Annotated in this window: 131 protein-coding genes, 3 pseudogenes and 1 riboswitch (2 of these 135 only partly in view); of the genes and pseudogenes, 63 read left to right on the forward strand and 71 right to left on the reverse strand. The window is 29.7% G+C overall.

Features of this window, described 5'->3' with window-relative positions; genetic code table 11:
* The 9 genes from L8W68_RS00590 to L8W68_RS00630 form a co-directional block, all read left to right on the forward strand.
* On the forward strand, nucleotides 1–10 hold the end of the coding sequence (locus tag L8W68_RS00590) for a hypothetical protein (RefSeq protein ID WP_263674597.1). 167 nt of this gene lie to the left of the window's left edge; the window shows 10 of its 177 coding nt (coding positions 168–177); the start codon falls outside the window, past its left edge; it ends in the stop codon at nucleotides 8–10.
* Nucleotides 11–65: 55 nt separating this feature from the next.
* A complete protein-coding gene (locus L8W68_RS00595) occupies nucleotides 66–404 on the forward strand; it encodes a DUF4406 domain-containing protein (protein WP_147555818.1) in 339 nt (112 codons plus the stop codon).
* A 108-nt stretch (nucleotides 405–512) separates the two neighbouring features.
* Complete coding sequence (locus tag L8W68_RS00600; protein ID WP_263674598.1) at nucleotides 513–998, forward strand: host-nuclease inhibitor Gam family protein; 486 nt, start codon at nucleotides 513–515, stop codon at nucleotides 996–998.
* 98 nt (nucleotides 999–1096) lie between these two features.
* On the forward strand, nucleotides 1097–1321 hold the full coding sequence (locus L8W68_RS00605; RefSeq protein ID WP_002862899.1) for a hypothetical protein: 225 nt from the start codon (nucleotides 1097–1099) through the stop codon (nucleotides 1319–1321).
* 361 nt (nucleotides 1322–1682) lie between these two features.
* Entirely contained in the window at nucleotides 1683–2321 is a 639-nt protein-coding gene (locus L8W68_RS00610) for a Bro-N domain-containing protein (protein ID WP_263674600.1), read from the forward strand.
* A complete protein-coding gene (locus L8W68_RS00615) occupies nucleotides 2318–2512 on the forward strand; it encodes a hypothetical protein (protein ID WP_263674601.1) in 195 nt (64 codons plus the stop codon). The genes L8W68_RS00610 and L8W68_RS00615 overlap by 4 nt, the downstream gene beginning before the upstream one ends.
* A gap of 35 nt (nucleotides 2513–2547) precedes the next feature.
* On the forward strand, nucleotides 2548–2991 hold the full coding sequence (locus L8W68_RS00620) for a hypothetical protein (RefSeq protein ID WP_263674603.1): 444 nt from the start codon (nucleotides 2548–2550) through the stop codon (nucleotides 2989–2991).
* Between the two features lie 37 nt (nucleotides 2992–3028).
* Complete coding sequence (locus L8W68_RS00625; RefSeq protein WP_263674604.1) at nucleotides 3029–3220, forward strand: hypothetical protein; 192 nt, start codon at nucleotides 3029–3031, stop codon at nucleotides 3218–3220.
* Nucleotides 3207–3686, forward strand: a complete 480-nt coding sequence (locus L8W68_RS00630; RefSeq protein WP_263674605.1) for a phage virion morphogenesis protein — start codon at nucleotides 3207–3209, stop codon at nucleotides 3684–3686. The genes L8W68_RS00625 and L8W68_RS00630 overlap by 14 nt, the downstream gene beginning before the upstream one ends.
* A 138-nt stretch (nucleotides 3687–3824) precedes the next feature.
* Here the strand turns inward: L8W68_RS00630 and L8W68_RS00635 are convergent, their stop codons facing one another.
* From L8W68_RS00635 to L8W68_RS00695, 13 genes are all read right to left on the reverse strand, one after another.
* Entirely contained in the window at nucleotides 3825–4103 is a 279-nt protein-coding gene (locus tag L8W68_RS00635; protein WP_318529697.1) for a PBECR2 nuclease fold domain-containing protein, read from the reverse strand.
* The gene (locus tag L8W68_RS00640) at nucleotides 4073–4957 is read right to left on the reverse strand and encodes a phage head morphogenesis protein (RefSeq protein ID WP_263674606.1); all 885 of its coding nucleotides are present in this window, start codon (nucleotides 4955–4957) and stop codon (nucleotides 4073–4075) included. The genes L8W68_RS00635 and L8W68_RS00640 overlap by 31 nt, the downstream gene beginning before the upstream one ends.
* Nucleotides 4950–6332 (reverse strand): DUF935 domain-containing protein, encoded by a 1383-nt coding sequence (locus L8W68_RS00645; RefSeq protein WP_263674607.1) that lies wholly within the window; start codon nucleotides 6330–6332, stop codon nucleotides 4950–4952. Before L8W68_RS00645 ends, L8W68_RS00640 begins: the two co-directional genes overlap by 8 nt.
* Nucleotides 6329–7855: a phage terminase large subunit gene (terL, locus tag L8W68_RS00650; RefSeq protein WP_263674608.1), complete on the reverse strand. Its 1527-nt coding sequence runs from the start codon at nucleotides 7853–7855 to the stop codon at nucleotides 6329–6331. Before terL ends, L8W68_RS00645 begins: the two co-directional genes overlap by 4 nt.
* 90 nt (nucleotides 7856–7945) lie before the next feature.
* Nucleotides 7946–8260 carry a phage holin family protein gene (locus L8W68_RS00655; RefSeq protein ID WP_214136049.1) on the reverse strand — a complete coding sequence of 105 codons (315 nt, stop codon included), beginning with the start codon at nucleotides 8258–8260 and terminating at the stop codon, nucleotides 7946–7948.
* Between the two features lie 79 nt (nucleotides 8261–8339).
* The gene (locus L8W68_RS00660; RefSeq protein WP_039663907.1) at nucleotides 8340–8588 is read right to left on the reverse strand and encodes a hypothetical protein; all 249 of its coding nucleotides are present in this window, start codon (nucleotides 8586–8588) and stop codon (nucleotides 8340–8342) included.
* On the reverse strand, nucleotides 8585–8920 hold the full coding sequence (locus L8W68_RS00665; RefSeq protein WP_263674610.1) for a hypothetical protein: 336 nt from the start codon (nucleotides 8918–8920) through the stop codon (nucleotides 8585–8587). Before L8W68_RS00665 ends, L8W68_RS00660 begins: the two co-directional genes overlap by 4 nt.
* Nucleotides 8921–8929: 9 nt before the next feature.
* Nucleotides 8930–9319 (reverse strand): YcbK family protein, encoded by a 390-nt coding sequence (locus L8W68_RS00670; RefSeq protein ID WP_263674612.1) that lies wholly within the window; start codon nucleotides 9317–9319, stop codon nucleotides 8930–8932.
* Nucleotides 9297–9671 (reverse strand): hypothetical protein, encoded by a 375-nt coding sequence (locus L8W68_RS00675; RefSeq protein ID WP_263674613.1) that lies wholly within the window; start codon nucleotides 9669–9671, stop codon nucleotides 9297–9299. The genes L8W68_RS00670 and L8W68_RS00675 overlap by 23 nt, the downstream gene beginning before the upstream one ends.
* Complete coding sequence (locus tag L8W68_RS00680) at nucleotides 9668–10024, reverse strand: hypothetical protein (RefSeq protein WP_263674614.1); 357 nt, start codon at nucleotides 10022–10024, stop codon at nucleotides 9668–9670. Before L8W68_RS00680 ends, L8W68_RS00675 begins: the two co-directional genes overlap by 4 nt.
* The gene (locus L8W68_RS00685; protein WP_263674615.1) at nucleotides 10025–10318 is read right to left on the reverse strand and encodes a hypothetical protein; all 294 of its coding nucleotides are present in this window, start codon (nucleotides 10316–10318) and stop codon (nucleotides 10025–10027) included.
* A gap of 1 nt (nucleotide 10319) precedes the next feature.
* On the reverse strand, nucleotides 10320–11207 hold the full coding sequence (locus L8W68_RS00690; protein ID WP_214136055.1) for a Mu-like prophage major head subunit gpT family protein: 888 nt from the start codon (nucleotides 11205–11207) through the stop codon (nucleotides 10320–10322).
* Nucleotides 11207–12100 (reverse strand): phage protease, encoded by an 894-nt coding sequence (locus tag L8W68_RS00695; protein ID WP_240386815.1) that lies wholly within the window; start codon nucleotides 12098–12100, stop codon nucleotides 11207–11209. Before L8W68_RS00695 ends, L8W68_RS00690 begins: the two co-directional genes overlap by 1 nt.
* Before the next feature lie 133 nt (nucleotides 12101–12233).
* Between L8W68_RS00695 and L8W68_RS00700 the strand changes: the two genes are divergently transcribed.
* The 18 genes and pseudogenes from L8W68_RS00700 (at nucleotide 12234) to L8W68_RS00785 (ending at nucleotide 24383) form a co-directional block, all read left to right on the forward strand.
* Nucleotides 12234–12698 (forward strand): DUF1804 family protein, encoded by a 465-nt coding sequence (locus L8W68_RS00700; protein ID WP_214136057.1) that lies wholly within the window; start codon nucleotides 12234–12236, stop codon nucleotides 12696–12698.
* On the forward strand, nucleotides 12695–13327 hold the full coding sequence (locus tag L8W68_RS00705) for a phage baseplate assembly protein V (protein ID WP_263674616.1): 633 nt from the start codon (nucleotides 12695–12697) through the stop codon (nucleotides 13325–13327). Before L8W68_RS00700 ends, L8W68_RS00705 begins: the two co-directional genes overlap by 4 nt.
* Nucleotides 13324–13614, forward strand: a complete 291-nt coding sequence (locus L8W68_RS00710) for a GPW/gp25 family protein (protein ID WP_263674617.1) — start codon at nucleotides 13324–13326, stop codon at nucleotides 13612–13614. The genes L8W68_RS00705 and L8W68_RS00710 overlap by 4 nt, the downstream gene beginning before the upstream one ends.
* Entirely contained in the window at nucleotides 13611–14777 is a 1167-nt protein-coding gene (locus tag L8W68_RS00715) for a baseplate J/gp47 family protein (protein ID WP_263674618.1), read from the forward strand. Before L8W68_RS00710 ends, L8W68_RS00715 begins: the two co-directional genes overlap by 4 nt.
* On the forward strand, nucleotides 14774–15382 hold the full coding sequence (locus L8W68_RS00720) for a phage tail protein I (protein WP_263674620.1): 609 nt from the start codon (nucleotides 14774–14776) through the stop codon (nucleotides 15380–15382). Before L8W68_RS00715 ends, L8W68_RS00720 begins: the two co-directional genes overlap by 4 nt.
* A pseudogene (locus tag L8W68_RS00725) lies at nucleotides 15379–15909 on the forward strand (phage tail protein); the annotation flags it as partial. The gene L8W68_RS00720 and the pseudogene L8W68_RS00725, both read left to right, overlap by 4 nt.
* A 15-nt stretch (nucleotides 15910–15924) precedes the next feature.
* Nucleotides 15925–16860 (forward strand): hypothetical protein, encoded by a 936-nt coding sequence (locus L8W68_RS00730; protein ID WP_263674621.1) that lies wholly within the window; start codon nucleotides 15925–15927, stop codon nucleotides 16858–16860.
* Between the two features lie 10 nt (nucleotides 16861–16870).
* Nucleotides 16871–17494, forward strand: coding sequence for a DUF4376 domain-containing protein (locus L8W68_RS00735; protein ID WP_263674622.1), 624 nt, complete (start codon nucleotides 16871–16873; stop codon nucleotides 17492–17494).
* Complete coding sequence (locus L8W68_RS00740; RefSeq protein ID WP_263674623.1) at nucleotides 17494–17850, forward strand: DUF1353 domain-containing protein; 357 nt, start codon at nucleotides 17494–17496, stop codon at nucleotides 17848–17850. The genes L8W68_RS00735 and L8W68_RS00740 overlap by 1 nt, the downstream gene beginning before the upstream one ends.
* 11 nt (nucleotides 17851–17861) lie before the next feature.
* Nucleotides 17862–18575, forward strand: coding sequence for a hypothetical protein (locus L8W68_RS00745; protein WP_263674624.1), 714 nt, complete (start codon nucleotides 17862–17864; stop codon nucleotides 18573–18575).
* Nucleotides 18576–18578: 3 nt separating this feature from the next.
* Nucleotides 18579–19769, forward strand: a complete 1191-nt coding sequence (locus L8W68_RS00750; protein ID WP_263674625.1) for a phage tail sheath family protein — start codon at nucleotides 18579–18581, stop codon at nucleotides 19767–19769.
* Nucleotides 19770–19789: 20 nt separating this feature from the next.
* Nucleotides 19790–20305 carry a phage major tail tube protein gene (locus L8W68_RS00755; protein WP_214136407.1) on the forward strand — a complete coding sequence of 172 codons (516 nt, stop codon included), beginning with the start codon at nucleotides 19790–19792 and terminating at the stop codon, nucleotides 20303–20305.
* 9 nt (nucleotides 20306–20314) lie between these two features.
* Nucleotides 20315–20551 carry a phage tail assembly protein gene (locus tag L8W68_RS00760; RefSeq protein WP_214136408.1) on the forward strand — a complete coding sequence of 79 codons (237 nt, stop codon included), beginning with the start codon at nucleotides 20315–20317 and terminating at the stop codon, nucleotides 20549–20551.
* A complete protein-coding gene (locus tag L8W68_RS00765; protein WP_214136409.1) occupies nucleotides 20535–20672 on the forward strand; it encodes a hypothetical protein in 138 nt (45 codons plus the stop codon). Before L8W68_RS00760 ends, L8W68_RS00765 begins: the two co-directional genes overlap by 17 nt.
* Before the next feature lie 250 nt (nucleotides 20673–20922).
* Complete coding sequence (locus tag L8W68_RS00770; RefSeq protein WP_263674626.1) at nucleotides 20923–22911, forward strand: phage tail tape measure protein; 1989 nt, start codon at nucleotides 20923–20925, stop codon at nucleotides 22909–22911.
* Between the two features lie 2 nt (nucleotides 22912–22913).
* On the forward strand, nucleotides 22914–23288 hold the full coding sequence (locus L8W68_RS00775; RefSeq protein ID WP_263674627.1) for a phage tail protein: 375 nt from the start codon (nucleotides 22914–22916) through the stop codon (nucleotides 23286–23288).
* Nucleotides 23281–23472 (forward strand): tail protein X, encoded by a 192-nt coding sequence (locus L8W68_RS00780; protein WP_214136405.1) that lies wholly within the window; start codon nucleotides 23281–23283, stop codon nucleotides 23470–23472. Before L8W68_RS00775 ends, L8W68_RS00780 begins: the two co-directional genes overlap by 8 nt.
* Nucleotides 23466–24383 (forward strand): phage late control D family protein, encoded by a 918-nt coding sequence (locus tag L8W68_RS00785; RefSeq protein WP_263674629.1) that lies wholly within the window; start codon nucleotides 23466–23468, stop codon nucleotides 24381–24383. Before L8W68_RS00780 ends, L8W68_RS00785 begins: the two co-directional genes overlap by 7 nt.
* Nucleotides 24384–24578: 195 nt before the next feature.
* Here L8W68_RS00785 and L8W68_RS00790 read toward each other — a convergent pair whose 3' ends face one another.
* Together L8W68_RS00790 and L8W68_RS00795 are read right to left on the reverse strand one after the other, a co-directional pair.
* Nucleotides 24579–26504, reverse strand: a complete 1926-nt coding sequence (locus tag L8W68_RS00790) for an ATP-binding protein (protein ID WP_263674630.1) — start codon at nucleotides 26502–26504, stop codon at nucleotides 24579–24581.
* A 1-nt stretch (nucleotide 26505) separates the two neighbouring features.
* Nucleotides 26506–27555, reverse strand: coding sequence for a DNA cytosine methyltransferase (locus L8W68_RS00795; protein ID WP_263674631.1), 1050 nt, complete (start codon nucleotides 27553–27555; stop codon nucleotides 26506–26508).
* Nucleotides 27556–27588: 33 nt separating this feature from the next.
* On the opposite strand from L8W68_RS00795, the gene L8W68_RS00800 reads away from it, so the two are divergent.
* Together L8W68_RS00800 and L8W68_RS00805 are read left to right on the forward strand one after the other, a co-directional pair.
* Nucleotides 27589–27714, forward strand: a complete 126-nt coding sequence (locus L8W68_RS00800) for a hypothetical protein (RefSeq protein WP_263674632.1) — start codon at nucleotides 27589–27591, stop codon at nucleotides 27712–27714.
* An 18-nt stretch (nucleotides 27715–27732) separates the two neighbouring features.
* Nucleotides 27733–28056, forward strand: a pseudogene (locus tag L8W68_RS00805) (efflux RND transporter permease subunit); the annotation flags it as partial.
* Here the strand turns inward: L8W68_RS00805 and L8W68_RS00810 are convergent.
* The 18 genes from L8W68_RS00810 to L8W68_RS00895 form a co-directional block, all read right to left on the reverse strand.
* On the reverse strand, nucleotides 28057–28386 hold the full coding sequence (locus tag L8W68_RS00810) for a Spx/MgsR family RNA polymerase-binding regulatory protein (RefSeq protein WP_263674633.1): 330 nt from the start codon (nucleotides 28384–28386) through the stop codon (nucleotides 28057–28059).
* Nucleotides 28380–29720, reverse strand: coding sequence for a class II 3-deoxy-7-phosphoheptulonate synthase (locus tag L8W68_RS00815; RefSeq protein ID WP_263674634.1), 1341 nt, complete (start codon nucleotides 29718–29720; stop codon nucleotides 28380–28382). The genes L8W68_RS00810 and L8W68_RS00815 overlap by 7 nt, the downstream gene beginning before the upstream one ends.
* Before the next feature lie 52 nt (nucleotides 29721–29772).
* The gene (locus tag L8W68_RS00820) at nucleotides 29773–30126 is read right to left on the reverse strand and encodes a cupin domain-containing protein (RefSeq protein ID WP_263674636.1); all 354 of its coding nucleotides are present in this window, start codon (nucleotides 30124–30126) and stop codon (nucleotides 29773–29775) included.
* Between the two features lie 2 nt (nucleotides 30127–30128).
* Nucleotides 30129–30485: a 50S ribosomal protein L19 gene (rplS, locus tag L8W68_RS00825; RefSeq protein ID WP_012661698.1), complete on the reverse strand. Its 357-nt coding sequence runs from the start codon at nucleotides 30483–30485 to the stop codon at nucleotides 30129–30131.
* A gap of 11 nt (nucleotides 30486–30496) precedes the next feature.
* Nucleotides 30497–31201: a tRNA (guanosine(37)-N1)-methyltransferase TrmD gene (trmD, locus tag L8W68_RS00830; protein ID WP_263674637.1), complete on the reverse strand. Its 705-nt coding sequence runs from the start codon at nucleotides 31199–31201 to the stop codon at nucleotides 30497–30499.
* Entirely contained in the window at nucleotides 31198–31722 is a 525-nt protein-coding gene (rimM, locus tag L8W68_RS00835) for a ribosome maturation factor RimM (RefSeq protein ID WP_263674639.1), read from the reverse strand. The genes trmD and rimM overlap by 4 nt, the downstream gene beginning before the upstream one ends.
* The gene (locus L8W68_RS00840) at nucleotides 31712–31957 is read right to left on the reverse strand and encodes a KH domain-containing protein (protein WP_263674640.1); all 246 of its coding nucleotides are present in this window, start codon (nucleotides 31955–31957) and stop codon (nucleotides 31712–31714) included. Before L8W68_RS00840 ends, rimM begins: the two co-directional genes overlap by 11 nt.
* A gap of 2 nt (nucleotides 31958–31959) precedes the next feature.
* Nucleotides 31960–32187 carry a 30S ribosomal protein S16 gene (rpsP, locus tag L8W68_RS00845; protein ID WP_012661702.1) on the reverse strand — a complete coding sequence of 76 codons (228 nt, stop codon included), beginning with the start codon at nucleotides 32185–32187 and terminating at the stop codon, nucleotides 31960–31962.
* 71 nt (nucleotides 32188–32258) lie between these two features.
* The gene (gene ffh, locus L8W68_RS00850) at nucleotides 32259–33596 is read right to left on the reverse strand and encodes a signal recognition particle protein (protein WP_263674641.1); all 1338 of its coding nucleotides are present in this window, start codon (nucleotides 33594–33596) and stop codon (nucleotides 32259–32261) included.
* 64 nt (nucleotides 33597–33660) lie between these two features.
* Entirely contained in the window at nucleotides 33661–34413 is a 753-nt protein-coding gene (locus tag L8W68_RS00855; RefSeq protein WP_263674642.1) for a pseudouridine synthase family protein, read from the reverse strand.
* Complete coding sequence (waaA, locus tag L8W68_RS00860; protein WP_263674643.1) at nucleotides 34394–35578, reverse strand: lipid IV(A) 3-deoxy-D-manno-octulosonic acid transferase; 1185 nt, start codon at nucleotides 35576–35578, stop codon at nucleotides 34394–34396. The genes L8W68_RS00855 and waaA overlap by 20 nt, the downstream gene beginning before the upstream one ends.
* On the reverse strand, nucleotides 35575–36294 hold the full coding sequence (locus L8W68_RS00865) for a zinc ribbon domain-containing protein (protein ID WP_263674644.1): 720 nt from the start codon (nucleotides 36292–36294) through the stop codon (nucleotides 35575–35577). The genes waaA and L8W68_RS00865 overlap by 4 nt, the downstream gene beginning before the upstream one ends.
* A gap of 11 nt (nucleotides 36295–36305) precedes the next feature.
* Nucleotides 36306–37031, reverse strand: a complete 726-nt coding sequence (locus L8W68_RS00870) for a Nif3-like dinuclear metal center hexameric protein (protein ID WP_263674645.1) — start codon at nucleotides 37029–37031, stop codon at nucleotides 36306–36308.
* Nucleotides 37021–37881 carry a glycine--tRNA ligase subunit alpha gene (glyQ, locus tag L8W68_RS00875; protein ID WP_039618598.1) on the reverse strand — a complete coding sequence of 287 codons (861 nt, stop codon included), beginning with the start codon at nucleotides 37879–37881 and terminating at the stop codon, nucleotides 37021–37023. The genes L8W68_RS00870 and glyQ overlap by 11 nt, the downstream gene beginning before the upstream one ends.
* Nucleotides 37878–38384, reverse strand: coding sequence for a DUF3972 domain-containing protein (locus L8W68_RS00880; RefSeq protein ID WP_263674646.1), 507 nt, complete (start codon nucleotides 38382–38384; stop codon nucleotides 37878–37880). The genes glyQ and L8W68_RS00880 overlap by 4 nt, the downstream gene beginning before the upstream one ends.
* A 9-nt stretch (nucleotides 38385–38393) precedes the next feature.
* Nucleotides 38394–38888 (reverse strand): 5-(carboxyamino)imidazole ribonucleotide mutase, encoded by a 495-nt coding sequence (purE, locus tag L8W68_RS00885; protein WP_263674647.1) that lies wholly within the window; start codon nucleotides 38886–38888, stop codon nucleotides 38394–38396.
* Nucleotides 38885–40141 carry a peptidase U32 family protein gene (locus L8W68_RS00890; RefSeq protein ID WP_263674649.1) on the reverse strand — a complete coding sequence of 419 codons (1257 nt, stop codon included), beginning with the start codon at nucleotides 40139–40141 and terminating at the stop codon, nucleotides 38885–38887. Before L8W68_RS00890 ends, purE begins: the two co-directional genes overlap by 4 nt.
* On the reverse strand, nucleotides 40138–40845 hold the full coding sequence (locus L8W68_RS00895; protein WP_263674650.1) for a protein phosphatase CheZ: 708 nt from the start codon (nucleotides 40843–40845) through the stop codon (nucleotides 40138–40140). Before L8W68_RS00895 ends, L8W68_RS00890 begins: the two co-directional genes overlap by 4 nt.
* Before the next feature lie 201 nt (nucleotides 40846–41046).
* Here L8W68_RS00895 and glnA point away from each other — a divergent pair, with 201 nt between their 5' ends.
* Nucleotides 41047–42477 (forward strand): type I glutamate--ammonia ligase, encoded by a 1431-nt coding sequence (glnA, locus tag L8W68_RS00900; RefSeq protein WP_263674651.1) that lies wholly within the window; start codon nucleotides 41047–41049, stop codon nucleotides 42475–42477.
* Between the two features lie 28 nt (nucleotides 42478–42505).
* On the opposite strand, the gene purU is transcribed toward glnA, so the two are convergent.
* The 14 genes from purU to L8W68_RS00970 form a co-directional block, all read right to left on the reverse strand.
* Nucleotides 42506–43333 (reverse strand): formyltetrahydrofolate deformylase, encoded by an 828-nt coding sequence (purU, locus tag L8W68_RS00905; RefSeq protein ID WP_263674652.1) that lies wholly within the window; start codon nucleotides 43331–43333, stop codon nucleotides 42506–42508.
* Nucleotides 43330–44439, reverse strand: a complete 1110-nt coding sequence (locus L8W68_RS00910) for a CCA tRNA nucleotidyltransferase (protein ID WP_263674655.1) — start codon at nucleotides 44437–44439, stop codon at nucleotides 43330–43332. The genes purU and L8W68_RS00910 overlap by 4 nt, the downstream gene beginning before the upstream one ends.
* Complete coding sequence (ciaD, locus tag L8W68_RS00915) at nucleotides 44408–44845, reverse strand: effector protein CiaD (RefSeq protein ID WP_263674656.1); 438 nt, start codon at nucleotides 44843–44845, stop codon at nucleotides 44408–44410. Before ciaD ends, L8W68_RS00910 begins: the two co-directional genes overlap by 32 nt.
* Nucleotides 44842–45090 carry a hypothetical protein gene (locus tag L8W68_RS00920; RefSeq protein ID WP_087691144.1) on the reverse strand — a complete coding sequence of 83 codons (249 nt, stop codon included), beginning with the start codon at nucleotides 45088–45090 and terminating at the stop codon, nucleotides 44842–44844. Before L8W68_RS00920 ends, ciaD begins: the two co-directional genes overlap by 4 nt.
* Before the next feature lie 62 nt (nucleotides 45091–45152).
* On the reverse strand, nucleotides 45153–46325 hold the full coding sequence (locus tag L8W68_RS00925) for an MFS transporter (protein WP_263674657.1): 1173 nt from the start codon (nucleotides 46323–46325) through the stop codon (nucleotides 45153–45155).
* Nucleotides 46326–46327: 2 nt separating this feature from the next.
* Nucleotides 46328–46495 (reverse strand): hypothetical protein, encoded by a 168-nt coding sequence (locus tag L8W68_RS00930; protein ID WP_263674658.1) that lies wholly within the window; start codon nucleotides 46493–46495, stop codon nucleotides 46328–46330.
* 2 nt (nucleotides 46496–46497) lie between these two features.
* Nucleotides 46498–46833, reverse strand: coding sequence for a chaperone NapD (locus L8W68_RS00935; protein ID WP_039618619.1), 336 nt, complete (start codon nucleotides 46831–46833; stop codon nucleotides 46498–46500).
* On the reverse strand, nucleotides 46820–47746 hold the full coding sequence (locus L8W68_RS00940) for a WD40 repeat domain-containing protein (protein WP_263674659.1): 927 nt from the start codon (nucleotides 47744–47746) through the stop codon (nucleotides 46820–46822). Before L8W68_RS00940 ends, L8W68_RS00935 begins: the two co-directional genes overlap by 14 nt.
* Nucleotides 47747–47750: 4 nt before the next feature.
* Nucleotides 47751–48269 carry a nitrate reductase cytochrome c-type subunit gene (locus tag L8W68_RS00945; RefSeq protein ID WP_263674660.1) on the reverse strand — a complete coding sequence of 173 codons (519 nt, stop codon included), beginning with the start codon at nucleotides 48267–48269 and terminating at the stop codon, nucleotides 47751–47753.
* Nucleotides 48259–49050 (reverse strand): quinol dehydrogenase ferredoxin subunit NapH, encoded by a 792-nt coding sequence (napH, locus tag L8W68_RS00950; protein ID WP_263674661.1) that lies wholly within the window; start codon nucleotides 49048–49050, stop codon nucleotides 48259–48261. The genes L8W68_RS00945 and napH overlap by 11 nt, the downstream gene beginning before the upstream one ends.
* Complete coding sequence (napG, locus tag L8W68_RS00955; RefSeq protein ID WP_263674662.1) at nucleotides 49047–49796, reverse strand: ferredoxin-type protein NapG; 750 nt, start codon at nucleotides 49794–49796, stop codon at nucleotides 49047–49049. The genes napH and napG overlap by 4 nt, the downstream gene beginning before the upstream one ends.
* A 2-nt stretch (nucleotides 49797–49798) precedes the next feature.
* Complete coding sequence (gene napA / locus L8W68_RS00960; protein ID WP_263674663.1) at nucleotides 49799–52573, reverse strand: periplasmic nitrate reductase subunit alpha; 2775 nt, start codon at nucleotides 52571–52573, stop codon at nucleotides 49799–49801.
* A gap of 168 nt (nucleotides 52574–52741) precedes the next feature.
* Nucleotides 52742–53536 carry a flagellar basal-body rod protein FlgG gene (gene flgG, locus L8W68_RS00965; protein WP_039626513.1) on the reverse strand — a complete coding sequence of 265 codons (795 nt, stop codon included), beginning with the start codon at nucleotides 53534–53536 and terminating at the stop codon, nucleotides 52742–52744.
* A gap of 17 nt (nucleotides 53537–53553) precedes the next feature.
* Nucleotides 53554–54366, reverse strand: coding sequence for a flagellar hook-basal body protein (locus L8W68_RS00970; protein WP_039618632.1), 813 nt, complete (start codon nucleotides 54364–54366; stop codon nucleotides 53554–53556).
* A 134-nt stretch (nucleotides 54367–54500) separates the two neighbouring features.
* Between L8W68_RS00970 and rpoD the strand changes: the two genes are divergently transcribed.
* Entirely contained in the window at nucleotides 54501–56378 is a 1878-nt protein-coding gene (rpoD, locus tag L8W68_RS00975; RefSeq protein ID WP_263674664.1) for an RNA polymerase sigma factor RpoD, read from the forward strand.
* 20 nt (nucleotides 56379–56398) lie between these two features.
* Here the strand turns inward: rpoD and L8W68_RS00980 are convergent, their stop codons facing one another.
* Complete coding sequence (locus L8W68_RS00980; RefSeq protein ID WP_263674665.1) at nucleotides 56399–58492, reverse strand: RNA degradosome polyphosphate kinase; 2094 nt, start codon at nucleotides 58490–58492, stop codon at nucleotides 56399–56401.
* 227 nt (nucleotides 58493–58719) lie between these two features.
* Between L8W68_RS00980 and nrfH the strand changes: the two genes are divergently transcribed.
* Nucleotides 58720–59214 carry a cytochrome c nitrite reductase small subunit gene (gene nrfH, locus L8W68_RS00985; RefSeq protein ID WP_263674666.1) on the forward strand — a complete coding sequence of 165 codons (495 nt, stop codon included), beginning with the start codon at nucleotides 58720–58722 and terminating at the stop codon, nucleotides 59212–59214.
* Nucleotides 59215–59230: 16 nt separating this feature from the next.
* Nucleotides 59231–61048 (forward strand): ammonia-forming cytochrome c nitrite reductase subunit c552, encoded by a 1818-nt coding sequence (locus tag L8W68_RS00990; RefSeq protein WP_263674667.1) that lies wholly within the window; start codon nucleotides 59231–59233, stop codon nucleotides 61046–61048.
* 27 nt (nucleotides 61049–61075) lie between these two features.
* Here the strand turns inward: L8W68_RS00990 and thiC are convergent, their stop codons facing one another.
* The 3 genes from thiC to rpe all read right to left on the reverse strand — a co-directional run bounded on the left by thiC (nucleotide 61076) and on the right by rpe (nucleotide 63965).
* Entirely contained in the window at nucleotides 61076–62374 is a 1299-nt protein-coding gene (gene thiC, locus L8W68_RS00995) for a phosphomethylpyrimidine synthase ThiC (RefSeq protein WP_263674668.1), read from the reverse strand.
* A 45-nt stretch (nucleotides 62375–62419) separates the two neighbouring features.
* A riboswitch (TPP riboswitch) is annotated at nucleotides 62420–62524 on the reverse strand.
* A 32-nt stretch (nucleotides 62525–62556) separates the two neighbouring features.
* Nucleotides 62557–63321, reverse strand: coding sequence for a 3'-5' exonuclease (locus L8W68_RS01000; protein ID WP_263674670.1), 765 nt, complete (start codon nucleotides 63319–63321; stop codon nucleotides 62557–62559).
* On the reverse strand, nucleotides 63318–63965 hold the full coding sequence (rpe, locus tag L8W68_RS01005) for a ribulose-phosphate 3-epimerase (RefSeq protein WP_263674671.1): 648 nt from the start codon (nucleotides 63963–63965) through the stop codon (nucleotides 63318–63320). Before rpe ends, L8W68_RS01000 begins: the two co-directional genes overlap by 4 nt.
* A 143-nt stretch (nucleotides 63966–64108) precedes the next feature.
* On the opposite strand from rpe, the gene rpmB reads away from it, so the two are divergent.
* The 5 genes and pseudogenes from rpmB to L8W68_RS08220 all read left to right on the forward strand — a co-directional run bounded on the left by rpmB (nucleotide 64109) and on the right by L8W68_RS08220 (nucleotide 66883).
* The gene (gene rpmB / locus L8W68_RS01010) at nucleotides 64109–64303 is read left to right on the forward strand and encodes a 50S ribosomal protein L28 (protein WP_039618647.1); all 195 of its coding nucleotides are present in this window, start codon (nucleotides 64109–64111) and stop codon (nucleotides 64301–64303) included.
* 25 nt (nucleotides 64304–64328) lie between these two features.
* Complete coding sequence (locus L8W68_RS01015; protein ID WP_263674672.1) at nucleotides 64329–65456, forward strand: potassium channel family protein; 1128 nt, start codon at nucleotides 64329–64331, stop codon at nucleotides 65454–65456.
* Between the two features lie 47 nt (nucleotides 65457–65503).
* Nucleotides 65504–65719 carry a YdcH family protein gene (locus L8W68_RS01020; RefSeq protein WP_012661736.1) on the forward strand — a complete coding sequence of 72 codons (216 nt, stop codon included), beginning with the start codon at nucleotides 65504–65506 and terminating at the stop codon, nucleotides 65717–65719.
* 429 nt (nucleotides 65720–66148) lie between these two features.
* A pseudogene (locus tag L8W68_RS08215) lies at nucleotides 66149–66436 on the forward strand (methyl-accepting chemotaxis protein); the annotation flags it as partial.
* 66 nt (nucleotides 66437–66502) lie between these two features.
* Nucleotides 66503–66883: a CZB domain-containing protein gene (locus tag L8W68_RS08220; RefSeq protein ID WP_412175548.1), complete on the forward strand. Its 381-nt coding sequence runs from the start codon at nucleotides 66503–66505 to the stop codon at nucleotides 66881–66883.
* Between the two features lie 10 nt (nucleotides 66884–66893).
* On the opposite strand, the gene L8W68_RS01030 is transcribed toward L8W68_RS08220, so the two are convergent.
* From L8W68_RS01030 to groES, 3 genes are all read right to left on the reverse strand, one after another.
* Nucleotides 66894–67463 carry an NUDIX domain-containing protein gene (locus L8W68_RS01030; RefSeq protein WP_263674675.1) on the reverse strand — a complete coding sequence of 190 codons (570 nt, stop codon included), beginning with the start codon at nucleotides 67461–67463 and terminating at the stop codon, nucleotides 66894–66896.
* A 128-nt stretch (nucleotides 67464–67591) separates the two neighbouring features.
* Nucleotides 67592–69229, reverse strand: coding sequence for a chaperonin GroEL (gene groL / locus L8W68_RS01035; protein ID WP_070256698.1), 1638 nt, complete (start codon nucleotides 69227–69229; stop codon nucleotides 67592–67594).
* Between the two features lie 13 nt (nucleotides 69230–69242).
* Nucleotides 69243–69503 (reverse strand): co-chaperone GroES, encoded by a 261-nt coding sequence (gene groES, locus L8W68_RS01040; RefSeq protein ID WP_149062447.1) that lies wholly within the window; start codon nucleotides 69501–69503, stop codon nucleotides 69243–69245.
* A 163-nt stretch (nucleotides 69504–69666) separates the two neighbouring features.
* On the opposite strand from groES, the gene L8W68_RS01045 reads away from it, so the two are divergent.
* Complete coding sequence (locus L8W68_RS01045) at nucleotides 69667–72210, forward strand: hypothetical protein (protein WP_263674676.1); 2544 nt, start codon at nucleotides 69667–69669, stop codon at nucleotides 72208–72210.
* A 32-nt stretch (nucleotides 72211–72242) separates the two neighbouring features.
* Here the strand turns inward: L8W68_RS01045 and hpf are convergent, their stop codons facing one another.
* From hpf to yajC, 13 genes are all read right to left on the reverse strand, one after another.
* Complete coding sequence (gene hpf, locus L8W68_RS01050) at nucleotides 72243–72761, reverse strand: ribosome hibernation-promoting factor, HPF/YfiA family (protein ID WP_039618662.1); 519 nt, start codon at nucleotides 72759–72761, stop codon at nucleotides 72243–72245.
* Nucleotides 72762–72839: 78 nt separating this feature from the next.
* Nucleotides 72840–73520, reverse strand: a complete 681-nt coding sequence (locus tag L8W68_RS01055; protein WP_263674678.1) for a 3-methyladenine DNA glycosylase — start codon at nucleotides 73518–73520, stop codon at nucleotides 72840–72842.
* A complete protein-coding gene (locus L8W68_RS01060) occupies nucleotides 73517–76456 on the reverse strand; it encodes a DEAD/DEAH box helicase (RefSeq protein ID WP_263674680.1) in 2940 nt (979 codons plus the stop codon). Before L8W68_RS01060 ends, L8W68_RS01055 begins: the two co-directional genes overlap by 4 nt.
* A complete protein-coding gene (locus L8W68_RS01065; protein WP_039618668.1) occupies nucleotides 76446–76850 on the reverse strand; it encodes a bactofilin domain-containing protein in 405 nt (134 codons plus the stop codon). Before L8W68_RS01065 ends, L8W68_RS01060 begins: the two co-directional genes overlap by 11 nt.
* A complete protein-coding gene (locus L8W68_RS01070; RefSeq protein WP_235375851.1) occupies nucleotides 76778–77689 on the reverse strand; it encodes a M23 family metallopeptidase in 912 nt (303 codons plus the stop codon). Before L8W68_RS01070 ends, L8W68_RS01065 begins: the two co-directional genes overlap by 73 nt.
* Complete coding sequence (locus tag L8W68_RS01075) at nucleotides 77676–78845, reverse strand: Mur ligase family protein (RefSeq protein WP_263674681.1); 1170 nt, start codon at nucleotides 78843–78845, stop codon at nucleotides 77676–77678. Before L8W68_RS01075 ends, L8W68_RS01070 begins: the two co-directional genes overlap by 14 nt.
* Nucleotide 78846: 1 nt before the next feature.
* The gene (locus tag L8W68_RS01080; protein ID WP_263674682.1) at nucleotides 78847–80214 is read right to left on the reverse strand and encodes a hypothetical protein; all 1368 of its coding nucleotides are present in this window, start codon (nucleotides 80212–80214) and stop codon (nucleotides 78847–78849) included.
* 1 nt (nucleotide 80215) lies between these two features.
* Nucleotides 80216–80713: an LPS assembly lipoprotein LptE gene (lptE, locus tag L8W68_RS01085; protein WP_263674683.1), complete on the reverse strand. Its 498-nt coding sequence runs from the start codon at nucleotides 80711–80713 to the stop codon at nucleotides 80216–80218.
* Complete coding sequence (gene leuS, locus L8W68_RS01090; protein ID WP_263674685.1) at nucleotides 80710–83139, reverse strand: leucine--tRNA ligase; 2430 nt, start codon at nucleotides 83137–83139, stop codon at nucleotides 80710–80712. Before leuS ends, lptE begins: the two co-directional genes overlap by 4 nt.
* Nucleotides 83140–83147: 8 nt before the next feature.
* Entirely contained in the window at nucleotides 83148–83489 is a 342-nt protein-coding gene (locus tag L8W68_RS01095) for a DUF6394 family protein (RefSeq protein ID WP_039618681.1), read from the reverse strand.
* 2 nt (nucleotides 83490–83491) lie between these two features.
* The gene (gene secF, locus L8W68_RS01100; protein WP_039618682.1) at nucleotides 83492–84463 is read right to left on the reverse strand and encodes a protein translocase subunit SecF; all 972 of its coding nucleotides are present in this window, start codon (nucleotides 84461–84463) and stop codon (nucleotides 83492–83494) included.
* Nucleotides 84463–86043, reverse strand: coding sequence for a protein translocase subunit SecD (gene secD, locus L8W68_RS01105; protein WP_039628546.1), 1581 nt, complete (start codon nucleotides 86041–86043; stop codon nucleotides 84463–84465). Before secD ends, secF begins: the two co-directional genes overlap by 1 nt.
* Nucleotides 86036–86311 carry a preprotein translocase subunit YajC gene (yajC, locus tag L8W68_RS01110; protein ID WP_012661754.1) on the reverse strand — a complete coding sequence of 92 codons (276 nt, stop codon included), beginning with the start codon at nucleotides 86309–86311 and terminating at the stop codon, nucleotides 86036–86038. The genes secD and yajC overlap by 8 nt, the downstream gene beginning before the upstream one ends.
* Between yajC and L8W68_RS01115 the strand changes: the two genes are divergently transcribed.
* Nucleotides 86281–87603 (forward strand): apolipoprotein N-acyltransferase, encoded by a 1323-nt coding sequence (locus L8W68_RS01115; protein WP_263674687.1) that lies wholly within the window; start codon nucleotides 86281–86283, stop codon nucleotides 87601–87603. The genes yajC and L8W68_RS01115 overlap by 31 nt on opposite strands.
* Nucleotides 87604–87613: 10 nt before the next feature.
* Here the strand turns inward: L8W68_RS01115 and metK are convergent, their stop codons facing one another.
* Complete coding sequence (metK, locus tag L8W68_RS01120; RefSeq protein ID WP_039628549.1) at nucleotides 87614–88807, reverse strand: methionine adenosyltransferase; 1194 nt, start codon at nucleotides 88805–88807, stop codon at nucleotides 87614–87616.
* A gap of 133 nt (nucleotides 88808–88940) precedes the next feature.
* Here metK and sstT point away from each other — a divergent pair, with 133 nt between their 5' ends.
* From sstT to L8W68_RS01205, 17 genes are all read left to right on the forward strand, one after another.
* Complete coding sequence (sstT, locus tag L8W68_RS01125) at nucleotides 88941–90167, forward strand: serine/threonine transporter SstT (RefSeq protein ID WP_263674688.1); 1227 nt, start codon at nucleotides 88941–88943, stop codon at nucleotides 90165–90167.
* A 9-nt stretch (nucleotides 90168–90176) separates the two neighbouring features.
* A complete protein-coding gene (locus L8W68_RS01130; RefSeq protein ID WP_263674689.1) occupies nucleotides 90177–91055 on the forward strand; it encodes an aspartate carbamoyltransferase catalytic subunit in 879 nt (292 codons plus the stop codon).
* 4 nt (nucleotides 91056–91059) lie between these two features.
* The gene (locus L8W68_RS01135; protein WP_263674690.1) at nucleotides 91060–92781 is read left to right on the forward strand and encodes a M3 family oligoendopeptidase; all 1722 of its coding nucleotides are present in this window, start codon (nucleotides 91060–91062) and stop codon (nucleotides 92779–92781) included.
* Nucleotides 92774–93220: a hypothetical protein gene (locus tag L8W68_RS01140; protein WP_263674691.1), complete on the forward strand. Its 447-nt coding sequence runs from the start codon at nucleotides 92774–92776 to the stop codon at nucleotides 93218–93220. The genes L8W68_RS01135 and L8W68_RS01140 overlap by 8 nt, the downstream gene beginning before the upstream one ends.
* Nucleotides 93217–95280, forward strand: coding sequence for an ATP-dependent helicase (locus tag L8W68_RS01145; protein WP_263674692.1), 2064 nt, complete (start codon nucleotides 93217–93219; stop codon nucleotides 95278–95280). Before L8W68_RS01140 ends, L8W68_RS01145 begins: the two co-directional genes overlap by 4 nt.
* Complete coding sequence (gene truB / locus L8W68_RS01150; RefSeq protein ID WP_263674693.1) at nucleotides 95277–96095, forward strand: tRNA pseudouridine(55) synthase TruB; 819 nt, start codon at nucleotides 95277–95279, stop codon at nucleotides 96093–96095. Before L8W68_RS01145 ends, truB begins: the two co-directional genes overlap by 4 nt.
* A complete protein-coding gene (csrA, locus tag L8W68_RS01155; RefSeq protein ID WP_012661763.1) occupies nucleotides 96089–96316 on the forward strand; it encodes a carbon storage regulator CsrA in 228 nt (75 codons plus the stop codon). The genes truB and csrA overlap by 7 nt, the downstream gene beginning before the upstream one ends.
* A complete protein-coding gene (locus tag L8W68_RS01160) occupies nucleotides 96313–97071 on the forward strand; it encodes a 4-(cytidine 5'-diphospho)-2-C-methyl-D-erythritol kinase (protein WP_263674694.1) in 759 nt (252 codons plus the stop codon). The genes csrA and L8W68_RS01160 overlap by 4 nt, the downstream gene beginning before the upstream one ends.
* Nucleotides 97071–97526: an SsrA-binding protein SmpB gene (smpB, locus tag L8W68_RS01165; protein WP_039668585.1), complete on the forward strand. Its 456-nt coding sequence runs from the start codon at nucleotides 97071–97073 to the stop codon at nucleotides 97524–97526. Before L8W68_RS01160 ends, smpB begins: the two co-directional genes overlap by 1 nt.
* 12 nt (nucleotides 97527–97538) lie before the next feature.
* Nucleotides 97539–98156, forward strand: coding sequence for a thioredoxin domain-containing protein (locus tag L8W68_RS01170; protein ID WP_263674695.1), 618 nt, complete (start codon nucleotides 97539–97541; stop codon nucleotides 98154–98156).
* On the forward strand, nucleotides 98140–98433 hold the full coding sequence (locus tag L8W68_RS01175; RefSeq protein ID WP_263674696.1) for an ATP-dependent Clp protease adaptor ClpS: 294 nt from the start codon (nucleotides 98140–98142) through the stop codon (nucleotides 98431–98433). Before L8W68_RS01170 ends, L8W68_RS01175 begins: the two co-directional genes overlap by 17 nt.
* On the forward strand, nucleotides 98430–100559 hold the full coding sequence (locus L8W68_RS01180) for an AAA family ATPase (protein ID WP_070256664.1): 2130 nt from the start codon (nucleotides 98430–98432) through the stop codon (nucleotides 100557–100559). The genes L8W68_RS01175 and L8W68_RS01180 overlap by 4 nt, the downstream gene beginning before the upstream one ends.
* Nucleotides 100534–101175, forward strand: a complete 642-nt coding sequence (gene aat / locus L8W68_RS01185; protein WP_263674697.1) for a leucyl/phenylalanyl-tRNA--protein transferase — start codon at nucleotides 100534–100536, stop codon at nucleotides 101173–101175. Before L8W68_RS01180 ends, aat begins: the two co-directional genes overlap by 26 nt.
* 91 nt (nucleotides 101176–101266) lie before the next feature.
* Nucleotides 101267–101698 carry a flagellar basal body rod protein FlgB gene (gene flgB / locus L8W68_RS01190; RefSeq protein WP_133318692.1) on the forward strand — a complete coding sequence of 144 codons (432 nt, stop codon included), beginning with the start codon at nucleotides 101267–101269 and terminating at the stop codon, nucleotides 101696–101698.
* 10 nt (nucleotides 101699–101708) lie between these two features.
* Nucleotides 101709–102203, forward strand: coding sequence for a flagellar basal body rod protein FlgC (gene flgC, locus L8W68_RS01195; protein WP_133318691.1), 495 nt, complete (start codon nucleotides 101709–101711; stop codon nucleotides 102201–102203).
* A gap of 3 nt (nucleotides 102204–102206) precedes the next feature.
* Nucleotides 102207–102503, forward strand: coding sequence for a flagellar hook-basal body complex protein FliE (fliE, locus tag L8W68_RS01200; RefSeq protein WP_263660140.1), 297 nt, complete (start codon nucleotides 102207–102209; stop codon nucleotides 102501–102503).
* Between the two features lie 3 nt (nucleotides 102504–102506).
* A complete protein-coding gene (locus L8W68_RS01205) occupies nucleotides 102507–104309 on the forward strand; it encodes a peptidoglycan D,D-transpeptidase FtsI family protein (protein ID WP_263674698.1) in 1803 nt (600 codons plus the stop codon).
* A gap of 37 nt (nucleotides 104310–104346) precedes the next feature.
* Here the strand turns inward: L8W68_RS01205 and hemH are convergent, their stop codons facing one another.
* Genes hemH through L8W68_RS01220 form a run of 3 tightly spaced genes read right to left on the reverse strand, consistent with a single transcriptional unit; the run spans nucleotide 104347 to nucleotide 107182 of the window.
* On the reverse strand, nucleotides 104347–105249 hold the full coding sequence (gene hemH, locus L8W68_RS01210) for a ferrochelatase (RefSeq protein ID WP_263674699.1): 903 nt from the start codon (nucleotides 105247–105249) through the stop codon (nucleotides 104347–104349).
* 2 nt (nucleotides 105250–105251) lie between these two features.
* The gene (locus L8W68_RS01215; RefSeq protein ID WP_263674700.1) at nucleotides 105252–106109 is read right to left on the reverse strand and encodes a Gfo/Idh/MocA family protein; all 858 of its coding nucleotides are present in this window, start codon (nucleotides 106107–106109) and stop codon (nucleotides 105252–105254) included.
* On the reverse strand, nucleotides 106106–107182 hold the full coding sequence (locus tag L8W68_RS01220) for a DegT/DnrJ/EryC1/StrS family aminotransferase (RefSeq protein ID WP_263674735.1): 1077 nt from the start codon (nucleotides 107180–107182) through the stop codon (nucleotides 106106–106108). The genes L8W68_RS01215 and L8W68_RS01220 overlap by 4 nt, the downstream gene beginning before the upstream one ends.
* Nucleotides 107183–107290: 108 nt before the next feature.
* On the opposite strand from L8W68_RS01220, the gene alaS reads away from it, so the two are divergent.
* The 6 genes from alaS to L8W68_RS01250 form a co-directional block, all read left to right on the forward strand.
* Complete coding sequence (alaS, locus tag L8W68_RS01225) at nucleotides 107291–109828, forward strand: alanine--tRNA ligase (protein WP_263674701.1); 2538 nt, start codon at nucleotides 107291–107293, stop codon at nucleotides 109826–109828.
* A complete protein-coding gene (gene maf / locus L8W68_RS01230; RefSeq protein ID WP_263674703.1) occupies nucleotides 109828–110370 on the forward strand; it encodes a septum formation inhibitor Maf in 543 nt (180 codons plus the stop codon). The genes alaS and maf overlap by 1 nt, the downstream gene beginning before the upstream one ends.
* A complete protein-coding gene (locus L8W68_RS01235; RefSeq protein WP_263674736.1) occupies nucleotides 110370–112301 on the forward strand; it encodes a PBP1A family penicillin-binding protein in 1932 nt (643 codons plus the stop codon). The genes maf and L8W68_RS01235 overlap by 1 nt, the downstream gene beginning before the upstream one ends.
* A gap of 82 nt (nucleotides 112302–112383) precedes the next feature.
* Entirely contained in the window at nucleotides 112384–113277 is an 894-nt protein-coding gene (gene msrP, locus L8W68_RS01240; RefSeq protein WP_087689262.1) for a protein-methionine-sulfoxide reductase catalytic subunit MsrP, read from the forward strand.
* Nucleotides 113277–113837 carry a sulfite oxidase heme-binding subunit YedZ gene (locus L8W68_RS01245; RefSeq protein WP_263674704.1) on the forward strand — a complete coding sequence of 187 codons (561 nt, stop codon included), beginning with the start codon at nucleotides 113277–113279 and terminating at the stop codon, nucleotides 113835–113837. The genes msrP and L8W68_RS01245 overlap by 1 nt, the downstream gene beginning before the upstream one ends.
* 89 nt (nucleotides 113838–113926) lie before the next feature.
* Nucleotides 113927–115343 carry the 5' portion of an NAD(P)/FAD-dependent oxidoreductase gene (locus tag L8W68_RS01250; protein WP_263674705.1) on the forward strand. The gene runs 479 nt beyond the window's last position, so only the first 1417 of its 1896 coding nucleotides appear in the window; the start codon lies at nucleotides 113927–113929; its stop codon lies beyond the right edge, outside the window.

The raw sequence follows: 115343 nt of genomic DNA on the forward strand, positions 1-115343 counted from the left end.
AGGTGCTTAATTAAAGCACTTTGATTAAGTTTTTTAAAACTTAAATTTATTAGAAAGGAAAATTCATGGCAATAGTTTATATAGCTTCTCCATACAAAGCTTTAGCTGTAAGAGAAAGTCAAAGAAAAGCACAAGCTATTAGCATAGCAACGCAAGAATGCTTAAAAATCATGCGTGAATGTGAAGGCTTTACACCTGTTTCACCTATTTTACAATTTAGCTATTTAGATGAAGAAAAACACAGAGAAATAGCTTTAAAAATGGGATTAGAGCTTTTAAAAGCAAGTGATTATATTTATATGAGTACCCATGAAGATGCTAAGTATTCACAAGGTATGCAAGAAGAATTAGCATTAGCTAAAAAGCTTGGCATTAAAGAATTAACATTGGATTTGCCCTTATAAAAAGGGCTTAAGAATAGTTAGAAAAAGAATTAAACACGCAATACTTTTAAGGTATGGCGTGGTTCTTTGGGATTACCAAATTAGAAAATACAATTTAAAGGAGAACAAATGGAAATAAAAAGTTTTGAAGATGTTAATTTAGCACTTAAAAAAATAGCTGAACTTAGTGTAAAGATAGAAAAGATTAATGGTGATGTAACTTTAGCTTGTAATGAGATTAAAGAAGCTCATGCAGGTAAAATTAAAGTTTTAAACGATGAGCTTAAATATATGGAACAATGTATTAGCACCTTTTGTGAAAACAACAAGCATGAATTTGCTGAAAAAAGATCTAAAGAATTTACCTTTGGAAAAATTGGCTATCGCATAAGCGAGAGTGTGCCTTTACCAAGAGTAAAAGAAAAGCTAGAAGCTCTTGTAAAAGCTTTTAAAAGTTATGGGCTTAATGAATGTATTAGCTACAAAGAAGAGCTTAATAAAGATGCAATTATCGAGCTTGAAGATAGCACTTTAGTAAAGCTTGGTCTTAAAAGGGTGGTAAAAGATAATTTTAGAATAGAACCTCGTATTGAAAGTTTGGAGATTGAAAAATGAGAGTGGTGCTTCCACTCTAAAAACTTATTTAAAAGCCTATTTTATAGACTTTTAAGCAAGTTTTTAGTAGAATAAAATTTTAAGAAAAAAGGATTAAGATGACAGCACAAGAAGTTAAAGATTTTTGCAAAGAAAATAATTTTACTTACAAAGATTTAGCACAAAAACTGGGCTGGAGTGAGCCAAGTTTAAGAGCTACAATTGCAAGTGGTAAAATTAGTGAGCAAACCGCTGCTGCAATTAATCTTTTAAAAGAGACTATGGAGCTTAAAAAACAACTTAAAGATTGGGAAACCATCAAAACTATTCTAAAAAATATCTAATTGTTAAGTTTTTTAACAAAATTCTACTAAAAACACAAATATAATTATTATTTTTAAGATTTAATTAATAAGATACTTTGTATAATTTCTTTATAAATGTTAAGAAAATTAACATTTATAAATTAAGAAAAGGAGTATCAAGATGATTAGATTGTTGCAACTACTAATCTTAATCTTACAAGCTGTCTATTGGCTTTTAAGATTGCTAGGGCTTTAAAGCCTTAGCAAGTTAGTAAATTTAATCTCTTAATACCCTTTTTCAATTATACCAAAGGAGAGTAAAAATGTGGTTAGATGTTGCGATGAGTATAGTATTTATACTAACTTGTGTGTGGATTTATAAAACTATAAAGGATAAAAAATGAATTTAGAACTTTTTAAAAAGGATAATTTAGAAGTTAGAGTGATAAAGGATGAAAATAATGAGCCTTTATTTTGCTTAAAAGATATATGTGATACCTTAGAACTTTCAAATATAAGTATGGTTAAAGAAGCTATAAATACGGAATTTGATAAAGGAGGTAAGTTTAATTTAACCCCTTTGAAAACAAATGGTGGTATGCAAAATTTTATATTTGTAAATGAAAGTGAAGTTTATTTTATTTTAATGAGAAGTGATAAACCTAAAGCAAAAGAATTTAGACTTTGGATAACAAAAGAAGTCCTACCAAGCATTAGAAAAAATGGCAATTATATGCAAAAAGAATTTAGTAAAGAGCTTTACTCTTTACTAAACGATCTAAAACAAGCTAATTGTATCAAAGGTAAGCTTAAAAATGAAAACGAAAGTTTAAAAGATGAGCTTATACAAAATCAAAGAGAGCTTTTAAGCTTTTATAAAAATAAAGATTTGAAAAAAGAAAAGCCTTTTAAGCTCTCATCTAACACTATAGATAAGATAAAGTTTTTAAAGACAAAAGGACAAAGCACTACAAAAATAAGCCAAATATTAGGTGTAAGTACTTCTAGTGTTAGAAAATATTCAAAGGATTTTGAATGAAAGATATATTTATTATCGATACTATAGATCAGAGCAAAAGCGAGTTAAAAGGTTTAGTGAATTTAGTTAATGGGCTTGGCTTTTTAAGCAAAGAAATTGTTATAGAAAGTGAAGAATTATTTCTAATAGCAAATTCCTTAGAAAGCATTTATCAAAAACTTTTAAAAATAGAATTTAACAAAGTCCATTGATTAATGGGCTTGATTAAGTTTTTACAAGGAAAAAGATGAGTCCTAAACAAGAAATACTAAGAAAACAACTTTTAGCTAAAATACACATGCATAAGGAATATTTTTACTATAAAAACAACGATGCGTGGGAGTATTTTTTATCACTTAGATTTGGAGTATCAAGCTCTAAGGATCTAAGCATTGATGAGCTTAAATTAATTATAGATATTTTTAACCATAAAGTATGTGATCAATATTCTTATACTCCTGATTTAAAAGGAAGAGCTATACTTAAAAAAGCCAGCTCTAATAAGCAATTTTTCTACTTAAAAGCTTTATTAAAACAAGTAAAAATGCCTATTTTTAGTTTTTACAAACTTTGTAAAAAAACTTTAAAAAAAGATATATATGCATTAAGCGATCTTAATAAAAAAGATTGCACTACTATGCTTGTAGTTTTGGAAAAAATAGCCAAGTCTAAACAAAATAATAAAAAATAAGTATAATCTTTAAAAAAGCTTTTTTTAAAGGATTATAATGATTTGTCCAAGATGTGCTAATGATAAAACAAAAGTGTTAAAAACTATAAAATCAGATACCAATGAAAGATTTAGAAGATGTATTAAGTGTGGATATACTTTTATGTCTATTGAGCTTATTAAGGTGGATGATTGGGCGAAATTTTACATAAAAGAAACTCAAAAAGGCTTGTTTGATGAAGCACTTTGAATTAAGGGGTCTTGAGAATTTTTTAAAAAAATGTGAAAATCTAGAAAACAAACAAAAGCAGATTATTTTAAAAGAAATAATTGGTGAAACACTTTATAAAGAAAGCAAAGAAAATTTAGAAAAAGAGCAAGACTCTAATGGCAAAAAATGGGCTCCTTTAAAACAAAGTACATTAAAATCAAGAAAAGCACAAAATATAATGCACACTAAAAAACTTTTTGCAACAGGCTCTATGCAAAGTTCTTTACATAGTGGAGTGGAAAATGATAGAGCTTTTGTAGCGCTTAATGCAACCAGTAAAGGCTTTGCATATGCAAGTGTGCATCAATTTGGCTCTAAAAATGTGATAGCAAGACCTTTTTTACCTATTGATGAAAATTTAAATATAAACAAAAGAGTAGCTAGAGCAATGGAAGAAGAAACCAAGGATATGCTTTGGACTTTATTTAAGCAGACTTTAAAATAAGATTTTTTATAATGCCTAAAAGTCAATCATTATGCCCTTTGGTCGCTGTAAGCGATGTTTGGATAGACTAGATTTTATCTAAACCAAAACCCAGATGCGACGCGGGAACATCATGCTCAGGGCTTAGTCGCTGATTGATTATTGTTTTTTATAAATCGTTTTCCCCTGATTTAAAATCTCTTTAAAATAGCTATTATCTTCACTTAAAAACATGGTTTTATTATTGATTTGATTGCCTTTTTGATTTAACACCATCACAAGAGCTTTTACTCCATTATCATAAAAATACTTAATATAAGTTTTTTTAGTAAAGCCTCTGTAGTAAGGGTCAGTGTCCATACTTAATCTAATCTCATCAGGATCATTAATAAGTTTTGGAAAGTAGTCTAAGTAAAAATGCCTATTTTGTTTTTTGATTTTAGTAGTCTGCTTTTTTTATCATAAAAAAAATCATCATCTAAGCTTATTACATCTCCTATTTTATCAACAAGTAAATCTCCTTTTTTTACATTAAAAGCTTCATAAACCTTATCCATTAATTCTTTATCGCTTAAATTTTCATAATTTTGTATTTTTGGTAAATTTTCTAAGCTCTCATCTAAGCTTATTCTAGTTTCTTTTGGGATTTGTGAATTTTCTCTTTTATCATAAGCAAAATTTTTAGAAGCAATGCTTTTTGGATTTTCTAAAATTTTATATTTAGCCCTTGCTTCTTTTTCGCTTACTGCTATGACTTTACATTTGCAATTATAATCATTTGGTGGAAAGGATGTTTTCCAAAATGGATCATCTCTGTGTATAGCACAATTGTGCATTTTTTTATGCTCACTTCTTGAATCCTCTAAGAGCGCACATTTATATACCCAGTAAGTTTTGTAAGAATAAGTGCTAAGCTGTTTTGCTCTTGCTTTAGCATAAGCACTTTGCATGTTAGTATGATATATTGTTTTTAAACGATTTGCATTGATATTTATAATGCGTTTTTGCCCTGTTTTTGGGTCAATGATTTCCTTTTTTCCATACCATCCTTTTTGGGTTAGAATTGTTTTTAAGTTGTTTTTGAATTCATTGAAGTTAGTACCTTCTTTCATAGCTTTTTTTATTTCTTCATGTAAATCATTTAAAACATCTGTTTTCATAATACCCGCTGCACTAAAAGCCTTATCATGTGCTTGTTTTTTAATTTCATTATATTTAAAGCTTATCTTTAAGCCTTTATTTTCTAAGTATTGATAAGCCTCATCTACGCTTTTATTAAAAATGTTATTCATTAGCTGTATCCAAAAGAGCTTGCATAGAAGCAAGGGCGATTTTTTTATCCAAACTTTCTTTTAATTTTTCAAAGCTAATATTTGGGTACTCTTTAAAAATTCTTTCTTCTAATTCTTCATAGCTTTGACACTCTTGCCAAAATGTTTTGATTTTTTCATAAATTTCATCACTAATTTCATCTTCAGCATTAGCGTTTAATTCTATTTTGTCTTTTGTTAATGCATTATTTTTTTCTAGTATTAGTGAATTTAAAGCTAATTCATTATTTGAAATTTCTTTTTTTCTTAAACCATCTATTTTAAACGTTTTAGATAAAAATTCTACTGGTATTTCATAACCCATTGATGAGATTATGCTATAAACTCCAGCTAAATACTGCTCATCAACTTCTTTATTGGTATCGAAAATAAACTCAAACTCAGCAGGGTTTGCGAAATTAAATTTTAAAATTTGTTCTAGAATTTTTTGTATGCTTTTACTTAGAAAGAGTATATCCATTTCACCTACATTCAGTCTTATTTCTTCATGCACGCTTCCTAAGGCTTGAGTACCATTTTGTACAGCATTGCCAGCTAAAACTTGCCCACTTATTAGTTTTGATATTGCTTCATCGCAATATCTTAAAAAATCAGTAAAAGTTGAAGTAGAAAGTCCTGAGTTTAAAAGCTCTATCATATCTTCTTTATTAAAGATTCCAACGCTCGCACTTCTTAAGTTGCTAAGTTGATTTAAAAGCTCATCGATTTCTTTATCATCATTTGCATTGGTGGTTTTAGCTATTATAGGTGGTACGCTTAAATTATCAAGATAGGAAATGTTTTTACCCATAGCAAGTTGTTTTAAAACAGCAATATTTACAACATTATAAAAAAGAGCCTGTTCTACAAACGAACCTGAATCGCTAGGATGTAAATGTAAAAACATATCATCGCATTCATCTACAAATAATTTTTGAGAATTTTGATAGATAAATAGTCTTTCTTTATCATCTAATGAAAAAAATCTCGGACTTATATATTTAAGATGAGGCAAGGCTTTGGCATCTTTTACCTTCCATTCGCATAAAAAACAAGCAAACCCATAAACTACAGCTGCACTCATTTCAAACACAAATTTTCTAAAATCACTTTTAGCAATAAAACTTTGCAAAAAGTCTTTTTGAGTTTCATCTAAGCAGCTAATATACATAGGGTAAGAACACATCCTAAAACGCCTTTTCATCACCTCACTTGCAATTTGAGGATCAAAACGCTTGAAATAATCATAAATACTTATAAGCTCACTAAAATTTTCACTATTTAAAGCATTGATAACACTATCAAAATCAACGCTACTAGCTACATTTCTTTTTGAACTTTTATTTAATACTCTCATAAAAATCCTTTTTTTATTTTTCTTTTACTAAGCAATCTATTAATTGCTTTATAATCAGCATTTGCAGAAAAAGAGGCAATTCTAAAAGCCATTTCGCTAGCATCTAATAAATCATCATGTGCAGATTTTGGATAAGTTAGCATTTCTTCTACAAGCAAGATTGAGTTTTCATCTATTAAAATAGTTCCATCATTTATATAGGGAGCTAAACTATCAATGCGAAGCTCCTTTGCCACTTTGTTTTTAAGCTCACAAACGCTTAAAATAATTCCTAGTTTTAAAGCTTCTTCTTTTAGTTTATCTTTGAAAAATTCTTGAAAGGCTATGGTTTCAATGGCTATTTTTACCACTTTACCTAAGCTTAAATATTTTATATAAAGCTTTAATATTACATCTATCATTTTACTTGGAGTGATTTTATATCCACTTGCTTTTAAATGAAATTTATTTTTTTGTATTCTTTTAAGTTCAGCAATAGCAAAATAATCGCCTTTTGCCTTGCCAAGCGCAGGATCAATCCCTAAAACAACTAAATCAAAATCTTCTTCTTTTTCTATTGTTTTATAATCACTAAAAATAGCATTTTCATTACTTAAAGCTTTGTTTTGATACTCACTAAAAAAACTTTGTGTATCAGCAAAATATTCTTTTAAAATTTCTATTTTATTTAAGTTTTCATCATCTAATTTAAAACCCTTTAAATCACTTTTTAAAATATTTTCTTTGTCTATAAGTTCAAGATTGTCTGGAAAATTTAACACTAAAGGAAAATCATAAATTAAAAAGCGCTTATCATTGCTTAATCTATTTAGTAAGCTATCTTGATGTAAGATTGTTCCAACTACTAGATACAAATAATTTTCTTGCGTTCTTGCTACGAGTTTTAAAATCGCTTTATTAAACCATTTGTAAAGCTTGTCTCTTTGTGTTTTGCTTTCTACATTTTCATCATTTTCTATATCATCGCAGATAATTAAATCAGGTCTTTTTCCAAGATAATTTGTTCCTCTTATTTTTTTGCCACTACCAAATGCTTTAATTTTTTTATACACCCCCTCACTTGAAAATACTATTGCTTCACTCGTCCATTCATCAGCTATTTTTATATCAAAATCATAAATAAGTTTGGAATTTTCTTCAAGCTCTGTTTTTAAGCTTGCTATGCTTTCACTTGCTATATCTAAAGTAGAAGAAATAATTAATGCATATTGTTTTTTATTACTTAAAAGCGAGTAAAGAGTAAAAAGTCTTACCAAGAGTGTTGTTTTAGCACTCCCACGATAAGCCTTAAAGCAAATATGATTATTTTTCTTTTCTAATTCATCGATATTTTTATAAATAAAATTTCTAAAGTTAGAACTTTCTTTTTGTATAAAATTAATATGATGAGGAAAGTATTCAAAAACAAAAGCCTTAAAACCTTGTTTTAGTATTCTCTGTTTTCGCTCTTTTGCATTTTCTTTATGGTTAAATTTCAAAGCTTTTAATCTAGCTTTTATTTCTTTTAGTTCCAACTTGTTCATTTTTTATCCTGATTAACACAAAAAATATATTTTTAAAAAGCTTTAAATGGCGTTTAAAACCTTTTAAAAGACAAACGCTAATACAAAAGCTTATATTTTGTCTAATTTTTTATTTATGAGCTTTTCTACAAGCTGTTCTATTTTAAGTAATGCATCTGTTCCCATATAAGCTGCAAATCCACCCATAGCAACACTTAATTTGATACCAAAATTCAAATAACTTACAATTTCAAAAACTAAGTAAGCTACAAACATAGATCCAAGCATACCTTTTAAAAAGAGTATAAACTTGCCTTTTATGTTAAGCTCTTTGCTAAGCTTATTTTTCGTTACTATTCCTACAAGTCCTGCTATAAAGCTTACTATCATTAAAACTATATATACAAAAATATCTTCTAACTTCATGTGCTAGTTCCTTGTAAGAATTTCAATCAAATAAAATAACGTTAAAGCAAAGCTAGAAAACAAAGAAGCAATGCTAAGTTCAATAACTAGTTTCATTTTCATCCCATCCTGTGCAAGTTTTAGCAATACTTTCAATTTCTAAATAATATTTACTAAGTTCTTTTGCACTAGCTAAATCACCCTTGTTTAAAGGTTTTAAAGGAAGCTTTAAAGGACATTTAACAGGTATTTTAACCTCGCTAAATTCAGTTTTAATCAAAATATCCTTGTTAGCACAAGCACTTAAAACAAAAGGAAGGATTAATAGTTTTATATAAAGAATTCTCATTGCTTGCTACCTAAGATATTAAAAAGCTCCTTATAAGCATTAAGCTCACTTTGACAGCTTTCATCCTTGATAAAAACCTTATCAACCTTTAAAACTTCTTTTAAAACCTCTTTGGGTTTTAACTCTATTTTTAATTTTTCAATAGCATTATTTTGCTCTTTTAACTTATCTTTAAATACATTTATTTCACTGCTTAAATGCAAAGACTTAAGCTTTAAATTTTCATTTTCTAAAGTTAGAGTATGGTTTTTAAAAAACAAAAAAGAACTTAAAACAACTAAGGAAAAAATAGCTATTTTTTCAAAGCCAAATAATTTAGATATATCAAACATTTTAAACCTTTAAGCATAAGTCCATCTTGCTTTTTTACCACGCGTATCAATATGTATAAAACCTACATAAGGATTATCAAAATTATGTTTTATAGCAATCCCTAAACCTCTTTCGCCAAAATTATCTAAAACATATTGATGAACTTCCTCTGTTTTAATACCCTTAACTACAAAGTCTACTGCACTCCCTAAGGTGTGTTGAGATTTAGGGGAACCGCCAACTTTAGCATTATGAGAAGCACATCTATAAGCACTATTTATAATTATAGGCGAGTTAAAATGCTCCCTTATTTGACAAATAATATCCACAAGCTCATCACTTGGTACACCTTTTGGCAATTCACATTTTCCACATCTGCATTTAAACTCATCAAGTTTAAAATAAGGGTTTGCTTTCATTTTCTTCTCCTTGTGGTTTTGAAAAAATCTCTATATTAAATTTAAGTCTATAGGCAAATAATGATGAATTGATAAATCCGCTTTCAATGCTGCTTAATAGTTTTTTGCTTGTGTTAAATTCAAAAAGTTTTAGTCTTAACTCATCTATTTTTTCTATAAGGGAGCTTTTGTCTTTATTGAAAGTGTGAGCACTAAAGATTAGAGAAAAACTTGCATTATCTTTATGGTGGTTAATGCTAGTTAATCCTTCAAGCATCAAATAAAGCCCACCTTGCTTTATATCCTCATAGTTTGCCACACCTATTGCGTTAAAGTGATTTAGTAATTCTTTGCTAACACTATCTAAGGTCAAAATCTATCCTTTCTTTGTTTAACTTTAAGTCTTAAAGAGCTTATTTGCCCAGATTCATCAACTAATGGTGCGTTTTGTATTTGCTTCAAAGAATTTTCTAAAAGCAATTTATCTTCTTCATCTAAAACAATTTTTAAGTAAATCTTAATACGAATATAAGCAAAATCCTCCCAAATAAAATGTGCGATATTTTTATTTTTACAAATATCATCAACATCTTTGGCAGCTTTTGCTACCACTTCTCGTGTAATTTCATCCGTGTTTGCTAAATTTAATTGTGCTCTCTTCATAAGATCTAGCTCTTTTAATGTAAGAGCTAGCATTTTAGGAGGAGTTAGCAAAAGAGTGTTCATTTATCTCTCTTTATTATTTTTATTTTTTTTGTTATCGCATTCTTTTTCAAAATCTTCTTTGTCTTTTGAGAATGCTTTTTTCTCTTTTTCAAATTCATCTTTGTCTTTTAACAGCTGTTGTTTTTCTTTTTCAAATTCATCTTTGTCTTTTGAGAATGCTTTTTTCTCTTTTTCAAATTCATCTTTGTCTTTTAACAGCTGTTGTTTTTCTTTTTCAAAATCTTCTTTGTCATTATTAATGGCAATATATTCTCTTTTATTTCTTAGCTTAGAAGCTGAAAGAATGTTGTCCATATTATTCCTCTTTTCCAGTTGATTTGTAAGCTAGTTGCCAAAGACCATAACCAGCATTATCTTCGCTGTCTATTCCATATTGGAAGGTTTTACGCATAAATGCAGCTTCATCGTTAGGATTATCTTTAGCTACAAATTCAGCACCTTTATTAATTTGTAATATGAAAGGTTTAATAGGTTTTGTTACATCAAATAAATACCATGAGTCTTGGTCTGTTAAATTTGATGTTGTAAATACCTCTACAACTCCTTTAAAAACATTGCTTGAACCATTGATTAAATCACTATTTACAATTTCAAGCGCTTTTGCTTCTAAGCTTAATGGAACTACTAAAAGAGCAGGATTAATATTTAAGGTTCGACCGCTTTCATTAGTTAATGCACGCATGTTTTTTCTAGCTTCCATAAGGCTTGCTGCGCTTAACTTTTTACTACCAAGATTTGAAAAACTTTCTCCGCCTATGTCATGATCAATTGCAAAGAAAGCTTTACCATCAAAACAAGTTTGATTTTGTTCTAAAAGTGTAAAAATAAGATCGTTGTAATGGTTATGTACTTCATATGCTAACATTTCAATTTGAGGTTTAACTATTCCCAAATTATCATAAGTTATTACATCTCTTTGAACCTCAATAGAACTTTCCCAATCTTTTTTTGTGATAGTATAACCTTGACCCTTAAGTTTGCTAAATTGTCTATCGCCAATCCATTCACGCATTTTTGGCAAGGAAGCTAAGAATTGATATTCTACTACCATAGAGTTGGCATTAGTTATCATAGCTAGCTTTTCATAATCTTTATTTCCAGCCTCAAGTGCGTTGTTAAATATTGTTGAAAAACCTTTGCTTACAGCTTGCATATAAGCTGGAGTTATTTCTGTAAAAGCCATTATTTATCTCCTTTTATTCCAAGTTGTTTAAAAACCTTTACTTCCAAGGCATTAAGTTCTCTTTTTTTGTTTGCAATGTTGAATTCTTTTTTACCCAAAATCACTCTAGCTTCTTCTTTGCAAACATTTAGGTATTCTTCTAAAACTTCGCCTTTCATATTTAAAGCCTTTTGATAGCGATTGGGTAAAATGAGACCATTTTGCAAAAGAGAATCAAGGCGTTTTTTGTTAAATTCAGCAAATGTTTCTTCATTTTTGTTTAACGCTTGTTCTAATTTCAAACTAAGCTCAGTAATTTTTGCTTTTAATTCTTCATTTTCTTGTTTTAAATTCAAGAGTTCTTCATTGACATTTTGATCTTGAGAATTTTCTATAGTTTTTTCTATAGTTTGTGTATTTTCATCTGCTTTTTCTTCTAGCTCATTGGCTAAATCTTCTATTTTTTTTAATTCTTCTTCATTCATAGTATTCCTTTCTTTGAAAAATGTTTTAATTTTATTTAAAGCTTTATTTAAAAGATTTGGCTGATTAACAAGCCCCATTGCATCTAAGGCAATTACATTTTTATCATTATCTACATAGTATTCAGGACTTAAATATCTAAAAGCTTTTTCTTCTACAAGCTTTTTACCATTTGGAGTTAATTCCAAATTTGCATAAACTCCATCATTTCTTAATTCTAAAGAGTCTTTGTCAAACCAACCATAAGCTTCCCCTCCTTGATGATTTAAATTAAGTGGAATATCAAGACCATTTTTTTGTATGTTTTTAATAAGTTTCTCTCCATCTATTTTAAATACTCTTCCATCAATTCCACGAGTTGTTCCGATTGGAGATATTTTAATTTTGTCTTTTGTAATTTGTGAGTTTAATTCAAGTAATAAACCTTGCACTTGCACCTTCTTTGTTTTTTTGCGTAATCATAAAATAAAAAACGCTTTCAAAACACCCATTTAAAGCATATATAGACTGATTTAAAAAAATAATAAAAATATAATTTCAGGCAAACTTAGAAAAAGGTTATTTATGAGTAAAAGAGAACTTGTTAAAAGTCTTTTTGTGCAAGGGATGAGTATTGAGAAAATATGCACCTTAACAGGACTTAGTAGACAAGGTATATATTATATGAAAAAAGATGATTTTTCTAAAGGTATTGATTGGGAGAATTTGAAATTAGTAGCTTTAAGAGATGAAAAAGATTTAGAAAATAAGGAAGCTATTTTTTTAAACGCACTAATTAGTGAGTTTGAAAGATTTTTAGAAGGTGCTAGTAAAAATGAACTTGATATTGATACATTAGAAGCTTTAAATAAATACGCTAAAACCTACTGGGCTATCAAAGCTCCACAAAAAGTTGATATTAAGGCTTTAAATTTACAAACTTGCAAAAAAACAATCGATTCTATTATTGAGTTAGCTAGTTCCAATGAAGTAGTTTGTGAGTGGCTTAGCGATAATAGTGATTTAATTATTTCAAAGGTTTTAAAATGAATGAGCTTGGCATCATTTGCGACATTAAAGAGGGCAAAGCAAAAGTTGCTATTGGAGAAATGGTAACTGATTTTTTAAATGTTTTTCAAGCTTTTTCAAATTCTTACGCAGTGAGCTTTTCACCTTTAAGAATAGGAGAACAAGTTTTAGTAATGCCTGTGCGTGGAGATTTAAATTCAGGTGTAATTTTGCGTGGGCTTTATCAAGAAAAACACAAATCAAAAAACACAGATACTAATACTTTTAATATAGACTTTGAAGATGGAACACACCTAGAATATAACTCTAAAAGTAGCACTTTAAAGCTTGATGTAACTAAAGATATAAGTATTACTTGCGTAGATAAAACCATTAATAACCAAAACGACACCTTAAACACTCAAAGTCATACCACAAACGCTAACACCATAACGCTTAATGCCCCAAGCATTAATTTAAATGGTAACACTCAAATTGCAGGAGCAATTTCTACAAGTGGCAAAGGTGGAGAAAGTGGGACTTTTAGCATAAAGGGGAATTTAAATTTAATTGGTGATTTAAAGGTTAGTGGAAATATAAGTGATAGCAAAGGTGATTTAACAAATCATACTCATTCTTGCACAGATGGTGCTACGGCGGTAAGTAGATGAAATATTTAGCAAGCATTGAAGAAAGTGTTAAAGATATTTTAATCACTCCTTTGGGTTCAAGAGTAATGAGACCTGAGTATGGTTCTTTGCTTTATACGCTAATAGATAGAAAAATCGATGATGATTTTAAAATTAAACTTACTAGATATACAGCAGAGGCTATTTCAAAGTGGGAAAAAAGAGTAAAACTAAAAGGCGTAAGACTTAATGATTGCAAGGATAATAAATTAAGTATTACCTTGCTTTTTGAAAATTATCAGGATTTAAAAGTGGAGCTTAGTAAATGAGTGAAATTTTAAACGCTAATAATGCATACTTTAAACAAAGCTTTTTAAAAGATATTCCTTATCCAAAAATCATAGAAGAGCTTGATTTTGAAAAGATTTTAAAAGATCTTGAAGAGCTTTTTAAAAGCTTTTTAAATGAAAATGTAGAGCTTTTAGAATCAGATCCTTTTAAGGCTGTATTAGAAGCACTTGCTTATAGAGAAATGATAATTAGAGCAAGAATTAATGAATCCATAAAAGCTACATATTTACATTATGCTAGCGGAAGTGATTTGGATAATGTAGTAGCAAATGGCTATTTGATACAAAGGCTTAAAGGAGTTAAACCAACAGCCAAAGTAGAGTTTGAATTAAATACTTTACTTACTTATGATGTAATCATTCCAAAGGGTGCGATTTTTTCCAATGAAAATGCTGATATTGCCACCTTAAAAGAAGAAGTGATAATCAAAAAAGGACAAAACAAAGCACAAGGTATTTTAGAACTTGATGAGTTTGTGCAAAGTAAAGAAAGTAAAACCGAGTTTTTACAAACCCCACTGCCTTTTGTAACTAAAATAAAACAACTTGAAAGTTTTAGTGGTGGAGCAAGTGAAGAAAGTGATGAGGCTTTAAGAGAAAGAGCTGTGATGAGTGTGCATAGATTTTCAACAGCAGGAAGTGAAAAAGGATATATCTATCATGCCCTAAGTGCAAGTGCTAAGGTAGCTTCTATTAAAGCTTTAAACAATGGAGCAGGAAAAGTAAGAGTTATTATTAAAAGTGAAGATGAATCAAGTGTTGATGTGGTTAAAGAGTATTTAAGTGCAGATGAAAGAAGACCTTTAACTGATGAAGTAAGCGTGGAGTTAGCTAAGAAAAGAGAGTTTATTATAGAAGCTAAACTTTTGCTTTTAGAATTAAGTCGTGCTAATGAAATTAGTGAAAAAATCAATGCCTTACAAAGTGATTTTGATTTAAGTGTAGATTTAGCACTGGGATTTATTTATAAATGCTTACATCAAGATGGGGTTTATAAGAGTGAAATTTTAAGCATTAAAGAAAAAATCACAAATGAAGAAAAGCAAGAGTTAAAAGACTTACCTTTAGCAAACATAATAATAGCTGATGATGAGTTTGCAAAAATTAGCTTTGAACTTAGCTATGAAAAGGCTATATTATGAGTAACTTAGTTTTAAACCACCACCCAAAACAAAGCAAAGCTATTGATTTAAGTGCAAAGGCAAGATTTGAAGATTTGAATTTAGCTAGTATCACAAATTTAGCACAGCATTGTGATGAAAGATTATTGCCAATTTTAGCAAATGCTTATGATGTAAGTATTGATGGTTTAAGCCAAAAAGAAGCAAGAGCGCTTTTAAGCAAAGCTTTAATGCTTAAAAGACATGCAGGAACTACCTATGCCATAAAAGAAAGCTTAAAAGCAGTATTTGATACAGCTTTAGTAGAAGAATGGTTTAATTATGATGGTAAGCCTTATCATTTTAAAGTAAAAGTAACTAGCTCTCATAAACCTTTTGATGAAAACACTTTTAAACAGCTTGAAAAACTTATTTATGAGTATAAAAATGTACGTAGTGTTTTAGAAAGTATTGAGTTAAAAGTGCAAAGTAATTGTAATAAATACAATGCTAGTGCCAATTTTACAATAGAAAATATAAGTGTTTTACCGCTTAGAGTAAGACAAAGACAAGCAAAGCTTTCTTCTTTTAACGCAATAGCTGTTTTTATTAGTGAGAAAAATATACAAAGTGGAGTTGTTTTATGAATAGTGAATTTTACACCATACTCACAAAAATAGGTATAGCAAAAATCATCGATGCAAGAGCTAGTGGAAAAGCTATAGTTCTTTCTAAATTTAAAGCCTCTTCAAAAGTTATCATTCCTAAAGAAGAGATGCAAAATTTAGAAGAGATTGTATATGAAGCAAATATTAATTCTAAATATGTGGATGAAAAAAATGATCATCATTTGATTTTAGAATGCATTATAGGTGCAAAAGAAGGTGGATTTGAGATTAATGCTATAGGTATATATGATGATGAAAATGATTTAATCGCTATAGGGAATGTCCCAAGAACCTATAAGCCACTTTTAGAAGAAGGTGCTGCCAAAGAGATTATCTTTAAAATCATAATGGAACTTTCTAATACTAAAGATGTGATCTTAGAACTTGATAAGAGCATGGCTTTAGCAAGTAAAGATTATGTTGATAATATGAAAATAAATCTCTTATTGCCTATAACAAGTAATTCTAATGCTATCTTAAAAATTTTTAATGAAAAAATAGACAAAATCAAAGGAGAATAAATGAGTGTTGATATGAGTTCAAAAATAGATGAATTAGCTCACAATATAGGAGAAGTCATAAATAGAGCTGATGCATTGATGGATAAATTTGAAAAAAATGAAGGTGACATTGCTGGTATTGAGGAAAAACTAGAAAAAGCCGCAACAACAGATAAAGATAATTCATTTAGTGGAAATAATTCTTTTGAAAAACCTATAAGTATTCCAGAGGCTACCAAAGAAAACGAAGGAATTAATTTAGGTCAAGCTGATGGTAGATATTCTAAAATTTTAACTAAAAACTTAGAAATTACAGTAGGTACTAGTGGAATGTTTAAAACATTGCAAGAAGCTTTTGCTGAAGCTTCTAAATATTCTAGTTCGGCGTATATGTCTATAAGAATAAAATTACTAAATGAATTAACAATTACAGATAGAGCTTATTTAAATAATCATAATGGTGCAAATATTATTTTAGATGGTAATAATAATACTATTAAGACTAATAATAAATCTGCTTTATTTTTTTATGGGTTTAGCAACAATATTATCATAAAAAACATAACTTTGGAAAATATAGGTAGATATCAAGATAGTAGTGATGCTTTTTTATCAGGTATTACTGCTGATTTATTATCATGCATAGCCATAGAAGGAGAAAGTGTTAATATCAAAGGTTTTAAAATAGGAGTAATGTCTGGAACAGGCTCTAAAATATCAACCAAGTTTTGTAAAAAAGTTAATATAGAAAATTGTAAGTGGGGATTATGGGGATTATCCTCAGGAGAAGTATTAGGTTTTAACACTAATATTAAAAATTGCGAGGTAGCTAATTTTGTATCTGAAAACGGAAAGATTACAATTAAAGCTCAAATTCTAGAAGGTAATACTACTGATTACAATGTTCCTATTAACACATCTAATAACCCTAGTGGATATATTTGTAAAACAAATTAAGGAGAATATAATGATAATTGATAAAAACAATATAACACCTCAAGGAGCAAATATAAGTCTTTCATTAATACAATGGTCTATAGAATCAAGAAACACTCTTTCTATAGTAAATAGAGAATTAAATAAAGATGAGAATGATGAATATATAGATGATATCACACCACAAGAAATTGAAAATGGTACTAAAGCGGTTAAAGAACACTGTCTAGCAAATAAAAATGAGAATTTATATTTTGAGTACTTACTAGCAATTTCACAAGAAGATGAAAAATTAAATATTTTAAAAGAAAAGAAAAAATATGAAATTCAAACTAAAAGAGATGAAGCTTTAGAAAGCGGACTTATTTATAATGAGCATACTTTCCAAACAAGAGAAAAAGACAAGCAAAATATCATTGGAGCTGTAACTAATTTAATGCTTGATATACAAAGTGAAGCTAACTCAATTTCTGAAATCATTTGGATTGATATAAATGATGAAAAAGTGACTTTTACACCACAAGATTTTTTAAAATTTGCTTCAATGGTGGCTTATCATACCCAAGAAATTACATTTAAAGCAAATGCATTAAAAGAAAGAATAGAGCAAGCTAAATCCAAGCAAGATTTAGAAGCTATTGTTTGGGAGGAATGATGAAAAAAGTAATTTTAAAACCATTTAGCAAAGATAGATTTATACTTGTGCAAGATTATGAGTTTAGTTTAAAAAGCTTTAAAGGAAAAATACCTGCTAATTTTACAAGCAATGGAGCAAATATTCCTAGAATTTTTTGGAGTATTTTCCCGCCAAACTCACCTGAATATTTAAGTGCGGTTGTTGTGCATGATTATTTATGCGAAAAAGCTAATTCTAGAAATGATTATAAATTAGCAGATTTGGCTTTAAAAGAAGCTATGCAAGCCTTAGGATGTTCTAGTGTTAAAACTTTTATTTTTTATCATGCGTGCAATAGCTTTCATGCAATTAAATGCTTTTTAAAAGGTATTTAAAGGAGTTTAAAATGGATTATGGCATTTCTTATATACCAGAAGATGGGCAAGGTGGCTTAATAAAGCCTCCAACTCAAAAACCAGAAGTAATTGATAAAGAATTTATAGAAAAACTTATAAATGAAAAACTAAGTCATACTAAAGATGGTTTAAATGGCAAAAATGCTTTAAACATAGAACTTAAAGTAGAAGATAAAAAGCTTTTTTATAGACATTCTTTAAAAGAAAATCCTATTTTTACTTTTAAAGAAAAAATAGAGCTTCAAGCAAGCTCTTTGGCTTATTTTGAAAAATTTACAATTAAAAGCTTTCCAAATAATGCAAAAAAAGCAAAAATATCTTTAGTTACTATTTTTGCAGATAATGGAAAAAATTTTAGCATTAGTGCTAATACTCAAGGATCTTATGAGTATCTTGGAAAATTAAATCCAAAAGAAGCAAGCACTGTGTTAATCAATGAAAAAAGTGCAATGTTTAAAGCAGAATTAGATTATAAAATTTTAAAAGAAAACACTCTAAGTTCTATTGAGCAAGCTTTATATATTGATAAGATTTTTATCACTTTAGATTTAATTGATGAAAATGAGCAAGTCATATCAAAATGCGTTGTTTCTTATACATTCTTACAAGAAGATTTAAACTCAGATTTTCAAGAATTATATGATTTTAATAATGCAGCTAACACTTTAAGCACAAAAACAAAAGAATTAAAAAAAAGGAGTTAAATAATGGCAGCTAATTATGGAGTTAATTTTACTATAGAAAATGGTGCAGCAAGTCCTATAGCTATACAAAGTGATACACCTATAGGTATAGCTGGAGTGATTGAGGGTGCAAGTAAAGATATGATTTATACTAAGGCTGGATATGATAGCACTCAAACTATGCCAATTTTTGCTTTTTCTAATGCAAGCAAAGCAAAAGAGTTTGTAGGTGATTTGATTAAAGAGCATAATTTACAAGATTTCAGACTCTTAGACGCTTTAGAATGCATTAATTTGCAAAATGTTTCTAATGTGATTATCATTAGTTTTTTTGAAAAAGATACAGAGGATGAAAACACTTTAGCAAATGCAAGTGAAGCGATAGAAATGTTTAAAAAAGCAAAGCATCGCACAGGCTTTGCTCCTGATTTAATCATCGCTCCTTATTATTCTCATGAAGCAGGTATAAAAGCTAAACTTCAAAGCGTAGCAGAGGCTATGAATATTACAGCTATAGTAGATTTATATGCAAATAATGCTGGAGAAGCTATTAATGCTATGGAAAGTTTTAGCTCAAAAAGATTGGTTGCCACTTGGCCTTGGGTGCAAATTTTAAATACCCAAGGAAAATACACCTATGTTCCTCAAAGTCCAATCATAGCAGCAATGATAGCACATACTGATGGAGATAAAGAATATGGCTTTAGCGATTCTTACTCCAATAGAGTTATGAATGGAGTAACTGGGAGTGAGCATTTTGTGGAATTTATTATGGGCGAAGATTGTGATGCAGATAGATTAAGAAAAAATCATATTTCAACTTGTATTCTTTATGAGGGCTTTAGAACTTGGGGCGGGGAAAGTAGTGATGAAGATACCATATGGCAAGATTTAGCAAGAGTAAGAACTTTTGATCGTATAGCCATAGCAGCCCAAAAGGCCTCTTTTAAAGCTATAGATAAAAAAGCTAGTGAGCTTTATTTTGTGAAGATTAGCGTTGAGGAAATGCTAAGAAATTTAAAAGGTGCTAAGGTTTTAATTGGCTATGATGTAGAGTGGGATGAGGAAAAAAACACTCCAAGCAATGTTAGTGCTGGTAAATTTTACTTAAAAGTAAAAATCATGAATAACCCAATTGTAAAACAACTAACCATTAACTTCAAATACTCAGATGAGTGGAGTGATGATTTGATTAAGAGCATTAGCGATCAATAAATAAATAAAAAAGGAGTAGTATGTTTAATAGAGTGCCTCAAGTAATAGAACAAGCAAATTGTTTTATAGATGGATATGGATATGCTGGAGTAGCAAGAGATATTACTTTACCTGTTATAGAACAAGAAGTATTAGAAAGTAAAGGTGCATTAAGTGCAAATTATGGCACAGGTGTGTTTAAAGCAATGGAATGCTCTTTTAAAATTAGTGAAATGGGAGAGCAAGCTTTTGAAGCTTTTGGTGTAAATACTTTTTCTAAAACAAAAATTCCTCTTGTTTTTAAGGCAAGCATTCATGAGAGTGGATCAGGTAAAGAAATACCTTTCATGGTTGAGTTAAATGGAGAATTTACTTCAATGACACCACCTTCTATCGTAGCAGGTGGAGAATTTACAAGCGAGATCAAAATCAATGTCCATTATATAAAGATCACAATGGATGGTAAAAAGTTATTTTTAGCTGATGTGAAAAATCTTATTTTAGAATTTAACGGCATTGATAAAATGGCAAAAGTAAAAGCAAATTTAAGTTTATAAGGAGAAAAAATGTCAAAAATCATCAAACTATCAAATGGAAATGAAGTCAAATTTAACGCACCAACAGCTGGAATGTTGCGTCGATCTATGGATATGCAAAAGGGCGAGGGCTCAAGAGCTTTTTATATTATCGGAGAATGTACTAATATGAGTTTAGAAGAACTAGATAAATTAAATCTTGAAGATATTACACTTTTAAGTAATACACTAAATGAGTACCAAACTCCCAGTGGGAGCAATAAATAATGAGGCTATTGCTTTAATAGCCCATTATTTGCATTTTTCTTATAATGAAATTATGAATTTAAATATAAAAGATTATCTTGAATTTTTAGATATTAGTTTAAAAATTGCTAAATCTAGCTAGCTTTTTTTAAAAGACAATAAATGAAAGTTAAAACAAAAAGACTTAAGGAAAAAAGTATAAAAAAAGAAGTGATATTAATAAAGCTTGCCAAATAATCATCACTTAAAAAAGAAAATAAAAAAGCGACAAAAACACCGAGTGTTAAAAAGGCTTTAAAAACGATTTTAAAGTTTTTTAAAAAGAATATTTTAGCGTTTAAATCATAGTCTATTTTTTTCATGAAATGGATTTTACAATAAAAAGGAAGATTATGCAAGATTTGGGACTTAGTTTTGGTATATCTTTAGCGTTTAAAGGATTTAAAGAATTTGCTAAAAATACTGAGGCTTTAAAAAAATTTAGCGCTAATTTAGACCAAAGCACAAAAAGCGTCAAAGCTTTAAATAAAAGCATAGATGCTCTTGAAAAATCAAAAGCTAAAATAAGTGCTTTGAAAGAAGAATTTGGTTCTATGAGTGGCGAACTTGTAGGAAAAGCAGCTGCTTCTTTAGCTGTTGTAGCTCCTGTTAAAATATCAGCTAATGTGGAGGATGATTTAAACCGCATCAACCAATATCTTAACATGGACAATCAAACTCTTAATACATTAAGGGAAAATTTCTTATCTCTTAGTTCTAGCTTAGGTGCTCCGGTAAATGAAATAATGAAATTAGGGGCAGAAGCAAGTAAACTTGGTATTAAAAGTCAAGAACAGATTTTGGCTTTTTCAAAACTTGGAATAAATTATCAAAAAGTTTTTGAATTAAGCAATGAAGAAGCCGCTGGCTTTATGAGTAAATTATCAAATATCTACAAGCTAAATGTAGATCAAATGCAAAGTTTAGGAGATAAGATAGTTAATGTAGCTAAAGTTTCTAATGTATCAGCTGCTAGTGTTGCTAGGGTAATGAATGAAGTAGGAGGCGATGCTAAGCTTATAGGAATGAATGCAGAGGCTACTGCAGCACTTAGTGCTGCTTTTGCAAGCGCTACTAAAGATGAGGGTGAAGCAGTAGGGACTTTTAAAGCTCTTACTGGAGTACTATCTACACTTAATAACGCCAGCGATGATGTCAAAAAACAATTTTTATCACTAGGTCTTAGTACAGAACAATTGAGTGCTTACTTTAAACAAGATGGTGCTGAGGCTGTAAAAATACTTTTAAATCAAATAAAAACATTACCAAAAGATGAAATGACAGATTTTTTAAACTCTGTTTTTGGAACTGGTGCTGCAGGTATGATGCAAAATTTAGTTGATAATACAGATAAATATGAGCAAGCATTAAAAAGCTTAAACAAAACTCAATCTGGTAGCTTAAACCAAGAATTTCACAAATTTAATTCCAGTACAAATGCAAACATCGATAAGCTTACAACATCAATCAGCAATCTAACAGCTTCACTAGGAGCCGCACTTGCACCTGCTGTTAATATAATAACTAAAGCTTTAAGTTCTGTTATTAATGCAATTAGATGGCTTGTGGATACCTTTCCAAACTTAAGTGCTGCAATAGGAACAGCAATAGTTGTGATAACTGCCTTAAGTGTAGCTGTAACTGCTTATAGAACAGGACTTATTCTCACTCAATTAGTCATGGCTAATTTTGCTTTTAGCATAACAAAAATAACTGCTGCTTTTAACATATTAAAAATCGCATTTTTAAGCAATCCTATAGGTCTTGTTTTAATGGCTATTGCTGCTATTGCTGCTTTGGTTATACTAAATTGGGATAAAGTAAAAAACTTTTTTATTTCATTTTTAGAAAAAATTAGTTCTGCTTTTTCTAGTTTTGGTGATTTCTTTAAAGGAATTTGGCAAGGTATTGGTGGTTTTTTTAGTTCCTTGTGGGATGGTTTGTTTGGATGGTTTGCATCTAAATTCGAGTGGTTAAGTTCTGCTTTTTCAAAAATCAAAGAGGTGGCTAAAAGTATTGGGGCTTTTTTTGGCTTTAGTGAAGACAAAAATCAAGAAGAAAATAAAAAACAAGAAAAAATAACACATGCAAATTCTAGCACCCCAATTACACCAAAATCAAATATAACTAACATAATAGAAGATAAGCCTGCTATGATTTCTAAAAAAGGTGAGCTTTCCACAAGAAATGAAATTAATGTAAATATAAATGGAACTTTTAATATAAGTTCAAAAGATGGAGTGTTTGATTTAAAAAATTTTGCAAAAGAAATTGAAAATAGTGTTTTATCAGCATTAAATAAGAATGCAGATAAAAAAGCACAAACAACTATATGGGGTTAAAAATGATATTTTGTTTAGGTGAATTTCAATTTGAAGCTTTAAACGTAGATGAACTTGAAAAAAGCTATGAATATGGTATTACGAGTATAGAGCGTATTAATAATCACAAGGCATTAATTAGTGTATCTAAAGCAAATGAAAGCATAAGAATAAGTGGAAAAACATTACCTTTAAGTAAAGATAAAAATACTTATTTAGATACTTTAAAGCAAATGGCTTCTCAAAATAAAAGTTACGCAATGTGTAGTGCTAGTGGAAGATATTTTGGAAATTTTGCAATTTTAAGCATAAATGAAAGACAAAGTGCATTTTTAAACGGAAGTGGCTTTTTAGTACAAAGTTTTGAACTTAACTTGCAAAGGGATTTTGATGAGTAAAATTTACATTGCTAAAGATGGAGAAAAGCTTGATAGCATAGTTTATAAACATTATGGCACCTTAGAATATTTTGATCAGGTTTTGATGGTAAATCCTAAACTAGAGCCTCTTTTAAAAACAGGAGATAAGATTGTTTTGCCAGTGATAAAGCAAAAAGAAAGTAAAGAGGATGTGCTATGGTAAAATGTCCTAATTTTAAAATAAAAGCAAATAATGAAGATATAACACAAAGAATTAGCAAAAATTTAATCAGCCTTAGTTTTGATGATAAAGCTAAAGATGAAAGCGATGAGTTAAGTATTAGCTTAAATGGACTTTATGCAAGAGCTCCTTTTGGAGATAAATTAGAACTTTGGCTGGGATTTGATGAAAAACTTTATAAATGTGGAACTTTTAGCATAAATGGTTTTAGTAAAAATTATGGTAATCACACAACAGATATTAAAGCTACTGCGATTAATTTTGCTAGTGATATTAAAAATAAAAAATCAAGAACATGGGAAAACACTAATCTTGCAGATATTGCTTTAAAAATTGCCACAGAAAACAACTTAAAAGCAAAAACAAACAACGCAAATAAAGCTTGTATCAAACATGAACTTCAAAATAATATAAGTGATATTGAGTTTATCTATACTTTATGTGCAAAATATGGTTTTTTAGCTTGTATAAAAGAACAAACTCTTATCATCATAGAGCAAAAACAAGCAGCACAAGAAGGAGTTGTAGGTGGAGGAGAGCAAGAAGGTGGTATTAAATATAGCTTTGATTTAAAAGATTTAAGTGATTTAAATATTAACATTAAAAATAGAAACAATTATACTGGTGTTAAAGTTAGCTATCAAGATATAGAACAAGCTGTTGTAAAAAATGTAATGAGCGGAAATGATAGTGCAGCTGTGTATGAGCTAAAAATCGCTGGAGTAAAAAATGAAAGCGAGGCTTTAAGGATAGCAAATGCTAAACTCGATGCTTTAAATGCAGCTTCTTACGAAGGAAGCTTTAGTATGCTTGGAGCAAACATAAAAGCAGGAGCGCGCGTAGAAATAAAAGGTATCGAAGAAAAAGCTATTTTTATAGTATCAAAGATGTAAAACATGACTTTTCTTTGAGTGGTTATACCATAAGTGTGAATTTTGAAGGATGAGATAGGAAAACAAAGGAAAAGTCAGATAGCATTCAGTGATACGACTTAAGATATTATTGTGAATTAAGTGACAATAAAAAACTTCAGCTTTTCTTTTTTTAAAAAAATATATTCTATATAAAATACTAAATACACTACATCTTTATTCTTCCATTTGATCGATTTCTTTAAGTATTTTTAAAATCCTTGTACTCTCTTGATCTCTGTCTATATATTCTTTATAAGCATTATATGACTGAATTATTAATTCATCGTATGTCAACAGTTTAATTCTTTTTGATTTTAATGCATCTTGATCTTCTTTTTTTGTATCTAAATCTTCCCATTCTTTTGGTATTTTACCGCATATGAAAATACATTCAATTGTTTCATTTTCCCTATTAATTTGCTTTAATTTATTTTTTAACGCCATTTTATATTTTCCCAACTGGCCTGTAATTTGTGAAAATGTTATATTAACATTAGCTCTTTTGAGTTCAATGATAAGATGTTCTCCAGCTGTTTTTCTATAGTGAATATCTATTCTACCTTTTTTTATATCATCTGAATCATCTTGTGCCAAAAGTTGAATTACTTCTTCCATTTGTGCATTCTCTGTACCTCTTTCCCATGAAGGGTCAAGTAGCCACAAGTTGTCAAATATATGCTCTTGTAAAATTCTCTCTTTTTCATTGTTTTGCATTTTTTCTTTTAAAGATTGTATAATTTTTAATCTTTCGCTAGTGATTGTATAATAAACCCCTGCTTCAATATCTCTATAATAGTCAAAAATTTCTAAAAATTTTTCTAAATTATCGTCGCTTATTTCATTTAGCGAATCGAGAGCGTTTCGTATTTTCATATTTTCAAATGCTAATACTCCTTGTTTCATAAGGGTTATTTTATCTTTTTCTTCTTTGGCAATTTGATTGATTTTTCCAAATAATTTATCTGCTTGTTTTTTTAAATTTCTATCTAAGCTATCATACCATTTTTTAATAGGTTCGTACTTCTGTGCTTCTTTTACACCCATTTCCTCTTTAAATTTTTGTCGTTGATTGCTTATAATGCCAAGTTGTTTCCTTAAAAATTCCTTTAAAATAATATATCTCTGATCATCCTCTTTGAGTTTTTGTCTATTAGAAGTGGCTATATCTTCAAGATTATCATCATCTAAAAAATCTGCACAGATTTCTCCTATTAAAAATTTTGTATACAACCCGCCAATTCTAAATTCTGCTAGTATATCTTCTTGAGCAAGTTTTCCTCTAACAAGAATAGAAATCTTATTTAAATTTTCATCTCCATCTTCTTCTTGCAATAATCCAGAATCTTCTGCATTACCTATCCAACCACTAATTGAGTAGCTATCTTCTATATTATTTTGAAGTAATGTAGACTGTGTGCCTTCTTTGCATAAATTTAAAAATTTTTTACTACTTTCTCCAAAATACCAAATATAGTCTAATTTTTTAAAATAGTTTCTTTCTTCTATTCCAATTTCTTTTCCATTCACAACTACCTTAAAATTTGAATTATCTATAATTGAAAAACGTCTTGCTAAATTCATTCTAATATTATTATATTTAATTCGTTCTCTTTTTAGTTTTTCTAAAATTATAACAGTTCCTTGGCATTCTATTTGCATTGGTAAGCTATTGTTATCTAGCGGAGTTGGCTCGTATACCCCTTCTTCATCAATTGCTTTTTTAATATCATCAATATCCATGATAAATGCATTAGTTATATCATCTTTTTTCTTACTGATAACAGTAATTTTATTTGCAATTGAAAATAAAGATAGTTTTCCTATTCCTTTTCTACCCATAACTTTTCTACCACTTGGAGTTTTCGTAAAATTATCAGCTCTTTTCTTATATCCAACATTTAAAAATTTTTCATTAATATCGTCTTTGTTCATACCAAAGCCATTATCTATAATCTCTATCTTATCAGTATCATGAATATTCATTTTAACTTCTGTTGCATCTGCATCCCAAGAATTTGCAACTATTTCAGATAAAACAGCTGGTAAATTACTGTATAAATTAACCCCCAAATGCTCAATTATATTTAAACTAACTTTCATTCTATATTGCATAAAAATTCTCCAAATGTTTTTTAATGCTTATTCCTATTATTTCTCCAAGTCTTGGAGGAACAGCATTTCCTATATGTCTTGAGATAACAGATGTTTTAATTCCAACTTCATTATCAATAAAATCATAATCTGCAGGAAATGTTTGCAATAAACTTGCTTCTCTTAAACTTATTGCACGATTTTGCTCAGGGTGTCCAAATCTACCATTTCCTAAACTCGTACAAAAAGTAGTCATTGTAGGGGAAGGTTCTTCCCATTTCATCCTTCCATATACACTACCAAAATTTTTACCAGATTCTTTTTTATGGCATTTAAGTATTAAATGCTCAGGCCAATCTTTCCAACTACCACCATTTTTAGGGGTAGCTTTAATTCTTTCTAAATTTAATCCTGATAAAGGTTTAGCTATGTGTAATGGATCTGTTTTTGATTGTTCTCCTGATTTAATTTTAGGTAGAAAACCAATTGTATCTCTTACTGTTTTGTAATTTTCTTTGTGGTGTGTTTTATTTATAATGTGTATTTCTTTAATTTTAGATCCTAATAAAACTAATCTTTTTCTTTTTTGTGGCATACCATAGTCTGGACAAAATATAATTTTATAATCAATAAAATAACCATGTTTTTTTAAAGTATTAATAAAATTTTTAAATATTGGGTATTTTTCTAAATTAGGTACATTTTCCATACTAATAATTTCAGGTTTTATTTCAATTATTAATCTAAGAAATTCATTAAGCAAAGTCCATTTCTCATCATTTTCATTATTTTTTCCTTTAGTGTATTTAGAAAATGTTTGACATGGAGCACATCCTACTAGAATCTTGCATTTTGTATCACCAAAATATTCTTGAATCTCTTTTGAAGAAATGTTTTTTATATTTTTTTCTATAAACTGTGCTTTTATATTTTTTTCATAAGCATATTTGCAGGTTTTATCTAAATCATATCCTGCTATTATTTCAAAACCAGCTTGTTTTAAACCACAGCTTAATCCACCAACACCACAAAATAAATCAATTACTTTACTTTCACTCATAAAAGACACTTTATTTTTTTGCAAAATTATATAATGAAATTTTATACAAGATGCTTAAAGACTTTTAATATCTCTTTAGATAATATTAATGATATTTTTTGCATTAGAAATCAAAGTCAAACAAATGCGACTTTGATTTTAAGCATCAAATGGCTTTGATTTGAAAAGCGGTTTTATATTTTTGGAATGGTAGGAAAAAATGCTATATTATTAGTAGATGTAGCTAATAAAAAATGCGATGAAGGAAAAGCACTAATTTATGCAGGAAAAAGTCGTTTAAGGGCCATTTTAATGACAACTTTTGCGATGATTTTTTCCATGTTTCCACTAGCACTTTCAAGGGGTTCTGGTTTTGAAGGAAATTCTCCTATGGCCATTGCTATTATATTTGGTCTTATTAGCTCAACCTTACTTACACTTTTAGTAGTACCAGCTTTATTTAAATTTGCTCATAATTTAGATGTGAAAATTAAAAAAATCTACCAAAGAGAGAAAATTTAATTAAAAACTCTCATACTCTTTAGCTATAAAAACTTCATCATCTTTTACAATCAATGGGCGTTTTATGAGTGTTGGGTTTTCTAAAATCATTGCTTTAATTTTATCTTGGTCTAAATTTTGAAGTTTTTCTTTATTTAAGCCTAATTTTCTAGTGCTCATACCCGCTGTATTTACAAGCTCCAAAACATTTCTTTTACTAAGCCAAAAATTTAAAGTTTCTTCATCTAGCTTTTTAATATCTAAAAATTCAAATTCAATTTTCTTAGAATTTAAATAATCCATAGCTTTTTTAACACTATTGCAATTTTTAATACCATAAAATTTTAACATTTTCTTGCCTTTTTAACTAAGTCTGCTATGATAAATGCTAATTCTAAAGCTTGATCAGCATTTAATCTTGGATCACATTGTGTTTCATAGCGTTTAGAAAGTTCTTCTTGAGTGATATTTAAAGAGCCTCCTACACATTCTGTTACATTTTGCCCTGTCATTTCCAAATGTACCCCACCAGGATATACTCCCTCACTCATAGCTATTTCAAAAAATGCACGCACTTCTTGAATGATTTTATCAAATTCTCTTGTTTTAAAATTACCTGATTTAACTGTGTTTGCATGCATAGGATCTATGCTATAAAGTATATTAAATCCTTCTTGTTTTAACTCTTTAAATAATTTTGGCAAGGCATTTTCTATCTTATCACATCCCATACGAATGATAAAATTTAATCTTCCTGCTTCATTATGCGGATTTAAAATACTTACTAACTTTTTAATCTCATCTAAATCATAATTAGCACTAAGTTTAACACCAAGTGGATTTTTCACACCGCTTAAAAAATGCACATGTGCTTCATCTGCCTTTCTAGTACGCTCACCTATCCAAAGCATATGTGCTGAACAATCATAAATTTCCCCGCTTAAACTATCTACCCTAGTTAAAGCTTCTTCATAAGGCAAAAGCAAGGCTTCATGAGAAGTATAAAAGGCTGTTTGAGAAAGATTTGGAGTATCAGTGATACCACAAGCTTGCATAAAAGCTAAAGCTTGAGTGATTTTTTCACTAAGTTCATCATATTTTCTCCCAAGTTCTGCCTTTTTTAAAAAACCCAAATTCCACTTATGCACTACTCTTAAATCCGCTAAACCACCTCTTGAAAAAGCTCTTAATAAATTTAAAGTTGTAGCACTTTGATAATATGCTTCTAGCATTCTTTTAGGATCAGCTATTCTTGATTTTTCATTAAATTCAAAACCATTAATAATATCCCCGCGATAACTTGGAAGCTTTACTCCTTCAATTTCTTCAAAATCACTACTTCTTGGCTTTGCAAATTGTCCTGCAACGCGCCCTACTTTAACGATGGGACAAGATCCTGCAAAAGTAAGCACTATAGCCATTTGAAGCATAACTTTGAACATATCTCTTATATTATCAGCGCCAAAATTTACAAAACTCTCAGCACAATCTCCTCCTTGGAGTAAAAATGCTTGAGAATTTACAACCTTAGCAAGAGATTTTTTTAATTTATCTACCTCACCTGCAAAAACAAGCGGTGGTAATTTTTCTAATTTTCTAACAACATCTTGTAATTCATTTTCATCAGGATATTGTGGTTGTTGCTGAATTTTATAATTTTTCCAAGAATCTTTAGTCCATTTCATAGCTTAACTTCCTCATTTTAGTAAGCTAAAATTATACAAAATGAGGCTTAAATTAAGATTTTAAAACACTTTCAACGCGTTCAAGACTATCTTGCTTATACAAAGTTAAGCGCACTATAGAATCTTCTAGCGCTAAAAGATTATGAATCTCATGAGCTTTTAAACTTATACTATCTAGTGTTTTAAGTAAAATTTTTTGGTTTAAAACTCCAAAATCAATGGAGCCTTTTAATACTTGTATGGTAATATCAAAAGGCGCTTTATGATCTTTCATAAAGCTATCTTTTGACATAGTTATGCAGATTTCTTTAGCATAAGCATTTTCTATTTTCTTAGATATATTTATGCCGTTTTGAATTTCTTGCTCCCAAGAAATTACTTCATATATTTGAGTTCTAAATTTCACTTTTATTTTTTAAGTTCTTTAATACGAGCAGCCTTACCTCTTCTATCTCTTAGGTAGAATAATCTAGCACGGCGCACACGACCTCTTCTTAATACTGTAATACTTTCTAAACTTTCACTATAAATAGGGAAAATTCTTTCAACGCCTACATTATTAGCGCCGATTTTACGTACGATGAAAGTTTCATCTACACCATTTCCTCTACGTGCTATACAAATACCTTCAAAATTTTGAATTCTTGTTTTATCGCCTTCTTTAATGCGAATAGCAAGTCTTAAAGTATCTCCAGCACGAAATTCTGGAACATTTTTACCTTCAATTTGTTTTTGCTCAAATTGCTCAATGTATTTATTTTTCATAACGATATTCCTTAAAATTTGCGTTCATGCTTTTGATACAAATCAGGACGAAAATATTTCGTTTTGCAAGACGCCAAAGTAGTTTTTAAAGCTGTGATTTTAGCGTGATTTCCCTTTAAAAACTCTGAAGGCACATAAAATTTTTTATTTTCCTTTTCAAAAATAAAAGGTTTAGAAAACGATGGGGCTTCTAATAAGTCATTTTCAAAACTTTCTTCACTTAAGCTTTCGCTATTTCCAAGAACATCTTGAATATTTCTGCTAATAGCATCACACATCACCAAAGACGCTAACTCTCCACCTGTAAGTATAAAATCACCTATAGAAAATATCTCATTAGCAAATTCTTCCACAATGCGCTCATCCAAACCCTCATATCTACTACTTACAAAGCAAATATGATCTTTCTTACTTAATCTTTTAGCATCAGTTTGTTTAAAAGTCTTAGCGCAAGGCAAAAGAAAAACAAAATGAACATTTTTATCTTGCTTTTTAATATACCTTAAGCAATCATACAAAGGCTGAGCTTGCAACAAAAGCCCTGCGCCTCCTCCTATTTTATAATCATCTACTTTAAAGTGCTTGTTTGTGGTAAAATTTCTAGGATTAACAAAAGCAAATTCTAATATCCCTTTTTCTTTTGCTCTTGCTAAAATAGAAGTTTGAAAATAAGGCTCAATAAGCTCTGGGAATAAACTTACAAAAGTATATTTCATGAATTTTCTAAAATATCTAAAGCAGATTGTGTGAATATCTTTTTATTTTCTACATCAACTTTTTGAATATATTTATCAACATAAGGAATATAAAAGTTTTTAACCTTTGTTTGTAGTTTTTCATCGCATTTTATACAAAATAAAAATCCTGCTCCATTTTCTAAAATGTCTTCAACTACACCTAGTTTGTGCTCATTTTCAATAACATCACATCCAATTATGTCAAAATAAAAATACTCATCTTTTTTTAATTTACAAGTTTCTTTTGTGGCTTCAATAGTTTGAAAAAGAGTAATATTAGTTAAGGTTTTAGCAGTCTCAACACTCTCAAATCCTTCAAATAAAACTAAAGATCTAGTTTTATCAAAAGCCTTTATGGTGTAAATTTTTTGATTAATATCAAAAAATTTAGCACCTATTTTAAACTGCTCATAAAAATCACTAAGATTATGTAATTTTACATAACCTTTTAAACCAACACTTTTCCCAAGTTTAGCAACTTGGATCAAATCATTCTTCAATGGCTTTTACCGTTATACGATATGAAGTTGCATCTTTAACTTTATAAGCCATAATGACTGTTTTTATTGCGTTGATTAATTTTCCATTTTTTCCGATCAACTTACCAGTATCAGATGGATCGACATAAATGATAACCTCAGCAAAATTGTTTTCTAAATTTTGTCTTTGTATATCAACTTTTTCAGGAAAATCAACAATTAATTTTGCGTATTCTCTTAAAAAATTTTCAACCATTTTTATTTGCTTGTAATAGCTGCTACTCTATCGCTTAACTTAGCACCTACGCTTTTCCAATAAGCTAAACGCTCAGCATCAAATTTTACCACTTCAGGTTCAACCATAGGATTGTAATATCCAATGCTTTCTATCCAGCTACCATCGCGTCTTTTTCTACTATCAGTTACAACTATACGATAAAATGGTCTTTTTTTACGTCCCATTTTTGTAAGTCTGATTACTGTCATTTTAATACTCCTAAAAAAATTAAAATTTTGTTATAGATATTTTAACTCATATATCCATAAAAAAGCTTTAATTATTGCGGTCTTTTAGCTTGCTGCAACATATTCATAAAGTTTTCCATTCCTTTTTTATTTGAAAATTTCTTTGCCAACTTGGCTGCATTACTAAATTGTTTTAAAAAGCGATTTACTTCCATTTGAGATAAACCAGCACCCTCTGCAATACGACGCTTTCTTGCGTTATTTAACAAATCAGGATTTTCTCTTTCTTTTGGCGTCATTGATGAAATCATTGCCTTAATATGAATAATTTCTTTAGAATTATCCAAGTCAATATCTTTAATATTTGCTGCCATAGATGATAAACCAGGTATCATACCAATGATTGATTTCATACTACCAAGTTTTTTAACACTTTCCATTTGATTTAAAAAGTCATTAAAATTAAATTCACCTTTTTTAATTTTCTTATTAAGTTTTTTTGCTTCTTTTTCATCAATAATGGTTGCAGTTTTTTCAGCCAAAGTCGCTAAATCACCCTCGCCCATGATACGATTAACAATCCTATCAGGGATAAACACTTCCAAATCAGCTACTTTCTCACCAACACCTATAAATCTTAAAGGCACACCAATTTGTTTTGCTATACCTAGCGCAACACCACCTTTAGTATCTGCATCAAATTTACTTAAAATAACCCCTGTAATTTCTAAAGCCTCATTAAAACTACTTGCAGTTTTAACTCCATCTTGACCACTCATAGCATCAGCTACATAAAATACTTCATCAGGATTTAAAATAGCTTTTACTTCTTTAAGCTCATTCATCAAAGCCGTATCAATTGCTAAACGGCCGGCAGTATCTACAAGCAAAACATCATACATAGAATTTTTTGCTTTTTCCAAAGCTTGTTTAGCTACATTTAAAGGATTGCTTTCATTTTCTATGAAAAATAAATCAAGCTCATTAGCTTGAGTGAGTTGTCTTAGCTGTTCTACTGCAGCTAATCTTTGCAAATCACATGCAGCAATTAATACTTTTTTATTTCTTAGTTTTAAGTAATTAGCAATTTTTACCGTAGTAGTAGTTTTACCACCACCTTGCAAACCACACATCAAAACAACCGTAGGTGGCTTACTAGCAAATACAAAACCTTGATTTTTACCTTTAACACTAAGAATTTCTTCTAAATTTTTCTTAATTGAGTCTAAAAATTGTTTTTGACCTATGCCATTAGTTTTCACATCATTTTCTACTAAAGCAAGTAATTCTTTAGTAACTTTATGATGTACATCTGCTTTTAAAAGGGCTTTTTTTAAAGTGTCAAGAGCATTTTTTAAAGCTTTTTCATCATCAACAAAACGAAGTTTATTAACTGCGGATTTAAATGACTCACTAACTATTTCAAACACTTTATTTTCCCTTTATTAAAATTTTAAAAAGCTAAATTATAAACCCTTTTAGCTTTAAACGCCTTTAAAAATTTAAATTTTTTATTTCAAAACCATAAGCATTGAAGCTCTCATCAAGCAAGGCTTTAAATTGATAATCAAAAATATGCGTTTCATAAGAGTGTAAATACATTCTTGATGAACTAATTTTTGCATATTTTTCATCACCGATAATACCATGTTTTATATGATTTAAATGTACTCTAATTTGATGTGTTCTACCTGTTTTAATGACTGCTTTTATTAAGGTTTTTTTAGCATTTACCATTAAAGGTATAACTTGGGTATGAGCTTCTAAGCCAAATTTATCGATTTTACTAAAGGCTCCAGATTTATTTTTTATAGTAGTTATTTTTTCACAAATTTCAAGTTCTTCAGCAATCACTCCATCAACAATAGCCAAATAACTTTTATAAACATTTTGCTTTTTATATTCTTGGATACATTTTAGTCTAAATTCCTCATCTTTACTTAAAAGTAAAACTCCACTTGTTTCTCTATCAAGCCTGTTGATTAATTTAGCATTATAAACACTTTCTAAATTCTCACTAATTTCTCCATAAGGCTTATTTAAGGCTATGATTTTATCATCTTCAAAAAGTATTTTTGCTTTTTTTATTTTTTGCACAACAAATCTTGTTTTAGAACTCATTAAAGCTCTAGCTATAACAACCTTTTTACCCATAGCAAAAACACAGCCTTTGTCAATCAAATCTTTTGCTGCGTTATTAGAAATTTTTTCTTGCATTGCAAGCAATTTATAAGCTTTTTCTTGCATCTAAACCTTCTTTTATACTTAATATAACTTCACTTAAGTCACTTTGTTCTTTAAGTTGTGCTTGTGATAATTTTTGTTTTAAAAAACTATTTATATCTTTTACACTCTCGCAAATATATAAACCATCAACTTCTTGATATAAACTTTCTTGATTGAAAAAATATCTCCCTGAGATAATAACATTATTCCATCTAGCTGCTTCTATGGGATTATGCCCACCTATATTATCTACAAAAGAGCCGCATAAAAAAACCACATCACTAATCTTATAAAAACTTTCTAGCTCACCCAAAGTATCTAACAATAAACATTTGGTATTAAAAAAATTTGCAAAATCATTTTCACTTAAAGTAAAGTCTGAAAATTTTTGCATATTATAGTGGTTTTTTTGACAAAAATCTTTTAAAATTCCCTCAACCTCGCCAAAACGCTCCGGATGTCTTGGGACAATAATCAATTTATCATTTTCTTCTAAATTAATTTCATCAAGCAATAATTGCTCTTCATTTTCATGTGTGCTAGCAAGTACAATAATCCTAGCTTTAGGTTTGGAATAGTTTTTCACTTGCTCTTGTTTTATATTAGCTTTGATATTCTTGTATGCTATAACATTTTTAGCGCCCAAACATTCTAATCTTTCTTTGTCTTTTTGACTTTGCGCAAATACAACATCAATATATTTAAAAATCAAACGATAAAAAAAGCTAAAACGCTTGTAATTTTTTAAAGATCTATCACTAATCCTAGCATTTAATAAAATCACTTTTGCATTATAAAATTTAGCTATAAACACAAGCATAAGCCAAAGCTCTGCTTCAAAAATAATCAAAACTTTGCAAGGTCTCATCCAAAAAGGCACAAAAATTTCAAATGGTAAAAAATTTACTTTTTTAGAATGTCTTAAAGCTTCACTAAAACCAGTTTGAGTGATGGTTGAAATTTTACAAGTTGGAAAAAGTTTTATTAAAGGAATAAGGCTTTTAATCTCACCAAAAGAACAAGCATGAAAATATACATCACCTTGTTTTTGTCTTAAATTTTTGTAAAGAAAAAATCTTGATTTTAATGATATTTTATACTTTTCCTTACAAAAACTTAAAATCAACAAAAAAGGAGCTGCAATTACATATATAATTGCAGCAAAAATATAATAAAAAAAAATCAATTTTGATTTTCTTCTTTTTCTTTGTATAAAATTCTTCCACAATGTGGACAAGTTACGATTTCATCGCCTTTTAAAACAGCTAAATAAGTTTTATCATAAATTCTCATAAAACAGCCATAACAAGCATGTTTTTTTACAGGAACTACAGCGCTATTTCCCGCCCATTTTCTAATTTTTTCATAAAAAGTTAAAACTTTTTGATTTATTTCACCCATTAGTTTAACTTTTTTATCATAAATTTGCAATCTATCTTTTTCAATATCTACTAATACAGCTTTAGTTTGAGCATCGATTTGATCCACTTCATTTTCAAGTTCGCTTCTTTTAGCTTGTAATTCTTGTATGAATTTTTCTTTATTTTCTAAAATTTTATCTAATCTTTCTATTTCTTCATTTGCTGCATCAAGTTGCTCTTTAGCTATATCTTCTTCAATTTTTAAAGCATTTGCTTCTTTTTCAGTTTTTACTGCAGCACTTTTTTTAGCTATTTCTTTAATTTTTACACCAAATTCTGCAATATGGTTATTGTTTTGAACTTTTTGATTTTCTATATCTTTAATATCTTTCTCAAAACTAGCAATTTCCTCTTCAGTTTTATCAAGCAAATTACGCTTTTCTTTTAAATCTTTTGTAGCATCTTCTACTTTATTTGTAAAACCATCAAGTTCTTTATCAATTTGCGATAAAGTTATAAGTTGTTCTAGGTATTTATTCATTGAATTTTTCCTTAAAAATATTGAAATGGATTTTTTGAAACTGATATTATAACTTCTAAATGAAATTTTTGCAAATCTTTTGCTAAAATTTCACTAAAACAAGATTCGCTTTCATAATGCCCTATATCAATCAAACTAAGTTTATTATGATAACTTTCCAAAGCTTGATGATACTTAAAATCTCCACTTAAAAAGCAATCTGCCTTAACACTAGAAATCAAATCTCCTCCACTGCCTGTGCATATTGCTAAAGTTTTAATTTTCTCATTACCTGCATTTACAACTCTTATACAATCAAGCTTTAAACTTTTTTTCACATGAGTAATTAAATCACTAAATTTAAAATCAACATCACAATAAATTAAAAACTCATTTTGCTCTTTGATTTTAAAACCTAAAATTTCATTAGCAAAATAAGTATTTAAATGACTTAAATCAAAATTCGTATGCATAGCGATTAAGGCTATATTTTTTTGTATCATTTTAGTAAGAATATTTTGCGGATAAAACACTCCGCTTAAGTTTTTTAAGCCTTTAAAAATTAAAGGATGATGAACTATAAATAGTGAATTTTCGCGTGCATTTTCAATTAAATGCATATCCACATCAAGAGCAAGATAAATCTTGTTTATATCTTGATCAAAATTTCCAAGCAATAAGCCACTATTGTCCCAAGAACTTTGCGTATTAAACGGACTAATAGTATCTAAATAATCATAAATTTCTTTAATTTTCATCTAAACTTTCTTTATACACCAAAGCACAGTTTTTAGATAATTCTCTAATTTTAAGCATAAAATCTTGTCTTTGAGTTACTGAAATAGCTCCTCTTGCATCAAGCAAGTTAAAAGTATGCGCTGCTAACATACAATAATCATATGCTGGTAAAGCAAGCTTTGCTTCTAATGCATTTTTGCACTCATTATAAGCATTTTCAAATTGCACATTTAAAGTTTTTACATCACTTACTTCAAAATTATATTTACTAAATTCAAACTCACCTTGCTTATGAACATCTTTATAAGTAATTTTTTCGCCGTTAAATTCATTCCAAACTATGTCATATACATTATCTACATCTTGCAAATACATTGCAAGTCTTTCTAAACCATAAGTAATTTCAGCACTTACTAAATCTACGCTTATACCGCCAACTTGCTGAAAATAAGTAAATTGTGTCACTTCCATACCATCAAGCCAAACTTCCCAACCTAAACCCCAAGCACCTAAACTTGGACTTTCCCAGTTATCTTCAACAAAACGAATATCATGCGATTTTAAATCAAAGCCTAAATTTTCTAAACTTTTTAAGTATAATTCTTGGATATTATCAGGACTTGGTTTAATCAAAACTTGAAATTGATAATAAGCGCCTAACCTATTAGGATTTTCACCGTATCTTCCATCAGTTGGTCTTCTACTTGGTGCTACATAAGCAGTTGCCCAAGGCTTTTTTCCTAAACTTCTTAAAAAAGTTGCCGGATGAAAAGTCCCTGCACCTGCTGGAAAATCATAAGGTTGCATAATAGCACAACCTTGCTTTTGCCAAAACTCTTGTAAATTTAAAATCATTTGAGAAAAGGTCATTTTTCTTCCTTTATTTCTTCTGGCTTTTCAGACGAATTTGCATATAATTCTACTGTTTTATTCCACATCATTTTATATTTTCTTTTTAGAAATTCTACTTCATTGCGTGCATATTTAAGTTGCTCGTTAAGATTTTCTATAGTTTTTCTATCCTCATCATAAAGCTCTTGCATAGAATAAAGAGCATCTTTTAAAAATTTATTCTCACCCTTTAAAGCTTCTAAGGTCTCATCCTTAGCATCAAGAACCTTTTCATGCAAATTTAAAATAGTTCCTATGGTTTTTTCTACAAAACTTTCTCCTGCTAAAGTCATAGAATTTACCATAGCAGGTTGTTTTGAGCTCATAGGTACCACACTAAAAGTTCCTTGGTTAGCTTCTATATAAATTTTACCCTCTTCTTCTTTGAAATTTAAAGCACCATTTGCCATCATTCCTTTTACAACATCTTCAGATAAATGCACTAACTGACAAAATTCTTTTAATTCCAAGTAAGTTTGCATATATGCTCCTTAAAGAAAAACTTCAATTGTATTAGAATCTTGGATTAATTTTTCTTGTTGTTTTTGTCTATCTTCTAATAATTTTTGTGCTAAAAGCTCATCTTCTATTGCTAAAATTTGCACAGCTAAATAAGCTGCATTAATAGCCCCTGCTTTACCTATAGCTACAGTTGCTACAGGAATTCCACTTGGCATTTGCACAGTAGAAAATAAAGAATCCATACTTGCTAAATTACTTCCTGACATAGGTATACCTAAAACAGGTTTTGTTGTGTGTGCTGCAACAGCTCCTGCTAAATGTGCCGCCATACCCGCTGCAGCAATAAATACTTTAGCACCTTTTTCTTCAGCGTTTTTGATATATTCTTGTGTTCTTTGGGGGCTTCTATGAGCTGAAGTGATTAAGATTTCATATTTAACATCAAATTTTTCCAAAATTCCCAAAGCTTCTTTTACCACATCATAATCACTCTTACTTCCCATCAATATAGAAACAAATTTCATTCAATACTCCTTCTTAAAAAGCTAAATTCTGGAAGTTTAAAAGGTAAAGCAATTTCATTTTCATTGCCACTATGGATTTCATTAAATTCTTTATTATTTTTGGCTAATAATTGTTTAAAAACTATAAATTTTTTACCATCATTTTCACAGATTAAACCTAGTTTATTTTCTCCTAATTCTATATTAGAATTAACCGGGGCTAAAATTTCATATTCTTTGTTTAATTCTATTTTGCCTTTACATTTAAAAAACTCACCATCTTCACTAATAGCATGCACTTGATGAGTTCCTTCTTCTATACTTGTGTTATGGTTAATAGAATCTGTTTTTTCATAAGCTCTTGAAACTAAATATCCATCTGTAAAACCTCTGTGTTTTAAAGTATGAATTTCTTTTTCATATTTGCTCGCATCGAAAGTATTTTGCAATACATCTTGCACTGCCATTTTATAAGTTCTTGTAGTCAAAGCTACATAGTACTCACTTTTTGTTCTTCCTTCTATTTTAAAAGCATGAATACAATTTTCTTGCATAATTTTTTGAATATATGAGCTTAAATTTAAATCTTTAGAATTAAATACATGTGTGCCATTTTCATCTTCTTCTAATCTAAAAAGCGTATTTGTTTCTGGATTTTTCGCATAAAGCTCATAATTAAATCTACAATCATTTGCACAAGAGCCACGATTACTCATACGCCCACTTTGTACTGAACTTATTAAACATCTACCAGAATATGCAAAACACATAGAACCATGCACAAAACTTTCAAGCTCGATATCACAATTGTTTTTCAAATCTTTTGCATCTTTTAAGCCAAGTTCCCTTGCTATAACAACGCGCTTAGCTCCCATGTCTTTATAAACTTGGGCGTCTAAATAGTTTAAAATATTAGCTTGAGTGGATACATGAAGATTGATTTCAGGTGCAAGTTCTTTAACTAAACGCATAGCACCTACAGAAGCTACTATAAAAGCATCAGGTTTCATTTCTTTTAATTTTAAAATATGCCTTTTTAAACCCTCAATTTGTGAGCTAAAATAAAAACCATTAATGGTTACATAAATTTTTTTTCCTCTTGCATGCGTATAATCAATAGCTTCTTTAAAAGTTTCATAATTAAAATCTCTAGCAGTTCTTGCTCTTAATGAAAAATTACTCACTCCTGCATAAACAGCATCAGCTCCATAAGCTAACGCTATTTTTAATTTTGTAAAATTTCCCGCAGGAGCTACTATTTCAGGAATAATCATTTTTTTCCTAAACTTGCGATTAATGCCTCAATATCATCATTGCTTACAACATCTGTAGTTGTATCCCCTTCAATATGCACAGCCGATCCCACGCGTTTTTCATCATCAATTTTACCTTCAAATAAACTACTCATATATCTACTTAAAGCTCTCATAACATTAATAACACGCTCGATTTTTTGACGGTGAATATCTTGATATTGCATAGCATCCATTGCCATCATAACTTCATCTTGTCCAGTTTGTAAACAACCTGTAATTTCATCTATAATATTTTTAGCATTATTATTGGTTTCTATAGCCTCTTTAAAGCTTGCAACATTGGGAAATTTTGCATTTAGTTTTTCAAAAATTTCTATATTTTTATTTAAAGCATCACTAATTACACAAAGCTCATTTTCTGAATTTGCAAAAAAATCATTAATGGCTTCTAGTTTTTCCATCATTTCAGTAGCTTTGATTTCACTATCTCTTGTAACATCATCAAGTTGATGTACAACTTTATGTTCTTTACTAGGTGGTGGTGGTGGCCAAGCCATATCCGCTCTTGCTTTATAATCGCCGTTAATCATATCATTTACAATTTGCTGATTTTTTTCCTCATCTTCATACTCTGTTTCAGGTTTTGCTTCTGTTTCTTCTACAGAATCAAGATCTAAGTCTTCAGTGCTATTCATTAAAGCATCTAATTCTTCTTGAGTCATTGTCACACCTTTTTTAATAATAAAAAACTAATGCGAGATTATATTACAAAAAAATATAAATCAATATTAATTTTAGTTTTTTTATACAAAATAACATTTTTTTATATTTGACTATAAAAAAAATATTAATTTAAACTTAATTTAAAAAAAATATACTACAATCTTAAAAAATAAATTAAAACCTAGTAAAAAGGAGAAAAAATGGGTAAGTTTGTAAATAATATTGATGAGTTTTTTAGCTATTGTCAAGAGCATGAAGTTTTATTTGTTGATTTTAGATTTACTGATATGATAGGCACTTGGCACCATATCACTTACAATATAAAAGCAATTGATGATAAAACTTTTGAAAACGGAATTCCTTTTGATGCAAGTTCTTTGCACGGTTGGCAACCTATAGAAAAATCGGATATGATTTTAAAACCTGATGTAGAAAGTGCGTTTTTAGATCCATTTACAGCAGATCCTACTATCATAGTAATTTGTGATGTATATGATATTTACAAAGATCAAATGTATGAAAAATGCCCAAGAAGTACTGCAAAAAAAGCAATGCAACACTTAAGCACAAGCAACATTGCTGATACAGCTTATTTTGGTCCTGAAAATGAATTTTTTATTTTTGATAATGTAAAAATAGTTGATTCTTCTCACTGTGCAAAATATGAAGTAGATACTGAAGAAGGTGAGTGGAATGACAATAAAGACTTCACAGATAGTTACAATAGCGGACATCGCCCAAGAAATAAAGGTGGATATTTTCCTGTAAGTCCTATTGATTCTAGTGTAGATATTAGAGCTGAAATGGTGCAAGTTTTAGAAAGAGTGGGTTTAAAAACTTTCGTACATCATCATGAAGTAGCACAAGGGCAAGCTGAGATTGGTGTAGAATTTGGAAATTTAGTTGAAGCTGCCGATAATGTACAAATTTATAAATATGTAGTGAAAATGGTCGCGCATTTAAATGGAAAAACAGCAACCTTTATGCCAAAGCCACTCTATGGAGATAATGGAAGTGGTATGCATGTACATATGAGCCTTTGGAAAGATGGGGTAAATTTATTTTATGATAAAGAAGGTTATGGAAAATTAAGCGAATGTGCGATTAATTACATCGGTGGAATTTTAGCTAATGCAAGAAGTGTTGCCGCATTTACTAATCCTAGCTCAAATTCTTATAAAAGAATAGTTCCAGGTTTTGAAGCACCTTGTATATTAACTTATTCTTGTCAAAATCGCTCTGCAAGTTGTCGCGTGCCTTATGGTATTAACGAAAAAAGCGCAAGAGTAGAAATAAGATTTCCTGATAGCACTTCTAATCCTTACCTAGCTTTTACAAGCTTGCTTATGGCAGGACTTGATGGTATTAAAAACAAAACCATACCGGTTGGCCCTATGGATGAAAATTTATTTGCACTAACCCTAGATGAGATTAGAGAAAAAGGTATAGAGCAATTACCTCACACTTTAAGAGGATCTTTAGAAGCACTCATTAGAAAAAATGCTTTCTTAAAACCTGTTATGAGTGATGTGTTTATCGATGATTATCAACACATGAAATTTGAAACCCAAGTATGGCCTGTAGAAGCTAGACCAACTGCATATGAGTTTAAAACTTGTTATTCTTGCTAATTTTTGATGCCTTTTTGGCATCAAAAATTTAAAATACTATTGTTTTATTTTCGTGTATAAAAATCCTATCATCAAACACTAAATCCAAAGCCTTAGAAAAAACATTTTTTTCCACATTGCGTCCTGCTTGTTGCATAGCCTGCCAAGAATATTCATGAGTAACCGGTATAACATCTTGGGTAATGATTGGTCCCTCATCTAAGTTATTATTTACAAAATGTGCTGTTGCACCTATGATCTTAACCCCTCTTTCATAAGCTTGTTTATAAGGATTAGCTCCTATAAATGCGGGTAAAAAAGAATGGTGGATATTAATAATCTTCCCTTCAAAATGCTCCACAAAAGATGGAGATAATATTCTCATATATTTTGCTAAAACAATATAATCAAACTCGTATTGTTTTAAACACTCTAGTAATTTTTCTTCATGCTCTTGCCTACTTAAATCCTGCACTAAAATAGTATGAAAAGGTATATTAAATTTATCCACCAAAGGTTTTAACACCTCATAATTTGCAATAACTGCTTTAATATTTGCGTTAAATTCCCCACTAAATTGGCGAATAAGTAATTCACCCAAACAATGAGTTTCTTTGGTAGCTAAAACAATAATATCTTTTTTTCTCTTTGGTGTAATTTCAATTTGTGCATTATCAGGAAGCATAGCCTCAAGCGTTCCTTTAAAAGCTTTTATATCAAGCTCACCTTCTAAATGCGCCCTAAAGAAAAAACGATTTTCTCCAACAAATTCATCATTTTTTATAATATTGATTCTATATTTAAAAATAACATCTGAAATTCTATAAATCAATCCTTTTTCATCACTACTTGAAATTTTTAAAATATATTCATTCATTTTTGCTCCTTTATATAGTTTTTTAATTCTTGCAATCTTCTTTTTTCAAGCTCAATTCCAAGCTCTTTCCCACTAAATCCTTCTTTTAACAAATCATTTGCACTAATTTTACTTTCAAAAGCATGATAATATAAATTTAATTTCTTTGCTTGTGCTATACGCTCATTATCCCAAAGTCCAAGCCATTTGCAAAGTGGTATTTTTAAAGCAATTTTAGCTAAATTAAAATTATCAATTTTACCCAAAATAAACTCTTGTTCACATTTTTTTAATAGTTCTTTTTTTAATTTTGTTTTTTTAAAAAATTCCTCTTTATTTATATGAAAAAAATTCAAATACAAATACAAAAACAAAGCCTCATTGCAAATTAATTTTTGACTTTGTTTTAATAGCCTTTCAAATTCTTCATTGCAACTTTGATGAAAAAAGATTTTTTCTTCTAAATTTAAAATTTTTAAATACTCATAAGCTTTATTTAGCCTTGAAGTTTTAAAAATTTTGTAAAGTTCGTTATTAATGCGTTCTTTAGATAAATCACTTATATCCATAGTTTGCATTAATTTTAAACTTTCTTTTGCAATTGTTAAATCAAACCTGCATGCAAAAGAAATTCCACGAAGCACTCTTAAACTATCTTCAACAAAACTTTTATCATCAATATGTCTTATAATCTTTGCTTGCAAATCTTGCAAACCATTAAAAAAATCTAAAAACTTAAAATCAAAAATATTTACCATCAATGCATTAATGGTAAAATCCCTTCTTTTAGCTCCTTCTTGCTCATCATTACAAACTTTAACTTCAAAACCTCTATGGCCTGTAGAAATTTTATTTTCATAACGTGCTAAAGCTAAATCAAATTTTTTGTATTTATATACAAAAAAACTTTTTCCCACTCCGTTTGCACCAAGTTTTTGCATAAGCTCATCAAAAAGCTTAGGCTCAATATCATAAATTTCTATATCATAATCATCACTAGATAAATCTAAAAAAGAATTCCTTACACAACCACCTACTAAATAAGCTCTTTGCGTGTAAGGTTTAAGTGAGTTTTTAATCCTTAAAAAATCTTGGTCATTTTTTAAGTCTATCTTCAATCTTTGCAAGCAAAAACTCTAAAAAAGTAATGGTCATATCTAATCTTTTTTCCATATGCTCATCTTTGGTATTTTTTAATCCTTCAAATAAAACCAAAATACGCTCTCTAAGATTTTTTAAGAAAAATTCTTCATTGTTTATAATACTTTCTTCTTTTTCTTCTAAAGCTTCAACCTTAATAGCGACATTTTGCTTCTCATCTTTTACTTTTACTTCTAAATCATCTAATTCATGAATTAGCTCTTGTGTAACCTTGCTAATTTCTTCTTTGATTTTTTTCTCTTGAGTATTAACACTTTTTTCTTGAGTAATTTCTTCTACCATAGGAGCAAATTCATCGTTTTTACTTTTTTTATTATCTAACTCTGAATTAACTTCACTAATAGCCATTTTTGCTAAATCTTCTATGTTCATAGTTTTATCAACCACCTTTTAAATTCATTAATTTCTTCTTCGCTTTTCATATTGACAAAAAAATCAAGCATATCATAATTTAAATCTTCATGATTAGAACGCAAACCACTTAAACGCCTTATAGCATCAATGGCATTTTTATTTTGCGGATCTTGTTTTAATATATTTTTATAAATCTCCAAAGCTTCATCTTTTAAACCTTGTGCTTCATAAATAGAAGCTTCTGTTACTGTATATCGCATTATCAACTCACAAAAAAATAAAATGCCAAAATTCTAACAAAAAAGACTTTAATTTATTTTAATTTTTACTTAATCACAGGAGCTTTATATGCTAAAAATACAAAAATATTAAGTATTATAGCTACTATAATAAGCATAATAAAACCTAAAGTAAAATTTCCAAAGCTATCATGAAGCATACCTATAACCCAAGGTGCTTGAGCTGCTATTAAATATCCTATACCTTGTGACATAGCAGAAAGTTTAGCTGCTATAAAAGAATTTGAACTTTTTATAGCAATAAACAATAATGAAATTGTAAAAACCCCACTAGATGCAAAACCTAAAAAAATAGCTGCTAACAACAACACTAACTTTACATCGCAAAAAAACACCAAAATAAAACTTAAAACATATAAAAAACCCAATGTTATAATAACAAAACTCTTAGCATGAGCTCTTAGTTTTCCTAAAGCAATAGGCAATAAAAATGCCACGGGCATGCCTATGATTTGAGAAAGTAACAAAACATTAGAACCAAAATCAATTCCAAAACCTTTTTCACTTATCATCACACTAAGCCAAGCAAAAAGACTGTAAGATAAAAAACTTTGTAGTCCCATTACAATAGTAACTTTCCAAGCTGTTAAATTTAAAAAAAGATTTATTTTATTGATATTTTTCTTTTTAGGACGCAATAATCTTTTATTTTTCAAGTGTGGAAAATAAAAAATCAAAGCAATCAAAGCTAAAACAACCCAAAAAAACATAGCTTGAGGCACTTCAAAAATTTTAAGCAAGGGAAGTGATAAAGCTACTCCAGCAATTGAAGATAAACCTATAATTGATCCGTATAAACCCATTATTTTATAAGCATTTTTTGCAAATTTTTCCTTTACAAAAGAAGGTAATAAAACATTAGCTATTGCAATGCCTGCTCCAATTAAAAAAACCCCAGAAAATAAACCTATATTACCTCCATAACTTCTGATAAGCTCTCCAAAAACAATTAAACACAAAGCAAAAAACAAAGCTTTAATTTGTGAAAAATATGCTACAAAAAAAGATATAAGACCAAAAGCTATCAAAGGTAAAGTTGTAAGCATTCCTGCTAGGGCTGAATTTATCTTATAGTATTCTTGAATGTATTCTATCATAGGACCTATAGAGGTTATAGGTGCTCTTAAATTTAAAGCAAGGGTAATTACAACTAAAATATTAATCCAAAAGAATTTTTTATATGAAATTTGCGTATGCATGATTATTTTTGATTTAATATATTTTCAAGATATTTTTGTTTATCTTGCTTAATATCTTTTTGTTCTATTTGTTTTTGCTCTTTTATTATTTCATTTTCTTTAGAAAAATAAAAATGATCAATGATAAAAATAGAAGATATGATTACTATTAAAGGTATTAAAAAAACCATAATCAATATTTCCTAAAGACATTACCATAATATTCTATATTATCTTTTTTTAAATTCTCATCAAAAGTATTTGCCTCAAAATTTGCTTTTAAAATTTTTTCTCTTTCTTCATCTAGATCCTGATAAGAAAAAACCATATTAATACTCACTACCCCATCAAGCTGTTCTAATTGTTTATATGCTTTTAACTCATCATCTAAATTTTCACTTTCTATTACTACTATAATTTTTTCATCCTGAGCTAATTCCACACTACAACAAGGTGTTTGCTGAATTTGCTTTTTAAGTTTTTCTAATTTTTCTTCTTTAGTTAAAATCAACACACTAGAAAGATTCATCTATACTCCAAAATATAATTTTGTTTTCATAACCTGCGCTAATAAACTCATGCTCGTTTAAAAATATAAGATATTCTAGCAAAAAATCTTTATTTTGGAATTTTTTTATCGTTTTTAAATTTTTAGTATCTATAAGTTCTATGATATTTTTTTCATTATCTCCAAAAACTGCTATTGAGCCATCTTTATTTAAAGCACAAGTATAAATCAAAAAATCTCTTTCTATACTTTTTTCTTGGTCATTTTGCACTATACCTAATTTTCTATCAGTGCTACAACTTGCAATAATTGTGTTTTTAAAATCAAGTTGATAAATATTGTCCTTATGAATACTCTTATAACTTTTTATTTTTTGCCATCTTTTCACATCAAAAAGTATTATTTCGCCACTTTCAAAACCTGCCACTAATTGAGTTTTTGTTTCATTTAAAACCACATCACTTAAGCTTGAACTAGAAAAAGTAAAATTTTTTACAACACTTTTTGTTTTTAGATCAAAAAGCTCTATATTAGAACCTAGCAAGGCTAATAAAATAGTATTATCATCTAAAAACAAAGCCTTTTTTACTCCATCATTAGCTAAATCATAGCTTAAAAGTTGTTTATTTTTATAAACATGTAATTTTTTACTTCCAAAATCACCTTCACTTAAAATCAAAATAGCCCCATTTAAGTAATCAATACTATAAATTCTAGGGCTAAGATTTTCTTCATAAAAATTTTTAATCTTATCTAGCTGAGTGATTTTTTGCATTTTTTTATCTTTAATGAAGTATTGATTTATTTCTCCATTATCAAGCCCTATAAACAAACTATCATCGACAAGTTTCAAAGCATTCAAATTTGAATCAAGTTTAAGCTCATAGCTAAATGCATAAATACTCACTAACAAGATTAAAAATATTTTTTTCATAATTTTATTTTACACCTTCATTTAAAACATCTAAGAAATTAGATTTTTTCTTTGATTCCTCGCTTTTAAATTTAGCTTCAAAGTTATTTCCCACTAAAGGTTTAGCATCGCTTTGTGGCACATGGCATTGCGTACAATTAAATCTTGCATCACTTACCATATCTTTAGTAGATTTATTTTTTCTTAAATCAAAATAATGACTACTTGGAAGTGCTGTTGCAGCTAAATCTTTTGCTACTGCTTTATCATGACAACTTAAGCAAATATTATTATCTTTGGTAATTGGAAGCATATCCTCTAAAGTATGTGGAATCAATGGTGGAGCATTTTCAAACGACCTCTCAATCAAAACAGATTCACCAGCTAAAGCTTGAGAGTATTTAGCATCTAATAACTCTACATTTTCACTTTCTAAACTTGTTTTTCTTAAACCTATATCTTTTGAATCAACACTTTTAACAGCAAGCCCACAAGCACTTATTAAAACAGCTGCTGCTAAGGATAAAAAGATTTTATTTTTCATTTTCTCTCCTTAAATTTATTATACTAAAACCTAAAGCATCATCACCGCAAACATCAATACATTTTCCACATCTTATACATTCACCCGATTTTATATCTTGATTTTCTTTGCCTATCATCCAAAGTACTTGCTTTTCAGGACATACTCCAAGGCATTTGTAACATTTAGTGCATTTTTGCAAGCTATATCTTACTTTTAGTAATGAAAAATGCGAACTTAAAGCCCAAAAAGCCCCTAAAGGACAAAAATGCGAACAAGTAAATCTTGGACTAAAAAACGTATCTATACAAAAAATAATCAAAGCTACAAAAAGCCAAGAAACACCGCCAAAAATAATCCCTCTATGGATTATTCCTATATAAGAAAATTCCTCAAAAACAGGAAAAGAAAAAAGAAAAGAAAAAATCAAAACAAAAGCTAAAACATAATAACGTAAATTTTTATTTACATTAAAAACTCTTGCTTGATTAAAGCCTAATTTATTTCTAATAAAATAGGCAAAATCAGTAATGATATTTACAGGACAAACCCAAGCACAAAACGATCTTCCAGCAAAAACAGCATAAAATAAAAATACTATTAAAGCACCACTTAAAGCCATTAAATCTACTTGCAAACTTGCTAAAGCAAGTTGAATAAATGCAAAAGGATCACTTAAGGGCACTGAAGAAAATAAAACCGAAGAGCTTAAATTTCCTTTTAATATAAAATTAAATACACCAAAAGAAAAAAAAGTCAAAATAGACAATTGCACTATTCTTCTTAAAATAAGATATTTCATAGCAATTCTCCATCATTAAGATAATCTTTAGCCTTATTTTTATTGAAATTTTTATCTGTGTTTACATCTTGTAAGCGTTTTTCATCTTTTTCATCCCAGCCTTTGATGTAATTATCCCCAGCTTTTCCTAAAACAAATTCTCTAGGTAAAACTCTAATAGCTGCTTTTTGTGTTATACAAGCTTTTTCACAAATCCCACATCCAACACACATTTCATGATCTACCATAGGTAGTAAAAATGCATGCTTTGCGGTTCTTTCATTACGTTTTGTTTCAAGTTTTAATGCTTTATCTATTAAAGGACAAGCTCTATAGCAAGCATCACATTGAATTCCCCAATAAGCAACACAACTTGCACTATCAATTATAGCTATACCCATTTTTGTTTTATAAATTCCATTATTTTGCTCTAGATATTTATGATCTAGCGCATTTGTAGGACAAACTCTTATACAAGGTATATCCTCGCACAATCTACAAGGATTTTCTCTTGCTACAAAAAAAGGTGTACCATTTTTAGCACTATTTTCTAAATTTGCTAGTTTTAAAACATCATAAGGACAAGCTTTTACGCAAAGTCCGCATCGTATACATTTTGACAAAAACTCTTTTTCATCATCTGCTCCAGGAGGTCTTAAAAAATACTCCTGATTTGAGCTAAATGCTAAACTTGCCAAAAATGCACTTCCGCTTCCTATACATAAAAGCTTAAAGGTAAAGGCTAAAAATTCTCTTCTATTTTTCATTTTTATGCTTTAGTAATTTTTACGGCACATTTTTTGAAATCTGTTTGATTAGACAATGGACAAGTTGCATCTAGTGTAACTTTATTTATATACACATTCTCATCAAACCAAGGCACATACACAAGCCCTTTAGAAGGTTTATTTCTACCACGAAAATCTACTCTAGCTTTTACTTTACCACGGCGTGATTCTACCCATACGATATCGCCTTGATTAATTTTCATAACCTTAGCATCATCTTCATTCATATAACAAAGTGCTTCAGGTACTGCACGGAAAAGCTCAGGAACCCTCATAGTCATAGTTCCACTATGCCAATGCTCTAAAACCCTACCAGTACATAACCAGAATGGATATTCTTTACTTGGTCTTTCAGGTGCTTTCATAAATGGCCTAAAGAAAATTTTCACTTTATTTTTTAAGCTATATTTTTCTTTAGTTTGTGGAGCTAGCAAATCTCCTTTTGGTAATTCTTTAGCAAAACCTCCATAAAATGCAAAGTCTGAATTTGGAGCAGCTTTTTTAGCATAATAATCAAATTTGGTATTAAATCTCCATTGGGTTTCTTTACCATTTACTACAGGCCATCTTAAACCTCTTACTTTATGATAAGTATCAAAATCAGCTAAATCATGCCCATGACCTAAACCAAATTTGCGGTATTCTTCCCAAAGGTATTTTTGCACAAAAAAGCCATAACCTTCAAATTCTTTACCATCACTACCTATAACTTTTCTCTCATCGCCAAATACTTCAGAATTATCAAATCCTTTTGCAATATTATCTTTAGCTTTGAAAGATTTTGCTTCTTTATTAGCAAATAATACATCATATAAAGTATCATCTTCACTATAACCCATAGCTTTAGCTTCTTCTAAAACACTTGGCAGAGTAAGCTTATCATTTACTTTAGTTTCACCCCAAACTTCTTTTAATTTAAAGCGTTTTGAAAATTCCATGATTTGCCAAGTATCACTCATAGCCTCACCTACAGGCAATACTTGTTGTTTCCAGTGTTGAGTTCTTCTTTCAGCATTACCATAAGCACCCCATTTTTCATAAATCATAGCACTTGGTAAAATTAAATCTGCCACTTTAGCACTAATTCCTGGGTAGCAATCACTCACAACGATAAAATTATCCATTTCTCTAGCCGCTGCTATCCAGTGATTTGCATTAGCTGTATTTTGCCAAGGATTATTTACTTGCACCCAAGCAAATTTGATATTTCCATCTTCTAAATCCCTCATGATTTTTAAGTATGGAGCACCTGGTTTAGGATTGATTGTTTTTGCAGGAACTTTCCAAATTTTTTCACTAATTTCTCTGTGTTTAGGATTTGCAACCACCATATCAGCAGGTAAACGATGTGAAAAAGTCCCTACTTCTCTTGCAGTTCCACAAGCACTTGGTTGCCCTGTCAATGAAAACGCACCATTACCTGGTTTAGCTTGTTTACCAAGTAAAAAATGCACCATATAAGCTTGCTCATTTACCCAAGTACCTCTTGTGTGTTGATTAAAGCCCATGGTCCAAAAACTTACAACTTTTCTATTTTTTTCTATATATAAATTTGCTAATTCTTGAAGTTTTTTCTTAAATTCTTCTATACTTTCATCTTCATTGCCCTTAGCAACTTTAGCAACATAATCAAGCGTATAAGGCTCTAAAGCTTTTTTGAAATCTTCAAATGAAATTTCCCAATGCGCATCAGGAGCACTTTGGTGTTTCATTTCAAATTTATCTCCTGCTTTTACCCCTAAATAAGCCAAAGATACTGCTTCTTCTTCGTCTACAATAATAGCATTTTGTTTTGCTACGGTATCTTTTTCACTTGCTTTAAATTTAGGATGGTTTGGATTATTTCTCATTCCATAACCAATATCAGCATAACCTGTTGTAAAAATACAATGTTTTTCAATAAATTCTTTATCCATAGCTTCAGGATGATTATAAACAATTTCCCTTGCTATATAATTCCAAATAGCTAAATCAGTATTTGGCTTGAAAATAATTTCAGTATCTGCTATATGAGAGGTTCTATTAGAAAAAGTAGATAAATTTACAATTTTGACTTTATCTAAATTACTTAATTTTCTATCACTTACCCTTGACCATAAAATCGGATGCATTTCTGCCATATTCGCACCCCAAGTAATGATAGTATCAGTAAGTTCTATATCATCATAACAACCAGAAGGCTCATCAACCCCAAAAGTTTGCATAAAACCAACAACAGCACTAGCCATACAATGACGTGCATTTGGATCTATATTGTTTGATCTAAAACCAGCTTTTACTAATTTTGCAGCAGCATATCCTTCTTGTATAGTATATTGACCACTTGCAAAAATTCCAATTCCCTCAGCACCTTTTTCTTTATAGGCTTTTTTGAATTGTTTTTCCATTTCATCAAAAGCTCTTTGCCAAGAAACTTGTTGGAATTTTCCTTTTTTATCAAACTCACCTTTTGCATTTACACGAAGTAAAGGTGTTACTAAGCGATCTTCTCCATACATAATTTTTGCATTAAAATAACCTTTAATACAATTTAACCCACGATTTACCGGAGCTGCTGGGTCTCCTTTTACAGCAACAATTTTACCATCTAAACTTGCAACTAAAATTCCACAGCCTGTACCACAAAATCTACAAACAGCCTTATCCCAACGCCATTTATTCTCAGTATTTGCAAGCACACTACTTGGAACACTAAGACCTGCAACACCACAAGCACTAGCAATAGCGGTATTTTTAATGAAGTCTCTTCTGTTCATTATATCCCTCGTTATTGTTTATTCAATGCATTTTAATACATCTTCAAAATATTACTACATTTATGGTAAATTTAAATTATAAAAAAGAATATTTTATAAGTATTTATAAATAGGAGTTTTTTGGTATTTTTTTAATATTTTTTGCATATTATAAAACGCTAGTTAATTCTAGCGTTTTAATTGATTTACAATTCCAAGCATATCATCACTTGTAGTGATTGCCTTTGAGCCTGCCTCATAAGCTCTTTGCCCTGTGATAAGATCTGTCATTTCTTCTACAAGCTGAACATTACTTAGCTCTACAAAGCCATGTTTGATTACAGAAAATCCATTCTCACCGGCTATACCTGCAATAGGCGCTCCACTTGCATCAGTTTCTACTAAAAGATTATCCCCTAAAGCATGTAAACCTGCAGGATTAATAAAATTTACAAGTTCAATTTGACCTATTTGAGTTTCAGCTGTATTTCCTGGTTGCATAACAGAAACTGTTCCATCGCTTGCTACGTTAATAGCTGTAGCATCTTCAGGTATAGTCATTTCCGGCAAAAGCCTATAACCATCTGAATTTACTATATTTCCTTCAGCATCTTTAGTAAATTGACCATTTCTAGTATAAGCTATAGTTCCATCAGGCATTTGAATTTGAAAAAAGCCATTATTACCAGCAATTGCCATATCAAGACCTGAAGTTGATGTTTGTTTTAAACTACCTTCACTAAAAATTTTACTCACAGCTGTCACTCTTGAGCCAAGACCCACTTCTATACCACTTGGGTGTTTTGTAGTGCTTGAAGTTGAAGTACCTGCGTATTTCATCGTTTGATACATTAAATCTGCAAATTCTGCACGCGATTTTTTATAACCTACTGTATTAACATTTGAAATATTATTTGAAGTTACATCAATTTGTGTTTGTTGTGATACCATCCCTGATGCTGCTGTGTATAATGATCTTAACATTTTATCTATCCTTAGTTTTATTTAGTACTTGCTAATTTATTAATAGCTTCTTGATTTAAATCATCCATATGAGATGTCATAACTTTTTGATACATCTCAACCATTCTATTTGCTTCGATTAATCCTACCATTTCTGTAACTGGATTAACATTTGATCCTTGAGTAAAACCTTGCTTAATGGCGTTTGAATTTGGCAAATCTCTAATTTTGTTTAAATTATCGATTTTATACATATTATCGCCATCTTTTTGTAAATCTCTTAAGTCATCAACTTGTGCGACGAATAATCTTGCTATATCTTGATTAGACGCACTAATGATTCCGTTTTTATCCACATTAATAAAAGAAGTAGAATCTCCTATGCGTATACCATCATTTTCAGGATTGTTAAAATAATCACTACTTAAAACTCTATATCCTTGACGATTTACCAAATAGCCCTCATCATCAAGCTGGAAATTTCCATCTTGGCTTAATCTTACTTCGCCATTATTTGTTTTAATTAAGTAAAAAGTATCTTCACGAGTAAGAGCTAAATCCAAAGGATTATGCGTCATTTTCATAGAACCTACGCTAAAATTTGTATAGACGTGATTAACTTGTGGAACTCTATCTATAGTTGTATTTACAAATCTTGCAGCATCTCTTGTGTGATTTTGTATAGGCAACTCATCTTGAGTTTCTTTAAAAATCCTTTTAAAATCTGCAATAACAACATTATCTCTTTTATAGCCACTTGTATTTACATTTGCTAGGTTATTAGTTACAACATCTAAGCGATTAAACTGCGTAACCATAGCACCAGTGGCTTGATAATACCCATTTTGCATTGTTTTTCCTAACTAAAATCTTAATTTTTCACTAACAAAGCAAAAGCTGTTCCAAAATGTTTTTATTTGTTTTTAATTAATCTTTAGGCATAATATTTAGTTTTACACTCATTACTTAAATACAAGGGGTATCCATGGCTAATGAAACCAATGTTTTAGAAGAACTTTTCAAAGAAAATTCTAAAGATTATATCACATATGAAAAACTTGTCAAGTATTTTGCAAAGCTTCCAAATACAACAAGTGCAAAAAAAATCCGTGATTTAATGGATAAATACAAAGTAGAATTAATCTCTTCAGCCGAAATTGCTAAAAAAAGAAATTTAGAAGAAGCAAAAAAACTACAAGAAGAAAAACAAAAATTACAAGATACAAGTTTAGAAAATGAATTTGATTTAGCCAATGAAAATGATTTATTAGAATGGAGTAGATCAGACTCACCTGTTAGAATGTATTTAAGAGAAATGGGACAAATTGCTCTTTTAAACAAGGACGAGGAAGTTGAAATTTCTAAAAAAATTGAACTAGGCGAAGACATTATCATCGATGCTTTTTGTTCGGTGCCTTATTTGATTGATTTTATACTTGATTATAAAGAACCTTTAATCAATAGAGAAAGAAGAGTAAAAGAGCTTTTTAAAAGCTTTGAAGATGATGATAAAAGCGATGATGATAAAAGCGATGATGAAATAGACTCTGAAGAGGAAAATGAAAACGAGGAAAATGAAAGCTCAAGCGAAAAAAAACCTAAAAAAACAAGTAAAAAAGAAGACGAAAGAACCTTAAAAGTTATAGAAAGTTTTAAAGCTTTAGAAAAAGCAAAAAAAGAATGGTTAAAAACCATATCTACTATTAATGCAGAAAAAAATGATGATGAATTATTAGATAAATTAATTATTGCTTTTAAGAAAAATATATTAAAAGAAAAACTAATGGATCTAGGTCCAACTTCAAAACTTATCTCTGAAATCGTAAAATCCATGGAAACAGCTTTAAAAAGCGATGAGGAATTTGACAAAGAATTAAAACGTTTAGAATATCGTTTACCAATGTTTTCAGAAGAATTAAAACAAAGACACCAAGATATTTTAAAAGATATTACCAAACTTAGTAAAGAAGAAATCGCTGAACGCGCACTAGAAACTACCATGGTAAGCACTTATATGGAGATAAAAAAACTCATTCAAACCAAAGAAGCTAGTCAAAATTCTTTTGATTTAGAAAAAGATCAACTAAAAGAAATTCTAGAGCAAATCAAACGCGGTAAAAAAATCTCAGATGAGGCTAAAACTAGAATGGCAAAATCAAATTTACGCTTGGTTGTAAGCATTGCCAAAAGATATACCAATCGTGGGTTACCATTTTTAGATTTGATCCAAGAGGGCAACATAGGCTTAATGAAAGCGGTAGATAAATTTGAATATAAACGCGGTTATAAATTTTCAACCTATGCAACTTGGTGGATTAGACAAGCTATTTCAAGAGCAATTGCTGATCAAGCAAGAACGATTAGAATTCCTATTCATATGATAGAAACTATTAATCAAATCAATAAAATCATTCGCGAGTATTTGCAAAAAGAAGGTAAAGAACCGGATGTAAGCATTATTGCTAAAGAAGTGGGACTTAGCGTAGATAAAGTAAAACAAGTGATTAAAATCACTAAAGAACCAATTTCCCTAGAAGCACCTATTAGCAATGAAGATGATGGTAAATTTGGAGACTTTGTAGAAGATAGAACTTCAATTTCACCTATGGATCATATCTTAAAAGATGATTTAAAAGAACAAATTGATGAAGTTTTAGATCAGCTTAATGATAGAGAAAAAGCTGTTATTAGAATGCGTTTTGGTTTAATGGATGATGAAAGTGATAGAACCTTAGAAGAAATCGGTAAAGAATTAAATGTCACAAGAGAAAGAGTAAGACAAATAGAAAGCTCAGCTATAAAAAAACTCAAACATCCAAAAGTTGGTAGAAAACTTAAAAATTATATAGAAGGTTGGAAATAATCCTTGCTAAAAAGCAAGGATTAGCTATCTCTAAAAAGCTTCGTTGCCAAATGCGCTGCTCTACTATGATCAGTATCTTTTTTTAAGGTATTAAAAATTCTACTAATATATTCTTCTAAAATTTGTTGAGAATTATTAATTTTTTCTGCTTCATTTAAAGTAATCTTACGATATCTTCCTTCGCTGTCTAACTCATAAGCTAAATCATTGTCGCTTAATTGCAGTTTTAAAATTTGAGCTAGTTTTGCACGCGAATGCTCATCAAAAATAGGAGTCATTAATTCTAGTCTTCTTTCTAAATTTCTTGGCATCCAATCAGCACTTGAAATAAAATAATTTGGCTCAGTGTGCTTAAAATATAAAATTCTAGCATGCTCTAAATATTTTCCTACTATACTTCTAACCTTTATATTTTCACTATATCCTTTTACCCCAGGTCTTAAACAACAAATTCCACGCACAATAAGATCTATTTTAACACCCTTATTTGAAGCATCATATAAAGCTTTAATCACATCACCATCTACCAAAGCATTCATTTTAGCTATGATTACTCCATCTTTTCCATGATTTGCTTCAGTAGTTATCATATCTAAAATTCTTTCTTTGATTTGCTTTGGACTCATTGATAAAGTCTTTAAGCGACGGCTTTTACTATATCCTGAAAGTATATGAAAAAAGGTTGTGGTATCTTGAGAGTATTCTTCTTTTGAAGTAAAATAACTTACATCAGTATAAATTTTAGCCGAACTTGCATTATAATTACCCGTACTTAGATGATTATAAATTTTTAATTTTTCCCCTTCTTTTCTAATCACTTGAGCCACTTTTGCATGTACTTTAAAACCCGTAATGCCATATATTACATGAGCTCCTGCATTTTCTAATGATTTTGCCCAGTGTAAGTTATTTTCCTCATCAAAACGCGCCTTTAACTCTACCATTACAGTCACTTGTTTACCATCGCTTGCTGCGTCAATTAAAGCTTGGACTATGTTTGAATTTTTTTCAACCCTATAAAGAGTCATTCTTATAGAAACAACCTTAGGGTCTTTACTTGCTTCTTTGATAAATTGATACACAGGTTCAAAACTCTCATAAGGCTGTATAGCCAATATATCTTGTTTATCAATTGCGCTAAAAATAGATACATTATCTCCAAAAGGTGGTAAAATTTTTGGTGTATATACAGGGTTTAGCAAGTGTGTGAATTCTTTATTAGAAATAATTTGCCACAGTGATGGTAAATTTAAAAGTATGCTGTATTCGTAAATATCTTTATGAAAAATATTCATATGAGAACTTAAAAACTCGATCAACTGCTCATCTGCGCCTTTTTCTATTTGCAAGCGTATAAAAGCACCTTTTCTACGAAGCTTTAAACCCTGCTCTAAAATCAACATAAAATCATCAGCCTCTTCTTCTTCTATTTCCATATCTGCATTTCTAGTTACTCTAAAAGCAGCAGATGATAAAAGCTTATAGCCAGGAAAAATATGCTCAGTATGATGACGCACTATACTTTCTATAGGCACATAAATATTCGAACTTACTTGGTAAAATCTTGGTAAAACCCTAGGTATGCGTATCATGCCAAATTTTAAAAGCTCAGGATGCATAGGATCACAAAGCTTTACTGCTAAAGAAAATGAAAGATTGTTTAAATGCGGAAAAGGATGGGTTGCATCAACTGCAATAGGTACTATCACAGGAAAAATATTGGAAAAAAAATGCTCATTACATTGCTGTTTTAAATCCTCATCAAGCTCTTCGTAAGAACGAATAAATAAATTTTCTTTTTCTAAATCTTGAGTTATTTTAGTAAAATACTGCTCTACTACATATTTTTCTTCATGTAAATAATTTCTAATGGCTTTAAGTTGCGCAAGTGGGGTCATTTCATCATTACTTGCTGTGCTTATTCCTGCTACAAAAAGCTGTTTTAATCCTGCCACTCTTATCATATAAAACTCATCTAAATTTGTACAATATATAGCAATAAATTTAAGTTTTTCAAGCAAGGGAAGATCTTTAGAGCATTGATCCAAAACACGAGAATTAAATGCAAGCCAAGAAAGTTCTCTATTAATATACATTGATGGTTGAATTTGCATAATACACCTACCTTATTTTCTAGTATTTAATATTTTAGTATTTCTTTCATTAAAATTTATTTTATTTTTATAATAGTAAATAAAATTATATAAAAAAATAATACTTTTTTTCTCTTATTAAAAAAATAATAAATGATTAATAAACTTATATTTACTTTTTAAGTTTTATAGTGTAATATAATTACACTTAAGTTCTTGTAACTTAAACTTCATTCAAAGGAGAGACTTTGAAAAAAGCAAACTCAAAACTTTTTGCTGTTTTCCTCTTCTTACTTGTAATTTTAGCAGGCGTGGGAATGTATACTTTCCATAATGCCAAAGGCACTTCTTATTTTAGCGATGCTAGTGAAAGCTGTAATAATTGTCATATTATGAACGAGGTTTATAATGATTATTTGAAAGCTTCACACTCTAAAGAAGTTGATGGTAAGCCAAGAGCAACCTGTAATGATTGCCATTTACCACATAGCTTTTTTGAAAAATGGGTTGCTAAAGCTCAAAGTGGCTTAGGACATGCTTATGCATTTACTTTCAAACTTGATTCTTTACCTACGCATTTAAGTGCAAATGCAAAAAGTAAAGAAATAGTCCAAAATAACTGTATAGAATGTCACAAAGAAATTGCGAGTAACACTATCAACCCTACTCTAGATCCACATAAAGATAATGCTTTAAGTTGTGTATCTTGTCATCAAGGTGTTGGTCATAAGAGAGGATTTTAAATGAAAGGAGTATTTAATGAATAACAAAGGCATTTTATATAGTGCTATTAGTGCTACTATAGTAGCTATTGCGGGCGTATTGTGGTTAAATCAAGATATCACAGCCAAAACAAACGATTCAGTAGGTGGAATCATCTCTCAAGAAATTGTAAAACTTGGCGATGAAAATCCTACTTTTGACTACTGGGGAAAGAATTTTCCTGATTATTTAGACATGCATACAGCAGTGGAAAAACAAGCACCTAATGCAACAGAATTTGGCGGGAACTTAGCTTATTCAAAACTAATTCGCTATCCGCAATTAACTGTTCTTTGGGCAGGTTATCCATTTAGCATTGATGCAAATGAAGAAAGAGGACACTTTTGGGTTCAAGTAGATCAAATGGATACAGCTAGAAATAATAAAGATTTCTTAAATGCACATGGTTTTACAGGATTTGGCGGTCAACCAACAGCTTGTATGAACTGCCATAGCGGATGGACTCCATGGCTTTTAAACAACACTGCAAAAGGCGATTGGGTAGCATTTAACTCTGCAAAATATTGGACTATGGTTAAAACTATCCCAGCTGTAAATGGAGCTAAAGAAAACTCACCTGAACACAGCGGACCTCATGGTGGAAAAAGAATGGGTGTAACATGCGCAGATTGCCACAACCCAACAGATATGAGTTTAAGACTTACAAGACCAGCTTTAATTAAAGCATTAATTTCAAGAGGTTATGAAGCAGACGAAAAACAAGGCATTAAAGCTTCAAGAAGCGAAATGAGAACTTTAGTATGCTCTCAATGTCATGTTGAATACTACTTCAAACCAACAGGCACTAAAGTGAAAACTATAGGCGAAAGTATTGCTAATGATAGTTCTAAAAAATGGTGGAATGGCACTCAAAAAACTTACGATGAGTTTGATTCTTGGAGAGATGGTAACAAGCCAGTTGAAATCGAAGTTGATGGTATAGAGCTAGCATTTCCATGGAGCGAGTGGAAAAAAGGCGAGCCATTTAGAATAGAAATGATTGATGATTATTATGAAAAAAATAGAGAAAATTTTCCAAGTGATTGGGTTCATAAAATCACAAAAGCACCAATGATTAAAATTCAACACCCAGAAAGCGAACTTTATAGTGGTGGAGTACATGCTGCAAATGGTGTAAGTTGTGCAGATTGTCATATGCCTTATATTAGAAAAGGTGCAAAAAAAGTTACTAACCACAATATTACTTCACCTTTAGTTGATATTAACTCAGCTTGTAAAACTTGCCATACTCAAAGCGAAAGCTATCTAGCTAAACAAGTAAAAGATATTCAAAATTCAGTAGCTCATGATTTAAGAACAGCTGAATATTCTTTAGTAAGCTTGATTAAAGATGTAGAAACTATTCGTGCAGAACTTGGAAAAATGCCTAAATTTCAAACTGATGGCAAAGCAGATGATGCTAAAATTTCGGCTGAATTAAAAGAAGTATTAGAACTACATAGAAAATCTCAAATTAGAGCAGACTTTGTAGGTGCTGAAAACTCAACAGGTTTCCACAATCCTAGAGAAGCTTCAAGAATGCTTTTACAATCAGTTGATATGTCAAGACAAGGACAAACTAAACTAGTAGAAATTGCCGCCAAAAATGGTATTAAAGATTTCAAAACTTCAAATTTAGGTTTTGAAGATATTCAAAAATTAAATCCGGGTGAAATTCACTATAAAGTAGATCTAAATGGCAACAAAGCAGGCGATCGCTACTATAAACATCAAGAAGTAAATGGTAATCCACCAGCAAAACTTCTTGAAGATGATAAAAATCTAAAACCTTATAATTATAAAGTAATAGATTAATCATACTAAACCCTCACAATCGAGGGTTTATTCTTTTATCAAACTTACATCCTCACCTTTTAAAATTTTATTCATAGTGTTCATAGCACACATTTTTCCACACATTGAGCAAGAATTAAGCTCTTCAGGTTTTCTTTCATTAAACATTTTCTTAGCCTTTTCTCCATCAATTGCCAATTTAAACATTTTTTCCCAATCAATATCTTGTCTTGCTTTACTCATTTCATCATCTATTTTTCTTTCTTTGGGAAGCTTGGCTATATCTCCTGCATGAGCTGCTATTTTAGTTGCTACTATACCATCTCTTACATCTTCTAAATTTGGAAGTCTTAAATGTTCAGCAGGAGTTACATAACAAAGTATATCAGCACCAGCTGCTGCTGCAACTGCTCCACCGATTGCTCCACTTATATGATCATATCCTGCGCCTATATCAGTAACTAATGGCCCCAAGACATAAAAAGGTGCTCCATTGCAAATTCTTTTTTCAAGTTGCATATTAGCTTCTATTTCGTTAATAGCCATATGACCAGGTCCTTCTATCATCACTTGCACATCTTGAGCCCATGCTCTTTTGGTTAACAATGAAAGTTCTATAAGTTCAGCAATTTGAGCTGCATCACTTGCATCATGGGTACAACCAGGTCTTAATGCATCACCCAAAGAAAGTGTCACATCAAATTCCTTGCATATAGCAAGTAAATCATCATAATATTCATAGAATGGATTTTCAGCATCATTCATTTGCATCCAAGCATAAAGAACTGAGCCTCCTCTTGAAACTATATTAGTAATCCTATCGCACTCTTTAAAAACCCTAGCAGCACGAGAATTTATCCCTGCATGAATTGTCATAAAATCCACTCCACTTTTAGCATGATGATATACTACATCTAAAAAATCTTTTGCCCTAATATCCTTTAAATCTTTTTCCAAAAAACCTACCGCATCATAAACAGGCACAGTACCTATCATAGCTTTTGAAGTAGCAATTAGCTCATCTCTAAAACGACTGGTTTTACCATAATTACTAAGATCCATAATAGCCTCTATATTAAATTTATGAGCTAACTCCACCTTTTTCATTTCTTCACTATAATCTACACAATCATTTGAAACGCCTAAATTTACATTTACTTTCGTTTTAAGTCCATAGCCAATACCATTTGGATCTAGTGCTTTATGATTAATATTTGCAGGAATAATAATTTTTCCACATGCTATATTTTCAAGCAAAAAATCTTCACTTACTTGCTCTTTTTGTGCAACAATTTGCATTTGTTTTGTGAGAATTCCTTCTCTTGCATAAGATATTTGAGTTTTCATTTAAATTTATCCTTAAAATAAAAATTTGGATAAATGAAGGGTATGTGAGTAGTTGATAAATTATCCCAACGCTAGCATTACCTAGTTCTGGTGCGGTCTAAGCTTTTAGCTTACTCTCAGCCTGTATCACAAGCTCCCGTCATTTATGCAAAGCAAGTATAACAATAAATACAAAACAAAGTTTATTTTTTTATTTGATTTTTAGCTTGCTTGCTAAAATGTAACAATTCTTCGGTAGTTTTTATATAAAAAGGAATTTTTTTAAGACAGTATTTTAAAATTTCACTTGCAGCTAAAGCATCACTTAAGGCTCTATGATGCTTACTTTCGATACACAAAAACTCTTTTAGTGCATCAAGACCGTATTTGGGACTTTCAATGCATTTTTTAGCTAAATCAATAGTGCATAATCTTCTATTTAAAAGTACTCCAAAATCATTTTCATACATAGCTTTAGATATAAAATGATAATCAAAACGTACATTGTGTGCAACAAAAATGCTATCTTTTAAAAATAACTTAAAATCATTTAACACGGTTTTTAAAGAAGGAGCATTTTTTACCATATCCAAACTAATCCCTGTTAATTCTGTAATATTTTCAGGTATGCTTTCTACTTTTATAAAACTCTCAAATCTATCAATTTCTTTATAATTTTGAATTTTCACCGCACCTATTTCTAAAATTTGACCACTTTTTATCCCACCGGTGCTTTCAATATCTACAACACAAAAAATCTCATCTTTTATTTTTGTATTTTTACTTTTTAAGCATAAGCAATTTTGCGCATTAAGCTCTACCCCTAGCCCTAAAAGCTCAAAAATATATAAATCGAAATCATAATGATTTAATTCTTCTATTTTTGCAAGCTCTTTTAAGACCCAAGGAAAGGGCTTGTTTTCTTTGCTTAGCTTGATGATTAAATCATCGATTTGTTGTTGGCTCAAAATTCAAGCTTTAAAGAATTGATTGCTGTTTTTTTATCTTGCGAGGAAAAGATATAACTACCTGCGACTAAAATATCAGCTCCTGCTTCATCTAAATCAGGTGCGTTTAAGCCATTTACCCCACCATCTACTTCTATAAAAACTTTAAGATTTTTTCTATCTATCATTTCTCTTAACTGTCGAATTTTATCATACACTAAAGGTAAAAAACTTTGCCCGCCAAAGCCTGGATTAACACTCATTAAAAGCACCATATCTACAAATTCTAAAATATATTCTACACTTGAAACTGGGGTATGTGGATTTAAAACAATAGCAGGATGAATGCCATTTTTTCTTATATACTCACACACTCTAATAGGATGATTTTCAGCCTCTAAATGAAAACTAATGAATTTTGGTTTTACCGGAATAAATAAATCCACAAAACTACTAACATTATACACCATTAAATGCACGTCTAAAGGCACTGAAGTAATTTTTGAAATATTTTCAACCACACAAGGACCAAAAGTAAGATTTGGTACAAAATGCCCATCCATCACATCAATATGCAATAAATCAGCCCCTGCTTGAGACACTTCTTTAATTTCATTTTCTAAATTTAAAAAATTTGCAGACAATAAACTTGGTGCTACATACATTTCATATCTCCAATAAAAGTAAAAAATAATTTTATCATACTTATTATCAAATTTTCTTTATGTATTTTTAATAATATTTGATTTTTTTAAGCTTGTTTTAGATATAATGCTAAAAATTATTTTTATTTCATAAGGAAAAATTTATGTCAAGAATTTGCCAAATTACAGGAAAAGGACCTATGGTAGGTAACAATGTTAGCCATGCTAACAATAAAACTAAAAGACGCTTTTTGCCAAATTTAAGAACAGTTCGTATCACTTTAGAAGATGGAACTACTAGAAAAGTTAGAGTAGCTGCTTCAACTTTAAGAACACTTAAAAAACAAAGCGGTAAATAATCCTTAATATAAACGAGGAATTGTTATGTCTTTTTTGAAAAAGCTACAAAAATTCCTCAATTGGTCCCCATCCCCAAAACCTTCGATTAATCTTAACGACGAGCTTTACGAGCAGCTTAGATTTTTAAGAATCCCTCTTATTGCTGTCGTAATAATGACACTAATTGGAGCTTTTGGTTATATGCTTACAAGTAATTATAATCTCAATGATGCTATTTACCAAGCTGGTATGACATTTACCACTTTAGGCTACACTGAAGTCAATCCCATACCAACAGCGGGTAGAATTTTTACCGTTATATATGTATTATTAACTTTTACAATATTTACTTTTTGCATGGGTTTAGTGATAGAAATAGTAAAAAAAGGAATCTTGTCTAAAATAATCAAGGAGAGAAGAATGCTTCATAAAGTTGCAAGATTAAAAAATCATTTTGTAATATGCTATCATAATGATTTTACCATTGAATTAGCACAGCAATTTAGAGAAAATCACATTCCTTTTGTTGTTGTTGATGAAATAGAAAATTTTAGCGAGATAGCTGAAAAATATAATTATCCTTATTATATAGAAAGTGCTCCACATACAAATATAGCCTTTTTAAAGACCAATCTTTCTAGCGCAAAAGGCGTAATAACCCTTAGCAATAACATAGCAGATAATATTGCCATCATCGCTTCAGTAAGATTATTTGAAAAAGAATTACAAAGAATCAATCCTTATTTTATACTAGCTAGCTCAAGCAATGAAGATGAAACAGAAAAACTCAAAAAACTTGGAGCAAATTCAATAGTTTCTGCTACAAAATTAGTTGCACAAAGACTTAGTGCGATGTCAGCAAGACCGGATATGGAAAATTTATTAGAAAATTATCTTTATAAAAAAAATAGCCCTATTGATTTAGAAGAGGTTAAAATTCCTGATGAATCATGGGTAAGATTTAAAAGATTAAAAGAAATTCATTTAAGAGATATGGCAAATGTAAGTATAGTAGGAATTTTAGAAAATAAAAAATTCACACCCATGCCAAGAGGTGACACTTTAATAGGTACTGGAGCAAAATTATTAATCGTAGGTACAGCAGATAGTATAAAAATAGCTAAAAAGATTATCAAAAATAAACAAAAACCTGATGAGTTAAAATATATTTAACTTATTTTAAGTTATAATCAAACATTAATTTTAAAAAGGAGGCTTATATGCTACACGAATTTAGAGATTTAATCACTGAGTTAAAAGGCAAAGATATGCACTTTGATAAACTATTTGAAGAGCATAACGAACTTGACCATAAAATCAAAGACGCAGAAGAAGGCAGAATTCACTTAGATAGCTTAGAAATAGCTAATCTAAAAAAAGAAAAATTGAGATTAAAGGATGAGCTAAATACTTACTTATCAAATTATAAAAAATAATTCTCTATGAAATTTTTACTTTAAGGATAAAACATGTTTGGAAAAAAAAGTCAATCAAAACAAGACTTTGAAGAATTACAAAATAAAATCAAAGAATTAGAAGAAGAAAACAAAAAACTTCTTTTGGAAAAGCAAGAATTAATTGAGAATTATGAAAAACAACTTCAAGGTAATTGCGGTAAAACTGAGCTTGAAACTCATCTTTTAGAAATGCTACTAACTGGCGTTTTAAAAGGCATTTCAAATGTTCAAAGTGATATGCAAGAAAATGTCAATAAAGCAGAAATGATTTCTCAGTACTCTGATTCTTCTTTAGAAGATATGCAAGAATTAAATTCTATCACACATTCAATTATATCCTCACTTCAAAGCATTATTGAATCAGCTAATCGTTCAAGAGATACAGCAGGTAACTTACACCGCAGTGTTGATGAGATCACTAATGTTATTAACTTAATCAAAGATGTATCTGATCAAACTAACCTATTAGCACTAAATGCCGCTATAGAAGCTGCTAGAGCAGGAGAGCATGGTAGAGGTTTTGCTGTTGTTGCTGATGAAGTTAGAAAACTTGCTGAAAAAACACAAAAAGCAACATCAGAAGTAGAATTAAACATTAATCTACTCAAACAAAATGCAGATGAAATGTATGGACAAAGCGAACAAGTAGAAAAAGTGTCATTAGAATCAAACGAACACATAGTACAATTTTCTAGCAAATTTACTCAACTTATTTCAAATGCAAACTCAACTAGCTCGCACGCTAAACGTATTGCTTCTGAAATTTTTGTTTCTTTAGCTAAACTAGATCACGTTGCCTTTAAACTCAATGGTTATAATGAAATCATTCATGCTTCTGGTAAAGCGCTATCTGATCATTTAAGCTGTAGGCTTGCAAAATGGATCGCAGGAGTTGGTAAAGAAAGATTTTCTAGCAGAAGAGCTTTTGGTAAGTTAAATTTACCACATCAAAAAGTGCATGAAAATATCAACCAAGCTGTTGCTTTAGCTCATGATGAAGATACAAGCAACAAGCTAGTACAAAATCAAATTTTAGACAAATGTTCTAATGCTGAAAAAGCCTCAGAAGATTTATTTAACATCTTTAAAGAAATGCTTGATGAAAAAGATCCAAACATTGAAAACAAGGAAGAAAAAAAATAAAAAGGTAAGATTAATTCTTACCTTTAAACCATAAATAAGCATATTCAAGTAAAGGAGTTTTGATAGGATTTTCTTTAGAAAATTTTTCAAAGTCTTTTCTCTTTATCCATACTGCTTGGATATCTTCTCCCTCAATTCCACCACCATGGCCAATTTTATTATCTTCATTAATTTCAGCATAGAATAAAAACTGTCTACTAACACCTGAACCAAAACCTGTATAAAATTCCCCTATTTTTTCTACAACCTTAGGAGCATAACCCAATTCTTCTATACATTCTTCTTTAGCTATTTCTTCCAAACTCAAATCTTTATCAACAAGCCCTGAACAAAGTTCTATACTAAATCCTATCTCATCTAAATACAAATTATTACGTTTTTGATAATCCCATAAAGGAATTCTAAATTGCTTTACAAAAACAAAAGAATCTTTTTGAGTATGATATAAAAAAACAGAAACACTATCTAATGCTTCTATAAAATCCCAAGTATATTTTTTATCATCTTTGCCTATATAAGTGTATCTTTTAGGTTTAATGTATTTTGAGTTGGAAAATTGCTCTTCTTGTAAATTTTTCATGTAAAATCCTTATAATTTTACATCTATTATAACAAAATAAAATGAGTATGGAAAAATATAAAAGAATTTAAAAGAGTTGCTACAAAAAGCAACTCTATAAAGAAAGCTAAAAAATATAAAGGCGGTTATTACATCATACCGCCCATGCCTCCCATACCACCCATGCCACTCATATCAGGCATAGCAGGTTTGTCTTCTTTGATTTCACTAATTGTAGCTTCAGTTGTTAAAAGCATGCTAGCTACTGAAACTGCATTAAGTAAAGCCACTCTTTCTACTTTAACAGGATCAATAATACCACTTTCAAGCATATTTACATATTCACCTTTTGCAGCATCAAAACCGGTATTTTCTTCTTTACTATTTTCTACTGTATTTACAACCACACCAGCATCAAATCCAGCATTTTCAGCAATTTGTCTTAAAGGTGCTCTTAAAGCTCTTTCTACAATAGCTGCACCAATAGCCTCATCACCTTGCAAATTCAAGCTGATTTTTGATTTTGCTTTGATTAATGCAGCACCACCGCCTATTACAATACCTTCTTCAACAGCAGCTTTTGTAGCGCTTAATGCATCATCAACTCTATCTTTTTTCTCTTTCATTTCAGTTTCAGTAGCCGCACCAACTTTAATCACCGCTACACCACCACTTAATTTAGCTAATCTTTCTTGTAGTTTTTCTCTATCATAATCTGAGCTTGTTTCAGCAATTTGAGCTTTGATTTGGTTAATTCTTGCATCAATATTTGCTTTTTCACCTGCACCATTTACAATAGTTGTATTATCTTTATCAATAATCACGCTTGAAGCTTGACCTAAATCTTGAATACTAGCACTTTCTAAAGTTCTTCCAAGCTCTTCAGAAATCACTTCACCACCTGTTAAAATAGCAATATCTTCGAGCATAGCTTTTCTTCTATCGCCAAATCCAGGAGCTTTAACTGCTGAAATATTTAAAACACCTCTTAATTTATTTACAACTAAAGTTGCCAAAGCTTCACCTTCAATATCTTCAGCTATAATTAAAAGTGGTTTTCCTGTTTTTTGAATTTGTTCCAAAATTGGTAATAAATCTTTTAAGTTGGCAATTTTTTTATCAAATAACAAAATAAAAGGATTTTGCAATTCAGCTGTCATTTTTTCAGTATTTGTAATGAAATATGGGCTTAAATAACCTCTATCAAATTGCATACCTTCAACTACATTTAATTCATCATTGATTGATTTTGCTTCTTCAACAGTAATAACACCATCTTTTCCAACTTTTTCCATAGCATCAGCGATTAAATTTCCGATTTTCTCATCTGAATTTGCAGAAATTGTCGCAACTTGAGCTATTTCTTTTTTATCTTTAACTTCACGAGAAAGTTTTTTAAGTTCAGCAACTATAGCTTCGCAAGCTTTATCCATACCTCTTTTAACTTCAATAGGATTCGCACCTGCTGTGATATTTCTTAAACCTTCTTTAAAAATAGCATGCGCTAAAACTGTTGCTGTTGTTGTTCCATCGCCTGCTTGATCAGCTGTTTTACTAGCTACTTCTCTAACTAAAGAAGCACCCATATTTTCTAAAGAATCTTTTAATTCCACTTCTTTAGCCACACTCACACCATCTTTTGTGATAGTTGGAGCGCCAAAACTTTTTTGGATTAATACATTACGACCACGTGGTCCCATAGTAACTTTTACTGCATCATTAAGTTTTTTAACACCTTCATAAAGTTTATTTCTTGCTTCGTCTGAAAAAAATATTTCTTTTGCCATTTTTTATCCTTTTTTATTTAATAATCCCTAAAACATCATCAATATTAAGAACTAAATACTCTTCATTATCAAGTTTTATTTCAGTTCCGCCGTATTTTGCAAACATTACTTTATCATTTACTTTAACATCTTCTATTTCTTTACTCACTGCAACAACTTCACCATTTAATGGCTTTTCTTTAGCATTATCTGGTATAATAATCCCAGAAGCAGTAGTTTTCATTTCTTCTAAGCGTTTTACTAAAATGCGCTTTCCTAGAGGTTGAAAATTCATTTTTTATCCTTTCTAAAATGTGCCTTTTTTTAGCACTCTTTGTTTTTGAGTGATAGAATTATACATTAAAGAAAGTTAATTGTCAATAAATTAAGTAAAATATATCATATAAGTTTAGTCTATATCACTAAATTTATATGATATATCATTATAAAGGTTTCTCATGAAAAAAATTCTTTACATTCTTTTAGGCGTAGTGTGTGTGGCATTATTAGCTATATATACATTATTATTTACAAGTATGGGTAATGCTTTTTTAAAGCCAAGAATCGAAACGATAATTGCTCAAAAAAGCGGTATGAATGTTAAATTTGAAAATTTTAAAATTAGTTTTTCACAACTTGACATTAAAGCAAATATTGATGATAAATTTTTTGCTAATATAGAAGGTGGTATATCACCTTTAAGACTAGGATTTGATTTAAATTATCTTTTAGGACTTAAACAAAATTATATTCAAGAACTTGGTTTAAAAAGTGATAAAGACTTTACATTTAAGGGTAATGTTGTAGGTAAAAGTAGTGATTTTTCAGTAAAAGGCAATGGATTTTTGTTTGATTCTAATCTTAGCTTAGATGCAAAAATTGTTGATTTTTCTCCTATAAATCTTGAATTTATTGGAAAAAATATAGATTTGGCTCAAATTTTAGATTTTACTAATCTACCAAGATATGCTCAAGGAAAAATTAGTATTATAAGTGATATACAAGCTAAAGATTTAAAACCAAATGGTAATGCTTTGATTAATTTTTACACAAGTTCTATCAACAATACTCTAATTGAAAAAGATTTTAATCTAAGCTTACCAAAACAAAGCTATATAAAAGGCGAAATAAGATCTTTAATCCAAAACAATGAAATTATTTCTAAAAGTGAAATTTTAAGCAATTTTTTTAAACTTTATACACAAAAAAGTATTTATGATATAACAAAACAAAGCTTAACTAGTGATTTTGACATCAAAATAGATGATTTTAATCAATTTTCATCTTTAGCTAAAATGAAACTCCAAGGTAACAGTCAAATTCAAGGTAATTTACTTTTTGCAAGCAATCAATTGCAAAAATTAGATGCTAACTTGCTTGGATTTGGTGGTAGCTTAAAAGCTATTTTAGAAAATAATAATCTTAACATCAACACAACTAATATAGAAGTAGCAGAGCTTTTAAAAACTATTTCTATGCCTGCTTTTATTAATTCTAAATTAATTTTAGATTTAAAAGCACAAGGACTTGATTTTAAAAATTTCAATCTAAATACTAGATTAGACAATGCAAATATAAATGTTATAGAATTTAAAAAACTAAGCAATCTTGATTTTCCAAAAACAACTTTTAATCTACAAGCTAAAGCAAATGCGAAAAATTCTTTGATTGATTATGAAGCTTTGCTTGATTCAAACATAGCAAAAATACCTCAGCTAAAAGGCTCATATAACCTTACAAACAAAGATTTAAAAGCACAAATTAGTGCTTTTGTAGATAATCTTAACAAATTAAAACCTTTAACAAAGCAAGATCTCAATGGACCGTTAAATTTAGATGCCAAAGTTGATCTTAAGGCAAATCAAATTCAAAATCTTGATGCAAATATTAAAATCATGCAAGGGCTTATCAATGCAAAATCTAATGGAAAAAGTTTACAAGCGAAAGTTGATAATATAAAATTAGAACAACTTTTTCCTTTAATAGGACAAAAAGTTTTAGCTTATGGAGATGTAAATGCTAACATTGATTTAAAAACACTTGATTTTAACAATATTAATGGTGATTTTAAAGCCATTATTAATTCTTCTTTTAATGAAGTAGAATTATCTAAGCTTTTAGATAAAAAATTTCCAAAGAATACTTCAGCAAAAATCAATCTTGATGGAAAAATTTCTAAATCAATCATTGATTTTAATGCTAAAGCTCTAAGTTCATTTGCAAATATTAATTCACTAAAAGGAAAATTTGATCTTAATCAAATGGCTCTAGCAAGCACTTATAATATTTCATTGCAAGATTTTTCTAAGCTAGGATTTTTAGTCGATAGAAACTTGAAAGGCAAGGCTGATTTTGAAGGAAAATTTGATTTTAAAAATGCTTTAATAGATGCAAGTGTTAATAGTAAAAATATATTTAACGGCTCATTAAATGCAACATTAAAAAATAATATTTTTAACGCTAAAATGCAAAATACCGATCTTTCAAATTTAGCTCAAAGTTTAGATTTACCTGATTATTACCAAGCAAAATCAAATTTAAGTATTGACTATAATCTTTTAAAAGAAAGTGGTGTGGTGCTAATGAACTTAGCCGATGGGCAACTTAAGAAAAACCTCATCACAAGTGCTTTAATGCTACTTTTACAAAAAGATATCACTCAAGATATATATCGCAATGGTGAAGCTAAAATAAATATCAATAAAAATCTTATAGATTTAAATTTAAACCTAGTGGCCGATAGAAGCAATATCAATATCAGTAAAGGTAAGATTGATACAAAAAGTACTAAATTAAACATTCCTTTTAATATTGTTATTGATAGAGCAAATTTTAAAGGCATTATAAAAGGAACAACACAAGATCCTAAAGTAAGCCTTGATACAAAAAGTGTTGTAAATTCTATTGTTAATACAATAGGCGGAAATGCTAGTGATGGTACTAAAAATACGGGTAAAAAAGTAGATCAAGCAATAGATAAAATCTTTAACAAACTCTTCTAATACATCTAGCCTTTAAAAAAGGCTAGATTTTTTTAAAATAAACCAAATTTACCATCTTTTTTCTTATATAACACTCTCATTTTTGCATCTATGTCATTAAAAACTAAAAATATATCCTTACTTGCTTTTAGCTTTTCTAATGCTTCTTCAATTTCTAAAGGTTTATATAGTTCAAGCTCCATTGGAACTATCTCATCTTCTTCAATCACACTTGGCAATACTAAATTTTCTTTTATCTCATCTTGATGTTTATGGGTGATATTTTTATCATGTAATCTTCTTAAAACCTTAGAAATTCTATCAATAGCTAAATCTATAGCAGCATATAAGTCTTTATCTTTTTGCTTTACAACCACTGTATTAATACCAGCTAAGTTAATGCTAAATTCAGCCCAAAATCCTTTCTTTCCATGCCTTTCATCAGCACTTATAACACAACGTGCAGAAATCACATCTAAGCCATATTTACTTAAAGCATCAAAGCTTTTTTCCACATACTCTTTTATAGACTCAGTTAGCTCAAATTGCTTTCCAACTATACTTGTATTCATTACTTCTCCTTTTTATGAAGTTAAATACATTATAGCACTTTAATCGTAAAAAATTAACTTTTTAAATAAAAAATAAATTTAAAATTTTAAAGGCTCTAAAATAAGCACACCATCTACTGAAAGTTTTTTGCCTTGAAAATGCATTTTACAAAAAGAAACAATTAAAGCATGAAAAATTTGATAAAGCTCATATAACTTACATTCTTTTTTTAATAAAACACACAATTCTTGTTGATTTTTAACTATGTCTTTTTTTAAAAAATCTGCCAATTCATCATAACTTTGGCACTCATAACCTAAATAATTAACTATTTTTGCACTATAAGCATCAACCACTAAAACTTCTTTTTTACATATATAATTTAAAATTCCATCTGCACTTTCTTGACCCAAGCCTTTAATACTCAAAAGCCATTCTCTATCTACTTCTTCTTTAAAAAGTTCAAAAGAATTAAAATCTTGGAAATATTTTTGAGCGAAATTTTTAATATATTTTGCTTTGGTATTATAAAATCCACTTGGCTTTATTAAAAGCGCTAAATCTTGAGTGCTTAACTTTGATAAATCTTCTATATTAGTAATATTTGCTTGTTTTAAATTTATCAAAGCTTTTAACACATTTTTCCAGTTTGTATTTTGGGTTAAAACCACAGAAATTAAAATTTCAAACTCGCTTAAAGTATTATTTTCTAGCCACTCAAAATCTTGATAATCAATATTTGCATTAACTAAAGCTTTAAAAATTTCATACCCGCTCATGCTTTTTCACTCTTTCTTAAATGCATCAAAATAGCCTCAATTACATCATCATCGTCTTTACTTTTTGCCTTAATGACTTCCTTGCTCTCATCATCTTTTACAAAACAAATATTTTGCTCATAATTACTCACTAGTTTATAATGCTTGCTAGCTAAAATTTTTATGATGATTAAATCCAAAAACTGCTTAGTAAAAATATCAGGCTTTCCAAAACGATCGTTCATCTCACTTTCTATCTCATAAACTTCATTAACACTCATACACTTACTAAGTCTTCTATAAAGTTCTAATCTCAAACGATCTTCACTAATATACTCACTATTTAAAAAGGCATTGATGTTAAGCTTTAGATCTATTTTTTTCTCTTTAACCTCTTCTTTCTTACTTAGCTTATTAATCTCATCTTCTAACATTTTAAGATACAAACTATAACCAATTTGTTCTATATGTCCACTTTGATCCACACCTAATAAATTTCCACCACCACGAATTTCTAAATCATGGTAAGCAAGCACGCTTCCTGAACCTAAATAAGAATTGCTCTCTAAACTCGTAAGTCTTTTTAAAGAATCTTTTGTGATTTTTTCCTTATCTTCAATCAAAAAATAACAATATCCTTGCTTAGCACTACGCCCTACTCTTCCTCTAAGTTGGTGCAAATCAGCCATACCAAAGCGATCTGAATTTTCTACTATAATAGTATTTGCATTTGCCAAATCAATACCACTTTCAACTATAGAAGTACAAAGCAATAAATCATATTCTTTATTTTCAAATTTAATCATTTCTTCTTCGGTAGTTTTCGCATCAATTTTAGAATGCAAGATTAAAATTTTTAAGTTCGGAAATAAATCTAAAAGATATTTTTTACACCCATCAATACTTGCTATATGATTGTGTATATAAAAAATCTGCCCTGCTCTTCTTAATTCTCTTGAAATAGCCTCTTTAATCAAAGCATCATTACTTTCTCTAACAAAGGTACGCACATCCAAACGATCCTCAGGTGGAGTTTGTAAAACACTATATGATTTTAAAGAACTAAGAGCTTGATTTAAACTTCTTGGTATAGGCGTTGCTGACATAGATAAAATATGGGAGTTTTTACTTAATTCTTTGAGTTTTTCTTTTTGTTTTACACCAAATTTATGCTCCTCATCTATCACAACTAAACCTAAATTTTCACACTCAACTCCTAAAAGAGAATGCGTTCCAACCACCACACAAGGTTTATTTTCTTTTAAAAATGCCAAAACTTGTTTTTTTTCTTTAGCACTAGTAAAACGATCTAGCTTAAAAACCTCTATATTAAAAGAATCAAATCTTCGTTTTAAGGTTTTAAAATGCTGAGCTGAAAGTAAAGTAGTTGGTACAAAAAACAAAGCCGTATAGCCACTTTTTACACAAGTAAATATAGCGTTCATAGCAACTTCTGTTTTACCAAAACCCACATCGCCACTTAAAAGCCTATCCATTACCTGCATACTTTTTAAATCTTGAGTGATTTCTTGGCAAACTTGACTTTGATCTTTAGTATAAAAAAATCCCGCTTTATTGATAAATTCATCTTGTAATTCTTGAGAGATTTTTAATTCTTTTGCCTTTATCAAAGCTCTAGCCGCTGCCAAAGAAACTATATTTGAAGCAATGGCAAATAGTTTTTCCTTTAATCTTTCTTTGATTTTTAGAAAACTTCCTTTTCCAAGCTTATCAAGCAAAGGCACACCACCACTTGCGCCGATATATTTATCAATCATATATAAATTTTCAACAGGCAATAAAAGCTTGTCATTATTTAAATACCCAAGAGCTACAAATTCTTTTTTTGCTCCTGCAATTATAATAATCTCAAGACCTAAAAATTTAGCTATACCATAATCTTCATGCACAACAAAATCCCCGACTCTAAGCTCATCTATTACCAAACTTGCTTTTCTAACTCTTTTATTTTTTTCTTTTTTATTTAAAGAGATGATAAGCTCATCTTGAGTGCTTAAATTAATTCTCTCTTGAGATATTTTTAATTTAATATTTGGAAATTCTTGTAAATTTAAAGCTTTAAACAAAGCTTCATTTTTTGCTAAAACAGTAATTTTTTTATCTTTATGAAAAGTGAAAAAATCATGATTATAGGAACTTACTAAATCTTTACAAAATCTTGGTTCAGGTAAAATATTTTGATTGATTTTACTAATATCTTCTTCAAAATCATTTATATCAAATTTTTTTATGCTTGTGAAATTTAGATCTAAATAATCACAAAAATCATCAATACACCAAAAACCTAAAGAATTAACATCATTGATAATGCTTTGACTTTGAAAATTTTGAATTTTTTCTTGTAAATTTTCATATTGCTCTTGATTAAAAGCACTCAAAAATGGACAAATCTCAATCTTTGAAAGTTCATTTGGGATTGATTTTTGTGTATGAATATCAAAATATCTTATACTTTCTATCTCATCTGAAAAAAGCAAAATTCTAAAAGGTTGCTCTTCGTTAATTGCAAAAATATCTATAATATCCCCACGTATTGAAACTTCGCCCTTATCTTGAACTATATCTACAAACTCATACCCACTATGTAAAATTTCTTCTTTAAATTTCTCTAAAGCAAGAAGTGAATTTCTTTTAAGAATAATGTTTTTTAGATGCTTTTTCCCGGGGAGTTTTTGTAAGATTGTTTTTATAGGAGAAATTAAAATTTTATTTTCATCTTCTTTATGATAAGCATTTAAAACTTTACAAATTTCAAAAAGCTCTTTAGAAAAAGAGCGCAAGTCACTACCAAATTCTGCCCTAAAATCAGGCAAAATGAAAGTTTTTAAATTTAAAAATAAACAAACTTGAGCTAATTCATCTGCTTCTTTATCATTCTCACAAACTATTAACTCAGTTTTATTGCTTAATAAATATTCATATAATTTAGCTTGCATTTTCTGAATTTTCTATACTCACATCAATAGTTGCAAGTTCTTCATCTTTTTCAATTATTTTACTACTTCCGTTAAATTTTCCACCATTTTCAATGCTTAATTGTTTAACTATGATATTGCCATTAAGCACACCACCGGATAAAATTTCTAAAGAATCAACTTGCATTTCTCCTTCAAAAACCCCATTAATCACTATCTTACTTGCCTTAACTTGTCCTTTTAAAACACCACTTTTGCCTATTACTATCACATTAGAAGAATTAATTACCCCGGTAATTTCTCCATCTAAGTGAAGCATAGAGTCAAAATAAAATTTTCCCTCTATTTTTGCTCCGTTTGAAATGACTGTAGTTTCGGATACTGTAGCAATAGAGCCTTTATTAAAGATTGCCATGGAACTCTCCTTTCTTTTTCAAAAATTTGCTCATAGTTTTTTCGGTTTAAATCTATAAAAATTTTAGGATCTAAAAGTTTATTAATAAATCTAACCTCATAATGCAAATGCGGCCCCGTAGAAAGACCGGTATTTCCTGTATATCCTAATAAATCACCTTTTTTTACAAATTGTCCTGCTTTAACAACATCTTTGCGCATCATGTGTGCATATACTGTTTTAAAACCAAAATTATGGATTAAAATTACCGAATAGCCATAACCATTATTACTATATGCAGCATATTCAACTACTCCATTTGCAGGTGCATAAATGGGAGTATTTAAAGCCGCTCTTAAATCAATGCCTGGATGAAATTCTTTTTTATTTAATATAGGATGATGACGCCATCCAAAATTACCCGTGATTCCATTATCTTCTATCACATGTCCATTTGGAATTTGTGTTAAAAATAAATAAGCTTGATCATTGGTAAGTTTAACTTTTTCTAATCTTTCTGGTATATCTAAGCTCTCATCTTGCTTTAAACCTAAATTTTCTTCAATATCTGCAAGTTGAGTTTGAAGTTCATCATATAAAGCTGTTTTTTCTTCTAAACTTTTTTGCATGCTTTCATTTTGAGAAAATAATTTAGTATTTTTTGAAGATAATGCTTCTTGCTCTTTTAAAAGCTCTGAACGCTTATCTGCTAAATAATTAATATATAAAGCGCCCAAAACTATAACAACAAAAACAAAAGAAGTAAAATAAATTATTACTTTTTTTATAATCTGACTTAATAAAAAATGCCTAGAACCATTTACATCTGTGATAGTTAGCGTAAATTTATCTTTCATTATAGCCTCTTAAAAAATTTTCTACCAATACAAAAGAACCAAAAACCAAATACAACTCATCTTTTTTTATTTGTTCAAATTTTTGATAAGCAATATCTAATTTTTCTAAATTTTCTAGCAAAACAGAGCCTGCCAAAGGCCTATCTTTGCTTTCATACTCATAAATTTCAACTATTTTTATTATAGGCTTTAAAGCCCTTAAAATTTTATAAGAATCTTTATCTAAAAAGCAATTATAAACTAAATGAACTTTTTTTTCCTTGAAAATTTCAGCTAAAGCTAAAGCAGCCATTTCATTATGACCTACATCAACAAAAATATTTTGACTTATTTGCTCGCACCTTCCTTTCAAATCAAGTTTTGGCAAATTTTTGATACTTTGAATCAATTCTTTTTCATTTTTGGCACAAATTTTAGAAAAAACTTCTAAGGCTAAAAAAAGATTATCTTTTAAAAAAGTTGCTAAATTATATTTTTGAATATATTCTTGCACATAAGGATAAATGACCTCATTTTCATCTAACGCACTAATATCTAAACCGGTTTGTTTTAAATTAGCTATTTTTTTAGCCAAATTTAACACTTTTGTTTCTTGCTTATGATTAATTAAAGCTTTAGCGCTCATGGCTTTTAATTTTGTTCTTGCTATTTCTTCTAAATTTTTACCCAATAAATCTTGATGATCAAAACCTATTTTAGTAAAAACACTAAAATTTATTTCAAAAACACTTGTAGCATCATACTCTCCACCTACTCCAGCTTCTAAAATCACATAATCACAATCTTTAAAAATAAAAAAAGCTAAAAAAGTAGCATACTCAAAATAACTAAGTTTTTTTATATCTTCTAAAAAAATACTTTCTAATTCTTCATGCGCCTTTTCCAAAAGCTCATTACTTACAATTTTCCCATTTAACCAAAATCTTTCATTAAATTCAAAAATATGCGGACTTGTATAATGCCCTACTTTATATCCTTGCTCTAAAAGTAAAAGTGCTAAAAATCTACCTGTACTTCCTTTGCCATTAGTGCCAATAATTTGAATATTTTTAGTTTTTGGAATAAATTTTTTATATTTTTCATACATACTAAACATAAAAAATCTACTGATTTTTTGTACATATATAGTTTTTTGTGAGAGTGTTTGTTGGAATTTCATACTAAGCTTTTTGCATTAATTCTTTTAAAATGTCACCGTCTGGAAATTCTTTTTTTTCTATACAAGAAGATGATAAAACAAGCTTAACCACTTCTTCTTTATAAATAAATTTATAATCATCTATAAGTTTTAAAGCTTTTTCTGTAAAAATTTGAGCGCTTTCTAAATTTTTACCTGGAAATATAATCAAATAAGAACTTTCATCTAAAATCCAAATTTCAGCCAAATTTTTACATAAATCTTTGAGAATTTTTTTAAATTTCCCACTGATAGTTTTAAAACTATCAATACCATAGGCATTAATAACATGTTCTATATTATTGATTTTAAAAAAAGATAGGGCATAATTAACCGCATAAAGCTTATAATTTTCATCAAGTTTTTTAAGCTCTTGAGCAAGATTCCATTGCTCTCTTTGCTCATCATCACTTGTAGCTTGAATTTGCGTTTTAATTTGAGCTATTTGCTCGTTTGCATATAAAAGTTTATCTTTTAATGTATCAAAATTAATCTGCACATTACCATTTTCATCTTTAGTTAAAGCATTGATAAATTTTACATCTTCTTGACTATTATCATAAAGCTTTGACACCATTTCATTTAAACTTTCTAAGTGCTGATTAAAAAAAGAAAGATTTTTTTGTATATAGTATTTATCTATTGCTTCTTTTTTTTGTAGCATCAAACAATACTCATGTGCAAATTCTTTTCTAGCAATCAATCTAGGATTTTCTTTTAGTTTTTGTTTAAATTGCTCCACTTCTTTACTCTCGCCAAATAAAGGCTCTAAAGAAGCTAGTAAAAGTTCGGCTTGTTTTTCGTAAGAGCGTTCTTTTAACATAGTGATAAGTTTTTCTATTAAAACATGAAAATCCAAAAACGCTCGGATATTAAATTCTTCTAATTTTTTTAAAAGCTCATGATCTTCATAAGATTTTTCAAGTTCTCTCCATTTAGCTCTTAATAGATATATGGTTTCTAAATCCATAGCTTGAGATAATCTATGTTGAGTAATTTGAGCAAGTTCTTTGATTTTTTTATCTTTACTAATACTAAGTTGTTGAATGATTAAGCCAAGTAAAGCATAAACATCTTCATATTTTCTACTTACCTGCCTATTGAGTCTAGAAACCAAAAACATCAAAAACTCATCAATAGTTCGAATACTTTTTCCTTTTAATTCTTGCTTGTAAGAATCATCTAAAAGATTAGTATATTTTTCTATTCTAGCTTTATTAAGACTCATAACTCCTGCTTTTTTAGCACACTCTTCAAACACCTCACTATAATTTTCAGGAGTTGGATATAATTTACGCTCTTTTAATTTTATCAATGTTTCTTTTGCGATTTCATTGATATGGCTTGCCATTTTATTTATAACCCCTAATAGCTATAATAGAAACAAATTCATCAAAAGCTTCACTTGATGCATTTTTAATCGCTTCAAATCTAGCTTGATCACTGATGATAGAGTTTGGATTAATATCAAAATTATAACTTCCTTTAGTATTTACAATTTCTTCTTTGCCATTTTTATAACGCAACACAAACTCCAAATAAAGCTCTGCTTTATAATTAATCACATAGCCATTTTTATCATAAACCATAGGATGAAATTCTAATTTTTTCATCGTAACTATAATAGAACTATCTGCATTATACTCATCTGTAATTTTTCTACCAAGCTTATTAAGCATAGCCTCTCTTAAAATATCTGTTATGTAAACACTATTTTCAGGATCTTGCTTACTGATATTAATTTTTAAAAATACATTTTCACCCAAAACCCTACTTGCCATTTGAGATGATGGAATATATCCACAAGCTATGATGAAAAAAGCAAAAAAAGATATTAAATATTTTTTCATTTAACCACCAAATTAACCAATTTCTTATCAATATAAATTTCTTTTACTATGGTTTTTCCTTCTAGCCATTTTGCAACATTTTCTTTAGCTAAAGCTAAAATCTCATCTTCTTTAGCTTCTGAATTTATTTCAATTTGTGCTCTTTTTTTACCATTAACACTAATAGCTATATTAAAACTATCTTTTACAAAAACTTCATCTTTTATTTTTAATACTTTAAAATTTTCACATTTAAATAAATGCTCGCTAAGTTCAAAACAAACATGAGGGATAATAGGCTCTAAAATATTTAAAATAATATAAAAAGCTTCTTTTGAAACTTCTTTATGGTTTATAGCATTTAAGGCATTTAAAGCTTCCATACATGCAGCTATTAAAGTATTAAAGGCAAAACTTTCTTCATAAACTTCAAAAGATTTTTTCAAAGCTTCATATACTTTTAATCTAGCATATTTTTCTTCTTTATTTAAACTTTGATGATCAATTTCTTGTAATTTTCCACATTCTAACCCCATAGCCTTTTCATAAAGCCTATTGATAAATTTAAACGCACCTTCTAGCGCACTATCGTTCCATTCAAGTTCTTTAGCAGGTGGTGCAGCAAACAATATAAACAATCTTGCACTATCTGCTCCATATTTTTCTATAATATAATCAGGATCAACTACATTGCCCTTAGATTTACTCATCTTAGCACCATCTTTAGTGACCATCCCTTGGGTTAAAAGCCTATTAAAAGGCTCATCATCTTTTAAATAACCCAAATCTCTAAGTGCTTTTTGGAAAAATCTAGCATAGAGTAAATGTAATATCGCATGTTCAATACCGCCAATATATTCATCAACATTCATCCAATAATTGACACTTTTTTCATCTACTGCTTTTTCTTGCCATGTTTTATCATCACTTGCAAAACGTGCAAAATACCAAGAACTTTCAAAGAAAGTATCTAAAGTATCGCTTTCTTTTTGCGCTTTTTTTCCACATTTTGGGCAAATACACTCTTTCCATGCTTCATGCTTATCAAGTGGATTTCCTTCTCCATTTATCACTACATCTTCAGGCAAGGTAATAGGTAAATTTTCTATTTTTTGAGGAACTATACCACAAGAATCACACTTAATCATTGGTATAGGAGCTCCCCAATATCTTTGTCTAGAAACACCCCAATCACGAATTTTAAAATTAGTAACCTTTTTACCAATACCCAAAGATTCAATTTTTAAACTAATTTTTTCTCTAGCATCATTGCATTCTAGTTGATCAAATTCGCCACTATTAGTTAAAACACCTTCTTTTAAAGTGTAGCATTGTGCGTCATTTTCATCTTTATAAATTACTTTTTTTATAGCCAAATTATAAGTTTTTGCAAACTCATAATCTCTTTCATCGTGAGCAGGCACGCTCATAACAGCCCCACTACCATAATCACTTAAAACAAAATTAGCTACCCATAAAGGAATTTTTTCTTTACTTAGTGGATGGATTACATAAAGATTTAAAAAATATCCTTCTTTTGGTGCGGCTTGTCTTTGGCGCGGTGTTTGATTTTGTATATTTTGAATTTTAGCTATAATATCTTGATCTAGTAACTTTTTATCAATTAATTCATTTACTATTTCATGATCAGGTGCTAAAGCAATGTAAGATACTCCATAAATAGTCTCAGCTCTTGTGGTAAAAACATTGATTTTTTTTACACTGATTTTATCATTTTCTTCTATATCAAAATCAAAACCAAGCCCTGTGCTTTTGCCTATCCAATTTTCTTGCATAGTTAAAACTTGACTTGGCCATTTTCCTTCTAATTTTTTAAGATCTTGTAATAATTCATCCGCATAAGCAGTGATTTTTACATAATATCCTGGCATTTTTTTTCTAATGACTTCATGCCCACAACGCCAACATTTGCCATCTTCAACTTGCTCATTTGCTAAAACTGTTTTATCATTCTCACACCAATTAACTTCAGCTTCTTTAGTATAAACAAGCCCTTTCTCATACATTTTGATGAAAAATTCTTGCTCAAATTTAGTATATAAAGGATCAGAAGTAGCAAGCATTCTTTTTTTAGAAAAAGAAAAACCCAAAGAAGCAAGTTCATTTTGCATATAATCAATATTTTCATAAGTCCATTTTTTAGGGTGGATACCATGTTTAATCGCAGCATTTTCAGCAGGCATACCAAAACTATCAAAACCTATAGGATGTAAGACGTTAAAACCTTTTTTTCTATAATACCTAGCCATAGCATCGCCTATGCTATAGTTTCTCACATGCCCCATATGAATTCTACCACTTGGGTATGGAAACATAGATAAAATGTATTTTTTTGGTAAAGAAAAATCATCTTTTGGTTCAAAATATTCTTTTTCTTGCCAAATTTTTTGCCATTTTTTTTCTATTTTACCTGCTTCATATGCCATTTTCACTCCTAATTTTCTTCTTGATTTTTTACTGAATCAACTATAACTAAAATCATTGAAAAGATATTAGCTATCAAAGCACCAATTGCCAAAGTATAAACCATAACATTAGCTTCTGGATTAATTTGTATTAAAGCAAAAGCTGGAATTAAATGCAAATCAGCCACTAAAGAACTAGCAAATAATTCAGCTGCTAAGAAATTTCTAACTCCAATTTTCAATAAAGTAGAAATTAAATTCACACAAGCTGCAATAAATAATGCAACTTCATTTTGATCATATAAAAATCCTGCGGTTGTAGTTAAGCTCATTAGAGCAAAAAAGATATAAATAACCTTACCCCAATTCATTTTTACACTGTTCCTTTTTCATACATCGCTCTTAATTTTTCTTTTTCTTGTTTTTTCTTAACTTTTTCTAATTCTTTTTGACGATACTGCGCAACGCTAAATTTAAACCATAAAAGTGCTGGACTTGCTACAAATATAGAACTTGCAGTACCTGCTACAATACCCACTATCATAGTTAGAGCAAAACCTTCTATCATAGATCCGCCAAAGAAATAAAGCACTACAACAGTAATTAAAGTTAATCCCGTTGTTAAAGTAGTTCTTGATAAAGTAGCTGAAACTGATTCATTGATAATTAAATCAAGTTTTGAATTTTTACTTGTTTTAACACCTTCTCTAATCCTATCAAAAATAATAATCGTATCATTTAAAGAATATCCAAGCACGGTTAAAACAGCCGCTAAAATATCTAAATTTACATCTATTTCAAATAACGCAATAGCGCCTAAAGTAATGACTATATCATGAATTTCACACACAATAGAAGCCATAGCAAAACGCCATTCAAATCTTACTGCCAAATAAATCAAAATAGCAATCAAAGAAATTCCAACTGCCATAAGACCTTTATTACGCAGTTCATCTCCTACTTTTGGACCTACCACATCCACGCGGCGCACTTCAAATTTACCTGTATCTTTTAATAAATTTGCAATACTTACTCCAATATCACTTCCCAAGCTATCACTACTTCCTGAAAAACGAATAATCACTTCATTAGCACTACCAAATTCAGTAACGCTAGCACCTTTTAAATTTTCATTGATAGCTAAAGCTTTGCGAATTTCAGCCAAAGGAGCTTTTTGCTCGTATTGAAGTTGCACTAAAGTTCCACCGGTAAAATCAATACCAAAATTTAAACCCTTAGTAAAAAGGATAAAAATAGAACCAAAAAATAAAATAAAAGACAAAGAGATGGCTGCAAATCTCATTCTCATAAAATCATAAACATGTTTTTGACTAAAAAATTGCATTAAGGTCTCCTATATCCAAACCATAATCTTGTGTTATTGCTTTTTTCCATACGGTTCATAAACATTTCAAACATACCATGAGTTCCAACAATAGAAGTAATCATCGAAACTAAAATTCCAATACTCAAAGTCACCGCAAAACCTTTTACCGCACCTGTTCCATAAGCATAAAGCACTACTGAAGTAATAAGTGAAGTAATATTAGAATCTAAAATCGCACTCATTGCATGCTTATAACCATTTTCAACACTTTGCCTTATACTAGCACCTTCTCGCAATAATTCTCTAATTCTTTCATTAATAATAACATTAGAATCTACTGCCATACCTACAGTCAGTACAAGTCCTGCCATACCAGGTAAAGTTAAGGTTGCTCCAAACATAGCCATTACAGCAATAATCACTAAAATATTTGCTACCAAAGCAATATTAGCAAAAATTCCTGCTATACCATAATACATCACCATAAATGCAATAACTAATATAGAAGCACCTGCTAGAGCTATCATACTCATTTTAATACTATCAGCACCCAAAGATGGTCCAACGCTTCTTTTTTCAAGCATTTTAACCGGTGCTAAAAGCGCCCCACTTCTTAAAGCAATGGCCACATCATGAGCTTCTTCAACAGTAAAACTGCCGCTAATTTGGCCGCTACCCCCGCCTATTCTTTCATTAATTCTTGGAGCTGAATATACTTTATTATCCAAAACTATAGCTAAGCGTTTGCCTACATTATTTCCTGTGTAGTCTCCAAATTTTTTCGCACCTTCTGAATTTAAAGTAAAATTAATCACAGGAAGATTATTACTTTGTGCAAAACCTACTTTTGCATCTGTTAGCATAGAACCATCAAGAATAGGTATAGATTTTACTAGATATTTAATTTGAGGATTTTTTGCATCTTCAAAAATCAAGTCTCCATATTCAGCAGCTTGAGCTGGAGTAAGATTATTTACCTGATCCATTCTAACATCATCTACTTCCATTAATTGCAAATGTGCAGCTTTTGCGATAAGTTCTCTAGCTCTAGCCTCATCTGCAGCAGTTTTAATACCTGGAAGTTCGACTAAAATTTTATCCTCACCTGATCTTGCTACATTTGGTTCTGCAAGGCCAAATTGATCAAGTCTGTTTCTAATGGTTTCTACAGCTTGTAAAATAGCTTGTTCATGAGTTAATTTAATTTCTTCTTGGGTTAAAGAAAGTGTGTAGTGTAAATTTTCATGTGTAATAGCCAAGCCTTTAATGTCTTTTAATAACAAATCAACCTTAGCTACATCATTTTCATCTAATAAACTAAATTCAATACTAGTATCATTTACTTTGATTTTATCAACAATAATATCTTCTTTATTGATAGAATAACTAAGAGAAGAGGCTATGGATTTAACCTTTGATTTAACTGCCTCTTCTACTTCTACACCTAATAACATATGCAAACCACCTTGCAAATCAAGTCCTAGGTTGATCTTAGCACCACTTTGGGTTTGCATAAAAGAAGGTATGGAAAAAACTAATCCTATAAGAAAAACTACAAAGAAAATAATACTTCTATAAGTAATTTTTCCACTACGCATCAATTTTCTTTGCTATAAAATCTCTAGAAATTTTTACAACTACATTTTCATCATTAAGCTTAACTTTGATAAAATCCTCTTCTGGTTTTACCACCTCGCAAATTATCCCACCATTTGTGATGATTTTATCCCCTTTTTCTAAAGATAAAACCATTAATTTGTGGTCTTTTGCTTGTTTTTGCTGTGGTCTAATAACCAAAAAATAAAAAATCGCAAAAAGCACAATGAGAGGCAACAATGAAGTCCAAATATTTCCGTTTTCTGCCATTTCTTCCCCTTTTTTTAAAGTTCATAAATTCTAATTCTACCACTTTTAAAATAATAAAAGCCTTTTTTTCTGCACTTTTATTGTCAAATTTTATTTATTTTTCTTTTTTTGAAAATTTACTTTTTGAATTTATTTCACCATTTTTAAGTATATATGGTTTGATTTTATTGCTAAGAAATAAAAGTAAAGTAGGATATTTTTATACCGGATTTTTTGTAGGAATTTTATGGTTTTGGTGGATAGCTTTATCATCAATTTATTTTGATTTAGCTTATTTAATTCCTTTAGAAATTATCTTGATAGGATTAGTTTATGGATTATTATTTTTAGTATGTTTTTTTCTTAAATATGATTTTTTAAGGCTTTGTGGAATTTTTTTACTTAGTTTTATTCATCCTTTTGGTTTTGATTGGCTAAATTGGGGTGTTTTAAGTGTATATGGAATCTTTGATGCAAGTTATCAAGGCATTATAGCTATGTTTTTGATTGCTTATTTTTATTATGAAAAATACATTTCAAGATATTATAAGATTGCAATCATTTTAATCCTTATTCTAATCGGAGCTCAATATAATCAAAAACAACCACAAACACTAAATTTAGACTATAAATTAATCCAAACTAATATCTCCCAAGATCAAAAATTCATACAAGAAAATTTACAAACTCATTCTAAAGATATATTTTATCAAATCAACAAGGCTATAAAAGAAGGTAAAGAAGCAATTATTTTTCCTGAAACAGCTTTTGCCTTTGCTTTAAATAAAGCTCCAAGTTATTTACAAGCTTTAAAAGATTTATCAAAACAAATCATCATCATTACAGGTGCTATAAGTACCACACCTAATCATCTATACAATAGTACTTATGTATTTGACAATGGTAACATACAAGTTTTTAACAAACACTATCTTGTACCTTTTGGAGAAGAAATTCCTATATTTAAAACCTTTTTTAAAAAATACCTTTTAAATATTGATGAATTTTCAAAAGGAAAAGAATTAAATCAATATACTTTAAATAATCAACTCATCACTAATGCTATCTGCTTTGAAGCTACAAAAGAAAAACTTTACAAACACTCAAAAATCATCATAGCCATTTCAAATAATGCTTGGTTTAATTTTTCAAGTGAGTATAAATTACAAAATTTTCTAATGCGTTTTTATGCAAATAATTATAATGTAAGTATATATCATGCAGTTAATGGAAAAGAAAATGCGGTAATTAAGCCAAAAGAGATATTGATTTTAAAGATAAAAGAAAAACTTTTAAAGCAAAATGAAGCTTAAAAGCTTCATTTTATAATGCCTTAAATTCATCAAGCGCGTCTAATTTTTCCCAAGGATAATCAGCCTGCCCCACTTGACCACGAGCAGCTACATCAGCATACATGAAAGTATCTTTACTTGGTTTATCAAGATTGAATTTATTTTTAATCCAATTTGGAGTTAATGGGAAAGTTTTCATTACAAAATCACTTAAAATATCATCATTTAATCTTGTATTTGTTCCCATGCAATCCACACTTACAGAAGTTGGTTTAGCCACACCTATAGCATAAGAAAGTTGCACTATACATTTTTTAGCAAGCCCTGCTGCTACGATATTTTTAGCAAGCCATCTTGCTGCATAAAGCCCACTTCTATCAACCTTAGTATAATCTTTAGAAGATTGCGCTCCTCCGCCTATTGGAGCATAGCCACCAAAGCTATCTACTATAAGTTTTCTTCCTGTTAAGCCACTATCATGTAATGAACTGTGATTTACATATTTTCCCGTTGGGTTGATTAAAATTCTTGTTTTTTCTGGGCAAAAAAGCTCTTTTGGCAAATTTGAATCCAAAATCAAATCCATTACCAAAGCTCTTAAATCTTCTATTTTCATACTTTCAACACAAGGAGCTGAAACTACAATAGTATGGATACTTTGAGGTTTACAATTTTCAAAATTTTCTTTATTTACATAATCAATCGTAACTTGAGTTTTAATATCCACTCCAAGTTTATCAGGATTGTTTTTTGCAAACTCATACACTTTATCGCAAAGCATTCTAGCATAAGAAATAGCTGCTGGCATATATTCTTTTGCTTCATTGCTTGCAAAACCAAACATTATTCCTTGATCACCTGCTCCAATCTCTCCATCTTCTTGATCAACACCTTGATTAATATCAGGACTTTGCTCATTTAAAAATACCATTACATCTAAATCATCAGGATGTAAACATTGCTTTTTACTAAAATGCGGATGCCCATCATAACCAATATCTGCTAAAGCTTTTTTTACAATATTTTCATAATCTTGTTTTTCTAGCTTATGTTTTGATTTAATCTCGCCACCAATTACTACTTTATTTCCTGCTACAAAAACCTCACTAGCAACCCTTGAGTCTTTATCGTGAGTTAAAAAAGCATCCACTATAGAATCAGCTATAATATCAGCACATTTATCAGGATGTCCTGCACTAACAACTTCAGAAGTAAATAAATACATATTTTTAATATTCCTTATCATAAAAAATTCTAGCTTTATTTTAACATAAGCTAGCTTAAAAATCAAAAAGCTTATTTAAGCTTTACTTTGTTAGAATAAATTAAAAATTTATCACTACAAAAAAAGGTAAGAAATGAGTTTATTCTCTTGCGCAATCAAACGTTATAAAGATGGAAATCTTATTTTACAAATTTGCATAGGTATTGTTTTAGGAATTTTAGTAGGTGTTTTTTCTAAAGATTTGGCTATTTTTGCAAATATTTTTGGTGCTTTATTTACAGGAGCTTTAAAAGCTATAGCGCCAATTTTAGTTTTTATCTTAATCTTAACAACTATTTGCACAAAAGAATTTAATCATGGAAGTGAGAAAATAAAACATATTATTTTCTTATATATATTTGGAACTTTTTTAGCTTCTTTAAGCGCAGTTAGTATAAGTTTTGTCTTTCCTGTAGAATTAGTATTAACCGATATTGAAAAAGCTTCCACTGCAAGTCCTGCACACATAGGAGAAGTATTTAAAACCTTACTTTTTCAAATCGTAGATAATCCTATCCACGCTTTATCTTCAGGAAATTATTTAAGCATATTAGCTTGGGCTATAGGTGGGGGTTTTGCTCTAAGGCATTGCTCTAATGATGCAAAACAACTTTTTACTGATATCAACGAAGGCGTGTTAAAAATCGTTAAATTTATAGTCAAGCTTGCTCCTTTTGGAATTTTTGGACTTGTAGCAAATTCAGTTGCTCAAACAGGAGCAGCAGGACTTTTAAGTTATATTAAATTATTAATCATTTTAGTTTTAACCATGTTTTTTGTAGCCTTTGTGATTAATGCTTTAATTGTCTTTGCTTATACGAAGAAAAATCCTTATCCTTTGATTTTTATTTGCTTAAAACATAGTGCTGTTTTTGCATTTTTTACAAGAAGTTCTGCAGCAAACATCCCTGTAAATATGGCACTTTGCTCTAAATTAAATATCAATAATAACCTATATAGCATTTCTATTCCACTAGGAGCTACGATTAATATGGCAGGAGCAGCTGTAACTATAGCTATACTAAGTCTTGCAGCAGCTCACACAGTAGGCATTGAAATAAATTTTTTACAAGCTATGCTTTTGAGTGTTTTAGCTGCATTTGCAGCTTGTGGAGCTAGCGGGGTTGCCGGAGGCTCGCTTTTACTCATACCGCTTGCTTGCTCTTTGTTTAATATTGATTATGATATAGCTATGCAAGTAGTTGCAGTTGGATTTATCATAGGGGTTATTCAAGATAGCGTTGAAACAGCTTTAAATAGCTCAACAGATGTTTTATTTAGTGCTATTTGTTCAGATAATGAACTTAATTTAAAAATTTAAGGAGGACTTATGAGGCATTTAATTACTACAAAAGATTTTAACAATGATGAAATCTTGGCTTTATTTAAAGAAGCAAAAGAATTTTTAGATGAAAAACCGCGTACATTTTTAGAAGGAAAAAGTGTTACAACAATTTTCTTTGAAAATTCAACACGCACTCAATCAAGCTTTGAAACAGCCGCAAGAAGACTAGGTGCTAAAGTTTTAAAATTAGATGTTTCAAGAAGTAGTTCAAGCAAAGGCGAAACACTTTTTGATACTGCTGCAAATTTAGACGCAATGGCGCCAAGTGCTATTGTAGTTAGACACAAAAACTCAGGCGTGCCTCATACTTTAGCAAATTACACTCATTGTCCTATAGTTAATGGAGGCGATGGTAAACACGCTCATCCTACCCAAGCTTTACTTGATCTTTTTACTATAATGGAGCATTTTAACTATAATGTAAAAGGTAAAAAAATAGCCATAGTAGGAGATATTAAAAACTCACGCGTTGCTGCTTCAAATTTAGAATTATTACCTCGCTTTGGTATTAATATCACCCTAGTAGCCCCACCTCATTTTATGCCAAATTATCCCATTAAAAAAACAAATAAGCTAAAAGAAGTCATTGATGATGTTGATATTATCATGAGTCTTAGAACACAAACTGAAAGACACAATATTCCAACCTATGTATCGCTTAAAGATTATGCAAATGATTTTTGTATTAGTAAAGATTTAATAAAAGATAAAAATCTCATTATCCTACATCCTGGCCCTGTGCATAGAAATATCGATATTAGTAATGAAGTAATGGCTGATAAAAGATGCAAAGTTTTAACTCAAGTTAAAAATGGCGTTGCCATTAGAATGGCTGTATTAAAAAAACTCATTTTAGAAAGCTAAAACCATGCAAAATTGGAACTTAAGTACATTATTTAAAGATGAGCAAGAATTAAATCTTTTTTTGCAAAAAACCCAAGATGAAGCTTGTGAATTTAAAAAACAATATGAAAATAATCTTCATAGTTTAAGCAATGAACAATTTTTACAGGCTTTAAAAAATTATGAAGAATTAATCTTAAAGCTTTCCCACATACTAACCTATGTGTATTTAAATTTTGCTCAAGATACCACCAAGGGTGCTTTTTATGCAAAATATGAAAATTTAAGTAAAAAAATAGAAGAAAATCTTTTATTTTTTGAGCTTGAATTTTGCGAGTTAAAAGAAGAAAAAAGTAAAACTTTCATCACATTTTGCAAAGATTATGAGTTTTATTTAAATAATCTTATCAAACACAAAAAACACAATCTTTCTAAAAAAGAAGAAAGAGTTATCTTGGCTCTATCAAGTACAGGCTCAAATGCATTTGCAAGATTATTTGATGAAACCTTTAGTGCTTTAAAATTTAATTTTGAAGGGCAAAAACTAAGCGAGGAAGAAATTCTAAGCAAGCTTTATGATAAAGATAGAAGCATTAGAAAAAAAGCTTCAAAATGCTTTAGTAAAACCTTAAAAAAACAAAACAAACTTTTAGTATATATTTTCAATATGATTAAAAGCGAACTTGCTAGTATTTGTGAGTTAAGATTCTATGAAAATCCTGAAACCCCAAGACATATAAGAAATCAAATTTCTAAAAAAAGTGTTGATGCACTTATTAGCGCTAGTGAGAATAGCTTTGATATTGTTTCTAAATTTTACAATACAAAGAAAAAAATTCTAGGATATAAAAAGCTAAAAGATTACGATCGTTATGCACCTATTGGAAAGGAAATGCAAGTTGATTTTGACCAGGGAAGGGATATAGTTTTAAAAGCCTTTGAAAAATTTTCTAAAGATTTTTATATGATAGCAAAAGAAGCTTTTGAGAATAATTGGATTGATGTTTATCCTAAAGAATTTAAACAAAGCGGTGCTTTTTCTCACTCAAGCACGCCACTAAGCCATCCTTTCATACTTTTAAACTATACCAACCAAAGACGCGATCTTTTCACTCTAGCACATGAGCTAGGCCACACTATACATCAAAAACTTTCTTATAAAGTAAGTTTTTTAAATCAAGATACGCCACTAACTACAGCAGAAACTGCTTCAGTGTTTGCAGAAATGTTGATTTTTGATTATATTAAAGAAAATTTAGACAAAGAAGAGCTTTTATCTTTATATGCGGCAAAGATTGAAGATATTTTTGCTACTCTTTATAGACAGATTAATTTTACTACTTTTGAACGCAGATTTCATGCTAAAAAAGAAGAACTAAGTGCTCAAGAACTAAGTGAAATTTGGCTTGAAGAATCAAGAAAAATGTTTCAAGATAGCGTAGTTTTAACCAAAAATTATAACCTTTGGTATTCTTATATACCACATTTTATACACTCTCCATTTTACTGCTATGCTTATGCTTATGCACAACTTTTAGTTTTAGCACTCTATGGTCTATATAAAAGTGGCAAATGTCCTGATTTTACTTCAATTTATATTGATTTTTTAAGTAGTGGGGGAAGTAAAAGCCCAAAAGAACTTGTAGCTATGTTTGGCTTTGATATAGAAAGTGATGAGTTTTGGAATATAGGCTTAGAGCAAGTTAGAATACTAGTAGATGAATTTTTAAGGCTAAGCAATGATTGATAAAATTTTAAATAATAAAAATTTTATAAGTTTAATGCAAAAAAGCATTTATGAATGTTTGCAAATTTTAATCCAAGAAGATATTGAGTTTAATATCATTGTAAATACTAAATTTGTTACACTCGAACCTCCTTTACCATCAGAATTAGATGTAGTGAGTAAAAATCCTTATTGTCTTTTTGCACTTGGTGGTTATACTTTTAAATCCATAGTTTTAACAAATGAGCATATAGAATTTCACGCAGGTTTTGGGCCTGATGATTTTGCAACCTTTGTGAAAGTGGATTTAGGGGCAATTACTCAAATTCAAGTTGAAGATAATATCATTTTTGTTAATTTTTCAAACTATTTCAAAAAGCAAAATGATCAAAAATTAAAAGAAAAATCTATGAATGCTTTTTTAAATAATCCCAACAATAAAGATTTATTTAAAAAATGAGTTTTTTTGAAGGTTTAAATGATAGCCAAAAAGAAGCCATCATGCATATTGATGGAGCTATGCTGATACTAGCAGGTGCAGGTAGCGGAAAGACTAAAACCATTACCACTAGGCTTGCCTATTTAATCGATCATATAGGCATTCCTGCGCAAAATACCCTCACACTAACCTTTACAAATAAAGCTGCCAATGTAATGAAAACAAGAGCCTTAGCACTTTTACAAGATCAAAATTTACACAATCCCCTTTTATGTACTTTTCATAAATTTGGCTTGTTATTTTTAAGACTTTATAGCGAAAGAATTAATAGAGCAAATAATTTTGTCATTATTGATACAGATGATAAAAAGAAAATACTAAAAGATTTAGCTAGCGAAAATTTGCAAAGCTCTTTAGCAAGCATAGGTGCTTATATTTCAAATTTTAAAAATCAAAGCAAAAGCGCTCAAGAAATACGCAAAGAATTAGAATTTTTAAAAGATGAAAAAAACAAAAATTACGAAGAAATCATTCATTTATATGAACAATATGAGCATTTTTTAATCCAAAATAATTTCATGGATTTTGATGATTTACTCATGCTAACTAATAAAATTTTAGAAGATGAACAATTTGCAAAAGAGCAAAGTCAAAAATATACTTATATAACAGTAGATGAGTATCAAGATACTAATGCCTTACAATATCAAATTCTAAAAAAACTTTGCACGTCTCATGAAAATATTTGTGTGGTGGGTGATGATGATCAAAGTATTTATGGTTGGCGCGGGGCTAAAATAGAAAATATCTTAAATTTCAAAGAACAATTTAACAATGTAAAATTAGTCAAATTAGAACAAAATTATCGCTCAACTAGCGCTATTTTGCAAGCTGCGAATGAACTTATAGAGCATAATAGAAAAAGACTAGGAAAAACTTTAATTTGCACCAAAGATGAGGGCGAAGAAATCACAATTTTACAAAATGATGATGAGAAAATTGAAAGCTTTAAGGTTGCAAGAGAAGTTTCAAAACTTTTAAACTCAGGGATTAATCCTAGTGAAATAGCCATACTTTATAGAGTAAATGCTCTATCTCGTGCTCTTGAAGAAGCTTTTAGTAAAGAAAAAATTCCTTTTAAATTGCTAAGTGGAATTCGTTTTTATGAAAGAGCTGAGATTAAAGATATTATTTCTTATTTAAGATTACTTTCAAATTTAAATGATGATTATTCTTTTAAACGCATTATCAACCGCCCTAAAAGAAATTTTGGTAATGCAAGTTTAGAAAAGCTAGAAAATTATGCCAAAGAAAATCATTTATCTTTATTTGAAAGTCTATGTGCTTTGCAAGGAAATGGATTTTTTAGCAAAAAAACAGACAAAGAATTAGAAAAATTCATACTAAGCATACACAAAATTAAAGAAAAAGATGATTTGCTTGCAATGATTTTAGCCTTAGAAGAAGAATTTAAAATCAAAGAATTTTACAAAGATAACCCAGAGGGTGAAGATAAACTTTTAAACATAGATGAACTTTATGCTAACTTAAAAGATAAAATCACTCATGGAAATTATAATGGCTTAGATGATATTTTAAATGAAATTTCTTTACTTAATGAGCAAGATGGACTTGATAAAGAAAGTATTTGTATTATGAGTATTCATGCAAGTAAAGGACTTGAGTTTGATTATGTTTTTATCATAGGCTTAGAAGAAGGATTTTTCCCACTCACTAGCGAATCAAGCAATATAGAAGAAGAAAGAAGACTTGCTTATGTAGCAATCACTAGAGCCAAGAAAAAACTTTATTTAAGCTATGCTAATTCTAGATTTTATAAAGGAAGTCGCACAAGATTAGAAAAAAGTAGATTTTTTGGCGAGAGCAATGTAATCAAAAAAGAATTAACACTAGATCATCAAAAAAATTGCTACAAAAAAGGCGATTTAATCAAACATAAAATTTTTGGCATAGGCAGAGTCACTGGGGTAAGTAAAATAGGTGCTGAAGAAAAACTCACGATTAATTTTGGAGGCATAGAAAGAATGATAATGTCAAGTTTTGTGGAAAAAGTGATATGAATAAACTTTTTGTAGCTTACAAACCAAGTGGAATGAGTTCTAATGCTTTTTTAGGCAAACTCAAGAAAAAATATAAAAACAAAAAAGCAGGTTTTTCAGGAACACTTGATCCTTTTGCAAAAGGTGTTTTACTCATAGCCTTTGATCAATACACAAAACTTTTTCGCTTTTTTGATAAAAATCCAAAAGTTTACAAAGCAACGCTTTGGCTAGGCGTGCATTCACTAAGCCTTGATAATCAAAATATCAAAGAAATCAATCTTATAAATGCTTTTGATGAGCAAATTTTAGAACAAATTAAAAATGAACTTTTAGGTAAAATCACCTACACCCCACCCGCATTTTGTGCAAAAAAAATAGATGGAGTGCGCTCTTATGAGCTTGCAAAAAGAGGTTTTGAAGTCAATTTAAAGCCCTGCGTTATGGAAATTTTTTATACTAAAATTTTACACTATGACCACCCCTTTTTAACCATAGAAATAGCAGTTAGTGAGGGTTCTTATATACGCTCTTATTGTGAATTATTTGCTAGAAAACTTGGTATCAAAGCCACGCTAAGCTCATTAGAGCGTTTAAGTGAAGGAAGGTTTTTTTATGAAAATGAAAAAGAGTTAAATCCTTTAGCTTATTTAAATCTTAGAAAAAATACGATAAAATACCCCCAAAAATTACACAATGGACAAAAAATATTTTTGGACGATTTGGAAATTCAAGAAGAAGGTAGCTATATTTTAGAAGAAAAAGATTTTTTTTCTATCATTTCTATCCAAGATAATCAAGTGCAATATTATTTAAATAAGGTATTAAAATGTTAATTTTATCAAGAAAAGAAAATGAAAGTATAAAAATCGGAGATGATATAGAAATCAAAGTAGTTCAAACAGGCAAAGGCTATGCTAAAATAGGCATCGAAGCCCCAAAGTCTTTAATGATACTACGTAAAGAGCTTATCGAGCAAGTAAAAAGTGAAAATTTACATGCAATTAGCGATGAAACGATAAAACTTGATGATCTGAGTAAAAAGCTTAAAAAATGAAAGCTTACGCAAAAGCTAATATTTTTTTAAAAATCATAGGAATTAACTCAAGATCATATCATTTATTGCAATCACGCTTTGTTTTACTAAAAGATATTTTTGATGAGTTAAGCTTTAGTGATGAAAAAACCAAAGAAGGGTTTGAAATCACTGGAAATTTCACCCAAGATACCATCATACACAAAGCTTATAAAGAATTAGAAAATTTAGGATTTTCTAATGAATTAAATGAATTTTTTAAAGACAAAAGTTTAAAGCTTACCAAAAACATTCCCATAGGTGGAGGTCTTGGAGGAAGTAGCACTGATGCGGTGACATTTTTGCTTATGATCAACGAAGCTTTAAATTTAAAACTCAACCAACAACAACAACTTAAACAAATCTGCCAAAAACTTGGATCTGATTTAATCTTTTTTTTAAGTGGATATGATAGTGCAAATGTTAGCGGGTGTGGCGAGATTGTAGAATATTTTGAAGATGATTTTGCCCAACTTGATTTTACTTTTCCAGCTATTGAATGCTCAAGCGCAAAAGTATATAAAACATTTGATGAAAGCTCATATGATTTAACAGCGAATTTAAATTTAGCCAAAACACTTAAAACACTTAAAACAAGTGAAATTTTAGAGTATAAAAATACTGATTTAAACGACTTATTTGCTCCTTGTGTAAAAATTTATCCTAAAATGCAAACTTTTCTTGATGAGGCTTATTTTTTAAGTGGAAGTGGAAGTGGAATTTTTAAGGCTAAATGATGAAAAAAACTATAGTAAAAAACAAAAAAGCTTTTTTTGATTATGAAATTTTGGAAAAATTTGAAGCAGGTATTGTTTTAAAAGGTTCTGAAGTGGTAGCATTAAGAGCTAGTAGAGCAAATTTAAAAGACTCTTTTGTGCGTATTATCAAAGGTGAAATTTTCTTACTTAATGCTCATATTTCTCATCTTAGTACTACACATTCTTTTTATAAGCATGATGAAAAAGGCGCACGAAAACTTTTAATGCATAAAAAGCAAATCGATAGGCTTTTTGGTAAAATTAGTACTCAAGGCTTTACTATAGTGCCATTAGAACTTTATTTTAATGAAAAAAATAAAGCAAAGGTCTTAATAGCCTTAGCTAAAGGAAAAAACTTACACGATAAAAGAGAAAGTTTAAAGAAAAAACAAGCAGATCTTGAAGCAAGAGCTGCTATGAAAAATCATTATTAAAAAAGGATTTTGATGAAAAAATTTGCTTATTTATTTTTTACATTTGCTTTTGCATTTTTAATAAATGCTTGCTCAAGTGAAGAAAAAATCGAAAATGAATTTGCATTTGCTGAGTATAAAATGGGCGATGAAATTCTTTTAAAAAGTGTCAATGGTGGTGAAAAAACCTTAGTAAGAACACAAAATGGTTTTGTGGTAAAGGGCGAAGAGAATAAAATTTTAATGTTTGATTTTTTTGGAACCTTTTGCACACCTTGCCAAGAAGAAGCTACCCATCTAACAAGCTTATGGCAAAAAAATACCGATAATTTTATCATCATAGGGCTTAGTCATTTTGAAAATGTAAGTGATCAAGCTGTGAAAGATTTTGCTATTAAATATGGGGCATATTATTTTTTAAGCAATTCTAAAGAAAATGATAGAATTGTTGCACAAGCCTTAAAAGATATTAATTACCAAAGCATGGAACAACTTCCTTTTAAAGTAGTTTTAAAAGATGGTATTTATCAAGATTTAACAGACTTTTGGAATAAAGACTCAAAAAGTTATGTGAAATATTATCTTGGAAAAGTTTCTACTCAAACTATGCAAGAAGATATTACTAGGATATTAAATGAGTCTAAAAAGTGAAATTTTAGAACAACAAAAACTAGCAGAACCTAAAATGTTTAAGGTTTTGCTTTTAAATGATGATGTTACCACTATGGATTTTGTAATTGAAATTTTAATGAATATTTTTCATCATGATTTTGAAAAAGCAAGCGCAATTATGCTTGAAATTCATCATCAAGGAAGTGGAGTTTGTGGTGTATATACAGAAGAGATTGCACTAAGTAAAAAACAACAAGTTGACACGGCAGCAAAAAACAATGATTTTCCACTCCAAACAAGGATAGAAGAACAATGAAATATAAAGAATTAATTGACTCATTTATACCAAATGCAAGACATTTAAGCTTTATCAATCATCATGAATTTATCACTTGCGAACATTTGCTTTTTGCTTTAGTTAAGCTTAGCAATGATTTTAAAAATCTACTTGAAGAAATTGGGGATGGTGATTTACAAGGCTTTGAAAATGAGTTAAAAAACTACTTAGCTAAAAATAACGAAATTTTAAAAAAAGAAATAGAACCTATTTTTTCTGTGATCTTGGAAAATATATTACACAAGCTAAATGCAAAAAATCAAACAAGTGTGATTGATTTTATCATCGCACTTTGCAAAGAAGAAAAAGCTTATTCTTATAATATTTTAAAAAAACACCTAATAGAAGAAGAAAAAATAAAAGAATTATTACAAAATGCTGAATTTGAAAATTTAAAAACCCATACTATAGAGCTAGTTGAGCTTGCAAAAAAAGGCAAAATAGATCCTGTTATAGGTAGGAAATTTGAACTTGAAAGAATGATGCAAATTCTAAGCCGTCGCAAGAAAAATAACCCTATTTTAGTTGGCGAGCCAGGTGTTGGTAAAAGTGCCATTATAGATGGACTAGCGCTAGCTATAGCTGAAGAAAAAGTGCCAAAACATTTAAAAAACTCAAAAATTTATAGTCTTGATATGGCAAGCTTGCTTTCAGGGACAAAATACAGAGGTGATTTTGAAAAAAGATTAAAAGATATCATTAAAGAATTAGAAAATATCCCTAATGCTATTTTATTTATAGATGAAATTCACACCATAGTAGGAACTGGCGCAAGCAATGAAAGCCATGCAGATATGTCAAATTTATTAAAACCTGCACTAAGTAATGGCAACATTAAATGCATAGGAGCAACTACTTTTATAGAATACAAAAACACCTTCGATAAAAACAAAGCTCTTAGTAGAAGATTTGCAAAAATTGATATAGATGAACCAAGCGAAGAAGAATGTTTTTTGATCTTACAAGGCTTAAAAAGTAAATACGAAAATTTTCACAAAATCAAAATCAGTGATGAAATTTTACAAACAAGTATAAAACTAGCAAAACAATTTTTACATGATAAATTTTTACCAGATAGCGCGATTGATTTAATCGATGAGCTTGGTGCAAGCTTTGCTTTAGAAGATAAAAAAAGTAAAAAAATAGTAAAAATAAAAGACTTAGAAAATACTTTAGCAAGAATGACACATTCTCATAAAATTTATGAAAGCGATCAAGGTAAAATTCTTAAGAACTTAGAGCATGATTTAAAACAAAACATTTTTGGACAAGATGAAGCTATCAAGGCTTTATGCTCTACCTTAAAACAAAGCTATGCAGGATTAAAAGGTAAAAATACCCCAAAAGGCGTGTTTTTATTTACCGGTTCAAGCGGGGTTGGCAAAACCGAACTTGCCAAAAATTTAGCACAAATTTTAAACCTTAATCTTGAAAGATTTGACATGAGTGAATATTCACAAAAACATGATGTGAGCAAACTCATAGGAACTTCAGCAGGTTATGTGGGCTATGAAGATGGTGGCTTGCTTAGCAATAGTATTAGAAAAAATCCTTTTAGTGTGGTTTTATTTGATGAGATAGAAAAGGCTCATCCTGATTTAACTAACACTTTTTTGCAAATTTTTGATAATGCGAGCTTGACAGATAATAGTGGATTAAAAGCTGATTTTAAAAATACTATTATCATTATGACTTCAAATTTAGGCTTAAAAGAAAGTAATGAGCTTGGTTTTTTAAGCAGTGATAAAGAAAAAAGTAATAAAGCCATAAAAGATTTTTTTGCGCCTGAGTTTATCAACCGTATTGATAAAATCATTCATTTTAATGACTTAAATCAAGAAATTTTAGAACAAATCGTCCAAAAAGAGCTAGATTTAATGGCGAAAAATTTAAATAATATCACCATAGAAGCTGATAAAAAAGTAAAAGAATTTCTTGCTAAAAAAACCAATAATAAAGAATTTGGAGTCAGATTATTAAAACGCATTATTGCCGAAGAATTAGGCGAGAGATTAAGTGATGAAATTTTGTTTGGAAAATTAAAAAATGGTGGTAAATTAAAACTCAAACTTTCCAAAAATGAAAAAATTGAATTTGTATTCTAAACTTTTAAAAAGCCCTGATGATGCGCCTGTTTTTATTAGTGAAAAACTAGAAGTAGATTTTATACCTCATGCTTATCGTCTAGGGCTTTTTCCATGGACTAGCAATCCTGTTACTTGGTGGTGTCCTTCTCCTAGAATGGTGCTTTTACCTGATGAAGTGCGCATACAAAAAAGCATAAAAAAAGCTTTAAAAACTTATGAAATAAGACTTGATTTTGATTTTAACTCACTTATAAGTCATTGCGCAAAAAGAAAAAAAACTTGGATAAGTCAAGAATTTATACAGGTTTATACAAAGCTTTTTGAGCAAAATTTAGCTCATAGTGTTGAAGTTTATGAAAATGATGTTTTAATCGGCGGTTTATACGGACTTATAATAGGTAAAATATTTTTTGGTGAAAGCATGATAAGCCTTAAAAAAGATGCCTCAAAAGTAGCCCTAATAAGACTTTGTGAGCTTTTAAAACCATATGATTTTTTAATAGATTGTCAAGTGCCTAATGAGCATTTAAAATTTATGGGTGCTAAAGAAATGACAAAAAAAGATTTTTTGAAAACACTAGAAAAAAAAGTTTCACTTGAAAGTGGCTTTAAAAATTTCAAAAATTTACTATAAAAAGATATACTTATAGACAAACAAAATTGCATAAATATTTTGGAATGATTTTTGCTTTTAGTCTATAAAAGCTTTATTTTAAAGGAAAAATATGATAAGCCCTTTTAAGTCAAAAGAACTTATTGTTGATGCTTTAGCAGGAAGAAACCTAAGAAGTCAAATGATTAATTCTAACCTTGCAAATGTTGATACTCCTTTTTATAAAGCAAGAGATATAGAATTTGAAACTGCTTTAGTTAATAGAGCAAATGAAATTTTCAAAAAAAAAGATACTAAAGAGCTTGAATTAGCAAGCACAAATACAAATCATCAAAAACCTTGGAAATTTCCAGACCCTAATAAATCAACTATTTATTTAAGAGATGGGCATTTGGCAAGAAATGATGCAAATACAGTAGATCTTGATGTAGAAACTACTGAAATGAGCAAAAATACTATGATGATTTCTGCTTTAGATGGTGTTTTAAGAAGACAAAGTAATATTTTTTCAACCATCATAGAAACAAGCTCTAAATTAGGCTAGGAGAAAAATAATGGCTTATTTAAGTGATTTTGATATTAGTGGATATGGACTTAGTGCTCAACGCTTTAGAATGAATGTAATTAGCTCAAATATAGCTAATGCTAATACTACTAGAACAGCAGAAGGTGGTCCATATAGAAGAAGAGAAGTGATTTTTAAAGCAACTGATTTTAACGAATTGCTAAACAAGCAAATAGCTAAAGATAATAATTTTTTAGAATATGAAAATCCTTTAAACGATCCTGCTTCGCAAAAAGATGCAAAACCTGCTATAATGAGCGTAGTAGTTGATAAAGTTGTAAGAGATGATAAAGATTTTCGTATGAAATTTGACCCATCTCATCCAGATGCGAATGAACAAGGTTATGTTGCTTATCCAAATATAAATCCTGTTATTGAAATGGCCGATTTGATAGAAGCAACAAGAGCTTATCAAGCTAATGTAAGTGCCTTTACTAGCACCAAAACTATAGCACAAAGTGCGATAGATTTACTAAGAGGTTAATAAATGAACACTATTAATGGTATAAATCAATTTAACAATGTTAATAACAAAAACAATAATAACAACACAAACAACATAGGAGATGAGTTTTCGAGTTTATTAAAAAATTCCATCAACGATCTTAATAAAACTCAAGAAACTGCCGAAGCTGCTATGGTAGACATTGCAACAGGCGAAGTCAAAGACTTACATCAAGCTGCAATTGCGATTAGCAAAGCTGAATCAAGTATGAAATTTATGCTTGAAGTTAGAAATAAGGCTATAAACGCATATAAAGAAATTTCAAGAACCCAAATTTAATATATGCTTTCAAACACCATTAGAAATAGGGTTTCAAAAGTAGCTTTTGCTTTTTGTATGGCTCTGTTTTTTATGGCCTTATTTTTACTTTCTACTTTTTTTCTAACCTCAAAACGCCATATACCAAATACTCAAAAAGAACAATATTTTTCCGCTCTTAGAGGTAATATCATCACAAGCGATAATTTTACCGTAACTTCTAGTAGGCAAATTTATAGAGCTGAAATTGATCTAAGGAGCTTAAATCCCGATAAAAAGGATTTGTTTTTAACTCTTTTTCAAATTTATAGTGGCGCAAGTGATGAACAAATGCAAGATATAAAAAAAAGAATGCTTGCAAAGAAAAAAAGAAGTTATAATTTTATTTTACTCCAAGATATTAACTCAAAAGACGCAAGTTATTTAAAAGAACTAGCTAAAAAACTTTATACTCAAGGTTTTTTTAAATCCTTCACAAATAATAATGGCAGAGTGGAGACAAGAGGGCTTGATATTATAGAACACAAAGAAGATCGTGTATATATGCCAAAAGATTCACTTACTCCAATCATAGGCTACACAAGAACCTATATGGATGAGCAAAGTGAAATTTTTAAAAATGTCGGCATAAAAGGTTTGGAAAAATACTATAATGAATGTTTAAATCCTTTGCAAAATGCTAAAATTCAAGGTTTAAGAGATATAGGTGGTAATATCATCTTGAATTTGCATTCTTATGAACAACGCAAAATAGATGGTTGTAATTTATACTTAAATATTTCCTTAAAACTTCAAAAAGGTTTAGAAAAAGCTATCGATAAAAGAAATGAAGATCTAAAAGCCAATGAAATTATAGTTGCCATCATGGAAAGCAAAAGCGGAAAAATTCTAGCACTTGCTAGCTCAAGAAGATATGATCCGCAAAATCGCGGAAAAGATCTATCTGTGCTCAATGCAAGTGCCATAGAATATGGCTATGAAGCAGGATCTGTTATAAAACCTTTTATATTTACCACTGCATTAATGCTTGATAAAATCAAAGTTGATGAAATCATTGATACTCAAGGTGGACAATACAAACTTGGTCGTTTTACCATACGCGATGATCACAAAAAAAATAAAATGAACATGGAAGAAGTTATTACTTACTCTTCAAATGTCGGTATGATTAAAATTGCCCAAAGATTAAGTAATCTTGAAATCATCTCAGGACTTAGAATTTTTCGTTTTGGAGAAAAAAGCGGTATTGATCTTCCTTATGAGCAAAAAGGAGAAATACCAAATCCAAAAAGATTAAGAGAAGTTGAAAAATCTGTATTAAGTTATGGTTATGGCTTGAAAACAACTTTTATACAACTTTTAGCTGCTTATAATGTATTTAACAATGATGGAATTTACATCACCCCACAAATTGCAAATAAAATTTATCAAGATGGGCGTTTAATAAAACTTGATGATGAAGTTAAGAAAGAAAAAATTCTTTCAAGCAAAGCTGCCAAAGAAATGCAACAAATTTTAATCAATGTTATAGAAAAAGGAACCGGTAAAAAAGCACGAACTCAAGGTATCATTATAGGTGGAAAAACGGGTACAGCTAGGATTGCTGAAAGAAAAGGCTATACTTCAAATCGCTATAATGCCTCGTTTTTTGGCTTTGCAAATGATGAGAAAAATACCTATACCATTGGAGTTTTAGTAAGACATCCTACCAAAGCTTATAGTTATTATGCCGCACAAAGTGCTTTACCTATGTTTAAAGATACAGTAAATCTTATGATAAAAGAAAGTTATTTAAAGCCTATAGAAAACAAAACGATAAAAAACTAATCCAAACTAACTTTAAAATTTAGAGTTTTATTTGACTCTAAACTAAACAATTTAAAATAAACTCTATAAACTCATTACTATCATTAGGGCAAGCAATAAGTTCATAATCACTTTTTGCTAAGTGTCTATACTCAACTCCAAGTTCAAAAATAGTTTCAGAGCAATCTATACAAAAAGATATAGGATAAATCAAAGCTTTTTGATTTAAATTTGCTAAAATATTACTTGTATTTGGTTCAAGCCATTTAACTGGACCTAGTTTTGATTGATAGGATAAAATGATTTGATCAAATTTATTTTTAAGTTTTCCTTTTAAAATATCCACGTGCTCTTGCACATGTTTTTCATATAAATCACCTTTTTTAATCACCGAAAGCGGTAAAGAATGGGCAGAAAAAATCAAAGTTTTATAATCACATTCTTTCTTTTTTTCTAAAATATGCTTTATAATCATTTCATTATAAAGCTCATCTTTATAAAAAACATCAATGATTTTTACATTAGCTTGATTTTGGATATTTCTTAGCTCATTTTGCACCACTTCTAAAGAACTAGTTACAGTGGTTTTAGAATGATGAGGATATAAAGGAAATAAAATGATTTCATCATTTTTTTGAAAATCATATTTTGAAAAAACATCATTTGCAAAGGGTGGCACATAAAGACTAATAAAATCAAAGCTATATTCACTAGTTTTAGAATTTAATCTATCACATAAACTTTGCGTGATTTGAGTAAGCGGGGATTTTCCACCCATTTTTTCATAGTTTTGCTTCATAGCTTTTAGTCTTGATTTTCTTATCATAAAGGCTACAAATTTTCTTAAAAAAACATTTTTTATCCCTAAAATATAAGGATCATTAAACATATTTTTTAAAAAAACTTCACATTCATCAAGCTTATTAACCCCACCCATATTTAAAAAAAATACATATTTCACTATCAAACACCTTCTAAAATTTCTTGCACTCTCAAAGCATCTTTAATACTAGCTAAATTTTTATAAATTCCATTTTGCAAAAGCTCAAAAAAGGCTTCATGCTCAGCATATAAAGGAGAATTTTCATATAAATTTGGAATTTTTTGCATATTGATGAAAAGTTCAAAATTTTTAAGATCAAGCTCATAAGTATATTTTTTACCTAAAAGTGTGATTTTTCTTATAATGCATTGTCCATTCCAGCTATCATGAATGCTTGCTAAAATATTTTCTAATTTTAAGCTTATCATTACCTCATCTTCGAATTTATTATGATGAAAACTTTTATAAATATTTGCTTTTAAAATTTGCTCTTGACTTAAAAATCTAACTAAGTCAATATCATGCACACCAAGATCACTTAAAACACCTACATCGTTTATTCTTTGTGGATAAGGAGAAATTCTTTGTATGTTAATACTTATAATCTCATCTTCTAAAAGTTTTTCTTTTAAAGTTAAAATAGCCGGATTAAATCTCTCGCAAAAACCCACCCCTACTCTAACTTTATTTTCTCTAGCTTTTTGCTCTAAGATTAAAATTTCATCAACATTTAACGCCAAAGGTTTTTCTATCAAAACTTTTTTTATTTTAGGAAAAACTTTTAAAGCTATATCTAAATGCGTATGAGTAGGCGTAGCAATGATAACACCATCAAGATTTTGCGCCAAAAAATCATCAAAATTTTTATGAAAAAAGTGTTTAAATTCATCTTTACAAAAAGGGTCATAAAGATGAATTTCTTTTACTTTTAAATTACGCTCAAGTTCTCTTAAATGGTTTTTACCCATTTTACCAAGGCCTATAAGCCCTATTTTCATTTAAAAGCCTCTATCACTCTAGCTTGGTGCTCTTCTTTTAAAAATGCACTCATAGGTAAAGATAAAATTTCATCACTTAAAAGTTCTGTATTTGGTAAATCTCCCTTTTTATAAGCAAGATAATCAAAAGCTTCTTGTAAATGAAGCCCTAAAGGATAATGCACCGCAGTAGGTATACCTTGCTCTTGTAATTTTTGCATGAAATTTTCTCTATTTTTTACACGCACGCTATATTGAGCCTGGGCACTCATAAAACCATCTTTCCTTGGCGGTAAAATACAATTTTTTAAATTTTCATCATAAATTTTTGCTATTGCTTCTCTTTTTTTAATCTCTTCATCTAAGTATTTTAATTTCACATTTAAAATAGCTGCTTGGATGGTATCAAGCCTTCCATTAATACCGATGTATTTATGCTTATATCTTTGCACTTGTCCATGATTTAAATAAATTTTTATTTTTTGCGCTAATTCATTATCTTGGGTAAAAATCGCCCCGCCATCTCCATAAGCACCTAAAGGCTTAGATGGAAAAAAGCTTGTGCAAGATATATCAGCTATAGCACATGATTTTATGCCTTTTTGACTAGCTCCAAAACTTTGCGCGCTATCTTCTATCAAAGCAATATTTTGACTTTTACAAAGATCTTTTAGAGTAAACATATCAGGCATAAGCCCAAAAATACTCACAGCAATTACAGCTTTAGTTTTAGGTGTGATAGCACTTTGAACTTTTTCTAAACTAAGATTATAATCTTTAAAATCAATATCTACAAAAACAGGTTTAGCACCGATTAGAGCAACCATTTCAGCTGTAGCTATAAAGGTAAAACTTGGCACTATTACCTCATCATCTCTACCCACGCCCAAAGCCATCAAGGCTAAAAATAACGCACTTGTGCCACTTGAACAACCTATTGCGTGTTTAATACCTACATATTTAGCTAAATTATTTTCAAATTCTTCTAATTTTGTACCACCTATAAAAGAAGTGCTTTGTAAAACTTCACTAATAGCCTCATCGATTTCATTTTTATAAGCATTATATTGAGCATTTAAGTCTATAAAAGGAATTTTCATTGTATTACCTTAGTAAATTTAAAATCATGATTATAAGATAGTTTTACTTAATTTAAAGTATTTTTGGTATTATTTTAAGTAAAAAACTAGCTAGGAAAATCTATGGATATAAGAAAAGAATATTTAGAATTTTTTAAATCAAAAGGACACGAAATCACTCCTTCAAGCCCTTTGGTGCCTGATGATACAACTTTACTTTTTACTAATGCAGGTATGGTACCTTTTAAAAGCATATTTACCGGAGAAGTACCACGCCCTAATCCTCCGCGTAAAACAAGCTGTCAAACTTGTATAAGAGCCGGTGGAAAACATAATGACTTAGACAATGTAGGCTATACGGCAAGACATCATACTTTCTTTGAAATGCTTGGGAATTTTAGTTTTGGAGATTATTTTAAAGAACAAGCCATTGCTTATGCTTGGGAATTCGTAACTGAAGTTTTAAAATTACCTAAAGAAAAATTATATGTAACCGTTCATGAAAGTGATGATGAAGCATATGAGCTTTGGCAAAAGCATATAGAAAAAGAAAGAATTTATAAATTTGGCGATAAAGATAATTTCTGGCAAATGGGCGATACTGGACCATGCGGGCCTTGTAGTGAAATTTTTTATGATCAAGGCGCTGAGCATTTTAATTCTAGTGAAGATTATATGGGTGGAGATGGAGATAGGTTCTTAGAAATTTGGAACCTAGTTTTTATGCAGTATGAAAGAAGTGCAGATGGAACGCTTACTCCATTACCAAAACCAAGTATTGATACAGGCATGGGGCTTGAAAGAGTTAGTGCTATAAAAGAAGGAAAATTTAGTAATTTTGATAGTTCTTTGTTTATGCCTATTATTGAGAGTATTGCAAAACTTTGCGGTAAAACTTATACTTATGAAAGTGGGGCTAGCTATAGAGTAATTGCTGATCATATTAGATCAAGTGTATTTTTACTTGCTCAAGGAGTTGGGTTTGATAAAGAAGGCAGGGGCTATGTTTTAAGAAGAATTATGCGTCGTGCCTTAAGACATGGATATTTGTTAGGTCTTAAAAGAGCTTTTATGTATGAGCTTGTAGATGTAGTTTGTGAGTTAATGGGTGGGCATTATACTTACTTAAATGAAAAAAAAGAATTTATTAAAGAACAAATCAAACTAGAAGAAGAAAGATTTTTAAGCACTATTGAAAATGGTATAGAAATTTTTAACGAAGAACTTAAAAAAACTAAAGATATTTTTAGTGGTAAAGTAGCTTTTAAACTTTATGATACTTATGGTTTTCCGCTTGATTTAACCCAAGATATGCTAAGAGAAAAAAATCTTAGTATAGATGAGGCTAAATTTAATGAGCTTATGCAAGAACAAAAAGATAGAGCTAAGGCTTCTTGGAAAGGAAGTGGGGATAAAGCAATTAGCGGGGACTTTAAAGTTTTATTAGAAAAATTTGGTAAAAATACTTTTAGTGGTTATGAAAATTATGAAGAAAAAACTAAAATCATAGCTATTTTAGATGAAAATTTTAAAATCACAACCGAAGCTAAGGCAGGAGATATAGTATGGTTAATGCTTGAAAAAACTCCATTTTACGCAACAAGCGGAGGACAAAGTGCTGATATAGGCTTTATCAATGAAAATGAGGTTTTAGATACACAAAAATTCTTTGATATTAATCTTAGTCAAGTGAAATTAAAACAAGATCTTAAAACAAATGATGAAGTGTTAGCTTGCATAGATACTAAAAAAAGAGAACAAATCGCAAGACATCATAGTGCGACACATTTACTGCACCATGCTTTAAGAGAAATTCTTGGCTCACACATTAGCCAAGCAGGCTCTTTGGTAGAACATAATAAATTAAGATTTGATTTTACTCATCCAAAAGCTCTAAATAAAGAAGAATTAAAGCAAATAGAAGCTTTGGTAAATACCTACATCATGCAAGCAAATGAAGCTAAAATTGAAATTTTAGCTTTAGATGAAGCTAAAAAAAGTGGTGCTATAGCTTTATTTAGTGAAAAATATCAAGAAAAAGTAAGAGTTTTAACCCTAGGAGCTAGTAAAGAACTTTGTGGCGGTACCCATGTGAAAAATAGCTCTGAAATAGGAAGTTTTTACATCATCAAAGAAAGTGGTGTTAGTGCTGGGGTTAGAAGGATAGAAGCAGTGGTAAGCAAAGCTGCACTTGATTATGTTAGTGAAAATTTAAAAGAACTAAACCAAGCCAAAGAAGAGTTAAAAACTCATGATATTTTAAGCTATGTGGCAAAATTAAAAAATGAAATAGCTAGTTTAAAAAATGAACTAAAAAATTCAAACAAAGCAGAATTAAACTCTAAAGAACTAAATGGCATTCAATATTGTGTGCAAAAAATAGATAGTGGCGATATAAAAACCATGATAGATGAGTTTAAAAACAAATTTAACAAAGCTGTGATTTTACTTTTACAAGAAAAAGAAGGCAAAATCATCATCGCAGCAGGTGTTAAAGACGCTTCATTAAAAGCTGGTGTTTTAGTAAAAGAAGTTGCTCAAATACTTGGTGGAAACGGTGGCGGTAGAGATGATTTTGCAACAGCTGGTGGTAAAGATACAAATAAAATAGAACAAGCACTTGATCATGCTAGAAAAATCATAGAAGAAAGTCTTGCTTAATGCTTTATCTAGCTTCAAGTTCGCCTTCACGCGTTGCTTTGCTAAAAGAAGCAAATATCGCTTTTGAGCAAATTATTATCGATTACGATGAGAGCTTGGTAAAAAAAGATAGTCCAAGCTCTTATGTGCAAAAAATTGTTTTAGAAAAAGAAAGGCAGTTTTGTACAAAATATCCTGACTTAAAAAATGTTTTATTTGCTGATAGTATAGTTTGTGCTCAAAATATCATTCTAACTAAAGCTAAAAGTGATAACGAGGCTTTTAATATGCTCAATTTGCAAAGTGGTAAAAGCATTAGCGTTTTAAGTGCAATGATTTTAGTTTTAGAAGATAAAAAGATTTTTAATCTTAGCAAGTGTGATTTGATTTTGGATAAATTTGATTTAAAAGACATGCAAGAATACGTTGAATCAAAACTTTATCAAGGCAAAGCCGGAGCTGTGATGTGCGAGGGGTTTCATAAAAAATACATTAAAAAAATCATAGGCCATCAAAGTACAGCACTAGGACTTAACATAGAACTTTTGAAAGCATTTTTATGATAAAAATTTTAAAAATATTTCTTTCTTTTTGTATAGTGTGTGCGGTTGGAGTTTTTATATTTATTGCATATTTACTTTCTGATTCTGATTTAAATCAATACACTTTTAAAGATTATAAACCACCTCTTACAACACAAATTTTTGATAAAAATGGAAAATTAGTTGCAAATGTTTTCGAGCAACACCGCTTTTATGCTCCTTATGAAGAACTTCCACCAAGACTTATAGAGGCTTTGGTAGCCATTGAAGATACTAGCTTTTTTGAACATGGTGGGGTTAATATAGATGCGATTTTTAGAGCAGCTATTAAAATCATAAGAAGCGGTGGAAAAACTATGGAAGGAGCTTCCACTCTTACACAACAATTCATAAAAAACACAGAATTAACCCCTGAACGTACATTAAATAGAAAGCTAAAAGAAGCTTTGCTTGCATATAAGATAGAAAGCACTTTAACTAAAGAGCAAATTTTAGAAAGATATTTAAATTTCATATTCTTTGGACATGGATATTATGGAGTAAAAACTGCTGCACTTGGGTATTTTAGAAAAAATTTAGATGAGCTTAGCTTAAAGGAAATTGCCATTTTAGTAGGTATGCCAAAGGCTCCAAGTACTTATGATCCTACTAGACATTTAGATCTTTCTTTAGCTAGAGCAAATAGCGTAGTACAAAGAATGTATAATCTTGGTTGGATTTCTAAAGAAGAGTATGAAAATGCCTTAAAAGAAATTCCAAAAGTATATGATGATACTTTAACACAAAATGCAGCTCCTTATGTGACTCAAGAAGTTTTAAAACAACTAAGCGGGATTAAAGACTTAAAAAGTGGTGGCTATAAAATAGAGCTTGCTATCGATCTTGATGTACAAAATATTGCAAGAGAGGCTTTAAAATTTGGCTATGATGAAATAGTTAAAAGAGATAAAGATGCAAATTTAAGCACACTTAATGGAGCTATGATAGTAGCAAATCATCAAAATGGAGATATTTTAGCCTTAGTAGGTGGGGTAAATTATGCAAAAAGTAATTTTAACCGTGCTACTCAAAGCCTAAGACAGCCTGGAAGTTCTTTTAAGCCTTTTTTATACCAAATTGCTATTGACATGGGCTATTCTCCTATGAGTAAGGTTGCTGATATTTCAAGAATTTTTGAAAGTACCAAAGAAGATGAGAAAGACTGGAAACCTAAAAATTACGGTGGAAAATTTCTAGGACTTATAAGCTTAAAAGAAGCACTAACTGGCTCAAGAAACCTAGCTACCATAAATTTAGCTCTTGCCCTAGGACTTGATGTAATCCATGATAAACTTCAATTTATGGGCTTTGAAAATATACCGGTTGATTTATCTATAGTTTTGGGTAGCTTTGGAATTTCTATTTATGATTATGCTAAACTTTATACAGTATTTGGAAACTACGGCGTGCAAAAAGATTTGATACTCATTAAAAGAGTAATCGATAAAAATGGCAAAATAGTAGTAGAGTTTAACTCTGGAGAAAGAAAAATCAGCGAACCCGAACAAGCCTTTTTAGTTAATGATATGATGCAAAATGTTGTTAAAAAAGGCACTGGACGCAACGCTAGGGTAGAAGGGATCGAAATAGCTGGAAAAACAGGTACTTCAAATAAAAGCATTGATGCGTGGTTTTGTGGTTTGACTCCTGAGATAGAAGCTATCATTTGGTATGGAAATGATGATAATAAACCTATGAAACAAATAGAAGGTGGTGCAAGGACTGCTGCTCCGGTTTTTAAAGAATTTTTAACAAAATACTTAGAACTTTATCCTGATAGCGCTAGAAAATTTATCATTCCAAAAGGGGTTTATCAAGGAATTTATGAAAAACAAAAAGAGTATTACACTAATACTTCTCCATTTCCAAAAAACAACCCCGCTTTATCTGAAAACAGTGAAATAATTTTTTAAAATATTTTTTATAAAATAATAAAAATTATCCTTTCATTTTCCTTTATATGTTTTAATATCATAAAATATATAAAGGATTTTTATGGATATCACAAACGAGCAATTGTACAATAAAAGACGTCACTTTTTAAAGTTAGGTGCTGGAGCTTTGGTTAGTTCAGCCTTAGTTCAATCTGAATTAATGGCATTAAATTTCTTTCCTGATCCTAATAATGAAAAATTAAAACTTAGCGATGAAAAAATTGCAACTAATTATGTTAATTTTTATGAATTTTCTACTGATAAAAAAAGAGCTGTTGAGCTTGCAAAAAATTTCAATACAAAGGGCTGGAAAATAGAAGTTAGTGGGGAAGTTGAAGAGCCTTTGACTTTGACTATGGAAGATTTATTAGCCTTTCCTTTAGAAGAGAGAATTTATAGATTTCGTTGTGTTGAAACTTGGTCTATGGTTGTGCCTTGGGTTGGTTTTGAATTACGCGCTTTGATAGAAAAATGCAAAGTTAAAAGTGAAGCTAAATTTATAAAATTTACTACTCTTTTTGATAAAAATCAATTTGCTGACCAAGCTTCATTTTTCCCAACTCTTGATTATCCTTATGTAGAGGGCTTAAGATTAGATGAAGCTATGCACCCACTAACACTTATGGCTGTAGGAATGTATAAAAAGCCTTTATTAGGACAAAATGGAGCACCAATTCGCCTTGTAGTTCCATGGAAATACGGCTTTAAAAGTATCAAATCTATTGTAAAAATAGAATTTACTAAAGAACAACCTAAAACCACATGGGAGCTAGCCAACCCTAGAGAATATGGATTTTATGCTAATGTTAATCCAAATGTCTCTCACCCAAGATGGTCTCAAGCAAATGAGCGTCCTTTGGGAGATTTTTTCACTAAACCTACACAGATGTTTAATGGCTATGAAAAAGAAGTAGCGCATTTGTATAAAGATATGGATTTAAAGGTTAATTTTTAATGAGCAAAAAAGTTTATAATATCAGTGGATTTTTAGCCTTTGCTTTAAGTATTATTTTTAGTATTTATCAAATCATGCAAGAATTTGATATTGTAAAATCTATATATTTTTATAGTGGTATATTTGGCTTAATCTTTTTTGGATTAAGCCTATTTTTTTCACTTTTAAAGTATAAACACACAAAAGACTACCCTAAATTTTTAGGTTTTTATACATTTTTTTGGGCTTTGATTCACTTTTTAAATTATTTTGCTTTTGGTAAAAATTTAGATTTAATACTTTTTTTCAAAGATACTTTTAGTAAAAATTTAGAATTTAGTGGTTTTGTAAGCTTTTTCATACTCACACTTATGTTTATAAGCTCATTTAAACTTTTTAAAAAATTAAGTAAAATAAGAAAACTTGGATATTTTTGCTTTTTACTAGCAACTTGGCATTATTTTTTATCTGCAAAAATACCACAATTTTCACATTTTTTTGCACTGAGTCTAGCTTTGATTTTTCTACTTATTAAACTATATAAAAATTACAAAAAGAGAAAAAGAGTAACTTTTTTGTAAAAATTTTTTTATTTATAAAATACTTTAAGAATAAAAATATAAATATACTCTTAAAATAAGACTTGATATATCTTATTTTAAGGAAAACTATGCAAAGAAGGGACTTTTTAAACGGAATGGCTTTAACTATACTTGCAGGAATGACTCCTTTGCAAGTATTATATGGTAAAGAGGCCAAAATCGAAGATTTCACTAAAGAATACTACCCACCAAAATGGCTTGGGTTAAGGGGTAGTAATAATGCAAGTTATGAATTTGCACATATGTTAAGAGATGGTGAAAAATTTGACTTTAGTGCTATCAAACCTAAACAAGAATATGATCTAGTTGTGGTTGGAGCTGGAATTAGTGGTTTAGCAGCAGCTTGCTTTTATCAAAATAAATTTGGAAAAAATAAAAAAATTCTTATCCTTGATAATCATGATGATTTTGGTGGACACGCTAGAAGAAATGAGATAGACTTAGAAGATGGCACTATTTTAAGTTATGGTGGTAGTGAAACATTTCAATCACCAAAGGCATTATATTCTAAAGAAGTAGTAGATTTATTATCATCTTTGGGTGTGGATATTGATGAGCTTGCCAAACGTTTTGATGTAAATTTTTATCCTGATTTAGATCTTAGCAGAGGTGTGTATTTTTCTAAGGCTGAATTTGGAGTAGATAAAGTCGTAAGTGGCAACCCTAGAAAAGTAATTTGTGATGATATTCCTGAGGGAAGACATAATGGTAGAAGCATTGAAGCTTTTATAGGTGATTTTCCTCTTAATGAAAAAGATAAAAAAGATTTAATTGCTTTATTTAAAAGCGAAAAAGACTATTTAAAAGGCATGGATAAAAAGCAAAGAGATGAATATGTAGCAAAAACAAGCTATAAAAAATTCTTAGAAGAAAAAGTTAAACTTTCACCACAAGCTATAAAATTCTTTGAAGGTATGACAGATGATTTTTTAGCTTTAGGCATTGATGCTGTTTCTTGTGAAGATGCTAGAGTTTCTTTCTTACCTGGTTTTGACAAGCTTGGTCTTGATCCAATCGAAGGAGAAGCATTAGCTGAAATGGAAGAACCATATATCCATCACTGTGCTGATGGCAATGCTACTGTTGCTAGATTAATGGTTAGAAGATTAATTCCTGATGTGTCTAAAAAAGGTAAAGATATGGATGAGATTACCTTGGCTCATTTTGATTATTCTAAACTTGATCTTGCTAAAAACAAAGTACGTTTAAGATTAAACAGCACTGTTATAAATGTAGAAAATACAAAAGATGGAGCTTTAGTAACTTACATTAATAAAGGCAAAAATTACAGAGTAAAAGCTAAAAAAGTTGTAATGGCAAATTATAATAGTATGATTCCATATATAGTACCAAGCATGCCACAAGATCAAAAAGATGCTTTGAGTAAAAACGTAAAAACATCACTTTTGCACACTAAAGTTATCATAAGCAACTGGGAACCATTTATAAAACTTGGGGTTCATGAAATTTATTCACCAAAAATGC

The organism is Campylobacter sp. FU_497, assembly GCF_025772425.1.
Classification (GTDB): domain Bacteria; phylum Campylobacterota; class Campylobacteria; order Campylobacterales; family Campylobacteraceae; genus Campylobacter_D; species Campylobacter_D lari_C.

Coding starts and splice junctions, on each gene's coding strand:
- L8W68_RS00685 (WP_263674615.1), bottom strand. CDS start 10,318: ATGGACAACATTCTTTCAGCTTCTAAGCTAAGAAATAAAAGAGAATAT.
- rpoD (WP_263674664.1), top strand. CDS start 54,501: ATGGCTAATGAAACCAATGTTTTAGAAGAACTTTTCAAAGAAAATTCT.
- rpe (WP_263674671.1), bottom strand. CDS start 63,965: ATGTATGTAGCACCAAGTTTATTGTCTGCAAATTTTTTAAATTTAGAA.
- L8W68_RS00990 (WP_263674667.1), top strand. CDS start 59,231: ATGAATAACAAAGGCATTTTATATAGTGCTATTAGTGCTACTATAGTA.
- L8W68_RS00660 (WP_039663907.1), bottom strand. CDS start 8,588: ATGAGAATTCTTTATATAAAACTATTAATCCTTCCTTTTGTTTTAAGT.
- L8W68_RS00925 (WP_263674657.1), bottom strand. CDS start 46,325: ATGCATACGCAAATTTCATATAAAAAATTCTTTTGGATTAATATTTTA.
- flgC (WP_133318691.1), top strand. CDS start 101,709: ATGGCTTATTTAAGTGATTTTGATATTAGTGGATATGGACTTAGTGCT.
- napH (WP_263674661.1), bottom strand. CDS start 49,050: ATGAAATATCTTATTTTAAGAAGAATAGTGCAATTGTCTATTTTGACT.
- leuS (WP_263674685.1), bottom strand. CDS start 83,139: ATGGCATATGAAGCAGGTAAAATAGAAAAAAAATGGCAAAAAATTTGG.
- flgG (WP_039626513.1), bottom strand. CDS start 53,536: ATGTTAAGATCATTATACACAGCAGCATCAGGGATGGTATCACAACAA.
- L8W68_RS00755 (WP_214136407.1), top strand. CDS start 19,790: ATGTTTAATAGAGTGCCTCAAGTAATAGAACAAGCAAATTGTTTTATA.
- L8W68_RS00760 (WP_214136408.1), top strand. CDS start 20,315: ATGTCAAAAATCATCAAACTATCAAATGGAAATGAAGTCAAATTTAAC.
- L8W68_RS00810 (WP_263674633.1), bottom strand. CDS start 28,386: ATGTTAAAATTTTATGGTATTAAAAATTGCAATAGTGTTAAAAAAGCT.
- L8W68_RS01080 (WP_263674682.1), bottom strand. CDS start 80,214: ATGGCAAGCCATATCAATGAAATCGCAAAAGAAACATTGATAAAATTA.
- L8W68_RS00605 (WP_002862899.1), top strand. CDS start 1,097: ATGACAGCACAAGAAGTTAAAGATTTTTGCAAAGAAAATAATTTTACT.
- L8W68_RS00795 (WP_263674631.1), bottom strand. CDS start 27,555: ATGAGTGAAAGTAAAGTAATTGATTTATTTTGTGGTGTTGGTGGATTA.
- L8W68_RS00935 (WP_039618619.1), bottom strand. CDS start 46,833: ATGAATCTTTCTAGTGTGTTGATTTTAACTAAAGAAGAAAAATTAGAA.
- L8W68_RS01075 (WP_263674681.1), bottom strand. CDS start 78,845: ATGAAATTCCAACAAACACTCTCACAAAAAACTATATATGTACAAAAA.
- L8W68_RS01015 (WP_263674672.1), top strand. CDS start 64,329: ATGTCTTTTTTGAAAAAGCTACAAAAATTCCTCAATTGGTCCCCATCC.
- L8W68_RS00595 (WP_147555818.1), top strand. CDS start 66: ATGGCAATAGTTTATATAGCTTCTCCATACAAAGCTTTAGCTGTAAGA.
- alaS (WP_263674701.1), top strand. CDS start 107,291: ATGGATATAAGAAAAGAATATTTAGAATTTTTTAAATCAAAAGGACAC.
- L8W68_RS00665 (WP_263674610.1), bottom strand. CDS start 8,920: ATGTTTGATATATCTAAATTATTTGGCTTTGAAAAAATAGCTATTTTT.
- L8W68_RS00615 (WP_263674601.1), top strand. CDS start 2,318: ATGAAAGATATATTTATTATCGATACTATAGATCAGAGCAAAAGCGAG.
- L8W68_RS01055 (WP_263674678.1), bottom strand. CDS start 73,520: ATGAGCGGGTATGAAATTTTTAAAGCTTTAGTTAATGCAAATATTGAT.
- trmD (WP_263674637.1), bottom strand. CDS start 31,201: ATGAAATATACTTTTGTAAGTTTATTCCCAGAGCTTATTGAGCCTTAT.
- L8W68_RS00865 (WP_263674644.1), bottom strand. CDS start 36,294: ATGAATAAATACCTAGAACAACTTATAACTTTATCGCAAATTGATAAA.
- L8W68_RS00625 (WP_263674604.1), top strand. CDS start 3,029: ATGATTTGTCCAAGATGTGCTAATGATAAAACAAAAGTGTTAAAAACT.
- napA (WP_263674663.1), bottom strand. CDS start 52,573: ATGAACAGAAGAGACTTCATTAAAAATACCGCTATTGCTAGTGCTTGT.
- L8W68_RS00740 (WP_263674623.1), top strand. CDS start 17,494: ATGAAAAAAGTAATTTTAAAACCATTTAGCAAAGATAGATTTATACTT.
- L8W68_RS01135 (WP_263674690.1), top strand. CDS start 91,060: ATGCAAAATTGGAACTTAAGTACATTATTTAAAGATGAGCAAGAATTA.
- ciaD (WP_263674656.1), bottom strand. CDS start 44,845: ATGAACATAGAAGATTTAGCAAAAATGGCTATTAGTGAAGTTAATTCA.
- lptE (WP_263674683.1), bottom strand. CDS start 80,713: ATGAAAAAATATTTAATATCTTTTTTTGCTTTTTTCATCATAGCTTGT.
- L8W68_RS01175 (WP_263674696.1), top strand. CDS start 98,140: ATGAGTCTAAAAAGTGAAATTTTAGAACAACAAAAACTAGCAGAACCT.
- L8W68_RS00630 (WP_263674605.1), top strand. CDS start 3,207: ATGAAGCACTTTGAATTAAGGGGTCTTGAGAATTTTTTAAAAAAATGT.
- msrP (WP_087689262.1), top strand. CDS start 112,384: ATGGATATCACAAACGAGCAATTGTACAATAAAAGACGTCACTTTTTA.
- L8W68_RS00770 (WP_263674626.1), top strand. CDS start 20,923: ATGCAAGATTTGGGACTTAGTTTTGGTATATCTTTAGCGTTTAAAGGA.
- L8W68_RS00735 (WP_263674622.1), top strand. CDS start 16,871: ATGATAATTGATAAAAACAATATAACACCTCAAGGAGCAAATATAAGT.
- L8W68_RS01130 (WP_263674689.1), top strand. CDS start 90,177: ATGAGGCATTTAATTACTACAAAAGATTTTAACAATGATGAAATCTTG.
- L8W68_RS00890 (WP_263674649.1), bottom strand. CDS start 40,141: ATGATTATTCCTGAAATAGTAGCTCCTGCGGGAAATTTTACAAAATTA.
- secF (WP_039618682.1), bottom strand. CDS start 84,463: ATGCAATTTTTTAGTCAAAAACATGTTTATGATTTTATGAGAATGAGA.
- napG (WP_263674662.1), bottom strand. CDS start 49,796: ATGAAAAATAGAAGAGAATTTTTAGCCTTTACCTTTAAGCTTTTATGT.
- purE (WP_263674647.1), bottom strand. CDS start 38,888: ATGAAATTTGTTTCTATATTGATGGGAAGTAAGAGTGATTATGATGTG.
- thiC (WP_263674668.1), bottom strand. CDS start 62,374: ATGAAAACTCAAATATCTTATGCAAGAGAAGGAATTCTCACAAAACAA.
- L8W68_RS01060 (WP_263674680.1), bottom strand. CDS start 76,456: ATGCAAGCTAAATTATATGAATATTTATTAAGCAATAAAACTGAGTTA.
- glyQ (WP_039618598.1), bottom strand. CDS start 37,881: ATGACCTTTTCTCAAATGATTTTAAATTTACAAGAGTTTTGGCAAAAG.
- L8W68_RS00670 (WP_263674612.1), bottom strand. CDS start 9,319: ATGAAAGCAAACCCTTATTTTAAACTTGATGAGTTTAAATGCAGATGT.
- sstT (WP_263674688.1), top strand. CDS start 88,941: ATGAGTTTATTCTCTTGCGCAATCAAACGTTATAAAGATGGAAATCTT.
- L8W68_RS01095 (WP_039618681.1), bottom strand. CDS start 83,489: ATGAATTGGGGTAAGGTTATTTATATCTTTTTTGCTCTAATGAGCTTA.
- L8W68_RS00945 (WP_263674660.1), bottom strand. CDS start 48,269: ATGAAAAATAAAATCTTTTTATCCTTAGCAGCAGCTGTTTTAATAAGT.
- L8W68_RS00710 (WP_263674617.1), top strand. CDS start 13,324: ATGAAATATTTAGCAAGCATTGAAGAAAGTGTTAAAGATATTTTAATC.
- L8W68_RS01020 (WP_012661736.1), top strand. CDS start 65,504: ATGCTACACGAATTTAGAGATTTAATCACTGAGTTAAAAGGCAAAGAT.
- L8W68_RS00895 (WP_263674650.1), bottom strand. CDS start 40,845: ATGACTCAAGAAGAATTAGATGCTTTAATGAATAGCACTGAAGACTTA.
- L8W68_RS01170 (WP_263674695.1), top strand. CDS start 97,539: ATGAAAAAATTTGCTTATTTATTTTTTACATTTGCTTTTGCATTTTTA.
- L8W68_RS01065 (WP_039618668.1), bottom strand. CDS start 76,850: ATGGCAATCTTTAATAAAGGCTCTATTGCTACAGTATCCGAAACTACA.
- maf (WP_263674703.1), top strand. CDS start 109,828: ATGCTTTATCTAGCTTCAAGTTCGCCTTCACGCGTTGCTTTGCTAAAA.
- L8W68_RS00640 (WP_263674606.1), bottom strand. CDS start 4,957: ATGAATAACATTTTTAATAAAAGCGTAGATGAGGCTTATCAATACTTA.
- L8W68_RS00680 (WP_263674614.1), bottom strand. CDS start 10,024: ATGAACACTCTTTTGCTAACTCCTCCTAAAATGCTAGCTCTTACATTA.
- csrA (WP_012661763.1), top strand. CDS start 96,089: ATGTTAATTTTATCAAGAAAAGAAAATGAAAGTATAAAAATCGGAGAT.
- L8W68_RS01140 (WP_263674691.1), top strand. CDS start 92,774: ATGATTGATAAAATTTTAAATAATAAAAATTTTATAAGTTTAATGCAA.
- L8W68_RS00715 (WP_263674618.1), top strand. CDS start 13,611: ATGAGTGAAATTTTAAACGCTAATAATGCATACTTTAAACAAAGCTTT.
- L8W68_RS01215 (WP_263674700.1), bottom strand. CDS start 106,109: ATGAAAATAGGGCTTATAGGCCTTGGTAAAATGGGTAAAAACCATTTA.
- L8W68_RS00655 (WP_214136049.1), bottom strand. CDS start 8,260: ATGAAGTTAGAAGATATTTTTGTATATATAGTTTTAATGATAGTAAGC.
- L8W68_RS00940 (WP_263674659.1), bottom strand. CDS start 47,746: ATGAAAAAAATATTTTTAATCTTGTTAGTGAGTATTTATGCATTTAGC.
- L8W68_RS00610 (WP_263674600.1), top strand. CDS start 1,683: ATGAATTTAGAACTTTTTAAAAAGGATAATTTAGAAGTTAGAGTGATA.
- L8W68_RS00600 (WP_263674598.1), top strand. CDS start 513: ATGGAAATAAAAAGTTTTGAAGATGTTAATTTAGCACTTAAAAAAATA.
- L8W68_RS00930 (WP_263674658.1), bottom strand. CDS start 46,495: ATGGTTTTTTTAATACCTTTAATAGTAATCATATCTTCTATTTTTATC.
- L8W68_RS00690 (WP_214136055.1), bottom strand. CDS start 11,207: ATGGCTTTTACAGAAATAACTCCAGCTTATATGCAAGCTGTAAGCAAA.
- L8W68_RS00730 (WP_263674621.1), top strand. CDS start 15,925: ATGAGTGTTGATATGAGTTCAAAAATAGATGAATTAGCTCACAATATA.
- L8W68_RS00815 (WP_263674634.1), bottom strand. CDS start 29,720: ATGAAATGGACTAAAGATTCTTGGAAAAATTATAAAATTCAGCAACAA.
- yajC (WP_012661754.1), bottom strand. CDS start 86,311: ATGGCAGAAAACGGAAATATTTGGACTTCATTGTTGCCTCTCATTGTG.
- groES (WP_149062447.1), bottom strand. CDS start 69,503: ATGAATTTTCAACCTCTAGGAAAGCGCATTTTAGTAAAACGCTTAGAA.
- L8W68_RS01180 (WP_070256664.1), top strand. CDS start 98,430: ATGAAATATAAAGAATTAATTGACTCATTTATACCAAATGCAAGACAT.
- L8W68_RS00620 (WP_263674603.1), top strand. CDS start 2,548: ATGAGTCCTAAACAAGAAATACTAAGAAAACAACTTTTAGCTAAAATA.
- L8W68_RS01115 (WP_263674687.1), top strand. CDS start 86,281: ATGAAGTCCAAATATTTCCGTTTTCTGCCATTTCTTCCCCTTTTTTTA.
- L8W68_RS01145 (WP_263674692.1), top strand. CDS start 93,217: ATGAGTTTTTTTGAAGGTTTAAATGATAGCCAAAAAGAAGCCATCATG.
- smpB (WP_039668585.1), top strand. CDS start 97,071: ATGAAAAAAACTATAGTAAAAAACAAAAAAGCTTTTTTTGATTATGAA.
- flgB (WP_133318692.1), top strand. CDS start 101,267: ATGATAAGCCCTTTTAAGTCAAAAGAACTTATTGTTGATGCTTTAGCA.
- L8W68_RS00780 (WP_214136405.1), top strand. CDS start 23,281: ATGAGTAAAATTTACATTGCTAAAGATGGAGAAAAGCTTGATAGCATA.
- L8W68_RS00700 (WP_214136057.1), top strand. CDS start 12,234: ATGAGTAAAAGAGAACTTGTTAAAAGTCTTTTTGTGCAAGGGATGAGT.
- L8W68_RS01205 (WP_263674698.1), top strand. CDS start 102,507: ATGCTTTCAAACACCATTAGAAATAGGGTTTCAAAAGTAGCTTTTGCT.
- terL (WP_263674608.1), bottom strand. CDS start 7,855: ATGAACAAGTTGGAACTAAAAGAAATAAAAGCTAGATTAAAAGCTTTG.
- L8W68_RS00705 (WP_263674616.1), top strand. CDS start 12,695: ATGAATGAGCTTGGCATCATTTGCGACATTAAAGAGGGCAAAGCAAAA.
- hpf (WP_039618662.1), bottom strand. CDS start 72,761: ATGAATACAAGTATAGTTGGAAAGCAATTTGAGCTAACTGAGTCTATA.
- L8W68_RS00745 (WP_263674624.1), top strand. CDS start 17,862: ATGGATTATGGCATTTCTTATATACCAGAAGATGGGCAAGGTGGCTTA.
- groL (WP_070256698.1), bottom strand. CDS start 69,229: ATGGCAAAAGAAATATTTTTTTCAGACGAAGCAAGAAATAAACTTTAT.
- L8W68_RS00790 (WP_263674630.1), bottom strand. CDS start 26,504: ATGAAAGTTAGTTTAAATATAATTGAGCATTTGGGGGTTAATTTATAC.
- rpmB (WP_039618647.1), top strand. CDS start 64,109: ATGTCAAGAATTTGCCAAATTACAGGAAAAGGACCTATGGTAGGTAAC.
- L8W68_RS00880 (WP_263674646.1), bottom strand. CDS start 38,384: ATGCAAACTTACTTGGAATTAAAAGAATTTTGTCAGTTAGTGCATTTA.
- aat (WP_263674697.1), top strand. CDS start 100,534: ATGAAAAAATTGAATTTGTATTCTAAACTTTTAAAAAGCCCTGATGAT.
- L8W68_RS00855 (WP_263674642.1), bottom strand. CDS start 34,413: ATGCAAGAAAAAGCTTATAAATTGCTTGCAATGCAAGAAAAAATTTCT.
- truB (WP_263674693.1), top strand. CDS start 95,277: ATGAATAAACTTTTTGTAGCTTACAAACCAAGTGGAATGAGTTCTAAT.
- L8W68_RS01030 (WP_263674675.1), bottom strand. CDS start 67,463: ATGAAAAATTTACAAGAAGAGCAATTTTCCAACTCAAAATACATTAAA.
- L8W68_RS00800 (WP_263674632.1), top strand. CDS start 27,589: ATGAAATTTTATACAAGATGCTTAAAGACTTTTAATATCTCTTTAGAT.
- secD (WP_039628546.1), bottom strand. CDS start 86,043: ATGCGTAGTGGAAAAATTACTTATAGAAGTATTATTTTCTTTGTAGTT.
- L8W68_RS01045 (WP_263674676.1), top strand. CDS start 69,667: ATGAAAAAAATTCTTTACATTCTTTTAGGCGTAGTGTGTGTGGCATTA.
- L8W68_RS01160 (WP_263674694.1), top strand. CDS start 96,313: ATGAAAGCTTACGCAAAAGCTAATATTTTTTTAAAAATCATAGGAATT.
- L8W68_RS00720 (WP_263674620.1), top strand. CDS start 14,774: ATGAGTAACTTAGTTTTAAACCACCACCCAAAACAAAGCAAAGCTATT.
- metK (WP_039628549.1), bottom strand. CDS start 88,807: ATGTATTTATTTACTTCTGAAGTTGTTAGTGCAGGACATCCTGATAAA.
- L8W68_RS00750 (WP_263674625.1), top strand. CDS start 18,579: ATGGCAGCTAATTATGGAGTTAATTTTACTATAGAAAATGGTGCAGCA.
- L8W68_RS01245 (WP_263674704.1), top strand. CDS start 113,277: ATGAGCAAAAAAGTTTATAATATCAGTGGATTTTTAGCCTTTGCTTTA.
- L8W68_RS00980 (WP_263674665.1), bottom strand. CDS start 58,492: ATGCAAATTCAACCATCAATGTATATTAATAGAGAACTTTCTTGGCTT.
- fliE (WP_263660140.1), top strand. CDS start 102,207: ATGAACACTATTAATGGTATAAATCAATTTAACAATGTTAATAACAAA.
- purU (WP_263674652.1), bottom strand. CDS start 43,333: ATGAATGAATATATTTTAAAAATTTCAAGTAGTGATGAAAAAGGATTG.
- L8W68_RS00840 (WP_263674640.1), bottom strand. CDS start 31,957: ATGGTTGAAAATTTTTTAAGAGAATACGCAAAATTAATTGTTGATTTT.
- L8W68_RS00870 (WP_263674645.1), bottom strand. CDS start 37,031: ATGAAAATTAAAGAAATTTATGATTATTTAGATACTATTAGTCCGTTT.
- rpsP (WP_012661702.1), bottom strand. CDS start 32,187: ATGACAGTAATCAGACTTACAAAAATGGGACGTAAAAAAAGACCATTT.
- L8W68_RS00970 (WP_039618632.1), bottom strand. CDS start 54,366: ATGCAAAATGGGTATTATCAAGCCACTGGTGCTATGGTTACGCAGTTT.
- glnA (WP_263674651.1), top strand. CDS start 41,047: ATGGGTAAGTTTGTAAATAATATTGATGAGTTTTTTAGCTATTGTCAA.
- L8W68_RS00785 (WP_263674629.1), top strand. CDS start 23,466: ATGGTAAAATGTCCTAATTTTAAAATAAAAGCAAATAATGAAGATATA.
- rplS (WP_012661698.1), bottom strand. CDS start 30,485: ATGAAAAATAAATACATTGAGCAATTTGAGCAAAAACAAATTGAAGGT.
- L8W68_RS00775 (WP_263674627.1), top strand. CDS start 22,914: ATGATATTTTGTTTAGGTGAATTTCAATTTGAAGCTTTAAACGTAGAT.
- L8W68_RS00645 (WP_263674607.1), bottom strand. CDS start 6,332: ATGAGAGTATTAAATAAAAGTTCAAAAAGAAATGTAGCTAGTAGCGTT.